Below are 115,343 nucleotides of genomic sequence, written 5' to 3'. Positions count from 1 at the left end.
TGGAAACCATGAAAGATTTCTGTGATTATTTTGCAGATAAACTAGAGCTTAAAAAAGAGTAATGAAAAATATTCTTTTTGTGTATAAAGCAAATTCTGGTAAAGCTAATGCTGTATTAGATAGTATACATAAAATAGTAAAACCTGAAACCTACTCTTGTGGTTTGTGTAAGTTAACACACGGGATTTTTACTGAAAATAAAAAATGGAGAGATTTTAAGTTAGAAACAATTCATAATTTAGAATTTCTCCATAAAGATGAATTTGAAAAACAATATGCTTCTAAATTTGGAAGCAAATTTAATTTCCCAATTGTACTTTTGAAGAATGCTGATGAGTTTGAGTTACTAGTATCTGCTAAAGAGTTAAATACATTTAAATCTACAGAAGATCTAATCACAGTAATTAAAGAGAGGGTTTAGTTATTCGGTTTCTAAGTTGTTGTTAATATCATCAATATATTGAAGTACTTCGTCTCGGCCCAATTCTTTAGAAGAAGAGGTTATAAAGTGAGGAGGTAGGCTAGACCAAGTTTCAGAAAGCTTTTTAAGATAGTCTTCTACATTTCTTTCTAAAGCATTTGGTTTTAACTTATCTGCTTTTGTAAAAATAATAGCAAACGGAATCATATTTTCTCCTAGCCATTGTATAAATTCTAAGTCTATTTTTTGTGGCTCGTGTCTAGAGTCTACCAATACAAAAGCTGCAACTAATTGTTTTCTAAACTTAAAATAATCTGTAATAAATTTCTGAAAAGTTTTCTTTTCTTTTTTGCTCACTCTTGCATACCCGTAACCTGGTAAATCTACCAAGTGCCAATCATCATTAATTAAAAAATGATTAATTAGTTGTGTTTTACCTGGTCTACCAGAGGTTTTAGCTAAGCTTTTACGCTTAGTAATCATGTTGATTAAAGAAGATTTACCAACATTACTTCTGCCAATAAAAGCATATTCAGGTAAATTACTATCGGGACATTTTTTTACGTCACTATTGCTAATTACAAAATTGGCCTGTTTTATATCCATAACTTTTAAAGCTCTTTTTCTTGTAACCAGTGATCAAGTATTTGGTTAAATTTATCTGGATGTTCCATCATAGCTGCGTGACCACATTTTTCTATCCAATAAAGATCAGAATTTGGTAAGAGTTTATTAAAATCTTCAGCAACTTCTGGTGGTGTTACGCTATCTTGTCTTCCCCAAATAATACAAGTTTGGGTTTGCATTTTAGGTAAGTCTTTTGCCATATTATGTCTTATGGCGCTCTTCGCAATAGCTAATGTTTTAATTAATTTACTTCTGTCGTTCAAAGTATTGTAAACATCATCTACAATTTCTTTTGTAGCAACAGCAGGATCATAAAACACATTTTCTGCTTTCTTTTTAATGTATTCGTAATCACCGCGCTTAGGGTAGCTTTCTCCCATTGCACTTTCATACAAACCAGAACTACCTGTAATAATTAATGCTTTAATTTTTTCAGGGTATAGTTTGGTAGTAAGCAAGCCAATATGTCCGCCAAGAGAGTTTCCTAATAAAATTACTTCTTTGTAATTTTTAAAGTCAATAAACTCTTTTATGTATTTAGCAAAATTGCTTACGCTAGTTTTTAATAAAGGCATGGAGTAAAGAGGAAGCTCTGGTACTACAACTTTGTAACCTTTCTTCGGAAAAAATTGTGCTACACCATCAAAATTACTAAGGCCTCCCATTAAACCATGTAGGATAATTATTGGAGTTCCTTCTCCTTTCTCAATATAATTAAACTTTCCTTCAGATTTAATTTCTTCTTTCATCAATAAGAATTGCGATTTGCAAAAACAAATATAGAGATTATTGTTTAAGTATGAGTAATTATTATGTTCTTGAATTTGAAGAGTTTTAATATTGCTTCATTTTGAGTTTATTCACAGTATTTCACTCCATTTATTACCACTTTATCTAAACGTCTAATTATCAGTGTTTATAGGTGTTTTGGGAGGGTGTGTGGTAAAGTGAGGTTAAAACTTATCAACAATGTGGTAAAATGTGGTAAAATGTGGTGATATTTTCAATATCTTTGAACTAAGAATTCTTAGAGGTGATAAATTTAATAGGGTCATATGAATGTAAAATCGACGCAAAGGGTCGATTGATGGTACCTGCAAAATTAAAATCGCAACTTCTGCCTATGTTAGAAGATGGTTTTGTTTTGAAGCGTGCTGTCTTTCAGTCATGTATAGAGATGTATCCTATGAGTGAGTGGAATGCTTTGATGAAAAAAGTGAACTCGCTTAATCGCTTCAATAAAAAAAACAATGATTTTATTAGAAGATTTACTGCTGGTGTAAAAATGGTAGAAGTAGATGCAAATGGAAGGCTTTTAGTGCCTAAAGATCTTTTAAATTTTGCAGGTCTAAAAAAAGAAATTGTGCTGTCTTCTGCAATCGGGATTGTAGAGATATGGGATAAAGATAAATATGAACTAGCTATTGAAGATGCTGCAGATGATTTTGCAGATTTAGCAGAAGAAGTAATGGGAGGTAATGATGGAGAATTTGGAATATCATAATCCAGTACTGTTAAAAGAAACTGTAGACGGCTTAAATATTAAGCCTAACGGAGTGTATGTAGATGTTACGTTTGGTGGTGGTGGTCACTCTAGAGAGATATTGAGTAGGTTGGGAGAAGGTGGTAAGTTGTTTGCTTTTGATCAAGATCCTGATGCAAAACAAAACGTGATTGATGATGCGCGTTTTACTTTAATACCTGAAAATTTTAAATTTTTAAAACAGTTTTTAAGGTTTTATGGGCATAAAACAGTAGATGGAGTTTTAGGTGATTTTGGAGTTTCTTCTCATCAGTTTGATGTTGCTGAGCGTGGTTTTTCTACACGTTTTGATTCTAAGTTAGATATGAGAATGAATCAAAAAGAAAAGATTAGCGCTTATGAGGTTATTAATGGCTATGCAGAAGAGCAGTTACGTTCTATGTTTTATCAATACGGAGAGTTAAAAAACGCTCCGAAATTGGCTAGAGTAATTGTAGAAGAAAGAGAGAATGCGCCTATAGAAACAGGAGATCAATTAAAAGAACTATTGATGCCGCATTTGTTTAAAAATAGAGAGTTTAAAATTCTAGCTCAGATTTACCAAGCTATTAGAATAGAAGTTAATCAAGAAATAGAAGTGTTAAAAGATTTTCTGCAACAAACGGAAGATGTTTTAGAAAAAGGAGGGAGAATAAGTCTTATCTCTTACCATTCTTTAGAAGATAGATTGGTAAAAAGATATATACGAAACGGTCTTTTTGAAGGGGAGCCAGAGAAAGATATGTTTGGTAGAATGACAGTTCCTTTTAAGAAAGTGGGAAAACTAATAGTTCCTACAGCAGAAGAGATTAAAATGAATAATAGAGCAAGAAGTGCAAAACTTAGAATAGGAGAGAAGCTTTAAGAGGTGTATGAAAAGAGGAGTTTACGATTTTTTAAAAGGAAAGTTTTTAATAAGCGATGATGCGCTTAAAAACTGGAGTTTTATTCTTTTTTGTACAGCATTAGCAATTATAATGATTGCTTGCTCTCACAGTGCAGAAAGAAAAGTACATCAAATAGCTAAATTAAATAAAGAAGTAAGAGAGTTAAGAAGTGAGCATGTAGATCTAGAAAAAGATTTAATGCAGTTAAAGATGGAGTCTACTATTTTAAAAAAATTAGAAGGTTCTGGTTTAGGAGCGTCAAAAAAACCACCACATAAAATAGTGGTGCTAAATTCAAATAAATAATTGGTAGCAGAAAAAAACATACTTTATAGATTGTACTTCATTGCTGGGGGTGTATTTCTGTTTGCTTTTGCAATTGCATTTAAGTTGATAAATATTCAAGTTTCTGAAGGAGAAAAATATAAAGAACTTTCAGATAAAAGAGTGTTTAAAAACTTTACTATACCTGCTAATAGGGGTAATTTATACGATGCTAAAGGGAGTTTGTTGGCTACATCTGTGCCAGAATATGATATTCGTTTTGATGCCTTAACGGTGTCTCAAGAAAATTTTGATCTTTATTTAAAGCCTTTGGCAAAAGAGCTTTCTAAAATGTTTGAGAAGCCTGAGTCTTATTATGTAAATATTTTAAGAAGAGCTAGGGCCAATAAAAATAGATATTTTTTAGTAGCTCGAGGGGTTGGGTATTCTCAATATGCAAAAATAAAAGAGTTTCCAATGTTTCGTTTAGGGGCTTATAAAGGCGGATTTATTTCTGAACAAAGAACTGTTAGGCAAAGACCTTTAGGGAAAATAGGAGAAAGAACAGTAGGTCACGGTCAGGCTGGTTTAGAAGGAGCTTATGATGAGTACTTAAAAGGGAAAGATGGGCACCGATTAAAACAAAAAATAGCACAAGGACAGTGGAAACCTATTAGTGATGAAAATGAAAGAGAGCCAGAAGACGGGTTAGATGTGGTTTCTACCATAGATATTAATATTCAAGATATTGCACACCACGCGTTGCTTTCTCAATTAATTAGTTTTAGGGCAGATCACGGGACGGTAGTTGTGATGGAGACAGAGACGGGAGAGATTAAAGCTATGGCTAATCTTGGGAGAACAGACGATGGTAAATATTACGAAAAAAGAAATTATGCTGTTTGGGAGTCTCACGAACCAGGGAGTACTTTTAAACTAATGGCAATGGTGGCTGCTCTAGAAGATAGGGTGGTAGATACTGCAGATGTGGTAGATACAGAAGGAGGGGCAATTAAGTATTATGATCGTATAGTGAGAGACTCTCATAAAGGTGGTTATGGTAAAATATCTGTAGCTAAAGCTTTTGAGGTTTCTTCTAATACCGCTTTTTCTAAATTTATTTATGAGGGTTATAAAGATAATCCAGAGGCATTTGTCAATCGTTTAGATTACATGGGGCTTAATAAAAAAATAGGATTAGAAATTAAAGGTGAAGGGGCTCCAAAAATTCCGCATCCAGATGATAGTAATTGGTACGGTACTACTTTGCCTTGGATGTCTTTTGGTTATGGGGTTTCTATTACGCCATTACAAACTTTGGCTTTTTATAATGCTATTGCTAATGATGGTATTATGATTAAGCCAAGATTAATAAAAGAAGTAAGAGATCGAGATAAGGTGGTTCATGATTATAATCAGCCAATCATACAAAATTCTGTTTGCTCTAAAGAAACAGCAATGAAGGTGAGAGAGATGATGAAGAAAACCGTAAAAAGAGGTACGGCTGCAAATATTTACACAGAAAATTTCTCAATGGCCGGTAAAACAGGAACTTGTTTAACTGGTTATGGAGCAGGTAAGGGTGGTTCTGAATATATAGCATCATTTGCAGGTTATTTTCCAGCAGAAGACCCAAAGTACTCTTGTATTGTGGTAATTAGTAAGCCAGATAGAAGTATTGGGTATTACGGAAATATTGTAGCAGGGCCAGTTTTTAAAACCATTGCACAAAAAATTTATACAGATACTCCTGCGGTAGATGAGGTAGAGAATTTAGAGAGTGATAATCCAGAAGTAGATAAAAATTTTGAAAGATATTTTGCGGTATCTCAAAAATATAAAACCATAGTGCCAAATGTAGAAGGGTTACCAGCAATGGATGCTATTGCTATTCTAGAAAATTTAGGCCTAAAAGTAAAACTGAACGGATTGGGTAAAATAAAAAAACAATCTATACAGCAAGGACAAAAAGTAAAAGCTAATCAACAAATTTTAATTTCTTCAATTTGATACATTTAAAAGACATACTTTATAAAGTTTCTATTGAAAAAGTGATAGGAGATACAAGTGTAGCAATTAATCAGCTTCATTTTGATTCTAGGCAAATTCAATTAAACGATGTTTTTGTGGCAATTAGAGGAGCTTTGTCAGATGGGCATCAATACATAAAACAAGCGCAAGATCAAGGTGCGTTAGCGGTAGTGTGTGAAGAGTTGCCTAAAGATATGATAAGCGGTATTACTTATGTTCAAGTAAAAAATACGAAAGAAGCCTTAGCATTAATAGCAAGTAATTATTATAAAAATCCTTCAGAAAATTTAAAACTAGTAGGAGTAACTGGTACAAACGGAAAAACAACTATTGCAACTTTATTGTTTCAATTATTTAGTAGAGCTGGGTATCAAGTTGGTTTAATATCTACAGTAGCTATTAAGGTTGGAGATAAAGAATACGGTACAAAATTAACTACACCAGATTCTATTACAATTAATAAATATTTGGCTGAAATGAATGAAGCAGGAGTAGAGTTCTGTTTTATGGAAGTAAGCTCTCACGGTATAGATCAACATAGAACTGGCGGACTAACGTTTGCTGGCGGAATTTTTACTAATCTATCTCATGATCATTTAGATTATCACAAAAATTTTGCAGAATACAGAGATGTGAAAAAAAGGTTTTTTGATGAGCTACCAAAAGAAGCATTTGCATTAACAAATGTAGATGATAAAAACGGAGCAATAATGCTTCAAAACACCAAAGCAACCAAAAAAACTTATGCACTTAAATCTATGGCAGATTATAAGGCGCAATTATTAGAAAATAGTTTTGGTGGTTTGTTATTAAAATTAAACGGTCACGAAGTTTGGAGCAAGTTAATAGGGGAGTTTAATGCATATAATCTTTCAGCAATTTATGCTACTGCAGATTTATTAGGCTTAGATGAATTAGAAAATTTGAGGTTAATAAGTGAATTGTCTTCTGTTAGCGGAAGATTTCAATACCACGTTTCTTCTAGTAAAATTACAGCTATTGTAGATTACGCGCATACTCCAGATGCATTAAAAAATGTATTAGAAACTATTAATGCTATTAGAACTAAAAATGAAGAGCTAATTACCGTAGTAGGTTGCGGCGGAGATAGAGATAAAACTAAACGCCCAACAATGGGTGACATAGCTTCTGAGTGTAGTACAAAGGTTGTTTTTACAAGTGATAACCCAAGAACAGAAAATCCAGACCAGATAATAGAAGAGATAGAAGCAGGAGTACAACCTCAAAATGTAAAAAAAGTAATATCTGTTACAAATAGAAAACAAGCTATAAAAACAGCTTGTGTAATGGCAGCGCCTAATGATATTATTTTGATTGCAGGAAAAGGGCATGAGACTTACCAAGAAGTAAATGGAGTAAGGTCAGATTTTGACGATATGAAGATTGTAAAAGAATTATTAGAACAATTAGAGAAATAAAAAGCTAAAAATAAAAGGATGTTATATTACTTATTTCAATTTTTAGAAGAACAATATGAGTTGCCAGGAGCGCAGATATTTCAATTTATATCTTTTCGTGCGGCATTGGCTATCATCCTTTCTTTACTTATTTCTACCATCTTCGGTAAGAGAATAATCAACTTCTTACAAAAAAAGCAAGTAGGCGAAAGCGTACGTGAATTAGGTTTACAAGGGCAATCAGAAAAAGCAGGTACCCCTACCATGGGTGGTATTATTATCATTTTAGCAACATTAGTTCCAGTGGTGCTTTTGGCAAAACTAGATAATGTATATGTGTGGCTTTTAATAATTACCACTATTTGGATGGGGATTATTGGCTTTATAGACGATTATATTAAAACATTCAAAAAAAATAAAGAAGGTTTAAAAGGAAGATTTAAAGTAATTGGCCAGGTTGGTTTAGGGGTTATCGTGGGAGCAACTATGTATTTTCATCCAGATATTACGGTAAAAGAGCAGGTAAAAGATGAGGTGGCTCAAGTAGAATTAACAGATACTAAAACCACAAATTTTGAAAGCGAAAAAAAATCAACAAAAACTACCATTCCTTTTGTAAAAAATAATGAGTTTGATTATTCAAGTTTAATTACTTGGATTGATGCAGATTATGCTAAATACGCTTGGGTAATTTTTATACCAATTGTAATTTTTATAGTAACCGCAGTTTCTAACGGGGCTAACCTTACAGATGGTATAGATGGTTTAGCAGCAGGAACCTCTGCTATTATAGTATTAACTCTCGGACTTTTTGCTTGGGTTTCTGGTAATATTTTCTTTTCAGATTATTTAAACGTCATGAATATTCCACATTCTGGAGAAATGACGGTTTATATAGCTGCTTTTGCAGGAGCTTTAGTTGGTTTTTTATGGTATAACACATTTCCTGCCCAAGTTTTTATGGGAGATACGGGTAGTTTAACTATAGGAGGAATTATAGCGGTACTTGCTATAGCAACCAGAAAAGAATTACTGATCCCTATTCTCTGCGGAATTTTTTTAATAGAAAATCTGTCTGTAGTAATGCAAGTAAGCTGGTTTAAATACACCAGAAAAAAATTTGGTGAAGGAAGAAGAATTTTCTTAATGTCACCATTACACCATCACTACCAGAAAAAAGGGCATCATGAAAGTAAAATTGTAGTAAGATTTTGGATTGTAGGTATTCTATTGGCTGTAATAACCATTGTAACACTAAAACTAAGATAATATGAAAAGGCTAGTGGTACTTGGTGGCGGAGAAAGTGGAGTAGGTACTGCGCTTCTAGCAAAAAAAGAAGGTTACGAAGTATTTGTTTCTGATAAAGGAAAAATTACAGACAAGTACAAAAAAGTTCTTATAAATAATGAAATAAACTGGGAAGAAGAAAAGCATACAGAAGACTTAATTCTGAATGCAGATTTGGTAATGAAAAGTCCAGGTATCCCAGAAAAAGTAGCTATCGTTCAGCAATTATTTGCTAAAGGAGTTAAAGTGATTTCTGAAATTGAATTTGCTTCAGAATATACAGACTCTAATATTATAGGTATTACCGGAAGTAACGGAAAAACAACTACTGCTACGTGGACCAATTTTATCTTAAAAAACGGAGGGTTAAGTGTTGCATTAGCAGGAAATATTGGAGATAGTTTTGCAAAAGCAGTATTAAACAAATCTGCAGAGCATTACGTGTTAGAGTTGAGTAGTTTTCAGTTAGACGGGGTAGAAGATTTTAGACCTCATATAGCTGTGTTAACCAATATAACTCCAGACCATTTAGATAGGTATGAGTATAAGTATGAAAATTACATAGCTTCTAAGTTTAGAATAACTAAAAATCAAACAGAAAACGATTATTTCATTTATGATGCAGATAATCCAACGATAGCAGAGTGGCTGTCAAACAATAAAATAAAAGCAAAAAAGCTGCCTTTAACTTTTAAAAATGAAGTTCAAGAAGGTGCTTTTCTAGATAAGAATAACAATATAATAGTAAGAATAGAAGATAAAGAATTTATTATGGCAAAAGAGGAGATCGCGTTGAAGGGTGAGCATAACACAAAAAATGCCATGGCTGCTTCTACAGTAGCACAACTTTTAAAAATTAGAAAACAAACCATTAGAGAAAGCTTAGGTAGTTTTCAAGGAGTAGAACATAGGTTAGAAAAAGTATTAAAAATTAATAATGTTCAATACATTAACGATTCTAAAGCAACCAATATTAATGCAACTTATTATGCGTTAGATAGCGTTTCTGCAGAAACTATTTGGATAGTTGGTGGAGTAGATAAAGGAAATAAATATGAAGAATTACTTTCTCTAGTAAATGAAAAAGTAAAAGCCATTATCTGTCTAGGGGTAGATAACGCAAGAATAAAAGAAGTTTTTAGTAATTGTGTAGAGCATTTAGTTGAAACACAAAGCATGAAAGAGGCGGTAGATTTTGCAAATCACTTATCAGAAAAAGGAGATACCGTTTTATTATCACCTGCCTGCGCAAGTTTTGATTTATTTCAAAATTACGAAGACAGAGGTAGACAATTTAAAGAATACGTAAGAAGTTTATAAAAAGAGTGGCAAACAAAAGAGACATATTACTTAAAAGATTCTTCTCTAATTTAAAGGGAGATAAAGCTATTTGGGCTATTGCAGCTCTTTTGGCGGTTTTCTCTTTTATACCAGTTTATAGTGCGAGTAGTAACTTGGCATACTTGTATGGAGATGGAGGTACTTTTGGTTATTTAACCACTCATTTTACTTATTTATTTACAGGTTTTGTTCTTATTTACGTATTTCATCGAGTGCCTTACCATTATTTTAAGGGTATTTCTCTAATCATGATTCCGGTAGTAATAGCTTTATTATTATATACACTCGCTCAGGGTACCACTATAGATGGCGCAAATGCAAGTAGATGGATTACAATTCCAATTATTAAAAAAACATTTCAAACTTCTAGTTTAGCTTCTGTGGTATTAATGATTTATGTGGCTAGATATCTTTCTAAAATACAAGGAAAAAAAATCACATTTAAAGAGTCAATTATACCACTTTGGGGACCTGTAGCAGTAATTTTAATATTAATTTTGCCAGCCAATTTTTCTACAACTGCTATTATATTTTTAATGGTAATGACGTTGGTTTTTCTAGGTGGTTATCCTTTAAAATATATAGGAATTATAATAGGAGCGGGATTAGTGTTTTTAACCCTTTTTGGATTATCAGCAAAAGCTTTTCCTGGGTTGTTTCCTAACCGTGTAGATACTTGGATTAGTAGAGTAGAAAATTTTACTAACGATGAAGATACAGAGGCAGACTATCAAATAGAAAAAGCAAAAATAGCCATAGCACGAGGTGGTTTGGCTGGAGCAGGAATTGGAAAAAGCATACAGCGTAATTTTTTACCACAATCTTCTTCAGATTTTATCTATGCTATAATTGTTGAAGAAATGGGGCTTATTGGTGCATTCGGAGTTATGTTAGCTTACTTATTTATATTATTTAGGTTGGTTATTATCTCTACAAAAGCACCTACCGTTTTTGGGAAATTGTTGGTAATAGCAGTAGGCTTACCTATTATATTTCAGGCTTTAATAAATATGGCTGTCGCGGTAGAGCTGTTTCCTGTTACGGGACAAACTTTACCATTAATTAGTAGTGGAGGGTCTTCTATTTGGATGACTTGTTTAGCTTTGGGCATTGTGCAAGGGGTAGCTGCTAAACGAGAAGAAATTAAAAATAAAGAATCTGAGTTAAGCTCAATAGAAGAAGATAACGATAATCCATTAGAGATTTTAAGCGAAGCAATATGAGTCAGTTAAAATTCATACTATCTGGAGGTGGTACTGGGGGGCATATTTACCCAGCAATTGCTATTGCAGATGAATTGAAGCGTAGATACCCTGATGCAAAATTTTTATTTGTAGGGGCAAAAGATCGTATGGAAATGCAAAAAGTCCCTAAAGCAGGTTATCAAATTGAAGGATTATGGATTAGCGGTATTCAGCGTAAATTAACCCTTCAAAACTTACTTTTTCCTGTAAAATTGGTAAGTAGTTTACTACGCTCTAAGCAAATAATTAAATCATTTCAGCCAAATGTAGTTATTGGTACAGGTGGTTTTGCTAGCGGGCCATTATTAAAAGTAGCTAATCAAAAAAAGATACCAACAGTTTTACAAGAGCAAAATTCATTTGCAGGAATTACCAACAAATGGTTAGCTAATAAAGCAGATAAAATTTGTGTGGCTTATACAGGTATGGAAAAGTTTTTCCCAAAAGACAAAATCATATTTACAGGAAACCCTGTAAGGCAAGATTTAGTGGAGGTAAAACAAAGAGATAATGAAGCAGAAGCATATTTTAATTTACTGCCTAATCAAAAAACAGTTTTAATTATTGGTGGTAGTCTTGGAGCAAGAAGAGTTAATGAATTGGTAGAAGCGAATCTAGATTATTTTAAATCTAATAACCTTCAACTAATTTGGCAAACAGGTAAGCTATATTTTAAAAAATATGAGCAATACCAATCTCAAGAAATTCAAGTACACGAATTTTTAGATAGAATGGATTTAGCATATGCAGCAGCAGATTTTATAATCTCTAGAGCAGGAGCAGGATCTGTTAGTGAGTTATGTATGGTGGCAAAACCAGTGGTTTTTATTCCTTCTCCTAATGTAGCAGAAGATCACCAAACTAAAAATGCTTTGTCTTTAGTAAAAGAAGATGCAGCGGTAATGTTGAAAGAATCTGAGTTAAATGAGAATTTTCAGAATAAATTTTCAGAGATATTACATTCAGAAACTCTTCAGCAAAAATTATCAAACAATATTTTAAGGTTAGCAAAGCCAAATGCAACAAAAGATATTGTAGATGAAATAGAAAAATTGATAAAAAATTAAAAACGTACTGAGTTTAATTCGGTATCAAGCATAATAATTAAAATAATAAAATGGGGTTGTTTAATAACATACAAAATATATACTTTATAGGTGTTGGTGGCATTGGTATGAGTGCACTAGCTAGGTATTTTGTAGCGAACAACAAAAACGTTGCAGGTTACGATAGAACTGCAACAAAAATTACCCAAAAGTTAGAAGAAGAAGGCGTACAGATTATTTTAGAAGACAAGGTAGATTTAATACCAGCAGATTTTAAAAACTTAAAAACTACATTGGTAGTTTATACTCCAGCTGTTTCATCAGATAATTTAGTTTTTCAATATTTTACCACGAAAGGTTTTGAGGTAAAGAAAAGAGCAGAAGTTCTTGGTATGATAACTAAAGATTATCCAACACTAGCAGTAGCAGGTACCCATGGTAAAACCACTACTACTGCCATCTTAGCACATATTTTAAAACAGTCTGGAGTAAAAATTACCGCATTTTTAGGCGGAATCAGTGAAAATTATCATACTAATTTTATAGCAGATGGTCACGAAGCAGTTGTGGTAGAGGCAGATGAGTTTGATAGATCTTTTTTACATCTTTCTCCAAATATTGCAGCTATTACCTCTATGGATGCAGACCATTTAGATATCTATGGAGAGGCAGAAGAGTTAAAAAATACCTTCTTAGATTTTGCAGAAAAAGTTTCTAATAAAGATAATTTCTTTTACAAAAAAGATTTGGCATTAACTGGTCATTCTATTGCTGTTTTAGAAGAAGCAGATTACCACATTAAGAATATTAAAATTGAAAACGGCACCTATATTTTTGATTTTATAGCAGAAAATAACGAGGTTAAATCCATAAAGTTTAGTTTACCAGGAAAGCATAATTTAATGAATGCCGCTACAGCTTTAGCAATGGGTATGAAGTTTGGTGTAGAGGGAGAGAAGCTTGCAAAAGCTTTAGCAAGTTTTAAAGGGGTTGAAAGAAGATTTACATACCACTTAAAAACAGAGAAAAAAGTTTTAATAGAAGATTACGCACACCACCCAGAAGAAATTTTGGCGGTACATCAAGCAGTGAGAGAAATGCACCCTAATAAAAAGGTGTTAGCTGTTTTTCAGCCTCACTTATTTAGTAGAACAAAAGACTTTGCAGATGAATTTGCAGAAAGTCTATCAAAGTTTGATCAAGTAATTTTGATGGATATTTATCCTGCTAGAGAAAAACCTATAGAGGGAGTAAATTCAGAAATGTTATTAAATAAAATTTCTATAGAAGCTAAAAGTTTAACAAGTAGATCAGCTTTAAAAACAAATATAGAAAACTCTTCAGCAGAAGTAATAGTAATGATGGGAGCTGGAGATATAGGTAATGAGGTAGAAACCATTAAAGTTGCGTTAAACTATGAAAGTTAATTGGAATTACATAAAAGCTTTCGCATTATTGGCGCTCATCGTCTTTTTGTATAGTTTTTCTTCTAGAAGAAATTCAGCAAGAAGTATAGAAGATATAAAAGTAAAATTTACTAATGGCGAAAACCTGTATATTACTGAAAATACAGTTAATAAATTGTTGAAAGTAAACGAAGATACACTTGCAAATCAATCAAAAGAAATCATAGATTTGAACAAGTTAGAAAATATTTTAGATACACATAAGCTAATTAAAGATGCAGATGTGTATCTAACTGTAGATAAAAAACTTATAGCTAATATCACTCAACGCAAGCCGTTGGGAAGAGTTTATGGAAACAAGTCATTTTACATAGATGAAGAAGGAGAAAAGATGCCTCTTTCTACGATTTATACTGCAAGAGTTCCTTTAATTTCTGGTATAAGTGAAAAAGAACTTTCTCAAGTTTATCCATTACTTTTAAAAATTAAACAAGATAAGTTTTTAGAAGAGCATATAACAACAATTTTTAAAGATAAAACAGGTAACTATTTTTTAGGCTTACGTGTGTTAGATTTTAAAATTGAATTGGGAAAAATAGAAGAATTAGATAAAAAGATAAAAAACTTTAAAGCGTTTTATAAAAAGGCTTTAAAAGATAAAAAACTAGATACTTACAAAAGAGTAAGTTTAAAGTTTAATAACCAGGTTGTTTGTACCAAAAAGTGACATTGTTTTGACTATGAAAGATAAAGATATTGCAGTAGGACTTGATATTGGAACCACCAAAATTGTAGCCATGATTGGGCGCAATAATGAGTATGACAAAATGGAAATTCTAGGAATAGGAAAATCCAAAAGTCTAGGGGTTCATAGAGGCGTAGTTAATAACATAACACAAACCATTCAATCTATACAACAAGCAGTACAAGAAGCTGAAGCTAACTCTGGAATGGATATTAGTGAAGTAGTGGTAGGTATTGCAGGTCAGCATATTAGAAGCTTACAGCATAGTGATTATATTACAAGAGCAAATTCAGACGAGGTAATATCAGAAAAAGATATTGATATGCTTTGCAATCAAGTACATAAACTTGTAATGCTTCCAGGTGAAGAAATTATTCATGTACTTCCGCAAGAATATAAAGTAGATGGGCAGGCAGAAATAACCGAGCCAATTGGGATGTACGGAGGTCGTTTAGAAGCTAACTTTCATGTGGTTGTAGGGCAAATTTCTTCTATTAGAAATATTGGTCGTTGTGTAAAAAGCTCAGGTTTAGAGCTTGCAGGGGTTACTTTAGAGCCTTTAGCTTCTGCCAATGCAGTACTAAGTCAAGAAGAAAAAGAAGCAGGGGTAGCATTAATAGATATAGGTGGAGGTACCACCGATTTAGCCATCTTTAAAGACGGCATAATTCGTCACACAGCAGTTATTCCTTTTGGAGGTAATGTAATTACAGAAGATATTAAAGAAGGTTGTTCTATTATAGAAAAACAAGCAGAGCTGCTTAAAGTAAAATTTGGTTCTGCTTGGCCAGGAGAAAATAAAGACAATGAAATTGTTTCTATTCCGGGTCTTAGAGGTAGAGAGCCTAAAGAAATTACCTTAAAAAACCTTTCTAAAGTAATTCACTTTAGAGTAGTAGAAATTATAGAGCAAGTATTTTTAGAAATTAAAAATTACGGCCACGATGAACAAAAGAAAAAACTAATTGCAGGTATTGTTATTACTGGAGGTGGAGCACAATTAAAACACTTAAAGCAATTGGTAGAATATATTACGGGTATGGATACTCGTATAGGTTACCCTAATGAGCATTTAGCAGGTAATAGTGATCCAGAAACTACCAGTCCAATGTATGCAACAGCAGTAGGCTTGGTGTTAAATAGTTTAGAGAAAAATAAAAAAAGAATAGAAGAAGAAGAGGCAGAGATAGCTCAAGAAGTTAAAGAAGACATTCAAGACGAGCAACCTCAAGATATAGAACAATCTATAGAAGAGCCACAGCAACCTGTAAATGAAGGTTTTGAAACTGAAAATAAAGAGGTTGAAGAAAGAAAAGAATATACAGAATCTAAAAAACCACGTCAAAACATATTTGAAAAATGGTTTGACAATTTCAAAGATTTTTTAGATAACGCAGAATAAAAAAGCTAGAAAGAAATAAAGATATTAAAACCGAAAATTATAGAATTATGAGTAGCACAGAATTCGACATTTCATTTGATTTACCTAAAAATCAATCTAACGTCATCAAAGTGATTGGTGTAGGTGGTGGTGGATCAAACGCAATTAATCACATGTTTCATCAGGGAATTAATGGAGTAGATTTTGTAGTTTGTAATACAGACTCACAAGCGCTAGAAAATAGCCCCGTTCCTATTAAAGTTCAGTTAGGTGTAAATTTAACAGAAGGATTAGGAGCTGGAGCAAACCCTGAAATTGGAGAAAAAGCTGCTCTAGAGAGTTTTGACGATTTAAAAACCTTGCTTGATAAAAACACCAAAATGGTTTTTATTACTGCAGGTATGGGTGGTGGTACTGGTACTGGTGCCGCGCCAATTATCGCAAAACAAGCAAAAGATATGGACATCTTAACCGTGGGTATTGTTACAATTCCTTTTCAATTTGAAGGGAAAATGCGTAACGAACAAGCGCAATTAGGTGTAGAAAAATTAAGAAAAAATGTAGACTCTCTTATTGTTATTAATAATAATAAATTAAGAGATGTTTACGGTAATTTAGGTTTTAAAGCAGGTTTCTCTAAAGCTGATGAAGTGCTAGCTACAGCTTCAAGAGGAATTGCAGAAGTAATAACTCACCACTATACGCAAAACATCGATTTACGTGATGCTAAAACGGTATTAAGTAATAGCGGTACTGCTATCATGGGTTCTGCTACAGCTTCTGGTAGTAATAGAGCGCAAGAAGCTATTTCTAAAGCGTTAGACTCTCCATTACTAAACGATAATAAAATTAGTGGAGCACAAAATGTATTGTTGTTAATTGTTTCTGGCGGAGAAGAAATTACCATTGATGAAATAGGAGAGATTAACGATCATATTCAAGGTGAAGCAGGGCATAGTGCCAATATTATTATGGGTGTTGGTGACGATGAAAGTTTAGAAGACTCTATTTCTGTAACAATTATTGCTACGGGTTTTGATTTAGAACAACAAAATGTAATTGTAAATACAGAAACAAAAAAAATAATACATACGTTAGAAGATGAGCAAAAAGCAGTTCATAATTTAACACCTACTAAACATAGACCATCAGCAACTACACCTTTAGAGAATAAGGCTCCAGAAGAACGTAAAATAGTTCATACACTAGAAGAAGAACCAAAAATAACTCCTGAAAGAGAAGAGCCTAAAAACCAAATGGATTTAGTGCCTACTTCAGAAATTATTAAAAATCTAGAGGTTTCATATGAAGACATTAGTTATAATGAAGATGATTTTGTTATCATAGATTCAGATAACGATGTTAATCAATTTGAAGTTAATGAGCCAGAAGAAGTAAAAGCAGTAGCTCAAGAAGAAGAGCAAGCTACTATGTTTACGTTTGATTTTCCTTTAAATGAAGAGAAAGAAGAAACAATAAATGAGGTAAAAGAAGAAGAAGAAGAAGAAACAACTTCCAATGTTTACTTTAGTTTAGAAGAAGAAGAGGTAGAAAATATTGAAGTAAATAGTGAAATAGAAATTGTTTCTTCAGGAAATAGTAATAACGGTGAAGGTAAAAGGTATTCTTTAGAAGATTATATGGAGTTAGAAGACCGTATAGAAAAAGCAAAACCTCAGGCTAAACCACAAGTAAAACCTTCTAATACTAGCTATCAAGCTCCAGCTCCAAAAGCAGAAGAGTTAAAAGTAGAAAAGAAAGAAGTAATTAAAACTGAAAGCCCAAAAACGGAGCAACAAGAAATCTCTACAGAAATAGATCCTTTTAATAATCCTATTTCTGAAGATTTAATAGCTCGTGCTGCAGAGCGTAGAGCTAGAATGAAAAACTTTAATTACAAGTTTAGAAACAATAATAATATTGATGAAATAGAAAAGCAACCTGCTTATAAAAGAGCAGGAATAGATCTTGGTGGTACGCAATCTTCTACCAACGATAAAATTTCTAGAACAAGTATAGGTAAAGATAGTAATGATGAAACTACCTTCCGTACTAACAATTCTTTTTTACATGATAATGTAGATTAAAACATAGTATTTAAAGAGTATTAACCCGAAGTTTTGTAAAATTAAACTTCGGGTTTTTTATTTTAGATTCTTATCTTCGTGAGAATAAAAATATCTACTTATGAGTCTAGAAAAAGACGTAATGACGCAAATGAAAGCTGCTATGAAAGCAAAAGATGCAGCAGCTTTAGAAGCCCTTAGAGCAGTAAAAAGTTCAATCTTATTGGCAAAGACAGACAATAATCAACAAGATTTATCTGAAGAACAAGAAATAAAAATTGTTCAGAAGTTAGTAAAACAACGTAAAGATAGCGCTGTACTTTATAGAGAACAAGATAGAGTAGATTTAGCAGAGCCAGAAGAAAAACAAGCAGAAGTAATAGCTCAGTTTTTACCAGCACAGTTAAGTGAGGCAGAAATTGAAGCAAAAGTGGAAGAAATTATTTCTAAAACTGGAGCAGAAGGCATGAAAGATATGGGTAAAGTAATGGGGTTAGCATCTCAAGAGTTAGCAGGCAAAGCAGACGGTAAAACCATATCTATGGTAGTAAAAAAGAAACTATCTAATTAAAATTATCTCTCTTTTATAAAGAGTTTAATTTTGGCCCCGTGGCGCAACTGAATAGCGCATCAGATTTCGGCTCTGAGGGTTGGGGGTTTGAATCCCTCCGGGGTCACTTTATTAAATATAAAACCTCTTGTATATCAAGGGGTTTTGTTTTACGTATAGTCTTTTTTTAAAATTATCTAAAAAAAATATTTTGCATAAAAAAAGCTTCTGTAAAAACAGAAGCTTTTTTGGTGCGGGCGGGGAGACTCGAACTCCCACACCTTGCGGCACTAGATCCTAAGTCTAGCGTGTCTACCAATTCCACCACGCCCGCATTAAACTTAACAACAAACTTAGGATTGTTTGCTAAGCGGATGCAAATATAAACAAAGATTTCAATATTCAAAGAAACTATTGCATAAAAATTTCAATTTTAAAAATCTTGTTGGTATCTTGTCACTTCATTCAAAGAAAAATCTATGAAATCAAGTAAGAGTTACGTAGAAGAAAATAAAGAACGCTTTATAGAAGAATTGGTAGAGCTATTAAAAATACCTTCTATAAGTGCAGATTCTGCTTATAAAGAAGATGTTATTAAAACAGCAGACGCAGTTAAAAAAAGTCTGGCTGCTGCAGGATGTGATGTAACAGAAATATGTGATACTCCAGGGTATCCGGTAGTTTATGGTGAAAAGATTATTGATAAAAATTTACCAACCGTTTTAGTTTATGGACATTATGATGTACAACCACCAGATCCAATTAACCTTTGGGATAGTCCACCGTTTGAACCAGTAATTAAAAAAACAGAAATTCATCCTGAAGGAGCAATTTTTGCTCGTGGCGCTTGTGATGATAAAGGGCAAATGTATATGCATGTAAAAGCCCTAGAGTATATGGTAAAAAATAACGATTTACCATGTAATGTAAAGTTTATGATTGAAGGTGAAGAAGAAGTTGGGAGTGAAAATTTAGCTTGGTTTATAGAACGTAATCATGATAAACTAGCAAATGATGTAATTTTAATTTCTGATACTGGAATGATTGCTAAAGACGTGCCGTCTATTACTACAGGTTTACGTGGCTTAAGTTATGTTGAGGTGGAAGTTACCGGTCCAAATAGAGATTTACATTCTGGTTTATACGGTGGTGCAGTAGCAAACCCTATTAATGTATTAACTAAAATGATAGCTTCACTTCACGATGAAAATAATCATATTACCATTCCTGGTTTTTATGATAAAGTAGAAGAGCTTTCTAAAGAAGAACGTGCAAAAATGGCAGAAGCACCTTTTAGTTTAGAAAACTATAAAAAAGCATTAGATCTTAACGATGTATATGGAGAAGAAGGGTATACTACTAACGAGAGAAACTCTATAAGACCAACATTAGATGTTAATGGTATTTGGGGAGGTTATACAGGTGAAGGAGCAAAAACAGTTATTGCAAGCAAAGCTTATGCAAAAATATCGATGCGTTTAGTGCCTAACCAAGATTGGAAAGAAATTACAGAGTTGTTTAAAACTCATTTTGAAAACATAGCGCCTAGTGGTGTAACCGTAAAAGTTAATCCGCATCACGGTGGGCAAGGGTATGTTACCCCTATAGATGGTATAGAATATCAGGCAGCAAGTGAAGCTTATAAAGAAGTCTTTGGAAAAGAACCTATACCGCAACGTAGCGGTGGTAGTATACCTATTGTTTCTTTATTTGAAAAAGAACTAAAAAGTAAAACTATTTTAATGGGCTTTGGTTTAGATACAGATGCTATTCACTCTCCAAACGAGCACTTTGGAATATGGAATTATTTAAAAGGAATTGAAACCATTCCGTTTTTCTACAAACATTTTACAAACTTAAAAAGTTAAATTTTTTAAAAACCTTCTCTGTAAGAGGAGGTTTTTTTCTTTTAATCTAATTTTATGAATATGCTACGGTTTAGAATAAATATTGCTATATATTTGATGGTTGTATGCAAGGTAAAATATTTCAAATGTCTTTAAATAAAATATTTACAGTATTGATGTCTAGTTGTTTAATGTTGTTTTGTTTAAACAAAGCAATGGCAACACCTCATTTATATACACCTGTTTTTAAAACTCAACAAATTCATTATATAATAGTAGAAGTAAGTGAGGTAGATAGTATATTTTTAAATAAAAAGAACATAAAATTAGAAGATTTATCGGTTGGGATAGATTCTATTTCTACAGCATTTAAATCTAATGGATTTGAGATAAATTCTTTAGCTATTAAAATTTTTACAGATACGCCAGAGTCACTGGTTACTAAAATTAAAGCAGAGGTTAAAAAAACTTCTATTAAGCTTATAGATGTTCAGGTAAGAAAAGAGGTGACTATAAAAAAAGTGAATGATAGTATGGTAGTGAGGTATAATTCTATTATAGAAAGATGGAAATCTCAAGATCCTGAAGATAGAGTCTTTACAAAAGAAGAAGTTTTGTATGTGAGAGAAACTTATAAAAAAATGGATTTTAAGCAAATAATTAAAGCCCAGAAACTTCCAGGCTTTATTCCAAATATAGAAGAATTAGATTCTCTAAATTAATTTAGTTTTCTTGAAAAGCATCTCTGTATTCAATATCTTCATCTACCTCTCCTTTAAAAGCAGATATCCATCCGTTTTTAAAAATATTGAAAACGGTAGGCCAAATTTTGGTTTTGCTATTGGTTAAATCTCCCTCAATTGGGGCTTTAGTAGCAAGTGTATTAGTACCTTGATTTTTCAATATAAATTTAAAAACTCCTACAAAACCTTCCCATAGAGTTTCTAAAAAACCGTCTTCTTTGCCTATAAGTTTAGTGTCTTTTAATAGAGGTTTTACATAACCTTTTAAATAGCCGTCTGCAATAGCAAATTCACTATAAACTCCCATAGTTCCTTTTTCAAAATCTAATCCTGCATAGTAGTTAGTAAAATCGTTTAATGCAGTGACATTTGCATTTTCTAATGCTAAAGAAACATCCATATCGGGTATTTCTTTAATCAAATTTATTCTTCCATCAACTTTTAAGTGACCGCTACCAATACTGGTACCAGTTGCAGAAATAGGAGAGGGTAATGTTCTTTGGGTTTGTTCTACATTTCTTAGGTTTTTAGCACTTAACCTAAGGTTGTTAATGTGTAAATCTATGTTAGGGTTTGCTTGCAGCTGAACAAAAGCCAATTTACCATTGTATACTTGAAAGTTGTTAACATCTAACGGAACCAAGTCTGTTAATGCTTTGGTCCAATCTTCTTTATCTGGTTCTTGATTTGCATTTTGTTCTTGGTCTTCAAAAACATAAATAACTTCTGGACTGTGCATTTCTATTTCACTTACAATTTTTCCTTTAAATAAAGATTTCCATTCAATAGAAATATCTGTTTCTGGGAAATTTAAAAACGGAACCTCGCTAGTAGCTGTTTTTTTATTTAAATATAAATTGTTTATAGTGTATGCACCAGTTATTAAAGAGAGGTCAATGTCTTCTACGTGACCGTAATAACCTGGTATATCTGCTAATACTTTATTTACGTAGTTTTTAATTAAGGTTGGTAAATAAATTCTGAATGCTATTAGTAATACGAGTAAAGTAATGGGTATAAAATACCTTTTCTTTTTGTATCTCTTTCTTTTGTGGGGTTTATTCATCATTAACTTTTTAACTAAATTGTATTTTTTTTAATTAGTTTGCAGTTAATAAATTCACAAAAAAAATCCTTGAGCATTTATTTCTCAAGGATTTTTAAAAATATAAAATGAATTGATTGGCTACTTTGTAGTGATTATAATTGCTCCGTTTTTGGCTTTCTCTCCATATTTTTCAACTCCTTTTTCTGCTTTAAAAATAAATACAGATTCAATTTTATTAGGGTCTAAACTTTCTATAGTTTTTCTATTGGTTTCTTTATCGTTTAAAAGAATTAATGGATTTTTATCTAAAAAACTTTTATAGTCATTTAAAACTTCAGAATTGTTTTTTGAAGAAAGTTGCTCTTCTTTTGTTTTTAAAGTAATCTCAATAACTCCATATTTACCTTCTTCTCCATATTTTTTAATAGCTTTTTCATCTTTTAAAACATTTACACTTTTAATAGTGTTTTGATCAATTAACTTCATTTCTTTTGCGGTAATTTTTTCTTTATTTACATAGTAAAGTGGTTGTTTTTGAGTGATTGACTCAGAGGTTGCTTTGTTTTTATTGCTGAAGTTACTATAAGTTGCTGAAGCTTCAATAACACTAAGCTTACCTTCATTATCTATGTAAATAAAAACTTTCTTCTCTTTCTTCTCTTTATTATTAGATTTTTGATGGCTTTCATAATCATGAGTTTCTTCTCCGTTAATATGAACCAAACCATCTTTAATTGAATAGCTTTTTACTAAATATTTGCTATTTAAAAGTTGGTTGAGATTCTTTTTTATCCCATTAATAACAACTACTTTATTTTCATTTATTTTTTTGTATAAATCATTTGTAATTTTTATTGAATCTTTTGTGTTAGTTCCTAGTCCAATACCAAATGGATTTTCGGTATCGTTAAAATTCCTGTAGAAATAAACATCTTTAAAAGCAGTGTTTTTGCTACCTGAGTATACTTCTCCAGAAAAACCGCCTGGAGTTTTAATTTTTAATTGTAGTCGAGTGAGTTCATTTTTGTTATTGAATTTAAGTTTTGAATATTTCATATCAATATCAAATTGCTCCTTCAAAAATTTCTTATCTTTTTTTAAAGCTTCTTTAGTCGTATTCTTATCGTAAGTTACTTTTACTTCAGTAATAGAGCTTTTAGAGACAATACCATTTTGAGGAGATTTTTCTTTTAATGAAATTTGGTCATTTGTAATAGTTGACTTTTGTGTGTTAATTACTTTTACTTCCTCTTTTACATTAAAACTCCATAAAAAGAAGGCTAATAATGGTAATACCAATATGCTTTTTGCAAAAGCATATTTTTTAGATTGTTTTTTGTTTAACATAACGATTCGTTTTTTGATTAATGATTGATAAAATTGATTTGCCAAACTCGGTGCTTGGTAATTGGTAGATACTTTTAAAAGGGTGAGTTCGTAATTTTTCTGCTGAATGTTGTTTTTACGAGTAATCTCTTTATCTGCTATAAATTCTAAATTCTCTAACATTCTTTTTTGGTAAAGCCAAGCCAGCGGATTAAACCAAAATACAATTAGCATGATTTGGTGTATTAAAACATCTATAGAGTGTAGTTGTTTACCGTGAATTTTTTCGTGTTTAATAATTAAAGCTAATTCTTCTGTAGTGTAAGAAGCAGGGTAGTAAGCGATGTATTTAAAAAATGAAAAAGGAGATAGTTTCTCTGTAAGCTCAATGTGGTAAAAACCTTCGGTATCTTTTCTTTTTGGTTTATTCAAAATCTTTACTAGGCTTAATAACTGAAATAAAAATCGTCCCAGCATTAAAATTATCCCAACAAAATAAGTAGACAGTAATAGTTGTGCCCAGTCAAAATCTTCCTCTATAGTTTGCGGCAAATTCTCAAAAGAAATTTCTTCAAAATTGGTTGCTGTTGGTAAAGACTCTACATAAGTGAAATGCGTATACTCTATAAAAGGTAAGATAAATGCACAAAAAACACCTATTGTTAAAAACCATCTATTATTACTAAATAAGGTTTCTCTTCTTAAAAACAAGTAATCTATTAGAAAAAATAGACTAAGAATAGCTGTGCTTTTTATAAGGTAGGTAGAAATTTCCATTACTTTTTATTTTCAATAATTTCTAAAATTTCTCTCAACTCCTCAGCACTTATTTTTTCTTCTTCCGCAAAAAACGAAACCATTTTTTTATAAGAATTATCAAAAAACTTTTTAGTAGCATTTTTCATAAAATAATCACTGTAAACCTCTTTGCTAACCATTGGGAAATATCGATGCGTTTTGCCAAAAGCTTCATAATCTACAAAACCTTTCTCTTCTAGTTTTCTTACAATGGTAGAAACGGTGTTATAATGTAATTTGCTATTAGGCATTTCTGCCAAAATTTCTTTTACAAAAGCCTTTTCTAGCTTCCATAAAGCTTGCATTACCTCTTCTTCTTTATTTGTAAGTTTTTCCATTGTTTTAATTTATTTGGGCGTTACCCTTTGGGTCGGGTTTTTCGCTATATCTTTTTATTTTTTAATTAGTGCTTATGGGTTAAAAATAAAAAGGATGCCGCTGCAACCCCTAACGCATTTCAAAAGTAAAACTAAAAAACAAGTTGTACAACTATTTTTATAGTTATTAAACTATTTTGTTAGTTGTAAAAGGTTTTAATTTCAATTAATACAGAGAAAATAAAGGCTTATCTTTGCAAAAAAAGAAGTTATATGTTGCTAAGTATTTTTTACATCGTTATAGGTTTTGTCTTATTAGTAGTAGGTGGTGAGTATTTGGTACGATCATCTGTAGCCTTGTCTTTTAAGTTTAATATATCTAAAATGGTAATAGGTTTAACAGTTGTGTCTTTTGCAACTTCTTTACCAGAGTTGTTGGTGAGTTTACAAGCCGCTTTAGATGGCTTTTCAGATATTAGTTTAGGAAACGTAATAGGGTCTAACATAGCTAATATAGGCTTGGTTTTGGGTATCACCTCTATTATAAGTGCTATAGATGTAGATAAAGACTTCTATAAATTTAATTGGCCAGTAATGTTATTATTTTCTTTAGCATTATATGTATTCTTACAAAGTGATTTAGAAATTTCTAGAGTAGAAGGGGGTATTTTTGTAGGGGCAATACTCATTTATCTAATCATTTTAATAAAGAGGGCTAGAAAACAAACCAATGTTACTGTAGAAGAAGTAGATGATAGTTTACAAGTAGTATCTGGTTTTAAAATTATTATATGGTTGCTTATTGGTGGAGCAGCACTTTATTTTGGGTCAGATTGGTTGGTAGAGGGAGCTGTAGATATAGCAACAGAGTTTGGAGTAAGTGAGCGTATAATTTCTGTAACCATGATTGCAATAGGTACAAGCGTACCAGAGTTAGCGGCATCTGTAATGGCTGCATTAAAAAAAGAGAAAGCATTATCTTTAGGTAACTTAATAGGTTCTAATATTTTTAATATAGGCTCTGTTCTTGGTTTAACTGCTTTAATAAAACCAATAGCGGTAGAATCTCAAGAGGTGCTAACAAAAGATATACTTTGGATGCTTGGTTTTGCAATTATTTTATTACCTTTAGTGTTCTTACCAAAAAAATACACCTTCAGCAGATATAAAGGCTTAATTATATTTGTAGGGTATGCTGTGTTTGTAGGGCTTACTTTTTTGTCTTAAAATATTAATATCAGGGGTTATTTAAAAAATAATTGGTTTTTTAATAAGTTAACGCATTTTTTTTAGGGGGTGTTTGTAAAAATGTTATTTTTGTGCCTAGCAACACAAAAATTAATTTATAAATGTCAACGCTAAGATTTCAAGCTTTAAAACAATCCTTAAATAGAAAGCCAGTAGAAGTAACAGAACCTGCTAGGCGATCTGAAATTTTTGGTAAGAATGTCTTTAACGAAATGGCAATGCGCCAATATTTAACAAAAGACTCTTACAACAGTGTAATGGATGCTGTACAAAATGGTTCAAAAATCGATAGAGATTTAGCAGATCACATTTCAACAGGAATGAAAGAATGGGCTATCTCTAAAGGAGCTACTCATTACACACACTGGTTTCAGCCATTAACAGGATCTTCTGCAGAGAAACATGATGCTTTCTTTGAAACTACAGGAAATGGTTCTGCAATAGAAAAGTTTGGTGGAGGTTCTTTAGTACAACAAGAACCAGATGCTTCTAGTTTCCCTAATGGTGGAATTAGAAATACTTTTGAAGCTAGAGGTTACACCGCTTGGGATCCTACCTCTCCTGCATTTATTTTAGGTACTACTCTTTGTATACCTACGGTATTTGTATCTTATACAGGAGAAGCGTTAGATTATAAAGTGCCATTATTACGCTCTTTACAAATTTTAGATAACGCAGCAACAGAGGTTGCTAAGTATTTTGATAAAAAAGTAACTAAAGTAAATGCTACATTAGGTTGGGAGCAAGAGTACTTTTTAATAGACGCAGCATTAGCAGCATCTCGCCCAGATTTAGTAATGGCAGAAAGAACATTGTTAGGTCACGCGCCAGCTAAAGGTCAGCAATTAGATGATCATTACTTTGGTGCAATCCCTTCTCGTGCATTAAATTTTATGCGTGAGTTAGAGAACGAGTGTATGTTATTAGGTATACCAGTAAAAACTCGTCACAATGAGGTTGCTCCAAATCAATTTGAGTTAGCACCTATTTTTGAAGAGGTAAACTTAGCAGTAGATCACAACCTTTTATTAATGGATGTGATGGATAAAGTTGCAGAGCGTCATCACTTAAAAGTACTTTTCCATGAAAAACCTTTTGCAGGTGTTAATGGTAGTGGTAAACATAACAACTGGTCACTTTCTACAGATACAGGAGTTAATCTTTTAAGTCCTGGTAGTACACCAATGAAGAACTTACAGTTCTTAACCTTCTTTGTAAATACAATTAAAGCGGTTTATGACAATGAAGAGTTAATCCGTTCTTCTATTGCTTCTGCATCTAACGATCACCGTTTAGGAGCAAACGAGGCGCCACCAGCAATTATTTCTGTATTTATAGGTTCTCAATTAACTAAAGTGTTAGATGAGTTAGAAAAAGTAACTGATGGTAAACTTTCACCTCAAGAAAAAACAGATTTAAAATTAAACGTAGTAGGTAAGATTCCAGAAATTTTACTTGATAATACAGATAGAAACAGAACTTCTCCATTTGCATTTACAGGAAATAAATTTGAGTTTAGAGCAGTAGGTTCTACAGCAAACTGTTCTAACCCAATGACAATTTTAAATGCAATTGTAGCTAAGCAACTTCAAGAATTTAAGGTAGAAGTAGATGCTTTAGTGAAAGATGAGAAAATGAAGAAAGATGATGCTATCTTCAATGTGTTAAGAGAGTATATTAAAAAATCTAAGAAAATTAGATTTGAAGGAGATGGTTACGGAGATGCTTGGGAGAAAGAAGCTGCTAAGCGTGGTTTAAGTAATAATAAGAAAACTCCAGAAGCTCTTAAAGTTAAAAAAGCTGAGAAAACAATTAAAATGTTTGAAGAGCTTGGTGTGATGAATCGTATTGAAATGGAAGCACGTCACGAGATTGAAGTAGAAGAATATTCTATGCATATCCAGATTGAAGGACGTATTTTAGGTGATATTGCTAGAAATCACGTAATACCAGTATCTATTAGATATCAAAACATTTTAATTAAAAATGTTCAAGGTCTTAAAGATATTTATGGAAGCGACTTTAAAAAATATGCTAGTGAGCAATTAGTTATTATTGAAGACATTTCTAATCATATTGAGAAAATAAACAAAGGTATAACTCAAATGATTGATGCTAGAAGAGCTGCAAACAAAATTGAAGATGCAGAAGAAAAAGCATTTGCTTACTGTAATGAGGTAAGACCTTTCTTTGATGAAATTAGATACCACTGTGATAAGTTAGAGATCTTAGTTGATGATGAACTTTGGCCTTTAGCTAAGTACAGAGAAATGTTATTCACTTATTAATATGAATAACTTTTAAGAATAGAATCCCGTTTTTGTAAACGGGATTTTTTTATTTCCTTATTTTTGCAACTTAAGCATAATTATCATGAGTCAAGAAATTAGTAAAAGATACGCGCAGAGAGGAGTTTCTGCCGGTAAAGAAGATGTTCATAACGCCATAAAAAATGTAGATAAAGGTCTGTTTCCTAAAGCATTTTGTAAAATAGTACCAGATCACCTTACTCAAGATGATGACTATTGTTTGATTATGCACGCAGATGGAGCTGGTACAAAATCTTCCCTTGCTTATATGTATTGGAAAGAAACAGGAGACATTTCTGTATGGAAAGGGATTGCACAAGATGCACTTATTATGAATATTGATGATCTTCTTTGTGTAGGAGCTACAGATAATATTTTGTTATCTTCTACCATTGGAAGAAATAAAAATTTAATTCCAGGAGAAGTTATTTCAGCAATAATTAACGGAACCGAAGAATTAATTGCAGATTTAAAAGAGTTTGGAGTAGAAATTCATTCTACAGGAGGAGAAACTGCAGATGTAGGAGATTTAGTAAGAACTATTATTGTAGACTCTACCGTGACTGCAAGAATGAAAAAAGACAAAGTAATAGACAATGCCAATATACAACCGGGAGATGTGATAGTAGGTCTTTCTTCTTCAGGTATTGCTAGTTATGAGAAAGAATATAACGGTGGTATGGGTAGTAATGGGCTTACTTCTGCCCGTCACGATGTTTTCGGGAAAAGTTTAGCACAAAAATATCCAGAAAGTTTTGATAATACTATCCCATCAGAGTTAGTGTATTCTGGTACTAAAGAATTAACATCAACAGTAGAAAACTCAGTACTAGATGCAGGTAAATTGGTTTTATCTCCAACAAGAACTTACGCTCCAATTATAAAAAAAATACTTTCTAAATACACTTCAGAAGAAATTCACGGAATGATTCACTGTAGTGGTGGTGCACAAACAAAAATATTACACTTTGTAGATAATTTACATGTGATTAAAGATAATATGTTTAGCGTACCTCCTTTGTTTAAACTTATTCAAGAAGAAAGTAATACAGATTGGAAAGAAATGTATCAAGTATTTAATATGGGGCATAGAATGGAGTTATATGTTCCTGCAGAAATAGCTAATGATATTATTGAAATTTCTAAATCTTTTAATGTTGATGCTCAGGTTGTAGGAAGAGTGGAAGCTTCAGAAGAGAAAAAACTAACAATAAATAGTGAATTTGGCAGTTTTACTTACTAATGTAAAGTAAAAGATTGGAGATGATAAGAAAGTTTTGCTTGCTAATATGTTTAATTAGTACAATAATAATTAATGCGCAAACAAGAAGTGAGGTAACAGCGGTAAACGAGTTAAGACCAGGTACGGTAAGGCCATTTTACCCTGTTACTAAAGTAGAAAGAGTAAAACGTTTAGGAAAATATCACCCTAATATAAGTTTTTGGAAATCTACTAATAAAATTGGCTTAGATATTAGTGAAGTAGCATTTGTTAACTGGAATGCTGGTGGGGCAAACTCTGTGTCAGGTTTATTAAGTGCAGATGTTAAAAGAATTTACGAGCGTAGAAATTTAAGGTGGAATAATGAGTTAATAGCCAGTTACGGTATTAATAAACAAAAAGATCAAGAGTTAAGAAAAACAGAAGATCATATAGAGATTAATTCCACTTTTGGTTATCGTAAAGATACCCTCTCTAATTGGTACAATTCTGCTAAAATGAATTTTAGTACTCAATTTTCTAATGGGTATACTTATCCAGATACTTCAAACAAAATATCTACCATATTTGCTCCAGCATATTTGTTTATGGGTATAGGTTCAGAGTATAACAATGAAAAACTAAAACTCAATGTGTACGCCTCTCCATTAACCCTAAGATCTACCTTTGTGTTAGATCAAGAATTAGCAAATGCAGGTTCATTTGGGGTAGAAGGTGCTGTTTATGATGATGATGGAAATATTATAACAGAAGGAGAAAATACAAGAACAGAACTAGGTATTTTAATTACCAATGAATATCAAACTCAACTTTTTGATAATATAGGTGTAACTAATAAATTAAGTTTATACACAGATTATATTAATAAGTTTGGTAATATAGATGTTAATTGGGAGCTCAATTTTAATTTTAAAGTAAATCGTTACGTGTTAGCAACCGTAGGTTCTCATTTAAAATATGATGATGATATTAAAGTACAAGTAGAAAATGAAGAAGGAGAGCTGGTAGACGATGGACCTAGAGTACAGTGGAAACAACAATTAGGTATAGGGGTAGTAGTAGAACTCTAATAAAACTATAAACACATAAAATAAAACCCATCAAGCAATTGATGGGTTTTATTATTTATAAAAGGAAGTAATTATTTTTTCACAAGTTAAATTCAGATTAAGATAATCATTAAAATTATCGTAAATTTGCAACAATTACGAGGAAGAATTATGATAGATAAACTTAATATAGTTAAACAACGTTTTGATGAGGTGAATGATTTAATTATTCAACCTGATGTTATTTCAGATCAAAAACGTTATGTAGAGTTAACTAAAGAATATAAAGATCTTAAAGCTTTGATGGCAGAAAGAGATTTGTATGTAGAACTTACAAATAATATTGCCGAAGCAGAAGAAATTATAGCAGACGGTAGTGATGCAGAAATGGTAGAAATGGCCAAAATGCAATCTGAAGAAGCGAAAAGTCAATTACCAGCTTTAGAAGAAAAAATTAGAATGATGTTGGTGCCTAAAGACCCAGAAGATGCTAAAAATGCTGTAGTTGAGGTTAGAGCAGGAGCAGGAGGTGATGAGGCAAGTATATTTGCAGGAGATATTTTTAAAATGCTTTCTAAATACAGTGAAAGCAAAGGCTGGAAAGTAAGTACCGTAGATTTTTCTGAAGGTACCAATGGTGGTTTTAAAGAAATTCAATTTGAAGTTACTGGTGAAGATGTTTACGGTACCTTAAAATATGAAGCAGGAGTACACCGTGTACAACGTGTACCACAAACAGAAACCCAAGGGCGTGTGCATACCAGTGCTGCTACAGTAATGGTTTTTCCAGAAGCAGAAGAATTTGATGTACAAATAGACCCTAAAGATGTACGTATAGATTATTTCTGTTCATCTGGACCAGGAGGTCAGTCTGTAAACACAACTTACTCAGCAGTACGTTTAACACACGAGCCTACAGGAATTGTAGCACAATGTCAAGATCAAAAATCTCAGCATAAAAATAAAGAGAAAGCATTTAAGGTTTTACGTTCTCGTTTGTATGATATGGAGCTTGCAAAAAAGCAAGAAGAAGATGCAGCAAAACGAGGCTCTATGGTAACTAGTGGTGATCGTAGTGCTAAAATTAGAACTTATAACTATCCGCAAGGTCGAGTGACAGATCACCGTATTAACCTAACTTTATACGATTTACAGAATATTATTAATGGTGATATTGATAAAATCATTGAAGAACTAAAATTAGTAGCAAATACAGAGAAGTTAAAAGAAGCTTCAGATACATTATAATGCAAATACCCGCTTTACTTAGCGGGTTTTTTACTTTACTAAATTAACTATGACAACCCACGAACTCGTTCAGCAAATAAAAAAGAAAAAGTCGTTTTTATGCATCGGTTTAGATGTAGATTTAGAAAAAATACCAACGCACTTATTAAGTAAAGAAGATCCGATTTTTGAGTTTAATAAAGCTATTATAGATGCTACTCACCATTTAACTGTGGCTTATAAACCAAATATCGCTTTTTATGAAGCTTATGGTATTAAAGGTTGGCAAGCTTTAGAGAAAACAATTAAATATTTAAATGATAAGCATCCAGATATTTTTACTATTGCAGATGCAAAACGAGGAGATATAGGTAATACTTCTACACGTTATGCAAAAGCTTTTTTTAGCGATTTAAATTTTGATTCGATTACTGTAGCTCCATATATGGGAGAAGACTCTGTAGTACCTTTTTTAGAGTTTGAAAACAAGCATACTATTTTGTTAGCTTTAACTTCTAATCGTGGTGCTTTCGATTTTCAGACTAAAAAAGTAGACGGAGAAGAGGTGTATAAAAAAGTTTTACAAACTGCTCAAACCTGGAAAAATCATCATAACTTAATGTATGTTGTTGGAGCCACTAAAGCAGAGTATTTTACAGAAATTAGAAAAATAATACCAGATAGTTTTATCTTAGTTCCAGGAGTAGGAGCGCAAGGAGGAAGCGTTTCAGAAGTTTGCAAATACGGACTTAACAAGAATGTAGGTTTACTTATAAACTCTGCTCGTGGTATTATTTATGCTTCTTCAACAGAAAATTTTGCAGAAGCTGCAGCACAAAAAGCTCTAGAATTACAGCAAGAAATGGAAGGCGTTTTAGATAAAATGTAAAATTTCTTTTTTTAATAAATATTATAACCCTTTAGATTTTTAAATTCTTTAGGGTTTTTTTATACATCTTATATAAGAATTCTTACATTGTAATTTATGCAGTTTCAAGATCAATTACAGCGAAAATTTACGTTAAAAAATACTCCCAAAAGAATTATTTCTTTGGTGCCTAGCCAAACAGAATTGATTGTAGATTTAGGTTTACGAGAAAATTTAATAGGTATTACCAAATTTTGCGTGCATCCCGTAGAGTTAGTAAAAGAGGTTGAAATTGTGGGAGGTACAAAAGAAGTGAAATTAGAAAAAATAAAACATCTTCAACCTGATCTTATTCTTTGTAATAAAGAAGAAAATACGTTTGAGATGGTAGCAGAACTAGAAAAAATAGCTCCAGTTCATGTTTCAGATATTTCTACAATTAAAGAATGTTTAGATTTAATTAAACAGTATGGAGAGTTGTTTTCTGTAACAAAAAAAGCAGAAATGTTAATTGATGCTATTCAAACAGAATTTAATGATTTTCAAAAATTTATTCAGCATCTACCAAAGCGTAAAGTAGCTTATTTAATTTGGCGTAAACCTTGGATGGTAGCAGGTGGTAATACATTTATAAATTATTTACTTGAGCTAAATCATTTTGAAAATATTTTTAGTAGAACACCGCGCTATCCAGAAATAGAATTAAAAATGTTAAGTAAAGCAGATTTTGTCCTGCTTTCTTCAGAACCCTTCCCGTTTAAAGAAAAACATATAGAAGAGCTTTCTGAGTTTGTAAAACTTAAAAAAATAAAATTAGTAGATGGAGAATTTTTTAGTTGGTATGGGTCTCGTTTAAAAAATGCCTTTCAATACTTTAAGCAATTACATCTTACCTTTTAATAACAGCAAAACGCTAATAGTTAATTAGCTTTTAATTTTATTAATGAAGAAAATTTAACTCTGTTCTTTTTAATTCTTGCAAAATTAATCTTGCTTGGTGATTAAGATCATCACTTTTGCTTTTATTTTTAGGGGCAACCTCATAAGCCCTTTTCATAAGCTTAGTATATTTTTTACGTAAGCTATCTATTTTGTCTTTATTATTTTTCCAGCTTTGCATGACTTTAATATTTAAATACAAAGTTAGATTATTTTATATCTAAGTTTTTGTGAAAAAAGTTAATCAATTAATAAAAAAACATTGATATATGTATCTTTGGTTAAATAATTAACAAAAAAAAGCCGCGGAATAAATCCTCGGCTCTTTAACTTAACCCAAATAAATAGTGAGACACCCTAAATCTCGTTGCAAATATCTATTACAAATGGGGTTTAGATGTTACCGTAATATTACTAAGTATTAGCTTAGCGTTATTAATCTTGTAGAGCAAAAACAGACTTTAATAAATCTGAAGTTCTGCTGCTAATATCGGTTCTAATTTCTGTTTCTTCTACAGCAATCATTGTGTAAACACCTTGTAAAGCTTGTTGAGTAACATAGTCTGTTAAATCTGGATTTACATTTTCTGTAAAAGGTATATTGTTATACTTGGTAATAATATTAGACCAAATTTGATCTGCACCAACTTTACTAAATGAGTTTTTAATTACTGGATTAAACTTGCTATATAATTCTGTAGTAGTTTTGTTTTCTAAATAAGTAGTAGCTGCACGGTTATCTCCCAATAAAATATTTTTAGCATCTGTAAAAGTCATTTCTTTAACCGCATTAACAAAAATTGGAGTAGCTTCTTTTGTAGCATCTTCTGCTGCTCTGTTTAAAGCTTTTATTCCTTCGTCTGCTAAGCTCCCTAAACCTATATCTCTTAATCCCTTTTCTACTTTTTGAAGTTCTTCAGGTAGTAAAATTTTCACCAATTCATTTCCGTAAAAACCATTGGTTTGGGTTAATTTAGTTACCTGCTCATCAATACCTTTATCTAAGGCTTCTTTTAATCCGTTACCAATTTCAGTTTCAGAAAGACCTGCTGCTTGCTGAGGCAAATTCTCTGCAATAGATTGTAACTCGGCACAAGAAATTAGTGAAAAGCATACCAAGCAGCTTAAAAATACGCGTTTAATCATAATTGTAATGGGTATTAATTTTAGTAAGAATAAAATAATAAATAATCTGTTTTATGATTGATAAAATCAATTAAAACACCGAGCAAAAATAATATATATTTATTAATCTAAAAATTGAAATGCTCTCTCTTGTTTAAATATTTATTATGAAATACAGAAAGTTAGATAGATAATTAAAATCAAGAAGTTCAATAACTTCTAAATTGATAGTATTTTCGTAAATTTACGCACCTAAAATTAAGAATAATTCAATGGAACAGCCTCAACCTTATAAACCCAAACATAAAGTAAGAATAGTAACTGCCGCATCATTATTTGATGGTCATGATGCAGCCATTAATATTATGCGTAGAATTATTCAATCTACAGGAGTAGAAGTAATTCATCTTGGGCATGATAGAAGTGTAGAAGAAGTAGTGAATACCGCAATACAAGAAGATGCTAATGCTATTGCAATGACATCTTATCAAGGAGGACATACAGAGTATTTTAAATATATGTATGATTTGCTAAAAGAAAAAGGAGCTAATCACATTAAAATTTTTGGCGGCGGCGGTGGAGTAATTCTTCCAGAAGAAATAAAAGAACTTCACGAATACGGAATTACCAGAATTTACTCTCCAGATGATGGTCGTGAGATGGGATTACAGGGAATGATTAATAACCTGGTAGAGCAATCAGATTTTGCAATAGGCGATGTATTAAATGGGGAGTTAAAAGAACTGCCTACAAAAAATGACAAAGCTATTGCTAGAATAATTTCTTCTGCAGAAAATTTCCCTGAAATAGCAAAATCTACTTTAGATAAAATTCATAAGAAAAATAAAAGTATTAAAACTCCTGTTTTAGGAATTACTGGTACAGGTGGTGCCGGTAAATCTTCTTTAGTAGATGAGTTAGTAAGAAGATTTTTAGTAGATTTTGAAGAGAAAACCATCGGGATTATTTCTGTAGACCCTTCTAAAAGAAAAACTGGAGGAGCCTTATTAGGTGACCGTATTCGTATGAATGCTATCAATTCTCCTAGAGTGTATATGCGCTCATTAGCCACTCGTCAATCTAACTTGGCACTTTCTAAATATGTGCAAGAAGCTATTGAAGTGTTGAAAGCCGCAGAGTACGATTTAATTATCTTAGAAACTTCAGGTATTGGGCAAAGTGATACAGAAATTTTAGATCATTCAGATGTTTCTCTTTATGTAATGACGCCAGAATTTGGTGCTGCTACACAATTAGAGAAAATAGATATGTTAGATTTTGCAGATATTGTGGCCATTAATAAATTTGATAAACGCGGCTCTTTAGATGCATTGCGAGATGTAAAAAAGCAATACCAGCGTAACCATAATTTATGGCATGAAGATCCTAAAACGCTTCCTGTTTATGGTACTATCGCTTCTCAGTTTAACGATCCAGGGATGAATACTCTTTACAAAAAGATTATGGATACCTTGGCAGAGAAAACAGAAACTTCTTTAGAAAGTAACTACCTTATTTCAGATGAAATGTCTGAAAAGATTTTTGTGATTCCGCCAGCTAGAGTAAGATACCTTTCAGAAATTGCAGAAAATAATCGCGGTTATGATGAAAAAGTAGACAACCAAGTAGAAGTTGCTCAAAAACTCTACGGTATTTATAAAACTATTTTTTCAGTTCTAAATATCACTTTAAGCGGAGTAGAGAAGTCTTATCTAATTAAAACGGGACTAGATGAAGAGCAGATTTTAAATCAAGTTCAGGATGATGCAGATCAACAATTTGTAGAATTGCTAATAGCACAGTTTAATAAAACTAAAATGGACTTTGACCCATATAACTGGGAAGAGATTTTAAAATGGGAAGAAACAGTTAAAAAATATAAAGACCCAATTTACAGTTTTAAAGTTCGAGATAAAGAAATAAAAATAGAAACTCATACCGAGTCACTCTCTCATTTACAAATTCCGAAAGTAGCTTTACCAAAATACAAAGCTTGGGGAGATCTATTAAAATGGATATTACAAGAAAATGTACCAGGAGAATTCCCTTACACTTCTGGGTTGTACCCATTTAAACGTCAAGGAGAAGACCCTACAAGAATGTTTGCAGGTGAAGGGGGACCAGAGCGTACCAATAGGCGTTTTCATTACGTGAGTTTAGGTTTACCAGCTAAGCGACTTTCTACCGCTTTTGATTCTGTAACTCTTTATGGTAACGACCCAGATGAGCGACCAGATATTTATGGTAAAATTGGTAACGCAGGTGTTTCTATTTGTTGTTTAGACGATGCGAAGAAATTATATTCTGGTTTCGATTTGGCACATCACCTTACTTCAGTAAGTATGACAATTAATGGCCCTGCACCAATGTTACTTGGTTTCTTTATGAATGCTGCAATAGACCAACAATGTGAAAAATATATTAAAGAAAATGGTCTAGAAAAAGAAGTAGAGCAAAAAATAGAAGCTATCTATAAAGAAAGCGGACTAGAAAGACCTACTTATAGAGGTGAGTTACCAGAAGGTAATAATGGTCTTGGGTTAATGCTTCTAGGTGTTACAGGAGATTTAGTATTACCTAAAGATGTTTACGAAAAAATAAAATATGAAACTCTTGCCGTAGTAAGAGGTACCGTACAAGCAGATATTTTAAAAGAAGATCAAGCACAAAATACTTGTATTTTCTCTACAGAATTTGCTTTGCGTTTAATGGGCGATGTGCAAGATTATTTTATTCAGAATAAAGTAAGAAATTTCTATTCGGTTTCTATCTCTGGTTATCATATAGCAGAAGCTGGCGCAAACCCAATTACTCAATTGGCGCTGACTTTAGCAAATGGCTTTACGTATGTGGAGTATTACTTAAGTAGAGGTATGGATATTAATAAATTTGGTCCTAACCTTTCTTTCTTTTTCTCTAACGGAATTGATCCAGAATACGCAGTAATTGGTCGTGTAGCTAGAAAAATTTGGGCAAAAGCATTAAAGCATAAATATGGAGCAAATTCTCGTGCGCAAATGTTGAAATACCACATACAAACTTCAGGTAGATCACTCCACGCACAAGAAATAGATTTTAACGATATTAGAACCACCTTGCAGGCGCTTTATGCAATTTACGATAACTGTAACTCGCTTCATACAAACGCTTATGATGAAGCAATTACTACACCTACAGAAGAGTCGGTTAGACGTGCAATGGCAATTCAGTTAATTATTAATAAAGAATTAGGGTTGGCTAAAAATGAAAATCCTATTCAAGGTTCATTTATTATTGAAGAGTTAACAGATTTGGTAGAAGAAGCCGTTTTACAAGAATTTGATAGAATTACAGAACGTGGAGGTGTGTTAGGAGCGATGGAAACCATGTATCAGCGTTCTAAAATACAAGAAGAAAGTTTGTATTATGAAACTTTAAAGCATAATGGAGAGTTCCCTATTATTGGTGTAAATACATTTTTAAGTAGTAAAGGTTCTCCAACAGTAACTCCAGGTGAAGTAATTAGGGCTACAGAAGAAGAAAAGCAATTTCAACTAACTACCTTGAAAAAATTACACAAAACCTATGAAGACAGAGCAGGCGAAGCATTAGATAAAGTGCAAGATGCAGCAATCCATAACAAAAATATTTTTGAAGAATTAATGGAGGCTACCAAAGTATGTTCTTTAGGTCAAATTACAGAATCTCTTTTTGAAGTAGGCGGGCAGTACAGAAGAAATATGTAATATATTTTTATAACTAATTATTTAAATCCTTAAAACCTTTATCTAGGTTTTAAGGATTTTTATTTTATATGCAGATGAGTTAACATAGTTTAACGTATGAGTTACTATTGGGTTAAATAAGGTCTAATTAGTAAAATGTTAATACATGCGTAGATACCTCTTCATTATCTTTATTAAAAACAAAAACTATGAAAGACAAAAGCACTACTTTTTTTATATTAACTTTAATAACAGGGATTGTAGGATTTACATTAGGAGATTTTGCAGGTATACTTTTTGTAAGAATTTTATTTGTAATTTTTGCAGATTTATTTGTTGTATCTATCTTAGCAAAAGGATTATTTAGCGATTCTCGACAAGTGAAAAATTGGAATTAGATAGCAAAATTCTGATATTTTTTTAGTGTAATTATCCTTTTCACTTTACATTTGTATTAAATATTTTGAGATTGAAAAAGGTATTATTTTTTATTTTATTTTTCCTAGTGGTAGCTGCTGTACAAGCACAATCTGCAAGTTCTACTAATTCGTCATTAGATTATCAAAAACATTTAAATGAAGAGTTTGCAGATAAAGAAAAATCTCCGCTTACAGAAAATGATTTTAAAAAATTTAAAGGGCTAGACTTTTTTGATATTAATGAAGAGTTTATTATAAAAGCTACTTTTGTTAAAACTCCATACCAAATGCCGTTTGCTATGCCTACCACTACAGATAGAAAACCTATTTATGTAAAGTATGGCGAAGTTCATTTTACTTACCAAGAAGAAGAGTTTGTTTTAAATGTATACCAAAATCAACGTTTAGTAACAGAGCCTAAGTATAAAGACTATCTTTTTATTCCTTTTACAGATTATACTAATGGAGAGTCTACTTATGGAGGTGGTAGATACCTAGATTTTAGTATACCCAACTCTACTACTGTGATTTTAGACTTTAACAAAGCCTATAATCCTTATTGTGCTTATAATGGCACATACTCTTGCCCTATACCACCAAGAGAAAATGATTTACCGTTTAAGGTAGAAGCTGGTGTGAAAAAATACCACGAAGAAACAAAGTCTTAAGTAATTAATATTGATTACTTGGTTTTTTGGTAATTTACAAACTAGTTAGGCTTTCTAGTATCTCCAAAAAAGTTCTATCGAGATAATAAATTTAATTCAAGTCTTAAATTTTCTTTAGCTTGATGTTCGTATTGTTGTTTAAAATAATCTGTTTTAAAGATAGATTCTAGTTCTAACATACTATTCAAAACTTTTTTTCTACCCTTTTTGTATAAAAAATCTGGATAAATTTGATACTCTTTTCTAATACCTTCTGTATATTTTTTATACTCTTCAGAGGGTTTACCTAAAATAGAAAGATCTAAATCTAATAGTATATTTGTATCACTATCTGCAGAGATTTTGTGCTCTTTTGTAGCTTCAATTTGTAGCATACATTTTTTTAAGTTTTGAAAAGAAGTTTTTGCTATTCTTTTTTGAAAAAATAAAGCACTTTGAGATTCATTATTAGATTTAGTGGATTTGTACACTATATCGTGGTAAAAAATAGCGAACAATAGACAATCTAAATCTTCTACTTCTGATTGAATTGGTATCAATTCAGAAAGCATATTTTTTAAATGTTCAAGATTGTGATAATGGCGTGAATTAGATGTGTAGCAGTTTTTAATTTCGCTCCAACATTCTAAATTATAATTTTTATTATCTGAGTATTTTGCAAGCAGGTTTATAAATTTCTCTTTTAGCATTTTAGTTTATTGGGTAATATTTAAAATCTATGTCAAGTAAATTTAATTAACCACATTCCTAAAAATACAGCAGAAAAACCTAGAACTATGCTACCAATAGTATAAGTAGCAAAACTTATAAAATCTCCACTTTTTAAAAATACGTGACTCTCATAAGCAAAGGTAGAAAAGGTGGTAAAGCCACCACAAAAACCAGTGGCTAATAAAAGCATTGTGCCTTGTGAGATACTTTCGTTCTTGGTAAGATACCCTAGTATAATACCAATTAAAAAACTACCAATTACATTTGCAGCAAAAGTACCGTAGGGTATTCCTGTATTTTGGTTATTAAGCCATTTACCAAGTAAAAACCTAATTATACTTCCTGTTCCGCCACCAATAAATACAAGAATTAAATTCTTCATTATAAACTTTCTATTGAATCTATAAGTTTTTCTCTCTGCTGAATGGGGATGTATATTTCTGTTTCCCAATTTGCAGGGTTAGGTTCTGTTTCAGGGTCTGTAATGTATACTTCAAAAGAATTTATTTCAGTATTCTTTTCAAAATCAGTTTTTTCTAAATAGGTAGTTAACTGTGACCAAGCTTCAGGTAAATTAGAGTAATTACCTTTTAAAGTAGCCTTAATGGCTTTGGTGTTAGGTAAGAAGCTACAAAAAACCATACTATCTTCTGGAGTATCTATATTCACGGGAGTTGGTATACCGCAAGAGATAATAACCGTTCCGTTTGCTTCATTAATTTCGTTATAGATAGTTAGCGGATGCCCACTCATTTTTATGTTATTTTTCTGCATAAAATTAGCTACCTCCGGAAAAATGTTGTTCATTTTATTACTCAATGCTTCTGGAGTGTTTTTAGAAGCAGTAGTGATATACATATAGTATCCGCTAGCATATTCTGTTATACCATCTATATTAATATTATATTGTTTCATTTTTAAAGCAATCGCCTTATCTAAATTAGTTAGGCTCTGTTTAAATTTTGGTTGTAACTCTTTAGGGATGGATTTATTCTGAATTAATAACAATATTTTATCAAAAAAAGATCTTTCACCCTCTATACCCCAAGTAACTTTAGTGCTACCATCAATAGTTTCAAATAACCAATACAAAGTGCTTGTAGATTCGCTAAAAGGCATTTTAAGCGTAATTTCTTGATGTATAGATTTATTAGGTATAACTTCTATTGTTTGTATTTTACCATCTTCAAAGTCTTCACTAACCCAATCTAAAGAAGCTCCCTCTCCTTTTGTCTTTTCTGTATAATTAAAAACTGTGTTGTTGTCTTCATTTGCCCAAGAACTCCACTTTTCCCAATTTTTAAAATCATTTATTTCGTTAAAAACCATAGTTACAGGAGCTTTAACTACTTTAGTTTCTTCTATTTGGTAATTTCCGTCTAGTGTAGCAATATAAATAGAGCCACCAATAATTATAATTAGTAAAAGGAAAAATATATACTTAAAAATCTTCATTTTTAGATCATTGCGTTTTGTTTAGCTAATATACGTAATTTGCAAAAGCTTAATTACTACATTTGTAAAAACTATTAATATAATACTAAATGAAAATTAAATTTATACCGTTGGTTTTAGCGGCATCAATAGCTTTTGTTTCTTGTGAAGGAGAGAAAAAAGAAACTATAAAAGAACCAACTGAAGAAGTTGAAAAAGAAGTAACTCAAGATTTTAATTTTACTGCAGAAGAGTTTGCAGATATTAAAGTATTGAGATACCAAATTCCTGGTTGGGAAAACCTTTCACTTAAAGAGCAAAAGTTAGTTTACTACTTAACACAAGCTGGATTATCTGGTCGTGATATAATCTGGGATCAAAACTACAAGCATAACCTAACTATTAGAAAAGCTTTAGAGAATATCTACGCAAATTATAGCGGAGATAAAGAAGCCGAAGACTGGTTAGCTTTTGAAGAGTACTTAAAAAGAGTTTGGTTCTCTAACGGGATTCACCACCATTATTCTATGGATAAAATGAAGCCAGGTTTTTCTAAAGAATATTTAGATACTTTGTTAAAAGAAACCAACACTACATTAACAGGAGAGCCATACGAGGTAATCTTTAATGATAAAGATGTAAAAAAGGTAAATTTAAATGAAGAAAAAGGACTTATAGAAGGTTCTGCGGTTAACTTTTATGGAGATAATATTACTGCAGAAGAAGTAGATGCTTTTTATGCTAATAAAAAATCTTCAGATGCTAAAAAACCACTTTCATTTGGTTTAAATTCTAAGCTAGTAAAAGAAGATGGTAAACTAGTTGAAAAAGTTTGGAAAAGCGGCGGAATGTATGGTGAAGCTATTGATGAAATTGTTAAATGGTTAGAAAAAGCACAGGAAGTTGCAGAAAACCAAAAACAAGCAGATGCATTAGGTCTTCTTATTAAATATTACCAAACTGGAGATTTACAAACTTGGGATGATTATAATGTTGCTTGGGTAGAAGCTACCGAAGGTAATATAGATTACATCAACAGTTTTATAGAAGTTTATAACGACCCAAAAGGTTACCGTGGTTCTTACGAAACTATTGTGCAGATTAAAGACTTTGATATGTCTAAAAAAATGCAAGTGGTAGAAGACAACGTACAATGGTTTGAAGATAACTCACCAATTATGGATGAGCATAAAAAAGATTCTGTAGTAGGGGTAACTTACAAAACTGTAATTGTTGCAGGAGAAGCAGGAGATGCATCACCAAGTACACCAATTGGAGTTAACTTACCAAATGCAAACTGGATTAGAGCTACTCACGGAAGTAAGTCTGTTTCTTTAGGAAACATAATTAACGCTTATGAAAATGCTGGAGGTTCAGATAAATTAAAAGAATTTGCTCACGACGAAGAAGAAATTCAACTTTCAGAAAAATACGGAGCTTTAGCAGATAAGTTACATACAGCTTTACACGAAGTAGTAGGGCACGCTTCAGGAAAATTAAATGAAGGAGTAGGAGAAACCAAAGAAACCCTAAAAAACTACGCTTCTACTATGGAAGAAGGTCGTGCAGATTTAGTAGGTCTTTACTATTTAATGGATCCTAAATTGCAAGAACTAGGTTTAACAGACGATTATGAAAAACTAGGGAAAGCAGCTTATAACGATTACTTAAGAAACGGATTAATGACGCAGTTAACCCGAATTGAATTAGGTAAAGATATTGAAGAAGCGCATATGCGTAACCGCCAATGGGTAAGTGCTTGGGTTTTTGAAAAAGGACAAGAAGAAGGTGTTGTGGTAAAAGAAACTGTAGATGGTAAAACTTCTATAGAAATTAAAGATTACCAAAAACTTCGCGCTTTATTTGGAGAGCTTTTAAAAGAAGCACAACGTATTAAATCTGAAGGAGATTACGAAGCAGCTAAAAATTTAGTAGAAAATTACGGTGTTAAAGTAGATCAAGATCTTCATAAAGAAGTATTAGAGAGAAATAAAAAGTTTAAATCTGCACCTTATAGTGGTTTTGTAAATCCGGTTTTAGTACCAGAAATGGACGATAGCGGAGAAATTAAAACTATTAAAGTAACGCAACCAGAAACTTTTGATAAGCAAATGCTTATGTACTCTAAAGAGTATGGTTTCTTACCAGAAGTAAACTAATTACCACTAATTAGTAAAACTTTAAAGCCTCTTCTTAACGGAAGAGGCTTTTTTTATTTGTTGTTTTTTCTAGCCTTTAAACCAATATAAATATTTCTTATATAAATTACAGATCCACCAGTGTGAGAGGCAAATAAAACAGGATCTTCTCGTAATACAGCATAAAAAATAAGTATTGCAGAGCCAACTAAACTAATTACCCAAAAGGTAATGGGTAAATCAGATTCTTGTTCTTGCTCAGAGTGGTACCATTGAAACAAAAATCTGCCTGTGTAAATAACCTGCCCAATTACACCAATAACCATTAGCCAAGTGGCAATACCATTTTTATTTTGTTGAGAGAACAACAAACCAAAATCAATATCTGCCCAAAAGATAGCATAAAGCGTAGCAAAAATGGGAAACCCAACAACAATTAATTTAAAGAAAAAGTTAGTAGGTTTCCATTCTTGTTGAAGCTGAAGGTTTCTTATAAAAACATAATATATAATGGCTTGACCTAACATAATAGAAAAGTCTTTTCTTAAATAACCATATATAAAAAAGATAATGGCTGCAATAAGACTAAGCTTCCAAAAAATGGTTGGTGTTTCTAGTTTTTTAGATTTCTCCGATTTAAACCATTGTATAATTATACGAGAAGCGAAAATTAATTGAGAAGTAAAGCCAACCGCATAAATCAACCAATCACTCATAAATTCTTTTTTCTAGCAAGTAAAGAATTTATAAAGTGAGAGTACTAGGTTTTAGCAAAATCTTAGCAAGCATACATAGCAAAACCTTTTAATTAGCATTCATGCAATTATTTTGTAAAGAAAGAAGTTTGGTTAGTTTTCTCTAACTCTTTTTACTTCATATACATCTGTTCTTCTATCTTTTAAGTTATGAACGCTTCCAAAAGTGTGTAACTCTCTAAGTAAGTCGATATCTACATCGGCCACTAAGATCATCTCTGCATTTGGGGTTGCTTCAGCTTTAATTCCGTTACTTGGGAATGCAAAATCACAAGGTGTAAATACGGCCGATTGCGCATATTGAATATCCATATTGTGTACATTTGGTAAATTGCCTACGCTACCAGCAATAGCCACATAACATTCATTTTCAACTGCACGCGCTTGTGCACAAAGTTTTACTCGTGAATAGCCATTTTGTGTATCGGTTAAAAAAGGAACAAAAAGAATATCCATTCCTTCTTCAGCTAAAAGTCTAGAAAGCTCTGGGAATTCAACATCATAACAAATCAAAATCCCGATTTTGCCACAATCGGTATCAAAAGTTTTAACAATATTTCCCGTTTGCATTCCCCAAACACGAGCTTCATCTGGAGTAACGTGTATTTTTTCAAAACGTTCTACACTACCATCTCGTTTACATAAATAGCCTAAATTATAAAGTTTACCATCAATCATTTCTGGCATACTTCCAGAAATAATATTAATGTTATAAGAGACAGAAAGCTCAGAAAAACGCTCTTTAATTGTAGCGGTAAATCCTGCCAATTCTCTAATAGCTGCAGGCTCACTCATATGGTTATAAGCAGCCATAAGTGGAGCGTTAAAAAACTCTGGAAACAATGCAAAATCAGATCTGTAACCCGCTACCGTATCTATAAAATACTCTGCTTGCTGCATTAAATCTTCTAAGCTTTTATAAGTACGCATTTGCCATTGTATTAAACCTAGTCTTACCACACTTTTGTTTGCAGAAGGCTTTTTGCTAGGTTTAGTATAATACACATTATCCCATTCCATAAAAACAGCATATTCGCCAGAGTCTTCATCTCCTTCTAAATAGCCTTTTAATATTCTTACTGGATGAAAATCATTAGACAGTTGAAAATTAATAACTGGATCATGAATTTCTTTAGAGCGTACTTTTTCTATGTATTGTTTTGGGGTTATTTTGTCTGCAAATTTGTGATAATTAGGTATTCTGCCTCCAAAAACAATTCCTTTTAAGTTGAGGTTCTCACAAAGTTCTTTACGGTAGTCGTATAAACGCCTACCTAGTCTAAGGCCACGATAATCAGGTTTAATAAAAACATCTATGCCATAAAGTGTATCGCCATTTTTATCGTGTATTTTAAAAGAAGTATCGCCTATAATATCATTATAAGTATGGTTATCTTCAATTTCATCAAAATCTACAATTACAGAAAGTGCGCAGCCGGCAATATCTCCATTAACCTTTATTACAATTTGCCCTTCCGGAAAAATAGAAATTAACTTAGCAATTTGTTTTTTTCTCCAATAAGACCCAGGCATAGAATGGTAAGCCGCTTCTGTAGCCTGCTTTAATTCTTCAAAATCCTCTAAAGTGAGGTATTTTAACTCTACATTTTCAATTTTATCCATCTTCAGTTATTTGGGCGCTACCACAAGGGTCGGGCTTTCGGCAGTCACTTTTTTGTTTCGTCTCTGTCTTTCGTTTCTCTCAAGAAGACTTCACAAAAAGAGCTTCAACAAATGCCTTAATCCCTAGCGCAATATTTTACAAAGCATTTCGAGAAAATCTTCAACCTAATTTTTTAACTAAATTGAATCTCCAATATGTTCGAGTTGTGATGAGATTCTTACTTAAGCTCAAAATGACGCCTTCTTTTTTCTACACGTTTTTTAGGTAAACATTAGTTGATATGTTAGTTCGAGCGGAGTCGAGAACTATTTCTGTAATTAGTATAATCACTCTACTTCGCTCGAACTGACAAAAATTATAAGTGTAAGATTATTATTTCTTACATATCTAATAAATATGCAAAAATTAACGGAGCAACGATGGTTGCATCACTTTCTATAATAAACTTAGGTGTATCTATATCTAGTTTTCCCCAAGTAATTTTTTCATTTGGTACTGCTCCAGAATATGAACCATAACTGGTGGTTGAATCTGAAATCTGACAGAAATAGCTCCAAAATGGCGTGTCTGTTCTTTCCATATCTTGGTATAGCATTGGCACAACACAAATAGGGAAATCACCTGCAATACCACCACCAATTTGGAAAAAGCCAATTCCGTTATTAGAGTTTTCTGTGTACCAATCTGCTAAAAATGTCATATACTCAATACCAGATTTCATTGTGGTAGCTTTTAACTCTCCTTTCATTACGTAGCTAGCAAAAATATTACCCATTGTACTGTCTTCCCAACCAGGTACTACTATTGGTAAGTTTTTTTCTGCAGCAGCATACATCCAAGAGTCTTTTAAATCTATTTCGTAATATTCTTCTAAAACACCACTTAATAACATTTTGTACATAAACTCATGCGGAAAATAGCGTTCGCCTGCTTCTTCAGCATCTTTCCATATTTTTACAATGTGTTTTTGTAATCTTCTAAAAGCTTCTTCTTCAGGAATACAAGTATCTGTAACTCTGTTAAGCCCTTTTTCTAACAAATCCCATTCTTGTTGAGGTGTAAGATCTCTGTAATTTGGTACACGTTTGTAGTGAGAGTGTGCTACCAAATTCATAATATCTTCTTCTAGGTTGGCACCTGTACAAGAAATAATATGTACTTTATCTTGCCTAATCATTTCTGCAAAAATTTTACCTAATTCTGCAGTACTCATTGCTCCAGCCAGTGAAACTAGCATTTTTGCGCCACCGTTAAGTTGATCTTCGTACGCTTTTGCCGCATCGACAACCGATGCTGCGTTAAAATGTAAATAATATTTTTGTATAAATTCTGAAATTGCTCCTTTACTCATTTTTCTGTTTTTGTTTGTCTTCTTGAGAAACGTATAAATTTTGAACTGTTTAGTTCTCGACTCCGCTCGAACTGACAAATATTTTATTGATAATTATTTTGTTGTACAGAACTCGATTCAGCATCTCGCTCTGCTTAGAATGAGACCCTGAATCAAGTTCAGGGTGACGATGTTCGGTCATCCTTTTTTTATTAAAATTTAAAACCTATTCGTCTTCCTCTTCGCCGTCGTAATTTTCATATTTAAACTTATAGCTAAGCATTTTATAGTAAAGCTTAGCAGCTAAAAAGTCTGATGATTTTTCGGCAGAATTAGGGCAAAGCTCTACAATATCAAAACCTACTACATTTTTCTTTTTAAAGATAGTTTTTATAAAGTCTAAAGTTTCATACCAAAACAAACCTCCTGGTTCTGGAGTTCCTGTGGAAGGAAGAATAGAAGGATCAAAAGCATCTAAATCTATAGTTATAAAAACGTTTGGCGTCATTTGTCCGATTGCATCATCCATCCAATCATCATACAAATCGTGAGCAAAATAGACTTGATTTTCATCCATATATTCTAATTCTTCCGCATCTAAAGAGCGAATACCAACTTGTATTAAATTGGTAGTTTTACTCGCTTCGTGTAACGCACAAGCGTGATTGCAAGAAGAACCTTCATACTCTTTACGTAAATCTGCGTGTGCATCTAGTTGTACTACGGTTAAATCTTCAAAAGCTTCATTAAAAGCTCTAATTGTACCAATAGAGATAGAATGTTCACCACCAAAAAGTGTAACAAACTTTTCTTGCTGAATGTAGTTTTTGGTGGTTTTATACACCGTTTCTACCATTTTTTCTGGCGAAGAATTTTCGGTTACTGTTGGCGCTAAATACACTCCTTTTTTATACACCTCTGTACGAGTTTCAATATCAAAAAGCTCCATATTTTCTGAAGCTTCTAAAAATGCCTGCGGACCTTTATCTGCACCTTTTTGCCAAGTGCTAGTGCCGTCGTAAGGAACAGGGATTAATACTACTTTTGCTTCGTCTAGACGAGCATACTTGTCTGCAATGCCTGCGTAGTTTTTTTTAGTTGTCATCGTAACCTAAAATTTTAAGTAAGTCTTCACTTTTTTGTTGTTCACTAAATAATTTGGTACTAATATTTCCGTTTTCATCTTTGTTTATCAAGATGTGTTTTGGGCTTGGTATTAAGCAGTGTTGCAGCCCGCCAAAGCCACCTATAGTTTCTTGATAGGCTCCCGTGTTAAAGAAGCCGATGTATAATGGTTTTTCTTTTTTAAATTTTGGTAAATAAATAGCGTTCATGTTTTGCTCACTATTATAATAATCGTCACTATCACAAGTAAGGCCGCCTAGCAATACTCTTTCATACTCATCATTCCAGCGGTTAATGGCTAGCATTATAAAACGCTTGTTTATAGCCCAAGTATCTGGTAATGTTGTAATAAATGAAGAGTTAATCATATTCCATTTTTCACGATCGTTTTGTTGCTTTTGGTATAAAACCTCATAGATAGCGCCGCCGCTTTCACCTACAGTAAAGCTACCAAATTCTGTAAAAATATGTGGTACAGGTACCTCTGCTTCTTGGCACGCAATGTTAATTTGATTAATAATTTCATCTATCATGTATTGATAATCATAATCAAACTGAAGCGAGTTTTTTATAGGAAAACCGCCACCAATATTTAAACTATCTAAACTAGGGCAAATACGTTTTAAACGAATATAAACTTTTAAACACTTTAATAATTCATTCCAATAATAAGCAGTATCTCGAATACCGGTATTAATAAAGAAGTGAAGCATTTTTAGCTCAACCTTATCGTTATTTTTTATTTGATCTTCATAAAAAGGTACGATATTTTTATAACCAATACCTAACCTTGAGGTATAAAACTCAAATTTAGGTTCTTCTTCAGAAGCAATACGTATACCTATTTTAAAATCGTCTTTAATTTCGTCTGAAAGTAAATCAATCTCTTCATAGTTATCAATAATCGGGATACAGTTTTTATGTCCGTTATTAATTAGTCTTGCAATATTGGTAATGTATTGCTCTCTCTTAAAACCATTACAAATTACGTAAGTGTCTTTAGTGATTTTTCCTTTTTTCTGAAGTTTTTCAACAATATTAATATCAAACGCCGATGAGGTTTCAATATGAATATCGTTATTAAGAGCTTCATCTAACACGTGTTGAAAATGCGAACTTTTGGTGCAATAACAATAATTGTAGTTACCCTTGTAATTATGGGTTTCTATTGCGTTTGCAAACCAAGACTTAGCTTTTTGTATGTTCTCAGAAATTTTAGGTAAATAGGTAAATTTAAGAGGTGCTCCATATTGCTCTATCAATTTCATTAGATCTATACCGTGAAATTGTAAGCTGTCTTCTTTTAAGTCAAACTCTTCTTGTGGGAAATAATAAGTTTGATCAATAAGATTGATATATTTTGTATTCATTAAAAGTTATTAAAAAATAAATTATTAATTATAGAAAGTTATAAAATGCTGAATAGAACTATCTTAAATTAAAGCAAAATTTGTTTAGAAGTAATTGGCGTAAAAGCCAATTCTTGGAAAGGGGTAGGTGATAAAACGGAAGCTAGCTTTAAAATTCGGTGGTTTACCTGGTAACCTATTTTTGAAATTGACTTCCTCACGTTCAAAAATCCGAAACTACAAACAGTTTTCAAGATATGTTCAGCTAAATGCGGCGCAAATAAAATCTATTTTTTATTTCTGTGAAATAGTTGAAATGTTAAATTATTAAAAATAAAAAAGCCTTTTGAAATAAATCAAAAGGCTTGTAAAATATTGGTTAACTTAATATTATATCATTCCTAAGTTAATTACTTCTTGTTTGGTTAGGTGTCTAAAATGACCTCTGGTTAAGTCTTTTTTAGTTAATCCGCCATATACCACGCGATCAAGTTTTACTACTTCGTAACCTAATTTTTTAAAAGTACGTTGTACAATATGTGGTCTGGTGCTTTGTAACTCTATACCAACTTCACGTTTTGGTCTATTATCTACATAGCTAATTTCATCTACAGTTACTTTACCGTCTTCTAAAATTACTCTACCATCTCTAATTTTGTCTATATCTTCTTCATCAAGATTTTTATTAAGCTCAATGTGAAAAATTTGTCTTACTCTAGTTTTAGTGCTACCTAAGGTTTTTGCTAGAGTACCATCGTTAGTAAATAACAATAACCCCATAGAGCTAGTGTCTAATTTACCAACAGGATCTAGTTTAGATTTAGAAGCGCTAGCAATTAAATCCATTACTGTTCTGTTGTTTTTTTCTAAACTACCTGTTACGTAAAACCCGCTTGGTTTGTTTAGTAAAACATATTCTTTTTTCTCTGGATTAATTCTTCTGCCGTCAAACTTAACTTCATCTGTAAGTTTAACTTTATGCCCCATTTCTGTTACCACCTCTCCATTTACTCTTACGTTACCTGCAGCAATGTAAATATCTGCATCACGACGACTACATATACCAGAATTGGCAATGTATTTATTTAAACGCATACCTGCAGAAGGGTCTTTTACTTGCTTATCTACTACAACTTTACGTTTAGGTGCGCTACTTTTTTTGTTAAGAGGCTTGTTCTTCTTCTTCATATTTCCTTTTCCTTGATTTCTTGAATTGCCCATAATTAAATTTTTTGCAAAGGTACTGTTTAATAAATGATTTTTTTAAATTGTTTACTTAATAATTTATAATTTTGATATTCAGTAGGTTATTTGTTATAAAACTCTGTTTAAAACTACATCTACATCAATTAATAAAATACTAAAAACACCAACTACAATAATTAGCTTTAACAAATTGTGTAGTAAAGTGTATTGCATTTTTGAAGAAGATTTCCATAAAAAGAATAAGAAAATTATTAATAGCACAAAGCTTAATAAAAAGTAATAGTGCATATACCCAATAGCAAATTTATTGGTAATTAATATTAGGGTGGGAGCAAGAGTTAATGCTACTAAAGCACTAATTATTTTTTTAGAAACGCCTACACCATAAACCACAGGAATTGTTCTGTAATTTTGAGTAAGATCTCCTTTAAGGTTTTCTAGATCTTTTACTAATTCTCTAATAGATATAATTAAAAAGAGAAAAGTAGCGTGTACAAAAATTACCATATCAAAATTATGGTAGTATATAAAGACTACAAAAAATGGTGTGATAGCTAGCAAAGATGCCGCTAATGTGCCTATAAATGGATACTTTTTTAATTTATGAGAGTAAAACCAAAGAAAAAAAATAAAAACTGAAAAGAAAATTACTGCTTTAAAAGAAACGTAACTAGCAAGAATTACAGAAACAAAGTTAAGCGTAAAGTATATAGCTAGTTTTGTTTTTTGACTAATGTAATTATCTAAAAGAGTTTTTTGTGGTCTGTTAATTAAGTCTTTTTCTGTGTCGTAGAAGTTATTAATTAAGTAACCAGAAGCAATTGCAAGAGTAGATGCTATAACAATGATAAATAAATTAGGGTCAAACAACACTTTACTTAAAGGTTTGTCTGGTGCTAATATGTAGATAGAAGCTAAGTACTGAGCAATAAAAATAATAAGAATGTTGTAGCCGCGCACTACAGAAAATAAACTTGCAAGTTTTAGCAATACTAGCTTATTATTTCTAGATAATATTCCCATAAAATAAAATTAGGGATATTAAAAATTATATACTACTTCTAAATTATAATTATGAAGTGCTTTTCTAGCTTTCTCTAAATCTTCTGTAAAACCAAGAATATAACCACCGCCACCAGAGCCACAAAGTTTTAAGTAATAGTTGCCTGTATCTATACCTTCTTTCCAAAGTTTATGAAATTGCTTTGGGATCATTGGTTTAAAATTATCTAAAACCGTATGAGAAAGTTCTTTTATATTACTAAAAAGAGATTTGACATCGCCTCTTAAAAAATCATCTACGCAAGCATCGGTATTTTTAATAAACTTGTCTTTAAGCATTTTTCTAAAGCCTTCTTGCTTCATATTCTCCATAAAGATATTTACCATTGGTGCAGTTTCACCAACAATACCACTATCTATTAAAAAAACAGCTCCCTTACCGTTAGTTGTTTGAGAAGGGATACCGGCAGCTTCTATATTATCTTTAGAGTTTATTAAAATAGGTAGACTTAAATAACTGTTTAAAGGGTCTAGACCAGAAGATTTCCCGTGGAAGAAAGATTCCATTTGTCCGAAAATATTTTTAAGTTTTAAGAGTTTTTCTCTACTTAAATTTTCTAGAACAGTAATTTTATTCAATGCATATTTATCGTAAATAGCAGCCACTAAAGCTCCGCTACTACCTACACCGTAACCTTGCGGTATACTACTGTCAAAATACATGCCTTTTTCAATATCTTTTTTTAATTCTTTCATATTAAAAGAAACTAAGCTAGGCTGTTCTTGATGTAAAGTAGCTAAATATTCTGAAAATTTTCTAAGGTTATGGTTAGATTTTTTCTGAGCTTCAGATGGGTTTTCATCAACCTTTAAAGCTCCATTATAGAAATTATAAGGTATAGATAAACCTTTAGAATCTTTAATGATTCCGTACTCACCAAACAATAAAATTTTTGAATAAAATAAAGGTCCTTTCATAGTATTATTTTCCGTTAGAAAAATTAAGCAAGTTGCTTTGCTCCAGTTCCAACATTATCACAAATATACTGCGCATTTTGACAATGTGCAATTAACTGGTTATTAATGAAATCTAAAATTTGTTGTTTTTCATTTTCAGGGTATAATAAATGCACATTAGCCCCAGCATCTAAGGTAAAACAAACCTTGCTACCTGTCTCTTTTCTGTAACTCCAAATTTTATTTATAATATGTAACGTATTAGGTTTCATTAGTATAAAATAAGGGTTACTTGTAAGCATCATAGCGTGTAAGGTAAGTGCTTCACTCTCTACTAAGTTAATAAATTTATCTAGATTTCCTTCTTCAAAAATAGTTTTGAGGGTATCTAGATTATCATGCGCTTGCTGAAATCTATTTTCTGCATAAGGGTGGTTATGCATTAAGTTGTGCCCAACTGTACTACTTACTACTTTCTCACCTTTGTCTACTAGTAAAATGGTATCTTGGTAAGTAGTAAAAACATCAGCTATTTGGTAAGGGTACGGTGTACCGTAAAGGTTACTACTATGGTCTATATTTTTATGTTCCCCCCAAACAACTAAACCACCTTCAATACTTCTAGCAGCACTACCAGAACCTAATCTGGCTAAAAATGATGCTTTTTGCTGAAAATATTCTGCAGAAATGCTAGAATCTATCATTTTTTCTATGCTCATTAAGCAACAAGCTAGTGCGCTCATTCCGCTAGCAGAAGAGGCAATACCACTACTGTGCGGAAAAGAGTTAGAAGTTTTTATCACAAAATGAAAATCTTTTAAGAATGGTAAATAAACCTGTATTCTTTCAAAAAACTTTCTAATTTTAGGTTCAAAAGACGGAGTTTTTTCTTCTTCTAAAAAAACTTCAAAAGAAAAATCTGTAGTGTCATTTTTTTTCTCAAACAAAAGCGTAGTCGTTGTCTTACAGTTGTTTAAAGTAAAACTAACAGATGGGTTTTTAGGTAGTTGTTCTCCATATTTGCCCCAATACTTAACCAAGGCAATATTACTCGGTGACTCCCAACTTACTTTACCATTGGTTGGTAGTTCATGGCTTTTCTTTAAAATAAAACGCTCTGTAGACATCTTTTAAACTTTTGTGCAAATATAAAAGAATGATTGTCTGAAGAAGGTGTTGTAATTCAAAAAATATTTTTAAATTACAACAATGCTAATTGTAATATCGTGAATAGAAAACCAAACTACTATAAAATAGCTTCTAGTGTGCTTATTTGCGTGCTAATAGGTTTTTTGAGTACGCTAGCTATTCAAAAAAGTTTGCATAATTGGTTGGCGGTAATTAACAAGCCTTCTTTTGTGATAGCAGATTGGTTATACACTTCTTTATGGATAATCAATTTTGCTTTTATGGGAATTGCAGCAGGAGTAGTGTGGAGTAGAGGCTTGCATCACATATGGGTTAAAACAGCATTATATCATTTTGGGTTTCAGTTATTATTAACTGCAGCTTGGTTTTTAGTCTTTTTTGAGCTAAAATCTCCTTTATTAGCTTTTTTACTTATTGCGGCATTATTTATATTATTACTTTTTACTATGAAGTGGTTTAAAATAGTAAAACCAATAGCTGCCTATTTGTTAATACCCTATACAGTTTGGATAGCTTATACCGCAATAGTAAATTTTGAAATTTGGAGGCTCAATTAATAAATCTTCGTTAATACACTTGATGGTCTGTTTTAATTTATTTTTATTTAGTAAATACTCAACTAAATAAAAAAATAAGATGGAAAAATGGTTACAAACAAGTCCGCAATCACTTATTAATATTGTTTTATGCGCTATTGGTATTTACATAGCAGTAATAATATGTACTAGAATAGCAGGGAAACGGAGTTTTTCTAAAATGTCTAGCTTTGATTTTGCTATTACCGTAGCCATAGGTTCTATGGTTGCATCTACTATTTTATCATCTTCTGTAAGTTTAATAGACGGGGCAGTTGGTTTACTAGCTGTATATTTATTAAAGATGATAGCTGCTGTATTAAGAAGATTTTCTTTCTTTGAAAAAGTTATAGACAACTCCCCATTATTGTTAATGGACGGGCAGCATATTTTAGAAGAAAATTTAAAAAAAGCACAAGTCACCAAGTCAGATTTATATTCAAAACTAAGAGAAGCTAATGTCTTACAATTGTCTCAAGTAAGAGCAGTTATTTTTGAAGCTACAGGAGATATATCTGTTTTGCATACCCAAGATAAAGACATACAAATAGAACAACAATTATTAAAAGGAGTAGAAAAGTAAATGTACCAACCCAAAAAATACCTTAAACAAGACCAAGCGTATATATTTAAATTTATACAGCAACACCCATTTGCAACCTTAGTAATACAAGGCACAGATTTACTAGCAACTCACATACCTGTGTTAGTAAAAGGTACTTCTACTAGCTTTCAATTATACAGCCATATAGCAAACCACAATGAGATGCATTCTTTTTTAAAAAATAATACTAAAGTGTTATTAATTTTTCAAGGAGCACACGGTTATATATCTTCTTCTTTATACCAAGAAAAAGATATAAGTACTTGGGATTATTCTGCCGTTCATATATCAGCAAACATACAATTGCAAAGTTTATCAGAATTAAAAACCTCACTAGCCCAACTAGTAAATCACTTTGAAAACAAACAAGAACAACCCCTCACTTATAACAATTTACCCACACAAATGGTAGAAGACCACTTGCCATTAATTACAGGTTTTTGGTTGAAGCCATACCAAATAAAAGCCATTGCCAAACATCACCAAGGCGCTAAAATTACCGATGTAAAAAACGTAATGAAGCACTTATCAAAAGAAGGAAACCACCAATTAGCAAAAGACCTTAAAAAAGAACATTTTAAATAAAGCTTAGCTTATGGCGTTACCTTACAGGTCAGGCTGTACGCTATATCTTTTGTTTTGCTGCCGCTACACAAAAGGATGCCGCTTCCATCCTTAACGCGGGGTTTTTTAGTGTGAGATAATTTTTAACACTTTGATTTGTGATATCTTACAGGGAAAGAAAAATTTATAAAATAAATTCGCTTACATTTTTAATTAATTACTAATACATAAATAGTATAATGAATAGAGCTTATTATGAAAACTCAATTTCGAATTTCATTACGGAGAATCTAAATTCAATATTGGGACAATTAAGTCTAAACCATTCAAATAGACAATTAGAAGATTTACAAAAAAATGCTTGGGTAAAGCAAATCGAGATACTAAAAGAACAATTAGTTAATTTTAAAGGTAAAATATATTTTGAATTTGCTATTCCTAGAATGGGAAAAAGAGTTGATAATATTATTATTATTTCAGATACTATTTTTGTTGTAGAATTTAAAGTTGGAGAAGGGAATTTTGAAAGTCATGCTCAAACTCAAGTACTAGATTATACTTTAGATTTAAAAAATTTTCATGAAGGGAGTCATAACACTAAATTAATACCTCTTTTAATAGCAACAAATGCAAAAGGTGTAGTACCTGACATAGAAGAGGTGGTTAATCATAGAGCTGTGGCAAAAACGAATAAAAGAGAGTTAAAGAATACTTTAGAACTATTCTTAGGGAAAGGTAATAAATCTATTAATTGTGATTTTTGGGAAAATTCAATTTACAAACCTACACCAACTATTATTGAGGCTGCCCAAGCTTTATATAAAGGGCATAATGTTAAAGATATTTCTAGATCTGGTTCAGGTGAAATTAATTTATCCAAAACAACTAATTGTTTAAATAAGATAATAGAGCATTCAAAACATCATAAAATAAAGACTATATGCTTTGTAACAGGTGTTCCAGGGGCAGGAAAAACATTAGCAGGGTTAAATATAGCTAATGAAAGAATGAAAGTAGATGAAGATGAACACGCTGTTTTTCTTTCAGGAAATGGGCCTTTAGTAGATGTACTTAGAGAAGCATTGACAAGAGACTTAGTTGAAAATTCAAAACTAAAGGGCAATCCAATTACTAAGGAAAAAGCAAAACGAGAAACGAGTGCTTTTATTCAGAATATACATCATTTCAGAGATGAGTATCTAAAGCAAGATATAGAACCTACTGAAAAAGTTGTTGTTTTTGACGAAGCACAAAGGGCTTGGAATGAAAAACAAGTTAGTTCTTTTATGAAGCGCAAAAAAGGCATTGAGAATTTTAAAATGTCTGAACCTGAATTCTTAATAGATGTAATGAATAGACACAAAGATTGGTGTGTAATTATTTGTTTAATTGGAGGAGGGCAGGAAATTAATACAGGAGAAGCAGGTATTGAAGAGTGGATCAACTCTTTAATTAAAAATTATTCAGGATGGAATGTTCATTATTCAAACCTCATAACTGGTAGTTCAAATTATATAAAGACAAAGATTCAAAAAAAATGGTTGAAAAATAATGCGCATTCAGAATCAGAATTACACCTTTCAGTGTGTATAAGATCATTTCGATCTGAAAAAATTTCGGCTTTTATTCAAGAGCTTTTAGAGTTAAATATAACTGAAGCAAAAAAGATATATAATCAAATTCATAAAGATTTTCCTATTTATATCACTAGAGACTTATCTAAGGCCAAAAACTGGTTGAGAAAAAAAGCAAAGGGATCTGAAAGAACAGGGGTAATAGCTTCTTCCGGAGCAAGAAGATTACGACCTTTCGGGATTAATGTTAAAAATGAAATATCAGCTCCTGTTTGGTTCTTAAATAGTGAAAGAGATATACGTTCATCGTATTTTTTAGAAGAAGTGGCTACTGAGTTTGATATTCAAGGCCTTGAAATTGATTGGTCATGTTTAGCTTGGGGGGCAAATTTTTATTTTAATGATAATTCATGGAATTATCAGAGCTTTAAAGGAACTAAATGGCAAAATATTAAACAAGAGACAAGTAAAGAATACTTAAAAAATACATATAGAGTTCTTTTAACTAGAGCTAGACAAGGAATGGTTATATTTATTCCTGAAGGCTCGGAAGTTGATTTTACAAGATCTGATTTATTCTATAATGGAACCTGGAAATATTTCAAAGAGATTGGTATTGAAGAAATATAAAAATATAACTAACCTTTAATTTCCCCTTTTCGCATACCTTTCTGCAAAGATAGAAACTAAAATTAATTGGGTGATATGAAATAGCATAATTGGTAGCAAAAACAAACCTGCGCCAGCAGAATTACCAAAAATAATTTTAGCCATTACAGAGCCGTGAACTAAAGATTTTTTAGATCCGCAAAAACGTGCAGTAATCGTATCTTCTTTATTAAAATGCAGCCAATTAGCAATTAATCCCGTAGCTCCGTAAATTATATAGAATAATGCGAGTACACACGCAAATAAAAGCAGAAGACTTAAAAAGCTTAGGTTAGAAAAAATATTAGCTGTAAAAGATGTACTAAAACTACTATATACAATTAGTACAATAATACATTTATCAAATAAGCCAAGTTTACTTTTATACCTATTAACAAAAACTCTTAATGTACGGTGAAGTAAAAAACCTAAAGTAAGCGGTATAATAATTTGGTACAATAATTTTAAAAAGACATCTGTAAAGGTAAAACCTTCTGAAGCATCTAAGAAAAAGCCTAACCAAAACGGAGTGATAATTACGCCTATAATTCCAGATAAACTAGCGTTAAAAATAGCAGCAGGTATATTTCCTTTTGCTAAAGAAACCATAACTACAGAAGAAGAAACGGTAGAAGGTAAAGCTGCTAAAAAGAAAAAAGCAAGCCAATATTCTTCTGCAGTAGTATCTTTTAAAAACGGATATGCAATGAGTACCAATGCCGGAAAAAGCAGAAATGTGGTGAGTTGTATTAAAATGTGTAATTTGTAATTACTCATTCCTAATTTTAATTCAGAAACAGAAAGTTTTAGTCCGTAAAAAAAGAAAATAAAGCCAATTCCAATATCTGTAATTGTTTTTAAAGGAAGATAATCTCCCAGTTGCGGAAAAAGATAGGCAACCAAAATAGTAGCTAGTAAAGAAACTACAAAACCGTTAATCTTCATCGTTTTTTGTTGTATTAGTCATGGCTTTTGCGGCTATAAAACCACCCGTCCATGCGTTTTGAAAATTAAATCCGCCTGTGATGGCGTCTATATTTATTACTTCACCTGCTAAAAATAAATTTTTATAAAGCTTACTTTCAAAAGTTTTAAAATTTACCTCTTTTAAATCTACACCACCAGCGGTAACAAATTCTTCTTTAAAAGTACTTTTACCATTCACTGTAAACCTACAAGCGGTAAGTTTTTCACTTAACAATAGCAGTTGTTTTTTGTTAAGGTCTGCCCATTTTTGTTGATCAGAAATTTTAATACTTATTAATAAATTTTGCCACAATCTTTTAGGTAGTTCAAATTGAGCGTAGGTGCTTACATTTTGTTTAGCATACTTAATTTTTAATTCTTTTAATTGCTCTAAAGCATCATCTGTAGAAGTATAACCTAACCAATTAACCTGAATTTTAAATAAATATTTTTTTTCAGCCAATAATTGTGCTCCCCAGGCAGAAAGTTTTAAAATTCCAGGTCCGCTTAATCCCCAATGGGTAATTAATAAAGGTCCTTCACTTTCTAGTTTTTCATCTACTAATTTTACATGTGCAAAAGTAGAAACGCCAGCTAAGTCTTTAATTAAATGGTCTTGTATATTAAATGTGAATAAAGAAGGTACGGCTGGTACAATTTGATGGCCTAAGGTTTCTAATAGATTCCAAATTTTAGGGTTACTTCCTGTAGCTACCAAAATCTTTTTAGCAGTAAAATCTCCTTTATTGGTTTTTATAACCCAAGAATTGTTAGATTTTTTAATTTTTTGAACCGAGTGACTTGTTTTAATTTCTACGCCAAGTCTTTCCGTTTCATTTAAAAAACAATCAATAATAGTTTCAGAAGAATCTGTAGAAGGAAACATTCTTCCATCTTCTTCTATTTTAAGTTCAATACCTCTTTCTTCAAACCAAGCAATAGTATCTCCTGTCATAAATTGATGAAAAGGCCCTAACAACTCACGTTCTCCACGTGGGTAATTTTTAGAAAGTTCTTTAGGTAAAAATTCTGCGTGAGTTACATTACAGCGTCCACCTCCAGAAATTCTTACTTTAGTTAATACTTCTTTACCACGCTCTAAAATAGCAATGTTTAAATCAAGATTAGCTTCTGCAGCATTAATAGCTGTAAAAAAACCTGCTGCACCACCACCAATTATTAAAATATCATATTGTTGAACCATAAGGCAAAAATAAGTATTTGGTTGGTCTATTGTTAAATTTGTTTATTTTTATACTTAAATATTATAATTATGAAAAAAGGCCTTTTATTGGTGTTGTTAAGTGTTGTTGTGTGGAGTTGCGACAAGAAGATTCCTAAAGAAAAACAAGAGTATGATAAAGCTATATCAGAAATTTTAGCAGTACATGATGAGGTAATGCCTCAAATGGGAACGTTGAGCAGCTTAATTGAAAAAACGGAAGCTAAAATAGATACTACAGCAGAAGGTAAAAAGTTTAAGCACGTAAATGAAAATTTAAAAGAAGCTCACGAGTCTATGATGACGTGGATGGTAGAGTTTGGAGATGAATTTCCTAATGCGTTAAAAGATACTCTTTATTCTATAGAAGAATACCATAAAAGAGAACCTAAAGTAGAAAATGAGAAGCAGAAAGTACAAGAGATGAAGTCTATGGTTTTTAGAAGTGTAGAGAAAGCAAAAAGCCTTTTAGAAAAACAAGAATAAATATGAGCTATAAAACAAATCTTAATTTACGAGCTACAGATATAAGCTTACTTTTATTTAGAATAGGAATATCTGTTTTAATGTTAAACCACGGATACTCTAAAATGTTGAAACTTTTTAGTGGAAATGATATTGTATTTGCAGACCCAATGGGTATAGGAGCTACACCAAGTCTAGCACTAGCTGTTTTTGCCGAGGTGGTTTGCTCTATACTATTAATTATTGGTTTAGGTACCAAATTAGCAGCAATACCATTAGCAATTACTATGGCGGTTGCTGTATTTATAGTTCACGCACCAGATGGTATGTCTCATCAAGAATTACCTTTGTTATATCTGTTTAGTTACGGATTATTAATTTTTACAGGAGGTGGTAAGTATTCTTTAGATCATTACTTTTTAAAGAAATAATTTACAAGCTATATTTTAATTTTATATAATTAAAAAAGCGTTATTCTAAATTTTAGAATGACGCTTTTTTAAGTTTTAAACCGTTTCTTTCTTTATCTGTTTAGCTAAATATTCGGCATCTTTTTTAATACCTCCCAATGTAGCAGAACCTCTTGTGTGTAACCAAGGTAAGCCAATAAAATATAAACCTTTTATACTACTTACACCTCGTTGGTGCACGGGGTAACCTTCGTGATCTAGCTCTAAACCATCAATCCAAGAAAAGTTAGGTCTATAACCCGTAGCCCAAATAATATTTTTTACATCTGTAAGTTGTTGCTTTTCTGTTTCTATAATTTCTTCTTGAGCAGCATTAGTTCTACCTACCGCAATGACCTGTTTTCTGCCTAAAATTTTTTTTACATCTGTACCAATTACAGGCTGTTTAGAATGGGTAATTTTTTTACCAATCCAAGAATTCTTGCTAAAACTTAAAAATCCAGATTTGGTAAACCACCACCAAAGTGTTTTTCCTAATATTTCCTGCGGAAGCGTTTTTACATCTGTATCACCAGAAAAATAGGTTTTTCTTCCATTTTTAGATATTTCATCTAGAATTTGAAATCCGCTATCTCCAGCTCCTACCACCATTGCTGGACCATCTTGTAGTTGAGATGGGTTTTTGTAATAATTACTATGTATTTGAAAAATATTTGAAGCTATTAATTTACTACAAGGCGGAGTGTAAGGTATATGAAAAGGGCCTGTAGCTATTATAACTTGTTTGCAAGCCAAATTACCTTGATTGGTGGTAAGTATAAATTTGTCTGCTTGTTTTTCTATTTTTTGTACTAGTGTATTTAGTTGTACTGGTATGTTAAATTTTTTTACATAGGTTTTAAAATATTCTGCTACTTCATATTTATTAGGGTAGTGCCCTTTTTTTGCAGGAAAATCCATGCCTGCCATATGGTTAAATTCTGTAGGGGTAAATAAGGTGAGGGAGTCCCAGCGGTTAAGCCAACTAGCACCAATTTCATCTTCTTTATCTATTACTAAATAATCTTGTTGGAGTTGCTCTAGATAATAAGCCATAGAGAGCCCTGCTTGTGCAGCCCCAATTATTATAAAATCCCGCATTTTTTATTATTGAATTATTCGTGATATAATAAGTTTTTTTATGCTGAAATGCAAGTTTTATACAATATCTCTAAGAATCTTTTATACGTTTTTAAATATGGAATAAAGAACAATTAGTATGTGTGAAATACAATGATGTTTTGATATTTTTCGATTATATTCGAAATTGTTTCTATGGAAAATACTAATGTTTATTATTTAATATTTGCGCTATTCATTTTTGGGTTATGCACTCTTGTTTTTGTGAAATTTATAGAGTTAATAGAATATTTATATTTATTGTTTTATAAGAAACCTGCCTATGTTCATTTCTATTTCAGGTTAAAAAAGCTACCGTTGGAGGAAGAGCGTTTTTTAAAAGATAAATTTGTTTTTTACAATAGATTAACCAAGAAACAAAAAACTTTTTTTCAGCATAGAGTATTTCTTTTTATAAAAGATAAAAGCTTTGAAGGCCGTGAAGGATTTAAAGTTACACAAGAAGTTAAATTGTATATAGCAGCTACAGCAGTGATGCTTACTTTTGGAATGAGAAAATTTTTGTTACCTTCTTTAAGCAAGATTATTATATATCCAGATGTTTACCACTCTACCATAAATAATACATACCATAAAGGAGAGTTTAACCCAAAGTTAGAAGCATTAGTTTTTTCTTGGAAAGATTTTTTGCAAGGTTTTGCAACGCGCAGAGATAATCTAAATTTAGCGGTTCATGAGTTTATTCATGTAATTCAGATAAATAGTTTAAAGTATAGCGATGTAAGTTCTGCTATGTTTACAGATGCTAGTAAAGAAATGTTAGCTCTTCTTTTAAATAAAAACATTAGAGCGCGTCTAGATTCTACAGAGTATTTTAGAGATTATGCGTATACAAATCAATTTGAATTTTTAGCAGTTTTGGTAGAGTATTTTATTGAAAACCCACTAGAGCTGAAACAAAATTTCCCTGAGTTTTATTTAAAAATCAGGGAAATGCTTAATTATAATTTTAGAGGGTATTAATTGTTACCGCTATTCTTTATTTCTTACGTAAATAAGTTTAAACTTATTATTTTGATTTTCTCTTGATTCTATTTCAAAATCTGGAATAGAATTAATCATAGGAGTAAGTTTTTGAAAACCAAAGTTTCTAGAATCAAAATTAGGTTGTTTTTTTTGCAGTAAACTACCTACATCACCCAAAAAAGCCCATCCGTCTTCATCTGCTACATCAGAAATTGTATTGGCAATTAGTTTTATTACTTTAGGTGTAATATTATCTACATCTTCTTTTTTATCGGTTTTATTTTTAGAAGAAACTTGTCCGTTTTCAATTTCTTTAGTTTTATTTTTTAAAATTTCGATATAAATAAACTTATCACAAGCAACAATAAAAGGTTCTGGTGTTTTCTTTTCACCAATTCCTATTACATTTTTACCTGCTTCTCTAAGTCTAGTTGCTAATTTTGTAAAATCACTGTCGCTAGAAACTAAGCAAAAACCATCTACTTTATCTGAATATAAAATATCCATAGCATCAATAATCATAGCAGAATCTGTAGCGTTTTTACCTTGGGTATAACCGTATTGTTGAATGGGGTTTACGGCATTTTCTAACAAAACATTTTTCCATTTGTTTAAATGCGGTTTGGTCCAATCTCCATAAATACGTTTAATGGTGGGGTTTCCGTATTTAGCAATTTCTTCTAACATTTCTTTGATGTATGCAGACGGAATGTTATCACCATCTATTAAAACTGCTAATTTGGTATCCATAAGTATAACTTTTTATTTAGCTGCGATGTTTTCCATAATCATCTTAGCATGAATTCTAGAATTTTCTATAAACCATTTGTGTGTTTCTAATCCGCCACAAATTACTCCAGCTAAGTAGACTCCTTTTAGGTTTGTCTCCATAGTTTGCTTGTTGTATTGTGGTATGTTATGATTGTCTTCTTGAATGGTTATGCCAATTTTTTTAAGAAAAGTAAAGTTGGGTCTGTACCCTGTAAGTGCTAAAACAAAATTATTTGCTAATGTTTTTATTTGGCCGTTTTCATCTTTAATATCTACTTCATCTTGCCTTATTTCGGTAATATTAGCATTAAAAAAAGCTTTTATACTCCCTTCTTCAATTCTATTAATAATATCTGGTCTTACCCAGTATTTTACTCTTTCTCCTATTTGTTTACCTCTAACTATCATTGTTACATTACCACCTTTTCTGTAGACTTCTAGAGCGGCATCTACAGAAGAATTACTTGCGCCTACTACAATTACTTCTTGGTTAGCAAAGTAATGTGGGTCTTTATAGTAATGAAAAACTTTTGGTAAATCTTCTCCCTTTACATTCATATAATTAGGGATGTCGTAAAAACCAGTAGCAACTACTACATTTTTACTTTTGTAATTGCTTTTAGAAGTAGTAATGGTGTAACTGTTATCTTCTTTTTCTATATGGTTTACTTCTTCAAATAAATGAATGTCTAGATTTTTAGAAGTAGCTATTCTTCTATAGTATTCTAATGCTTCTGCCTTAGAAGGTTTTGCATTTTTACTTATAAAAGGAATTTGGTCTATTTCTAGTTTTTCTGAAGAAGAAAAAAAAGTCATGTTGGTAGGGTAGTGGTATAAAGAATTAACCAAAGGTCCTTTTTCTATTACTTTGTAGGTTAAATTTCTTTTTTGCGCTTCTATAGCACAAGCAATACCAATTGGTCCTGCGCCAACTATAACAACATCTAGCAAAATATCTGATTTAAGAATTGGCAATTTCTTTTAAGTTTTTAATAGTATCTGTAGGGTTGGAAGATTTAAAAACAAAACTACCTGCAACTAGTACATCTGCACCAGCATCTATTAATTTTTTAGCATTATCACTATTTACACCGCCATCAATTTCTATTTGAGTATCTGCGTTGTTGTCTAGAATAAGCTCTTTTAATTGTTTAATTTTTTTATAGGTGTTTGGAATAAAGCTTTGTCCACCAAAACCTGGATTTACGCTCATTATGCAAACTAAATCTATATCATTAATTACATCTTCTAAAAGACTAATGTTGGTATGAGGGTTTACGGCAACTCCTGCACGCATACCTGCAGCTTTAATGGCTTGTAATGTTCTGTGTAAATGAGTACAAGCTTCATAATGCACAGTTAAGATATCTGCACCTAAGTCTGCAAATGTGGTAATGTAACGATCTGGATCTACAATCATTAAGTGAACATCTATTACTTTACCTGCGTGTTTGTTAATAGCTTGTAAAACAGGCATTCCAAAAGAAATGTTTGGTACAAAAACACCATCCATAATATCAATATGAAACCAGTCTGCTTCACTTTGATTAACCATTTCAATATCACGTTGTAAATTAGCAAAGTCTGCTGCTAAAATAGAAGGGGCAATTAATTTTGTCATAATTTTTATCTAGTAAGTAACAAAAATACTAAGAAATAATGGATTATTTTCTTAACGGCTTTTTAGAAATAATTTTAAAATTTCTTCTGCAGCGTTTCTTGGTTTATCTTCTAAAAGTCTAAGGTGGTGATGTAATCTATTAACTTTTTCTGTATTAAATTTATCGTCATCAGAAATATATTCACATATATAACTATCAAAAGGGGAGGTTTTTAATTCTTCTTCAAAAATTTTGATAATGTTTTTATGTCTTTTATCGTTTTGTTTTTCTTCCCATAGGGCAAGTACTTCTTTTGTTTCTCCTTCTATGATTTGAAATACATTACGTTCTGAATATAGAAACACTCCTTTTATATTTCTTTTTTCATATTTTTCTTGCGTAGCAATAAGTAATTTTAGTATCTCTTCTTTAGTGAAATTTAAATTAGAATTACTTAGATAGCAAATGGCGTGTCTCATAGAGTGATTTTAGATAAAAGTAATAAAAAACAGATTAAATCATATTTTTTTTGAAAAAATATGATTTTGGAATGAAAAAACCCCGGTAATCAGCCGGGGTTTCATTCATCAATCAAAAAACGAACAGTTATGTTATTAACTGTTTGTTACTGTAAAGTTACAAAAATTTAACCTAAGTAGGTTTTTAAAATTTTGCTTCTAGAGGTATGTTTTAATCTTCTAATTGCTTTTTCTTTAATTTGTCTTACTCTTTCTCTAGTTAAATCAAAAGTTTCTCCAATTTCTTCTAGAGTCATAGGTTGCTGATCTCCTAAACCAAAGTATAATCTAATTACGTCTGCTTCTCTTGGAGTAAGTGTTTCTAAAGATCTTTCAATTTCTGTTTTTAAAGAATCGTGTAATAAATCTTTATCAGGGTTTGGTGATTCTCCAGAACGTAAAACATCGTATAAATTAGAGTTTTCTCCTTCAATTAAAGGGGCATCCATAGATACGTGACGACCAGAATTTTTTAAAGATTCTTTTACGTCATTAATACTCATGTCTAACTCTTTTGCAATTTCTTCTGCATTTGGAGGTCTCTCATTAGATTGCTCTAAAAAAGCATAAGTTTTATTTATTTTATTTATAGACCCAATTTTATTTAGAGGTAGTCTAACAATTCTAGATTGCTCTGCTAATGCTTGTAATATAGATTGTCTAATCCACCAAACAGCATAAGAGATAAATTTAAAACCACGAGTTTCATCAAAACGTTTTGCAGCTTTAATTAATCCTAAATTACCTTCATTAATTAAATCTGGCAAAGTTAATCCTTGGTTTTGGTATTGTTTAGATACAGATACTACAAAACGTAGGTTAGCTTTTGTTAATTTCTCTAAAGCTCTATCATCTCCAGCTCTAATACGTTGTGCTAATTCTACTTCTTCATCTGCAGTAATTAAATCTACTTTACCAATTTCTTGTAAATACTTGTCTAGCGAAGCCGTTTCTCTATTAGTTACCTGCTTCGTAATTTTAAGTTGTCTCATTTACGTTCTCTAGATTATGTTTAAGAGTGTTATATATAATTATACGTAAGCATTAATAAAAGGTTACAAAAAGAATAAGAAAAATTTTATTTTATCTGTATAGCTTTTAAGTAAACGTGTTATAAGTTGTTTTTAATAATCAAATTTATACTTAATCCCAAGTTGTAGGTTAATAGAATAAGTGTTTACGTTATTTAATAAATTGAAATGATATTTAAATAAACTACCTGCTTCTATAGAGAAATTATTGTTTAAGGGATAGGTAGATAGCAAACCTGTTTGAATACTAAATGGATTTTTATTTAAAAAATTTAATTCACCTGCTGGTAGTGTTTGCTCTTGGTTAGTTAGGTTAATAGAATTATTTTTTTGAAAGAAGAAACTGAAACCTGCTTCTGCATTTAGTTTTAGTTTTTTGTTTCTTTTATTAAGTATGTTGTAAGATGCCATTAAAGGTATTTCATAAAACTCTAACTTATATTGTAAATCTAATTGATTAGTACCATTGGCAAAATTGTTTAGCATTTGTTGACTTATAAATGTGTTGGTGTTAATGTTTATAAATTTTTCTAAGCTAAGTGGTTCTTGCTCGTCTATGCTTATGTTTTTAATATCATATTTATAATGATTTACGGTAAGTCCTGTGTAAACCCATAGTTTTGGGGTTACCTCTGCAGATATTTGAAAACCATAGCTGTATCCTATTTTAATATTTTGTTTATAATTAGGGTTATTTGCTTCTAACGGATGATTCTTGTAAGGAGGTTTTAGAATATTTATTCCTGCTACTGGTTTTATTCCCCAAGTAATAAATTGTTCTTTTACTTGGTTTTTATTCTTTTTACTCTTTCTTTTTAGTAGCTCTCCTGAAATATCAAACTTATAAAATTCTAAACCTAACGGATTTAACTGGCAAGAAATAAATGAATCTTTATTAGAAGCAAAACTAATATGACTAGAATTGATAGGTTTTGTTATAGGTTGGTTGTGTTTTTTACTATAGTAAGATTCTTCTTGTTTGTTTACCGAAGCAATTTTATGATTATCTGTTTTTTTACTCTTAAAGCCTATAGTATTTTCACTTTTAAAAAGTGATTTTTTGTTGTTGTTTACTAATTTAATAGAATCTTTATTGTTGTGATTTTTATGCGTGATTTTTTCGTTTTCATGCAAAGATTTATTGCTGCTATCATTAACCTCATTAGGTGTGGTTTTGTTGGTGTTACTAGTGTTATTCTTGTTATTGGTAATTTTAACCTTATCAGAATTTACAAAAGTAGTATAACCGCCAATTGAAATAATAGAAAAAAGGCCAACAAATAAGAGTAAAAATACGAATCTTTTTTTCTTACGTCTGTAGCTAATAGTTTGATCTATAGAGTCCCAAACTTTATCACTAGGAACAAAGTTTTTATCGGGATTGTTAAATTTATTTTTCCAATTATTGTTAGGCTCCACGTTTAGCTTTTTTTAAATTACTACTATTATTTAAATTTTCTCTTAGATGAATTTTGGCTCTATGTAAATTAGATTTAGAGGTACTTATAGATATATCTAATTTTTCGCTAACTTCTTTATGAGAGTAACCGTCTAGGTAATATAAACTAAACACTAATCTATATTGATTGGGTAATTTTTGTATAGCATTAATTATACTTTGTAATGGTAAATCGTTAAATTCAGATAGCTTAGTTTCTTCTTCTTCTTTAAGCTGAGAATCGTAAAATATTACGTTAATTTCTTTTTTGTTTTTATAGAGACTTATAGCTTTATTAATAGCAATTCTTTTTAGCCAACCTTCAAATGATCCTTTAAATTTATACTTTTTTATATTCAGAAAAACCTCCACGAAAGTATCGTGCAGGTTATCTTCTGCCTCTGCTTTATTTCTACAATATTTTAAGCATACCAAAAACAACCTCTCTTTGTAAATTTCATAGAGTTCTTTTTGAGCTTTTCTATTGTTCTTTTTGCAAGAAAGTATGAGTTCTTTTTCTGTCAAATAGCTATTTTCTAATTTTCGCATGTAATTATTAAATCTTCATCGTGCACTTTTCTACATACTCTTTTAATTCATTATTGGTGTTTATATCTATAACTGTATTTTCTTCTAAAAAAGAGGAAGCATAAATAGGGTAACTAATACCTATTTTTAAACTAGGGTCTACAGCTGATAGAAAATCTGCTATTTCATCTTCCTCATTAATAGTAATGGTGTCTATATATTTTTGCTCTTTATTTAATAAATGAAAACTAATTGGAGAATTAAATTTTGAAAAAACAAATTCTCCTTCTCTAAGTGTATTTTGAGCAAGTAATTCATATAACTCTGAAGATTGATCTAAGATTTCGATATCTTCATACCTAGTATTTTTTTTATAATGTTTGTTATTACTTACCGATACAAATGTGACTACAGGCAATAAAATTATTTTTTTCATAATGTTTAATTTTAGTGGTTTAATAAATAGTCTTAGTTAAAGCAAAAGGTTGCGTGAAAAAAAAATATTTTTTTTGTTTTACCTGTAAAAATTAATTTTTCAACAGTTATAATTCATTTCCATTTTTACAATAAGTTAGTAAATTATAATTTTAATCTATTAGTTATGATTTGCTTCTACTTAATTTTTTAATACTAAAGGTAAATCAAAAACAGCTTTTGTTTATAAGGTTTGTAAAGCTGTTTTTGCCTTTCTTGTTTTTTTTAGTAATTACCTTTTAATTACAGTCTGTGACACCTTCTACAGTTATTTCTATGTCATCTATGTTGGTCCCTGTATAATAAGATTTTCGGTTTAAATATAAAGATTGAGGATTACTGATTAATGTATAACTTTCTAAATTTATACTATCTGTTGCGGTAGTTGCCCAATCTTGAGTTTCGTAAAAATTAAATTGAATAGGGTCTAGAAACTCTTCAGTATTAATAGTAAACATACAAGGTATATATTTTTCCAAAGAAACAACTAGCGGTTGTTGAGGGTCTTCTTGGCATATTTCAATTTCGTAATTTATACATTTTGCAAGACAAATTCTCTGCATTAAAATGGTATTGGTGCCATCTGTAATTTCAAAATTGCAGCACTCGTTAAAACCAGATAGTACTTCCCAATCTTTATTAAGAAAGTTTAATTCTCCGTTATTTTTTAAAAAAATGTTTAGATATAAATTATCTTCACTAATATCTGAATGGGCTAACCAACTCCCGTCGTATCTAATGTTGTCATGATAAAAAGAGAGTCTGCCACTTTCTGATAAGCTAAATAAATCACCTTCAAACTCTGTGTGATTTGTAAATGATTTAATTTCCCAATAGCAAATATCATAAGCTTCCCCTTCGTTAGTGCCAGTTAAATAATTTTTACAAGCAATGATTAATTCTTCATTAACGCAAGTTTCAATAGACTCTTTTAAATCTTGATTATTTTGAATTTCTATAATATTTCCATTGCTGTCGGTTGTCATTAGAGGGTAATTAATACCCATTTGTAAATTGATGGGGATTGAATTTAGAAAATCACTAAACTCAGTTCCACTATTAATATAATTTGAACTTACATAATCTTGATTTGCATCAAAAAGATATATAACTAACGGATAATTAAATTTTATGCAGCTAATAGTTTCTTCGTTAGGGTTATCTGAGCTAGCTATTCTGTTAATGTAAGAACTAAGTTCAGATTCTTTTTCTATAATTTCTACATCTTCATACGCTGGTAACCCTATAATCTCGTTTTCACATGATAAAACTGTGAAACTTATAATAATTATTAAAAAAAGTCTTTTCATAACGTTTTAGTTTTAGTGGTTCATTAAATAGTCTGTTTTAATGCAAAAGGTTGCGTAAACAATGATAAAAATGTTTAGATCGTGAAAACTTTAGTTGAGTAATTGAATTATAGAGGTAAATACTATTTCTAAAAACACAAAAGCCTTTCTATTCAGAAAGGCTTTTGTGTTTTTTTAATATATTTGAAAAAAAATATTTAAAATGACATTTTTTACTGCAATTTCTGGTTGGCAAATTTTAATTGTGGGATTAATTATATTTATTATCCCCGTAATAGCTTTAATAGATATTTTACGAAGCGAATTTGAAGGTAATAATAAATTAATTTGGACTCTCGTAGTTCTGTTTACTGGAGTATTTGGGGCTATTTTATATTATGCTATAGGTAGAAAACAAAAAATAAACTCGGTGGTATAATCTTAACTTTTTTTATACTTATCGTGTAAACCAACTCCTGCTTTTATCATAGGAATACATTTTTTTAAACGAGAAATTCTTGTGGCTTCTCGCTTTGCACTAGCAATGTGATCTGTAAATTCGCGTTGTTTACCTTTGGTAAACTTCTCAAATGCAGATTTTAATGATGCGTCGCTTTTAAAAGCTTCTTCTAATTCAATTGGTATTTCTAGTGGTTTGTTTTTTTGAGGCAAAATTTCTTTACCGGCTTTTTGTAGCTGTATAGCTTCTTCTACATATTTTTTTAAGGTTGAAATAGAGAGCTCTTCCTCTTTTTTAAATTTAATTTGGCGTAATGCTTTGGTTTTTCCTTCTTGTGCATTAACCAGTAATTTGGTGTTTTGCTGAAGTAATGCACCGTTAAAAAACCATAATGCGTAGTGATTTTTAAAAGCACCTAAACCTACTACATTTTTATTAGCTATCACGTAAGTTGGCGCTCCCCATTTTATAGTCTCTTCTAATTCTGTAGAAAGAAGCATTTTACGAAGTTGTTGTAACTCTTCTTTCCATTGTTTGTGTTTTTCTACGTATTCTTCAAAAGATTTTATAGACATAGTAAATTACGCTAAATTTTGTTGTTGAAGTTAAGAAAATATTGCTTTCATCTTTTTACTCCGTTTTAAAAAAGCAAAACAAATTAAAATGATTTATTGATTTAAGGAAATTAGTAATTATTGCGGCCTCGATGGCAGCGATAGCTTATATTGAAAAGAAACTTAAAAAATAAAGACTGGTAGAGCGACTAAAAGAAGCTCCTGCCAGCCTTTAAATTTTTTGTTTTTTTGAAATATAACTATAAGCGTACAGCGAGAATTGCCGCCCTTAAGATTTATACTTTTCTGCAGTAAGTTCTGCAATTTTTACAATCACTTGGGTAGCTTTAATCATACTCTCTACAGGAACGTATTCGTAACGCCCGTGAAAGTTGTGACCGCCGGCAAAAATATTAGGACAAGGTAAGCCCATAAATGAAAGTTGAGAACCATCTGTACCACCACGAATAGGTTTAATAATAGGTTCTACATCTACGGCTTTCATTGCATTTTCTGCAATATCTACAATATGCATTACTGGTTCTACTTTTTCGCGCATATTAAAGTATTGATCTTTAATTTCTATTAAAATCACTTCTTTTTCATGCTGAGCGTTAATTTCTGCAGCTAAATCGAGCATTACTTTTTTACGAGCTTCAAAATGTTCTTTATCGTGATCTCGAATTATGTAGTGCAGGTTGGTTTCTTCTACCTTTCCACTAATTTGGGTTAAGTGAAAAAATCCCTGTCTACCTTCGGTATGTTCTGGGGTTTCTAATCTTGGTAACGAGTTGATAAAATCTTGCGCAATATACATGCTGTTTATCATTTTACCTTTGGCATAACCTGGGTGTACAATTTTGCCTTTTACCGTAACATCTGCTCCAGCGGCATTAAAGTTCTCGTACTCAAGCTCTCCAATTTGGCTACCATCCATAGTGTATGCCCATTCGGCTCCAAATTTTTCTACATCAAATTTGTGTGCGCCACGTCCAATTTCTTCGTCTGGAGTAAAACCAACTTTTATAGGTCCGTGTTTAATTTCTGGATGTTGAATTAGGTACTCAACAGCACTCATAATTTCGGTAATACCCGCTTTATCATCGGCTCCTAAAAGCGTGGTTCCGTCGGTAGTGATGAGCGTTTGCCCTTTGTATTGTAATAAATCATCAAAATAATCTGGTGAAAGTATAATATCTTCTGCTTTATTTAACACGATATCTTTACCATCATAATTTTCGATAATTTGAGGTTTTACATTTGCTCCAGTAAAATCTGGAGAAGTATCAAAATGAGATACAAAACCAATGGCAGGTACTTCGTGATCTACGTTAGAAGGTAAAGTTGCCATTACGTAGGCATTCTCGTCTATTGTAACATCACTCATCCCCATTTCTTTTAGTTCATCAGCTAGTTTATTAGCTAAATCCCATTGTTTTTTCGTGCTTGGAGTACTGTCACTAGCTGGATCACTTTCTGTGTCTATAGTTACGTAAGAAACAAAGCGATTGATAATATGTTGTTTTTCGATCATCTTAGAAATTTTTCTCAAAAATACATATTCAAAAAGTGCTAAACAAAGACTTTTACATTAGGCTTTGCCTTTTTTATTTTTAACGTATTTTTGCGCAAACCATAGCCAAGATGTACAAGCAACTTATACGCCCTTTCTTATTTAATTTTGATCCAGAAAAAATTCATTATTTCACTTTTTCTTTTTTACGTAAATCTTTTAAAGTGCCAGGAATGGCAAGTTTTTTAAAAGCTAAATATGCGGTAGAAGACAAGCGTTTAGAGCGAGAAGTATTTGGATTGAAATTTAAAAATCCGGTGGGTTTAGCTGCTGGTTTTGATAAAGATGCAAAATTGTACAAAGAACTTTCTGGATTAGGATTCGGTTTTGTAGAAATAGGTACATTAACGCCTAAACCACAAGCAGGAAATCCTAAAAAAAGATTATTTAGGTTAAAAGAAGACCAGGCTATTATTAACCGAATGGGGTTTAATAATGAAGGAGTTGAGGCTGCTGTAGAACGTTTAAAGAAGAACAATGGAGACGTTTTAATTGGCGGAAATATTGGGAAGAACAAAGTCACACCTAATGAAGAAGCGGTAGAAGATTACAAGATTTGTTTTGAAGCACTTTTCCCTTATGTAGATTATTTTGTGGTGAATGTTAGCTCTCCTAACACGCCAAATTTACGTGCCTTACAAGATAAAGAGCCATTAACTAATTTGTTAAATACGCTAAAGCAATTAAACGCCAAAAAACAAAACCAAAAGCCAATTCTATTAAAAATTGCTCCAGATTTAACCGATAGCCAATTATTAGATATTATCGAGATTGTGCAAACCACGAAAATTGATGGTGTCATAGCTACTAATACTACTATTTCTAGAGAAGGTTTACAGTCTGAAAATAAAGGAGAAATGGGAGGTTTGAGTGGTAAACCTTTAACTTCTCGCTCTACAGAAGTAATTAAGTTTTTAGCAGAAAAAAGTAATCGATCTTTTCCTATTATTGGAGTAGGAGGGATTCATTCTGCTAAAGACGCTTTAGAAAAACTAGAGGCAGGCGCAAGTTTAGTACAATTGTATACAGGTTTTATTTATGAAGGTCCGCAATTAATCAAGGACATTAATCAGGCGATTTTAAAAGAGTAATTTAAAATAACGTGATATTTATTGTCACACTGAGCGGAGTCGAAGTGTTTTTTTTTTAAGTTGTTTTCTCATCAGAATTTAATGTGATGCTGAATCAAGTTCCGCATGACTAATCGTCGAATAAATTGAATACTTCATAAAAGTTTAAATGAATACCGAAATTCTTATTTCTTTCTGCTTAGCAGTTTTTGCATTAGCACTTTCACCAGGGCCAGATAATATTTTTGTGTTGGTACAAAGCATTAGGTTTGGTAAAAAATATGCTTTGGCAGTAGTGGCAGGATTAATGACGGGATGTTTGGTGCATACCTCATTAGTAGCTTTTGGGGTTTCTTTATTGATCGCTAAGAATGAAATGCTATTTATGCTGTTGAAGATTTTTGGAGCTGCATACCTACTTTTCTTGGCTTATAAGGTTTATCGATCTTCAGGTCAGATTAATTTTTCAGCAGAAGAAGTAGAAGCGAAACCTTTATTAAAACTTTTTCGACAAGGTTTTATGATGAATGTCTTAAACCCGAAAGTTTCCTTATTCTTTTTAGCACTTTTTCCTGGATTTTTATTTTCTGAAAGTCTAAATGAAACTTTACAGTTTTTTATGCTGGGCGTACTTTTTATTCTCGTTTCTTTCCTGGTTTTTGGGAGTATTGCTTTCTTGGCAGGATCGTTAAAAACCTATTTAGAAAAGCACCAACATTCCGGAGTATTTTTAAAATGGATGCAAATTGTTGTTTTTATAGGAATTGCGATTTTTATATTAGTTTAGATTTTATTTTTTAATTATATATTTCTCAACAGAAGTTAGTTTAAGTCTATATTTTTTATAAAATATTCATTTTTTAAAGCTGAAAATGTATATTTGAAATATGGATAATATCAAGCTTATTGAGTGCCCTCGAGATGCAATGCAAGGCATTAAAACTTTTATTCCAACCGAGAAGAAAGTTCAATATATACAGTCGTTGTTGCGCTGTGGTTTTGATACCATAGACTTTGGTAGTTTTGTTTCGCCAAAGGCAATTCCGCAAATGGTAGACACCAAAGAGGTTTTGGCACAGCTTGATCTATCTACTACAAAAAGCAAATTATTGGCAATTGTTGCTAATGTTCGTGGAGCGCAAGATGCCGTTATTCATCCAGAAATAGATTACCTAGGTTACCCTTTTTCAATATCAGAAAATTTTCAGATGCGTAATACGCATAAAACTATTGCTCAATCTGTAGATATTTTAAAAGAAATTTTAGAGTTAGCATACGCTCATAATAAAGAAGTGGTAGCATATCTTTCTATGGGTTTTGGTAACCCTTACGGAGATCCTTGGAATGTAGAAATTGTAGGAGAGTGGACAGAAAAACTTTCTGCAATGGGAGTAAAAATTTTATCACTTTCTGATACCGTAGGAACATCTGATGCAGAAACGATTACGTATTTGTTTTCAAATTTAATTCCGAAATATCCAGCAATAGAATTTGGTGCACATTTACATACCACACCAGACTCTTGGCACGAAAAAGTGAATGCTGCTTACCTTGCAGGATGCAAACGTTTTGATGGTGCTATACAAGGTTTTGGCGGTTGCCCAATGGCAAAAGATGATTTAACGGGTAACATGCCTACAGAAAAATTGGTTTCTTATTTTACTTCTAAAAAAACCAATAGTCAGATTAGAATGGGGAGTTTTGAAGCTTCTTATAACGAGGCTTTAAAGATTTTTAACAAATATCACTAATTTTTAGTGTATATATTATAGGTTTGGTTTAGTTTTGATAAACATATACGTTTTCAGAGTATGGCCTTTAAGAGACCTATTTTTTATATACTATTTTTTATTTGCGCGCAGTTAAGTTTTTCAAAAACAGTACTTCAAGCAAATCTTAATTCTTCTGATTCTGCCGTTTATTATATACAAAAAGCCAAGATATTTTGCTATAAAGAACCTGTTTTAGCAAATTCATATTTAGAAAAAGCAAGAGAGTTTTTTTCTGCAAAAGATAGCTTGATTCAAGCTGATTGGGATTATAGAAAAGCTTCGTTATTATACATTAAGGGGGATTATAAAAATTCTATACAAAAGTATAAAAGTGCTTTAAGGTATTATAAGAATAATAACTTAGCCTTCAAAGCTTCTTGGGGTTACAATGGTATAGGGTTAATACAGCAGGCAATTGGTCAACAAAAGGAAGCTATTCTAAATTTTAAAAAATCTCTAAAAATTGCTCCTAAAGAAGATTTAGTAGGCTCTTTTCATTTAAACACAGCAATATCTTTAATTAAATTAAAACAGTACGATTCTGTTGAAACATATTTAGATAAAGCGTTATTATTAGGAAGAAAGGCTAATAGAAGGGAAGTGATTCATATGTCTTTAAATAGAAAAGCACAGGCAGCATTTTTGCAGGGAGACATAGAAAAGTCCATTTTATTATATGAAAGTGTACTCAATAATAGTTTAGAGCCATCTAATTGGGAAAAATCTTTTGCTTATGCAGGTTTGGCAGAAGACTATTTAGCTTTAGGAGATTTGGCAAAAGCAGAAGATAATGCAATAATAGCTTACCAAAATGCACTAAAGAGTAATGGTAATTGGGATCTTCAACGAAATACTAAAATTCTTGCAGATATTTATGAAGCAAAAGGGGATTACCAACAAGCTAATAAGTTTTTAAATAGTAGTTATCAATACAAAGATTCTTTAGTTCAGAATGATTTTATAAGAAAGTTCAATTTAATGGAACTTGAACAAAAAGAAATAGAAAACCAGCAACTGCTCACAGAAAAAGAAATTGATGAAAGGCGTTTGTTGTTTAATAGTTATATAATAGGTTTTATTATAGTAGTGGTAATTGTTTTAGGGGCTTTTTTAATTCATTATAAGAAAACAGATAAGCAAAAGGCAATACTTAATGAGAAATTAGAAACCTCTAATCAATTATTAGAAAGGCTTAATGAAGATAAAATTAAACTTTTTTCTATTCTTTCACATGATTTACGTTCTCCTTTAGCTTCTATGAGCCAATTGTTAGACCTACTTAGGCAAGATTTATTCACTGTAGAAGAAAAAGAAGAGGTTTTAAAGCAAATGAGTTTACAACTTTCTTCTACTTCATTATTATTACAAAACTTATTGTCTTGGTCTAAATCTCAATTGCAAGGAGTAAATATTTCTTTAGAAAAAGTAAATATTGTAAGTGTAGTAGATAATTTACTGAAAGTTTTTCAAATTCCTGCTCAACAAAAATCAATAAAGATTATTCACGAATTACCAGAGAGAGATAGTCTTGTGAAAGCAGATAAAGCATATTTGGAGCTAATTTTAAGAAACCTCATATCTAATGCTTTAAAGTATACTTTTGAAGGTGGAGAAATTAAAATATTCTATACTTTTTCAGAAAAATGTTGTGTACATGTTTATAACCAAGGCGTACCAATATCTGATAAAAAAATAAAAGAAATTTTAGAAAGTGATTTCCAAATAATTTCAGAAGAAGGTACAAAAAGTGAGCTGGGTACAGGTCTAGGTTTAGCGTTGGTTAAATATTCAGTAAAAGTGAATCAAGGTAGTTTAAAAATACAACGAAAAAAAGATGGGAGTGATTTTGTTATATGTTTAAATCAATAAGTTATTTAAAATTGGTATAAAACAATTAGAGCTGTAATTTAAATTACAGCTCTAATTGTTTTATAAGTTTACTTTTTAAGCTACTTCTTGCGGTGCCCAATGAGAACAAAGCATATGTGGTGCAGCTTTCTTAGGATTAGGGCAGGTAGCGCCCATATATCTTGCACAAGTAGTGCAGTTTGGGTCATTTTTTATTGCAGCACGCATGTCAAAACTGTCACAAGTGTGTTGTTGTGCTACTTTAGTTTCGTGTACTGTACAAAAATGATTTTCAAATTCTTGACAGTTAACACAACTGTTTCCTAGTCTAATACTCATAGCTTTTCATTTTTAATTAATAATCTAAAATTACTGTGAGTAAAACGTAGAAGCAATTTAAATAACTGTTTTAGAGTATTTTATAATTAGATTGGTTAAAAACAAGAAAAGTTACCCGAAGGTAACTTTTCTCAAAGTTCAAAAAATAAATAAAGGCTAATTCAAGATCAATTTTTTTGTAGTAATTTGATTACCTGATTGAAAGTGAATTAAATAATTTCCTTTGCTCAGGTTAGATACATCTAATTTTTGGTTGTAAAAACCACTTGTGTTTAATTTTTTCTCTAATACTTTTTGTCCTGTTATAGAGTAAATACTAATGTTAACATCGTTGCTGTTAGTGTTTTCGTAAATAATTTCAATTTGGTCTTGTGCTGGATTAGGGTAAAAACCAAATAAATCACCATTATCTAAACTTGTTACCCCTAGTAATGATGTAACGTCTTCACTATTAAAGCTTAAGTTTCCTGTAGAGCTACCATCAAAAGAAGTAAAGTGTAATCTGTAAACATTATTGTTTATATCTTTTACATAGTAATACAAGTCAGTTTCTACTGCGTATCCTTGTCCGTTATAACCTTTCCAATCATAACCAATAGTACTAATGTCTGAGCTATAGTTTTGAGTGTTTGGGTCTCCAGCACCTGTTTCAATATTTTCAGCAACAGTTACATCTGGGTGATGTAAAACTCCTGTTACGTTATACTTAATAGTAGTTCCGTTATATGGATAGTCTACAGTGAATTTTGTAAATTTTATATCCCAATCTGTAGAAACAGGTTCTGCAATTACTTCACTTGATGTAGATAAGCTGTAGTAGTTAAAAATATTATCAGGGTTGCTAGAGTTAGAAACTGTAGCACTAGTATCTGCTCCCCAAGTAGAGGTAGTAGCGTCCCAAGTGGCATATTTAAAAGTATAACCGCCAAAATAATCTTCAATAAATAGTTTACGGTAAGTACCATCGCTATATTTTAATACAAAAGTAGCTGTACCTTCTACGTGGTGTGTAGTAGCGTTGTATTCTCCCCACCCGTAAGTTGCACTACCTTGATCAAAAGCACCATAATCCCAAGTAGTGGTATCGTTATAAAGTGGTGTCCAGTTAGCTTCATTAGCAACATCTATTGTAGCATAATCTGTAGCTGTATTTGATGCTTGAAAAACTTCTATATTTATACCATCGTTAATACGGATTGCAAAAGAATAAGTATTGTTTCTTAAAAATGCAATTTCCCAGCTTGAAGCAGTATAGCTATTAGATTGGTTGGTAGAAAAGTCATAAAAAACTTCATCTGCATAGGCAGCGCCCATAGATAAGTTTACCGCTGTTTGAGCGTTAACGTTAAAAAAAATAGATAATAACGCAATAAAAAATAATTTTGTTTTCATTTAAGTTGATTTTAATTGTATTTATAAATTATAGATTAAGTAAATTATATTCAAAAGTTGGGTACCCACGTACACCGTTTTCGTTAACTAAGGCAGTAAAACGTAATTTGTAAATATTACCTTCAGGATCTTTAACTATGTAAAATAAATTTGTTTCTACAGAATGATTAAAAACATCTCTCCAATTACTACCAATTACTCTTTGGTCTAACTCAAATAAACTTTCATCTACATCTTCTATAGAAAAATCTGAGTAATTAATAGATTCGTTTACGGTGACTTGGTAAGCATTGGTGTTGGCTAAAACATTTGTAGCTACATAGTCAGAAAATCCATAAGCTGTGTATTCTGTAGCGTTAAGCTCAAGTACTTCTGTAAAAACAGTAAAATTTAAATCCCATTTAGTTTGTAAAGGTTCTACATCTACAATACTTTCTGTTATAATGCTGAAGAAAGTAAAGTTGTAATCTGGAGTTTTAGAGATATTTTGTTGTTGGTGAGTGGTTTCATTTAAATTGGCATATTGTAAAACATAAGTATCATTTTCTAGTGTTACTTTAATTTTTTTCCAACCTCTGCTATCTCCTGCTACAGCTACACTTCCTGTTTCTGGTGTGTCTGTACCAACTTCGTTACCCATATTAATTAAGTAGACTTTATTTTCATCTAACACACTAGAAATTTCATTAATGGCAGTACCAGTTATCGTTCCGTTAGGGTTATCTACATAAACATCAGACCCTGCTTGAAGAAGTTGCATTTGTGCTTGTAAATCTTCTACATCTGCTTCTGTAATTTCATCTATATTGTTAGTATTCAATTCGGCAGCCATCATAAAAAGAGAATTGTTAAGTTTTACACGAAATTCTTCTCCACTATAAAATGCTAGATCCCATTTATCTCTAGCAACAATAGTTTCTGTTTGTGCGCTTAAATCTATATAAACTTGGTTACCTTCATTTGGTCCGCCTATGGTTGGAGCAACGCTTCCGCCAAGAGAGGCTGCTTCAGAAAAATTAACTAGTAAGTTGGTATTACCTTGTGTAGTACCATTGGTAACATCTGTAATATAAAATTCAATACTCTTTTCGTTTTCCCCTTCTCTAGGGTTTTCTGTGAGTTTGTTAAAGGTAAAAGATGTTTCTGCCTCACCAGCTTGGTAAGCAATTTCTATACTACCATTTTCTGCAGAAGGAGTCGTTGTGAAATCTGTAGAGTAACTTAAATTGTTTTCGGTGTAATTAATAGTAATTACTCCGTTTTGGGCTGCAGTTTCAGAAAAAACAAGTTTAATTACTTTTTCATCTTCGGTATCGGTGAAGCTGACAGATTGATTTTCAAAAGCGGCAACAAATTGAATATTATTAGTGTTAGATGAATCATCTTCACTACAAGAACTAAAAATGAAGAGTAGTACTATAGATAAAAAAGGAAAGTTAATTTTCATTTTGTTAGAAATTTAAATTGTATAAACATTTTAAAAAGTAAGAACGCCCATAACCTAGTAATTGGCTGCTTGAACTACTACTGTGTGTGCCTGCTTGACCATTATCTAAATTAACACGTGTAATATCTAGCACATTTCTTGCACCTAGTGTAATAATAAAGTTGTTAGCCAATTTTTGTTGAATAGAAGCATTAAGCCAACTATAGCCGTTTAACTTACTTTTTCTTATAATAGACGGATCATCTACATCATACACAAATTGATAAGTAGGTCCGTTGTATTTAAAAAAGGCAGAAAAGGTAGTTTGCCACTTTGGGAGTTGATAAGAAATGTTAGAATTTATTTGAAAACCATACAAGTAATCATCATTAAAATTCTCGGCACTATTTAGAACTTGGGATTCTCCAGAAAAGCTAACCCCAATACTTGCTGATAGATTTTTGTAGTCTATTTTATTTCTGAAGGATAATCCCCAAGTTCTGTATAAATCGATATTTTGGTATTTATAAGCTAACGGGGATGTGCTTTCTACAATTAAATCTATTTTATCATCTACATCCAGGTACCAAGTAGAAAGTTTAGGGGTGTATTTTAAATTAGAGTCTTTACCCCAATAAGTTTTTTTAAAGTGTACAAAAATAGACTTTCCATTTTCTGTATTAAGGTTTTCGTTTCCTTGTACGTTATGGTTAGAATCTACTAAATAATAATATAGTTGCTCAAAATTAGGTAACTTAGGGGATGATCCTGCAATTACCCTTAGTTGATAACTATTTGGTAATTTAAACTTAGCGCTTAATGATAGAGCGTATTGGGTAGAAAATTGTGATGAGGTAATTACTCTAGCACCAGGTCTTAAAGATATATTTTTACTGGTTTTTAATTCAGATGAAGCAAAAAGGCTATATGTGTTTAATTTATTAGTTTTAGTTCTGTCGTCTATATTTTGAGAGGCTAAGCCACTAGCAGAACCCTCATCTAAATTTATTTCGTAACCTACTTCTAGTTTAGCATTTTCATTATTAAAAAAGTTGTTAAATGTTCCTCTAGAAAAAATACCTTGTCTAGTATTATAGTCATATTTATCTATGGTAGTTTTATTACCACTATGTAACCAATACGTATATAGCTCGTAGTTTTTAACTTGTTCTTGGTAAGATGCAGATATGTTGTATCTTATTTTGTTTTTTATTTGCCCTGTTGCGTTTAAATGATGATAAAACCTAGTAGATTTAAAAAGCTCATCATTAGCAGAAGGGTTTACAGTTTGTGTGGAAGAATTTTCATTAAAAAATACGTTTTCAGCAAAATTTTGAGTTCTTTCTGTAAAATATTCAAACTTATAAAAGGCTCTAAAATTCTTTTTGTTATTAAAGTTTACCAGAGCTTTAAAAGTGTTTTGTTCTTTAGGTAACCACTCGTAACCTCTTAAACTATCGTTTTCACTATTGGTATTGTAGTAGTTTTCTCCCTTATTATTATTTAAAAAGCCCTTAAAATCATTACGAGTATAAAGGGCATTAGCATATAGTTTATCCGAAAAATTGTGTCCTACTTTTATAGATTGAATGTGTCTACCCTCATCAAACCAACTATATTCATTCCCAATAGTTTCTTCTTGTACGTAAGGAGTAATTTGCCATTTATGCTTCGCAGATTTTTTGGTGATAATATTTACAACACCAGTAACAGCATTTGCTCCATATTGTACTCCCATAGATCCTTCGATAATTTCAATTTGTTCAATATCATCTAAGTTTATTTGGGTAACATCAATAGCATTACCAAAACCTTCATCTCCTACAATAGGCACATTATCTACTAAAATTTTAATATACTCAGAGTTAAAACCAAACTGTTCTATACCAGAGCTGCCTTCTCCTGCTTGTGGTACAATATTCATATTTAAAGTTTGGGTAAGTACGTCTGCCAGATTGTTACCAGCTAAACGTTGTATGTCGTCTTGGGTTAACACTTCTACTTCAAATACAGATTTACTTATAGACTGTTTGTTGTATTGCCCAGTTAATATTACCTCTTCTAACTCATTACGTTTAATAGAATCATTTTCTGTTTCGCTATTATTTTGCGCCAATAGCGAATTAAAAAACAGAATTAGAGAAGAAAGAAGTAATGTATTTCTCATTATTTAAATTGAATCTTAATAATAATTTGATTGCAAATATATAAGTTATTTTAAATCAATCTAAATAAAATTTATATTTTTGTCAAAAAATTAAATACAACATAAACTCATAACAAATGAATTTTAAAAAATTACTTGCAGGCGCTTTTTTAGGATTTGCAATTACAGCAGTTCAAGCTCAAAACTCAAAGAAACAAGACATAGAGGCTATTAAAGATATGTGTGGTTGTTTTGAAATTACATTTAAGTACACAGAGACTTTTGCTCCAGAAATTGATTATGAAAAACATTACGATTATAATGCTAGTGCATTAGAGTGGGCGCAGTTAATTAAAGATGAAAAAGACGAACTGTCTATTCAGCATTTATTAGTGGTAAACGATACTATGATAATTAAGCATTGGCGTCAAGATTGGTTATATGAAAACACAAAGCGTTATGATTATAATTATGATAACCAATGGTCGTTTATAGAAATGCCAAAAAAAGAAGTAAAAGGGCAGTGGACTCAAAATGTATATCAAGTAGATGATAGCCCACGTTATTCTGGCTCTGCAACATGGTTTCATGCAGATGGAAGACATTTTTGGGAAAACACTGCTAACTCACCATTACCACGTAGAGAATATAGTAAAAGAAGTGATTACAATGTAATGATGCGTGGAAATCACGTAGAGATTACAGATAATGGCTGGATTCACGAACAAGATAATGAGAAAGTAATAAGAGAAGCTGGTAAAGAAGACGAGCTTTTAGTGCAAGAAAAAGGTTATAATATTTATACCAAAGTACCAGATGCAAAATGTGCAGCAGCAAAAAAATGGTGGACTGCTAATCAAGATTTTTGGAGCAAGGTAAGAACAAAGTGGAGTGAAGTTTACGGTAGAGATAAAGACTTAACTTTAGAGAAAAAAGTAGAAGGGCAAGCTTTATTTATGAAACTTTTCCCAATGGATATAACTACCAACCAAGAAAAGATAGACGAGATAATTGAAGCTTACGTTGTAAAAGGATAATAAATGGTAAAGAGATTTTTTATAGTAGTTTTTATAATTATTGGTTTTAGTTTTACTAATAACGAATTAGAAGAGAAATTTAACAAAGCCATAAAAACTACTTACGAAGTAGAAAATTTTACCGTAGAAGAAATTAAAACTACTTCTGCAATCAATGAAACGTTACCTGCAAAAACAGGAAATAAAAATCTTTTTCAAATTTTTTCTGAAGGTAAATTAATAGGTTACGCCTATTTAGGGCAAGCCCCTAGTAAGAAAAAAGAGTTTGACTATGTGGTTATGTTTGACAACGAATTGATTATTAAAAAATCTAAAGTACTTATTTATCGTGAAAATTACGGGCAACAAATTGGTACACAACGTTGGTTAAGACAATTTATAGGAATGTCTCCGTCTTCAGAAGTAAAATATGGTGAAAATGTGGCTGCAATTAGCGGAGCAACAATATCTGCATCTTCTATGGCTAGAGCAGTAAACAAAGTGTTAAAAACCATGAAAATTCTTCAAGAAAAAGAAGTTATTTAATATGAATTTTAACGGATGTATATCTACATTTCCTAAAGAAGTAAAATTACTAATCGGCGCTTTTCTAGTAGTGTTAAGCGTCGGTTATTTTACAGGTGTTAGTTTTGTTTATGAAACTACAGAAAATACACCACAAGGTATACACGAAAATTACTTAGGTAATGAAGAAGACTTGGAAGCTCAAGTCATGAAATTTAAAAAACCAAAAAGAGAGATAATCACCATTATACATACACACATACTATCTATGTCTGTTATATTTTTTCTTTTAGGAGGTTTAGTAAGTCTAACAAGTTTAAAACCTACGATAAAAAAAATATTAATGCTAGAGCCACTTACTTCTGTACTCTTAACTTTTGGAGGTATTTATTTTATGTGGTCTGGTTGGAGTTTTATGAAGTATGTAGTAATGGTTTCTGGTATATTAATGAGTACTTCGTTTATATGTTCCGTAATTGTTATCTTTTTTCAGCTCTTCAAAAATAATAAGGCTATTTAGCCATATTCTAAAGACAATAGCCTATATTTGCATGCAATTAAATCCTTAATTGCTATGACTGCACACGACAACAAGATTTTGGGCGAAGGTCTTACTTATGACGACGTTCTACTTGTACCCGCTTTTTCAGAAGTACTTCCTAGAGAAGTAAATATTCAAACCAAATTTACGCGTAACATTACTATCAATGTACCTATAGTTTCTGCTGCAATGGATACTGTAACAGAATCTAGAATGGCAATTGCTATTGCTAGAGAAGGTGGTATTGGTGTTTTACACAAAAATATGACTATAGAGCAGCAAGCTCTTAAGGTTAGAAAGGTGAAGCGTGCAGAGAGCGGAATGATTATAGATCCTGTAACTTTACCTATTACAGCTAAAGTTAGAGATGCTAAATCTAATATGGCAGAGCATAGTATTGGGGGTATTCCAATAGTAGATGATGAAGGTAAATTATTAGGGATTGTAACTAATAGAGATTTACGTTTCGAAAAAAACTTAGAGAGACCAATTGCAGAAGTAATGACTTCAGAAAACTTAGTAACCGTTGCTGAAGGAACCTCATTAGAAGATGCAGAAGTAATTTTACAAGAAAATAAAATTGAAAAACTTCCGGTAGTTAATAATGAAAATAAGTTAGTAGGTTTAATCACTTTTAGAGATATAACTAAACTTACACAAAAACCAATAGCTAATAAAGATCATTTTGGTAGGTTACGTGTTGCGGCAGCTTTAGGTGTTACTGCAGATGCGGTAGATAGAGCAGAAGCATTAGTAAATGCTGGGGTAGATGCAGTTGTGATAGATACGGCTCACGGCCATACTAAAGGAGTGGTGCACGTTTTACAAGAAGTTAAGAAGAAATTTCCAGAATTAGAGGTTGTTGTAGGTAATATAGCTACAGCAGATGCAGCAAAATATTTGGTAGAAGCAGGAGCAGATGCTGTAAAAGTTGGTATTGGCCCAGGTTCTATTTGTACTACTCGTGTAGTAGCAGGTGTTGGTTTTCCTCAATTTTCTGCAGTTTTAGAAGTTGCAGAAGCTATTAAAGGTACAGGAGTGCCAGTGATAGCAGATGGAGGTATTCGTTATACAGGAGATATACCTAAAGCTTTAGCAGCGGGAGCAGATTGTGTAATGCTAGGTTCTTTATTAGCAGGAACAAAAGAGTCTCCAGGAGAAACTATTATTTACGAAGGAAGAAAATTTAAGTCTTACCGTGGGATGGGTTCTGTAGAGGCAATGCAAAAAGGTTCTAAAGATCGTTATTTTCAAGATGTAGAAGATGATATTAAAAAACTAGTTCCAGAAGGTATTGTAGGTCGTGTACCTTATAAAGGAGAACTTTATGAAAGTATGAACCAATTTATTGGTGGTTTACGAGCAGGTATGGGCTATTGTGGAGCTAATAATATTGCTACACTTAAAAATGATGCTAAATTTATTAAAATTACTTCTTCTGGTATTATGGAGAGTCATCCACATGATGTAACCATTACCAAAGAAGCACCAAATTATTCTAGATAAGAATATAAAATCATATTATTTATAAAAAAGCCTATTGAAAAATAGGCTTTTTTTATGGAATTAAAATTTTCATTCGTTTTTATATATCTATTTCTTAATTTCTTTTAAGAATAATTCTATTTTTGATTTTTAGATAAATTTTAATTTTCAATAATGAGTAATTCAACTAAAACTACTTACCGTACTGCGTTTATATTTTTAACATTGCTTTTTTTTCTATGGGGTTTTTTAACTGTAATTGTAGACTCTCTTATACCAAGATTAAAAGAAGTGTTTGAGTTAAGTTACTTTCAAGCAGGAATGGTACAGTTTGCTTTTTTTGGAGCATATTTTCTACTTTCTATTCCCGCTAGTTTTATCTTATCTAAAATTGGATACAAAAAAGGAATCGTTTTAGGAATATTAATGATGGCAGGCGGATGTCTGTTATTTTACCCAGCTTCCTCCCTACGTATTTTCTGGATCTTCATGTTAGGTTACTTTATTTTGGCTGGAGGTATTACTATACTTCAAGTAGCAGCAAACCCTTATGTAACTATTTTAGGACCAGAAAAAAGTGCGGCTAGCCGTTTAAATCTTTCACAAGCTTTCAATTCACTAGGTGCCTCTATTGCACCAATTGTTGGAGCTTTGTTTATATTAAGTGATAAAATTAAAACAGCTGGAGAAATAAGTTCTTTAACAACTATAGAACAAACAGAATATTATGCAGCAGAAGCTTCTGCTGTTCAAACCCCATTTATTGTTATTGCAGGTATATTAATAGCAATAGCTTTGGTATTTGTATTTGTAAACTTACCAAAGGTAATTGGAGAAGGAGAGCAAAAAGGAAGCTATGCTACAGCTTTTAAAAATAAAAATCTAATCTTAGGTGCTATAGGTCTTTTTTGTTACGTGGGTGCAGAAGTAGCAATTGGTAGTTATATGGTAAATTATTTTATGCAGTTAGAGCTTGCGGAAATAATTAGAAATACGCCATTTATGAGTAGCATAGCACATTGGTTTTTAACAGATGATTTACAAAGTGTAGATGCAAAAGCAGTAGTAGGTATTTTTGTTACCTTTTATTGGACAGGGGCTATGGTAGGTAGATTTATCGGTGCTTACTTAACAAGTATAATTAGTCCGTCTAAAGTGCTGAGTATTTTTGCAATTATAGCGGTTTCTTTAATTATAATTTCAACACAAAGTACTGGTTTGGTAGCTATGTGGACAATTATAAGCGTAGGTTTATTCAATTCAATAATGTTTCCTACTATTTTTAGTTTAGGTATAGATGAATTAGGAGACAGTAAACCTCAAGGCTCAGGTATAATGTGTACTATGATTGTTGGTGGAGCTATTGTACCACCGTTATTCGGACTTTTAACAGATAACTTCGGGTTTGGTCTAGCGCTTATATTAGTAATTTGTTGCTACTCCTATATCTTCTTCTTTGCTTACAGGCATAAGAAAACAGAAGTAACTATATAACTTTTTAAAAATCCTTCTACTGCTGAAGGATTTTTTATTTTGTACCTTATCCACAAAAAGAGAAAGGTAATGAAAGAGGTAGAGAATAGAAATTATAACGAAGACGGTATAATTATCAATATACCTGTAAAAATAAAATTAGAAGCTTTAGAGAAGCTAATTCAAGATAAATTAATTGGCTTTAAAATAAAGAAAGATAATTCTTCAGAAGAAAAAGAACTAGGAGAAATTACAGCTATTAGTTTATCTCCAGGAGAAGAAGAGTATGATGTTAATATTCATCAAGAAGTTCTACTAGATACCATACTTTTTAGTAATAAAAAGGTGAAATTTAGTATTCAATTAAAGTTTGAATACGATTACCTATTGCAAGAATTAGTAGTGAGTAAATACAAGGTAGAAGGAGAAAATAAAGCTTGGCTTACTAACCAAGTTTTAAAAGTGATGATGAATACTCTCTTGAAAAAGAAAATTTTAGATAAATCTAAGTTGTTACTTCTTCCAAAAATAGAAGAAGCAATTCAAAACATCAATGATAAATTAGAAAACATTATAGAAGTAAAAGAAGGCGTTTTAGTTTTTGGAGCAATAGATCAAATACAGGTAATTAACCTCTTTTTTAAAGAAAATGATTTGGTAGCTATCTTGAAAATACAAGGAGCTCTAGCAGCAGAAGTATCTAAAATTGAAATCCCTGAATAAAAAAAACTACTTATATTTAGTAGTATTAATAGCAAGTAGATTGAAATTTAAAATTAACATACCAGAACCTTGTCAAGAAAACTGGCAAGAAATGACCCCTTCTCAAAAAGGTAAATTTTGTGCAAGATGTCAAAAAGAAGTGACAGATTTCACCAAACTTTCATCTTCTGAAATTGCTCGTAAAATGAGTAAAGATAAACAGCTATGTGGTAGATTTACTAAGGCTCAGCTGGAAGAAAAATATGTTTTGTCATCTTCAAGCGGATTAAATAGATTAGGACTTTCTTTAGGTTTGGGGTCAATCATTGCAGTAGCTCAACCGAGTTTTGCACAAGAAAAACGCTCTATTCAAAAGTCGGTATTAAGTTTCCAAAATGAGAAAAGTCAGCAACAAAAAGAAGAGGTTAATATATCTAAAATTTTAAAAAACAAAATGCCTGTTGGTGGTTTAAACGACTCCATAATAATTACAGGAATTGTGACAGATGAAGAAAACTTACCATTGCCAGGTGTTTATGTACTTCAGCAAAACTCAACAAATTCTACACAAACAGATTTTGATGGTAATTTTTCTATAACCATCCCAAAACAAGATTTTGAAAATGAAATTTTTTTAGAAGTTTCTTACCTAGGTTTCGAGACTAAATTTATACAGATAAATGAAGCCCAAGAACTTCAAAATATAAAATTAGAAATGCACGGCGAACTTTTGGGAGAGATTGTAGTTTATCGCCCTAATATTTTTAAACGGTTTTTTAACCTTTTTCGGAGTAGTGAAAATAAAAGATACTAATAACATTAACAGTATTATGTTTAAAATAAAAAAGCCTCCATCATCTTATTTTAGATGATGGAGGCTTTTTAAGTGGAGTCGGGGAGATTCGAACTCCCGTCCAAACAAGCAATTAAACAGCTTTCTACACGCTTAGTTTTCATTTAATTGTCGGCATAAAGCCGGCCGAAAACCACCAACTTTACACGTATTCTCAATTAAGTTTCAAAACCACATCAAGACCCTATGGTTTCTATATTTACTTTATCGGTGCCTCTAGTGCAGACGCCGTAAATCAAGGCTTCCGCGAGACATCTTAGCTCCCTACCTAGTAGGGACAAAGGCAAATCTTACTATAATTCAGATTATGCAGCTAAGGCGTAATTATTTTCGCCGTTTAAAAAAGTGTGAAACATGAGATTTACGAGCTATATCCCAGCGCTCGACGTGCTTACTACCCAATTAGACTCGCTGTCAAAACCAGTCGACCCCATATTCAATTAACTTACTTAACTCTTTTGGGCGTTTCGTTAGCCTTCACAGGCAAACGGCGGGCTATTCGCTATATATTTTTATTTTGTAAAAAAGCAAAATCCTAAAACAAAATAAAAAGGATACCGCTACTATCCCTAACGCAAAACCAATAAAATTAAGAACTCTTACCCTTAAGTAAGGCAGGCAAAGATACAATAAAATCATATATTTACATAACAGTATTTAAATTGCAAAGCCTGTGCCAAGTTAACCATTTCAGGCTAATAACTATAGAAACTAAAATTTATGAAAATAGCAATTATTCAAGAACGCAAAACCCCACCAGATAGAAGAGTTGTTTTTTCACCAGAAAAACTAAAGCAACTAAAAAAGCAGTTTCCGCAAACTCAAATAAAAGTAGAAAGCTCTAATATCAGAATTTTTCCAGATTCAGCTTACCAAGAACAAGGCATAGAAGTAAGTGAAAACGTATCAGATGGTGATGTGCTTTTAGGAGTAAAAGAAGTACCTATTTCAGAATTAATTCCGAACAAAAAATATTTTTTCTTCTCGCATACCATAAAGAAACAACCTTATAATCGAGAGTTGTTAAAAGCAATTTTAGAAAAAAACATAGAACTATACGATCATGAAACTATTACCGATGCTAAAGGAAATAGACTAATAGGTTTTGGACGCTACGCGGGTATTGTTGGTGCATATAACGGTTTACGTGCTTTAGGTTTAAGAGAAAAATCATTTCAATTAGAAAAAGTAGAAAACCTACCAGACTACAAAGCCTTAAAGCAAGAACTTAGTAAAGTAAAATTTTCTTCGTTAAAAATTATACTAACCGGAGTAGGGAAGGTAGCTCGTGGAGCTCGAGAAATTTTAGAACATCTACAATTAAAAGAAGTCAACGTTCAAGATTATTTGGTTAATAATTTTGATGAGCCAGTATTCTGTCAAATAGACGTGTTAGATTATAACAAGCGTAAAGATGGAAAAAACCTAGATCGTTTTGATTTTTATAATAATCCAGATGAATATGAATCAAATTTTATGCGCTTTGCAAAAGTGAGTGATATATTTATTGCCGGACATTTTTATGGAGATGGTGCTCCATTTTTATTTACTCGAGAAGACGCAAAACATCCAGAATTTAAAATCAATTTAGTAGCCGATATAAGTTGTGATATTGATGGTCCGGTGGCAAGCACTCTAAGACCTTCTACGATAGCCGATCCTTTTTATGGTTACAATCCAACCACCGAAAAAGAAGTTGCTTTTGATGCTCCGCAAGCCATTACCGTAATGGCAGTAGATAATTTACCTTGCGAGTTACCAAAAGATGCCAGCGAAGGTTTTGGAGAAATGTTTTTAAAACACGTAATTCCATCATTTTATAACGATGATGCCGACGGAATTTTAGAACGTGCCCGAATGACCTTTCAAGGAAAACTCACTCCGCGTTTTGCGTATTTACAAGATTTTGTAGAAGGGAAAGAGTAAGGCTTCAATAAAATTTTTATAAGTATAGAAGTCTCGTAAATTTTATGAGGCTTCAATGCTTTAAAAATAATACCCAAAATTAATATTAAATCTAGCTTCCCACTTAGCATCTGGAGAACCGGTAGAGAAGTCATCTATAAAGTTTCCGCCTAGCCAAGAGTGGTTATAACCAGCAGCATAATCTACAAAAGTTAGCAAATTACCAGCAGTAATTTTGAAGCCTATCACATTCATTAAAGAAGAGTCAAACTCCTCTTTCTTTTTATGCATCCATCCAAAATCGTTATAAGCTTCAATTTTTTCTAAAGGTCCCCAATCAATATCAAATTTCCTAGATGCAGATAAAGTATAAATATTAAAATCTGCAGCAATCTCGTAAGGAGCTCCGTAGGCACCCATTTGCAATACATCGTTAGAAGATGCGTTTCCGTTTTTCGGGTTATGTGCTACGTGGTTTAAACTTATTTTAAAATTCCATTCGTGGTAATAAACCTCATAGTGTAACGCGAGTGCATAGTGATTTCCGTTTTCTTTGGTGTCTAAGTTGTATAGCTGACCAAGTTGTGCAGACATTCCTAATCGATGGTCTACGTGTCCGCCAAACTTCCAAACAAAATTTCCGTTAATCTGGTTAGTTTCTTTATTTCTTCCTACAATATCATAAGCATAGCGGCTAGAGTTATTTTCTTCGCCACCAATAAATTGCATCTCTTCAGCATTTTTAAAAAAAGCAAAAGCATATTCAAAATTTTCGTCTTCGTGCACATATTTTAATCCCATATCGTGGTCGTCTTCTAATCCCACATAATAAGATATATTGAAAAACCAATTGTTAGAATTGTATTGCTGAATGCCAAATGGTACGTAAACTAGCCCAGCTTGTAGTTGATCTTGATTGTTAAATTGGTAAGCTATCCAACCGTATTTTAAAAAACTTCCGCCAAAGGCTTCCGAATAAAATCTATATTCTGCATTTAAGCTAAGCTTTTTGTAAGAAGCTTTGGGCTGTATGGCAATCATATCATAACCAAATTCACCGCCTTTAGCTTTTTGTTCTTTTTTCCAAGAAGAATTGATGTAATTAAAACGTACAGCGCCACCTAAGTCTAATTTAGGTTTTTCCTTTTCTTGATTCTCTTGAGAGAGACAGTGATTTGGAAGAGAAATAAAAAAAGTTAACCCTAGAAAATAAAAAAGTTTTAGAATTTTCGTCATTCTTAATTTTTTGGTTGGATACCATGAAAATTAAGCCGAAAATTCTAAAACTATCTTTTAATTGGCTAAATATTAATACTACTTTAAAATTTATTTATCGTTTTTCTAATTGCTACAAGATTAGAAAGTAGCTTTTCTAAATATTGTAGATCTAGCATATTTGCACCATCACTTTTTGCGTTTGCAGGATCAAAATGAGTTTCAATAAAAAGACCATCTACATTATTTACAACCCCTGCACGTGCAATAGTTTCAATCATATCTGGCCTTCCGCCCGTAACTCCACTTGTTTGGTTAGGCTGTTGTAAAGAGTGAGTAACATCTAACACGGTAGGAGCAAACTCTCTCATAGTAGGTATTCCTCTAAAGTCTACAATCATGTCTTGGTAACCAAACATAGTACCACGATCTGTTACCATTACTTGCTCATTATTACAGTCAGTCACTTTTTTTACTGCGTGTTGCATACTTTCTGGACTCATAAATTGCCCTTTTTTTAGATTTACAACTTTGCCAGTATTGGCAGCAGCTACAACTAAATCTGTTTGGCGAACTAAAAAAGCAGGAATTTGTAATATATCTACATATTCTGCAGCTAATGCAGCATCACTTACTTCATGAATATCTGTAACGGTAGGTACATCAAAAGTTTCAGAAACTTTACGTAGTATTTTTAAAGCTTTTTCATCACCAATACCTGTAAAACTATCAATACGGCTACGATTTGCTTTTTTAAAACTACCTTTAAATACGTAAGGAATTTCTAATTTGTTGGTAATCTCTACTACTTTTTCTGCAATTCTAAGAGCCATATCTTCACCTTCAATGGCGCAAGGTCCTGCTAATAGAAAGAAATTATCACTATTAGTATGTTTTATCTTTGGAATTCTATCTAATTTCATCTTCAAAATTTTATGAAACAAAGATAATTAATTATTCAGTAGTTAAAATTGGATTTACTTTTTAAGCCATTATATTTTTATACTGTTATATATTTTAGCAAGAAGTTTTGTGTTTTTTTAAAGCCATTTTCTCTTTTATCACGATATTTATTTTTAATGATTAGTTTATTATTTTATCTAGACAGATATTTTTAATTGATGAAACATTTCTTTTTATTTAAAACAGAGTAGATTAGTCTCAATGTTAATACTTTGCATCTATAATTATAACATTCAATTAAATAGCTGTATAATTTTTTGTTTAAAGCTTTATTTACAGAAAATTAAACGTACATTTGCAGCCTTTTAAAAGAGGCATCATATGACAGATATTAGAAACATTGCAATTATTGCACACGTAGATCACGGGAAAACTACCCTGGTTGATAAAATAATGTATCACTGTAGCTTATTTCGTGATAACGAAAGCACAGGAGAATTAATTTTAGATAATAATGATTTAGAACGTGAACGCGGAATCACTATTACCTCTAAAAACGTTTCTGTAATTTACAAAGACACAAAAATTAACATTATTGATACTCCTGGTCACGCCGATTTTGGTGGAGAGGTAGAGCGTGTATTAAACATGGCAGATGGTGTTTTATTATTGGTTGATGCTTTTGAAGGACCGATGCCACAAACTCGTTTTGTACTTCAAAAAGCAATTGATCTTGGATTAAAACCTTGTGTGGTTGTAAACAAAGTAGATAAAGAAAACTGTACTCCAGACGAAGTTCACGAAAAAGTTTTTGACTTAATGTTTGAGCTTGGAGCAGAAGAGTGGCAGTTAGATTTTCCAACAGTATACGGTTCAGCTAAAAATAACTGGATGTCTGACGATTGGAAAAACGAAACAGACAATATTGAGCCATTATTAGATATGGTAATTAAGCATATCCCTGGACCTAAAGTAGATTCTGAAGGTACTCCTCAAATGTTAATTACTTCTTTAGATTTCTCTTCTTTTACAGGAAGAATTGCTATTGGACGTTTACAAAGAGGTATTCTTAAAGAAGGAATGCAAGTTTCTCTTGTAAAACGTGATGGTTCTATTAAGAAAACAAAAATTAAAGAATTACACATTTTTGAAGGTCTTGGCCGTAGAAAAGTAGAAGAAGTAATTGCAGGTGATATTTGTGCTATTGTAGGTCTTGAAGGATTTGAGATTGGAGATACTGTTGCAGATATAGAAAACCCAGAAGGTTTAAAAACTATAGCAATTGATGAGCCTACGATGAGTATGTTATTTACCATTAACGATTCTCCTTTCTTTGGAAAAGATGGTAAATTTGTAACTTCAAGACATATTAAAGATCGTTTAACTAAAGAGCTAGAGAAAAACTTAGCACTTAGAGTAAACGAAACAGATAGTGCTGATAAATTTATGGTTTTTGGCCGTGGTGTACTTCACTTATCTGTTTTAATTGAAACTATGCGTCGTGAAGGTTACGAGCTTCAAATTGGTCAGCCACAGGTAATTATCAAAGAAATTGATGGTGTTAAATGTGAGCCAGTAGAAGAATTAACTATAGATTTACCAGAAAATGTTTCAGGTAAAGCGGTAGAGTTAGTAACACTACGTAAAGGTGAAATGTTAAGTATGGAAGCTAAAGGTGACCGTATGGTTTGTGATTTTATAATTCCATCAAGAGGGATTATAGGTTTACGTAACCAATTACTTACAGCTACTGCTGGAGAGGCAATTATGGCACACCGTTACAAAGAATACCAACCATTAAAAGGAGGTATTCCAGAACGTCAAAACGGTTCTTTAGTATCTATGGAAAAAGGTACTGCAATCCCTTATTCTATTGATAAATTACAAGATAGAGGTAAGTTTTTTGTAGATCCGGGAGAAGATATTTACGAAGGGCAAGTTATTGGTGAAAATTCACGTCAAGATGATATGTCTGTAAATATTACAAAAACAAAAAAATTATCTAACGTACGTTCTTCAGGAGCAGATGATAAAGCTAAAATTGTACCAGCTATTAAATTTAGTTTAGAAGAAGCTTTAGAATACATACAAAAAGATGAGTATGTAGAAGTAACGCCTAACCACTTAAGATTACGTAAAATATTCTTAACAGAAAACGAGCGTAAACGTAATAAGATTATATAAAAATTTTTAAAATGGCTGTCTATCTAGACAGCCATTTTTTCTTCTTGTTCTGTTGGTATAAAATAGTATCTTTATAAAGTTTCAATTTATATTAACTTCTTTAAAAAGTGTTTTTTGTGGAAAAAATAAACAAATTTATTTGTCCTCTTCATCCATATGTAATAACACTTTTATTTCTTTTCTCAACTACATTTTTTTTTGCTCAACAAACTACTAATTTTAGTAATGAAAAATCTTCTATATACGGTGGGGCTTTTACCCCTAAAGGAGAATTAAGAGCACTGGTAATCTATGTAAATTTTACAGAGTCATCTTTACATTCAAAAAAGAATGAAATACCACATTGGCCAATTGGCTCTAAATTTCCTATTCATTCGGGAGAATCTGTAGTAGATAAAAATACAGGGAAACTTATATGGGCACATCAAGATCCGTCAGATTTTCAAACAAGAAAACTTGTTAATAATGATATTTACTTAAATCTTTCAGAGTTTTATTATGCCATGTCTCAAGGCAAATTTCGTTTTTATGCAGAGGTTTTGAAAGATCCTGTTAACAATAAGCCTATAGAGATAACTATAAACCCGAAAGGCTTAACTAGTTATGGTGAAATTGTAGAGGAGGTATTTCATAAAATAACTGAAATTTTTCCTCAAGATTATGATTGGTCAAGATTTGATAATATTCAAAATAATCCCAGTTTTACGTTTGATAGTTCTGTAAGTTTAGAAAACCCCCAACCAGACAATAAAATTGATTATGTTATTTTAAACTTCAGAAATGACAATCGTTGGTCGCCACACCCTAATGGGCAAAATAAATCAAACTGGCCAAAAGCAATTGCCGGAGCAGGTTTGGAGAGAACTATAGGTAAGAATAATTTTGGAGATGTAAAAATAGGAGGAAATAACGGATTAAGAATATTCTTTTTTCAAGGAGATATTTATGGGAGAATTGAGCTTATTATTCATGAAATGGCGCATACCCTTATCAACAATCCACATACCGTTATGGCTAATAAAGCTTCAGGTGATTATTATTATTATAATTATGGTTGGGGATTAATGGATTCTTACAGGCAATTTATGTCTTTAGCAAATGCTTGGGAGCGTTGGTACGCTGGCTGGATAGATATAACCCATGATATTAATGAAGAAAATTACGTAAAAAATAAAAAATATATTTTAAAAGATTATTTAGAGTTTGGTGAGACAATGCGAGTAAAGCTTCCAAATACAGAAGACGAATATATTTGGTTAGAAAATCATCAATCCAACAATCCCTATTACAAAAAGCCAAATTTACTTGTAGATGCGCATGGTGATTCTATTATCACTAAACAAAATGGCTTGGTTGGGTTTATTGAAAAAATAGCATCTAATAGAGAACAACTTTATCCGTTTTCTAGAGGAACAAACGGAATCAAGATTATTTACGGAAAAGGAAATTATGATTATACTTTTAAAGAATTAAAAAAGGAAGCTTACGCTTGGAATTCAGAGATTTTAGACGTGAATAATGAGGGAGAAAATGCATATGGAGGGCAACACGAAGCCAGTTTTTTTAGGTATGATTTTAATGAGAATAATAAAATAGAATATACAGAGTCTGCAAATGGAGCAAGAGGAAATTATATTGATGGTCGTAATATTATAGAAGTTAATGGAAAACCCGTTTGGGGATACGCAGCTCCAAATTTACCTTTACCTAATAAAAAACTTAGTGCATTTAGTAATCCGCCTTTAACAAACTTTCAGAAGTTTGATTGGAAGAAAGACACGATGGCTCCTGTTATTTTACATTCTTTATCTATACAGCCAAATAAAATGGATGACGGAAATTACGAGCTTGTAGTTAATTATGAAGATGGTAAAATAGAGGATGATTTTAGAATGACAGGTAATATTATTTTGCCTGCTGGCGAAACAATTACCTTAACTAAAAAAAAGGTACTTACAATTAATAAGAGCAAAACTTTTAATTCTGCAAAATCGGTTAACGGAAGTTTTATAAAAAACACAGTTTTATTAGTTGAAAGCGGCGGGACATTTCAATTTCTTGAAAAATCAACTATTATTTTAGATGAAAATTCTTCTCTAATTTTTAAAAAAGGAAGTCATCTTATTATAGAAAAAGGAGTAAAAATTATTGTAAAAAATGGAGCAACTTTAAAAATAGAAGAAGGTGTTTCTTTAACTATAGATAAAAGCTCTAAAATATCTATACAAGATGGGTTTATAGATATACCTAAAAGCGCACGTAATCTTATAAAAATTAGATCGTAAATTTTATTGAAACTAGCTGGTTATATTTGAAAACTTAGTAATTTCAACTAACAGTTATGCAGATGGTCTTGTACCTTTGAATATAAATCTACCTTATGCCTCAGCAAAAAACTTTAATTATTATTCCTTTGTTTAATGAGGCAGATAGAATTGTGATGGAGGCTTATCAAAAAGCTTTTATGTTATATACTAACATAGATTTTGTATTGGTAAATGATGCAAGTACAGATAAAACACAAACAATTATGGAGGGTTTTGCAAATGCATTTCAAAATGTGTTTTGTGTAAATAATAAGACTAATAAAGGGAAAGCAGAAAGCATAAGAAAAGGAGTTTTAGCATATTTATCAGAAAATTATATTTATATAGGTTATCTAGATGCAGATTTAGCAACTCCTTTTGAAGAAATTGTAAGACTTTTAAATTACGCAACAGAAAATCCAAATAAAAAAATAATAATGGGAGCGCGTATAAAACTTATGGGTAATAAAGTAAAGAGATCCCTATTACGTCATTATTTTGGGAGAGTTTTTGCTACTATTATTAGTCAATTTGTTTTAAAAACTCCAGTTTATGATACGCAATGCGGAGCAAAAATATTAGAAGCTAATTTGGCTAAAAAAATATTTAAACATCCCTTTTGTACTAAATGGTTGTTTGATGTAGAACTTTTACTTCGTTTTAAAAAAAAGGATATTCAATTTGCGAGTAAAATTGTAGAAATCCCTTTAAATGCTTGGGAAGAAAAAGGAAATTCAAAAATTAAACTATATGAGTTTTTCTTAGTTCCTTTTCAATTAATAAAACTATATGCTCATTATTAAAGATAGAAATATACACTTTATAGTAGCATTAGGAGTATTGCTTAGACTGATTATATTCGCTTTATTTTATAATCATATAGCCGAATATCCTGATAGTTCAGATTATTACATACTAGCAGAGCATATTAAAAATTTCAGTTTAAAAGGATATAACGGATGGAGAAGTCCTGGGTATTCTTTATTTCTTTTATTGGCAGGAGGCAAATTAAGGGGGATTATTGTTTTGCAAAATTTACTTGGGATTATCGCTAGTGTTCTGTGGTATAGAACTTTACTTCACTTAAAAATACCTAGAAAGATTAGTTTTTATATTACTTTTTTAATGATAACTTTTCTTCACGTTATATTCTATGAGTCAGCTATTTTAACAGAATCTATAACCTTGTTTTTTTTATCTTGGGTAGTGTATTTACTCAGTAAGTATTCGGTTTATAAGTTTAGTTTCTTAAAAGTACTGTACTTAAGTGCTGTATTAGCAATATTGGTAATTATAAAACCTTTTTATATTTATTTACCATTTTTAATTTTCGGGATGTGGTTGCTTAAAGGTTTTCATTTAAAAAAGAACTTAGGGAAACTACTGCTTATTTATATATTACCATTGTTTGTATATTTTGGTTGGTCTTACGCTAACAAGCTAAATACGGGGTATTTTGTTTCTACTACATTTTTAGGGTTAAATATGGCTCAAAATTGCGTGCATTTTGCAGAAAAAGGACCTAAACAATATAATTGGATTATTGAGCCTTATGTTGTGTATCGTGAAAAATCTATAGATGAAAATAGAGATGTAGCTATGTCTATTTGGTATGCATACCATCAAGGAGCGTTTAAATATAAAAATTTGAGTTTTCCCGATTTATCTAATGAGTTTGGAGAATATGCTAAAGCAACAATTTATAATAATCCAAGAGATTATATTAAACAGGTAGTTTTTAATTCGTGGTTAAATTTTTGGGAACCAAGCATTTTTTGGAAATATGATGAAATAAAACCAGGAAAGAAACTATTTTTAATATTATGGTACCTACAAAAATCTATTCTGTACTTTTATAGAATTATATTTATTTGCTTAATACCTTATTATATATATAGATTTGTTGTAGATAAGAAAGTAAAAAAAGATACTCTATTGTTTTTTATAGTTTTTTCAGCATCTGTACTTCAGGCTATGGTAACTTATGGCTCAAATAGCCGGTATAGCTTTCCCTTAGAATTTATAATGATTATTACGGTTACTTATTTTTTTGTAAAACATTTCTCTTGGTTTGTAGTTTTAAAAAATAAATGGACTAATAAAATTCCAAAACATAAACAGTCTAATAATCATTAACTATTAATGTTTTAAGTATTTTAACTTAATGTAGATGTACCTGAAGTTTATAAAATTTATAAAAAATAATCCAATACTAAAAGTAACATCGCTTAATAGTGGCGCTATTTTAGTGAAAATGATTACAGGTCTAATTACCTCTAAGCTTACAGCACATTTTTTTGGTCCAGTTGGTATTGCTCTAATAGGAAACTTAAGAAATGGGCAAAATATAATAAATACGGTAGCTTCTTTGGGAGTACAAAAAGGAGTAGTAAGCCATACAGCAAAAGGAAAAGATAAAAAAAAGCTACTGCAAATATTAGCAAATACTTTTTTTAGTTTAGGTCTATTAGTAAGTGTAGCGGTAAGTGTATTTTTGTTGGTGTTTAATAACAAGGTTTCTTATTATATATTTCAAACTAATGCATACGCGTGGATAATTAATTTAATAGCATTTAGTCTTCCTGTAAATACCCTTAATCTTTTTATTTTATCTATACTTCAAGGCTTATCAGATTTTAAAAAAGTTATTTCAATAAATATAATTACCAGTTTATGTAATTTGGTTTTCTTTTCGGCTTTGCTATATTTTGTTGGGCTTGAAGGTGCATTTATAACTATAGTTTTACTTTCTACACTTCAATTTATAATTACCCTTTATTACGCTAAACCTTATTACTATCTTTTTAAAAATTTGAAACTTTTTTACTTTCCTAAGAAGGTAGTTTCTAGCTTGTCTAAATATGGGGTAATGACTTTAATTTCTAGTATTACCTTTCCGCTGGTTTATTTAGGTGTGAGAAAAGAAATAATGGTAACATTATCTAGTACAGATGCTGGTTATTGGGAGGCCATGAGTAGATTATCTTCACATTACATACTGCTAATGGTTTCTGTAATTAACTTATATGTCTTGCCAAAATTATCTTCTGCAAAAAATCAAAATATCTTTAAAGAAACTGTATTAGAGTTTTATAAATGGATTATACCTTTTTATGGTCTGGGCTTAATTATTATTTATGTATTAAGATATTATATTATAAGAATAGTTTATTCGCAAGAATTTTTACCTATGCAAGATTTGTTTTTAGGTCAATTACTAGGAGATTTTTTTTATATTTTAGCACTAGTAATGACTTACCAGATGCACGCTCAAAGACAAGTAAAAAGATTTATTGCTACAGATTTATTTTTAGCAGTGGGAATGTACATTTTTAGTATCTACTTATTAGATGTTTTTGGATTAACAGGGGTAGTATATGCACATGCATCTATCAATTTTTTATACTTTTTACTTGTATTATTTATCTTTAGAAAACCACTTTTTAAGCACTCAAAATAATGAAAGTAAACCTAATAAAAGTGAAGTGTTGGTTTGTAGTTATTTGGTTACTACCTATTTTTATCACACTTTTTTATGAGGTTTTTTTTACTGAATTTGATTTCTCAAGACTAGAAAATTTTTTTGAAAATATACTGTTTGTAATTGCAATGCTAATCACAGTATTATGGTTTACTTCGGTAAGAGTACAGTATATATTGCAATCTATTTATTATGTAGTATTTCTTGTATGTCTATTTTTAGAAACTACTTTTTATCAACTTTTTAAAACTCAGTTTAGTGAGTCAGCTATATTTATTGCTTTAGAAACAAATACTGCTGAAGCTAAAGAGTTTTTGCAATTTTATATAGATATACCCATAATCTTATTCTTTTTAAGTTTAGTAGCTTGCTTGGTTTTGTTCTTTAAAAATAAGTCTAGTCAATTTAATTTGGTTCTTTTACCTAAAAAGAAAAGGCTTTTTGTAGGTTTTATTTTTATTAGCATACTAGTCTTTTTAAAATTGACAAAACTGATTGTTCCTAATTTTCCCTATTTAGTAGCTAGAGCTTCTTATGAATATTATAGTGAACAAAAAAAAATGGCTTCGTTTAACATTGATACTTCTGTAGGCAGTTTAACAAATGTAAAATATAATGGAGATCATAAAAAAGTAACTTACGTATTAGTGATAGGAGAATCTACTAATAAAAATCATTTAGGCGTTTATGGGTATTATAGACAAACCACACCAAATATAGAAAACCGTAAAGAAGACTTTTTAATTTATAACAATGTTATTAGCCCCCATGCATATACTATAGGTTCTTTAAAAGAAGCATTAACTTTAAATAGTTTTAAGAAGAATAATGAATCTTCTATCATACAGTTAATGAATCAGGCAGGATTTAAAACTTTTTGGTTTTCTAACCAAAGACCAATTGGGCAATTTGAAAGTTTGGTGACAAAAATTTCTAAGGCTTCAGATGTATGTAAATATACCAATTCTGCTATTTCGGGTTCTAAAACACCTTATGATGAAGTTTTATTACCTTATTTAGATCAAGCTCTAAAAGATCCTGCAGCTAAAAAATTTATAGTATTGCATATTCTTGGTACTCATTTAAAATATAAAGATAGATTTCCTTCAAATTTTAAAAAATTCACAGAAAAACCCAAAGGCAAATTTACTTCTCCATTAGCACTTTCAAGAAGAAATAATTACGATAATGCTATTTTGTACAACGATTATATTTTAGAGCAAGTTATTAATAGAGTAGATAGTAATAATGAAGCGAGTTACGTATTTTACTTTTCTGATCACGGAGAAGAAATGTACGAAGTTAGAGATTTTGCAGGGCATATAGATAACAACCCAACTAAAGGAATGTTTGAAGTGCCATTTTTACTTTGGCAATCAAATAAGTTTAAAGCAAATAGTGAATTTCATATAAATACAGAAAAACCTTATGTTTTAGACGATTTGCTGCACAGTTTAGCTGATTTATCAGATATAAGTTTTGAAGAACTAGTATTGTCTAAAAGTATATTTTCAGAAAAATTTGTACCTAAACAGCGTATTGTAGGGGAAGGGATAGATTTTGATACCTTTAATTGGGATACTAATAATGAATAATCTACCAAAATTAGCTATTTACACTCCAGAAGATGTAGAAATTTTAGTTTCTACCATGAAGAGAACATCGTTAAGCTTTCTTGGAAAGATGTTTGTAAATAATGATATTAGTAAACATCATATTTTAATTATTAATCAAACAGATAAAGAACATCAATTAATTTCTAACGTGCCCAACGTACGGGTTATAAATTGCCAAGAGGTAGGCTTATCTAAAAGTAGAAATTTAGCTATAAAAAATACGGTAAAGCCAATTTTTGTAATCACAGATGATGATGTAGTTTTCTCTAAAGATTTTGCAATTACTATTGCTGCAGGATATACCAAATACCCAGAAGCTGGATTTATTTCTTTTCAAGCAAATACCTTTACAAACAAACCTTATAAAAAATACAATAATAAAGAGCGAGAACTTGTAAAAAAAAGAAAAGAAATTTCGCTTTCTTCTATAGAAATTACTTGTAAAACAAAAGATATAGTAGAGAATAAAATTCTTTTTGATGAAAGGTTTGGATTAGGCTCTTATTTTAAATCTGGAGAAGAAAGTATATTTTTTCAAGAAATATTATCCCATCATATTAAAGCCTATCATATTCCTAAAGTTATAGTGTGTCATGCAGAAGAAAGCTCCACATCTAACCCAGGTTCTAATAAATTTATAAGAGCTCGTGCTGCAGCTAAATATTTGCAATATGGTAATTTAAGTATATTGTGGATGGTGAAATTCTTATCGTTTTTAATTAGGAAAAAACACATTAAAGTATCTTCAATTATTAAAAAATACAAAGAAGGCTATCAGGCTATAGGGGAAATTAGAAAGATGTAATCTATTTAAAAGCTGTTAAATAAATATTTTTTTCAATTAAATAGGAGTGAAGCTTCTTTAAATTTTTGACTAAAAATGTAGGGCTATTTAATAAAAAGAGCTGTTTTTTAGTGAGAGAAGCAGCGTTAATCTCTTTTTTTAATAACTGAAAAACTTCTTTGTCATTATAATATTTACATTGAATAGCAACAGCATACCTATTAAGATCTAAGTAGTTTTTAAAAGAAGGGTTTTTGTTTTCTTGTTCTTTGTAATTATTTAAAAATTCATATTTAATCTTTCTTAAATGTTTTTTAGATAAGCTATTAGCTACAGTTTTATCGTAGCAAGCAGTTATTTTTGGATTAAAAACAATCTCTGTGTATAGCGCAAAGCGTATCCATAAATCTATATCTTGTCCAGATATTATTTTAGGGTCAAAACCTCCAACATCAAAAAATTTCTGTTTTTTAAATGCCACTCCAGAAGTCATTATTAATGGATGAATACAGCTAGCTTTAAAATAATCTTTCACTAGTTGAATCTCCTTTAAGTTCTCTAAATTATAAGAAGCATTGTGTGTAAAGTTAGAGCGTAACTTTAATTGGTATGCGTTGCAGTATACACCTGCATCAGGAAATTTTTGTAGGCTTTTATAAAACTCTTCTAAGTGGTTATTTTTCCACATATCATCTGCATCTAGAAGTGCAATATGCTTTGCGCTAGCTTGTTCAATTCCGTAGTTTCTTGCTGCTGCGGCGCCTTGGTTATCTTGATGAAATAGTTTAATTCTAGTGTCTGTAAATTTTTCAACAATAGAAACACTTTTATCTGTAGACCCGTCATTCACTATAATTACTTCAAAATCTTTGAAATTTTGATCAAGAACGTCTTGTAAAGTGTTCTTAATATGAGTTTCTTTATTGTAAAGAGGAATAACGACAGAGAAAAATGGCATGCGCTTAAATTATTCTATAAAATTACTATTAATTTTTTCTGCAATTGTTTTAGGTGCAGTTAAATATTCATCGGTAATAAAACCTTCAATAAGATGATGTTTAAAAAATTCATGCAAGAAATTCACTTTACTTGTCTTGTCTATTTTGTAGGTAAGAGCTTTCTTTAACAACAGGTTTAGTTGTTCTTTTTCTGTGAGCTTTAAACAAATGTCACTATCGTCATAATAAGAATTTGCTAGGGCTACTACAGTTTTATTTTTTACAATAGCTTCTAAACCTACGGTAGAATTGTTTACAATAACTACATTGGTTGCAGCTAAAATTTTATTAAAATCTGGATGAGTGTCTAAAAATATATTTTTCTTTTCAAGAATAAAATTATAAAATTTAGTACCATATTTTCCTTTATAAATAGGATGTTCTCTTACCACTAGAATACTGTTTTCTGGTAAATTAGAGTAAACATCTTGTAAAATTTCTTCGTGATTTTTATAAAATGGACTATGGTGAGTCATATTTACATCAAACGGAACTTGGCAAATTAATAAGAAGATATTTTTTTGAGAGGTATCTCTATAATTTGAAAATGATTTAGAGACTAGTTTTCTATTTTTAAATTTAAATAACGGATTCTTAATTTTTAAATCTGGCGGAAGTATTGGGGTTTTGTTTAATAATACTTCTAAGAGATAATCTAACCCTCTATACAATGGTGAGCGGTTATATTTTTTCTTTTTTTCTTTAGTGGTGAAGTGATTTATAAAATCTTCTTTTTCTTTTAAGTTTTTAGTTTCTGTAGAATGGTAACCTCTAATTGAAGCATTTGCATTTACACCTTGTGTATCAAAAAGGGTAGTTTGGTAAGGTCCCTGTTCTATAAAATAAGTAGTGATTTTACGTTTTTTAGCTATTGTTTTTGCAATTTCTATAGGCAGCCTTAAGTCACCGATTAATAATAATAGATTTACATTTTTTAATTTTTCGTCTAGTATATCTATATAGGCTAAGGCTTGTTTATTTATTAAATTAGAGTGGTTTTTTTTATAAGAAGAAATTAATTGTTTTATATGAAATTCTTTGTAATAAGTTTCTGTAGAAATAATTTCATCATATTTTTTTCTATTCTTAAAAGCTAGTAGCCAAGCTTGATAAGCAATAGCATAAGAGGGTATATTTCTTAATTTAGAGTACACATAACCACTGGCATAAATGCTAGCAATAGAGAATTTTAAATCGGGATATTTTTGTTTTAGGTGTTTTTCTATATGGGCAAAAAACCTTGAAAATTTATCGTAATACCCTATGCAAAAAACATTCATTTGTTATTCTGCTTAAGCACTTTTTTGTACTACCTCAAACACTTTTTGTCCGTCACATTTTAAAGTTTTAGAAGGGTATTTTAAAAGAAGCGCGTAATCGTGCGTAGCCATTAAAATAGTACGACCGTTTTTATTAATTTCTTTTAAAACCTCCATCACCTCTACAGATGTTTGCGGATCTAAATTACCTGTAGGCTCATCGGCAAGAATTAATTCTGGGTCATTTAATAAAGCACGAGCAATAGCGATACGTTGTTGCTCACCACCAGAAAGTTGATAAGGGTACTTAAAGTTTTTGGTTTTCATGCCAACTTTGCCAAGTACTTCATCAATTTTGTTTTCCATAGCCTTTTTTTCTTTCCAACCAGTAGCTTTTAAAACAAACATAAGATTGTCTTTTATAGTACGGTCGTTAAGCAATTTAAAATCTTGAAAAACTACACCAAGTTTTCTGCGTAAATGTGGTATTTCTTTCTGTTTAAGTTTACGTAAATCAAAACCAACTATGCTTCCTTCTCCTTCAGATAGAGAAAGATCTCCATAAAGAGTTTTCATGAAACTACTTTTACCAGTACCAGTTTTACCAATAAGATATACAAAATCACCTTGGTTAATTTCTACATCAACTTCAGATAATATCAAATTTTCTCTTTGATAGATTGCAGCATTTTTCAGTTCTAAGATGGTTTCTGCCATGAATTACATTTTAGGTTTAAAGGTAAATTTTTCTAGAAAATAAAACTCATAATTCTCCAAAAAATCTATGAATGGTCAAATATCCATATAAAATTGGTTTAACATTAACATAATTAAAGCATTTTTTATGCGTTTTAAAAATTCAGTTTAAATTATATTTGGTCTTGCAGTTAACAAAAATTTTCAACCGAATGCGTTACAACTCTTTTTTTAGTTTTTTAATAATTTTTATAGTAGGGCATAGTGCTATAGCACAGCAATCTGCAGTGTATACTAATGATTTTGCAGATTATACAAAGGCACTAGAGCTTTACAATAACCATCAATATAAAGCAGCGCAAAAACTGTTTAAAGAAGTAAAAAGTCAAGCAGAAACTTCTTCTTTAGAGTCAGACTGTGCTTACTACGTGGCTAATTGTGCAGTGAGATTAAATCAGTCTAATGCAGATGAGCTAATGGAAGATTTTGTGCAAAATTACCCTTCTAGCACAAAAAGAAACTCTGCATATATTAATGTAGCAAATTATTATTTTGAAAATGGGCAGTATGATTATGCTCGTAAATGGTTTGATGAAGTAGATGAAAGTAGCTTGTCTAGAGAAGAGTTAGAGGAGTTTAACTTTAATAATGGGTATGCTTACTTTAAAGCAGACAGAAAAGGAGAAGCTAAAAAATATTTTAATAAAGTAAGAGACTCTAAAGAGTATGGCTCTCAAGCTAAATATTATTTAGGTTTTATGGCTTATGAAGGAGACGATTATAAAGAAGCCAACGAAATGTTTGATCAAGTAAAAGGAGAAAACCGTTACGATCGTAACCTTTCATATTTTCAGGCAGATATGAATTTTAAATTGGGCAAGTTTGAAGAAGCTATAAGTTTAGGTTTAGCTCAATTAGACAAATCTAGTGCGATAGAGCGTTCAGAATTAAATAAGATTATAGGAGAAAGTTATTTCAATTTAAAAAAATACGAAGAAGCTATTCCTTATTTAAAAGAGTATAGAGGTAAAAAAGGAAAGTGGAATAATACAGACTACTACCAATTAGGGTATGCATATTATAAACAACAAGATTATGAAAATGCAGTTTCAGAATTTAATAAAATTATAGACGGGCAAAATCATGTAGCTCAAAATGCTTACTACCATTTAGCAGAGTCTTATATAGAATTAGGGAAAAAGCAAGAAGCCTTGAACGCATTTAAAAATGCATCTGAAATGGAGTTTGATGAGAAAATTCAAGAAGATGCAGCTCTAAATTATGCGAAATTAAGTTATGAAATAGGAAATAACTACAAGAGCATACCAGAAGTATTAACAGATTTTCTAGAAAAATACCCAGCATCTCAAGAGCGTGAGGCAGTAGAAGAATTGTTAGTAGACTCTTATATTACTTCTAAAAACTATGAAAAAGCACTTAAATTACTAGAAGATAGTAACGATTATAAAGACAAAGTAGTTTACCAAAAAGTTGCTTATTACCGTGGGGTAGAGATTTACAACCAAGGCAATTATTCTGGTTCTTTAGTTCTCTTCAATAAATCTTTAGCAGAAAGAAACGACCAAACTTTTACCGCAAAGGCTACTTATTGGAAAGCAGAGAGTGATTATAACTTAGAAAACTATCAAGATGCTTTAATAGGTTATAAAGAATTTAAAGGTATGGCAGCTGCAAAAAATACGGTAGAGTATGAAAGTATAGATTATAATATAGCTTATACCTACTTTAAAAGAAAAGAATATGCTACTGCAATAAATGCTTTTAAAAATTATTCTGAAAAGTCTAATATCCCATTAACTCAAAAAAATGACGCTTATTTAAGATTGGGAGATAGTTACTTTGTTACGAGTGATTACTGGTCTGCAATGGAAGCGTATAACAAAGCAATTGCCATGAAAGGGATAGATAGTGATTATGCCTATTTTCAAAAAGCAATTAGCTACGGGTTTGTAGATAAAAACGACAGAAAAATTGAAGATTTAGAAGCTTTCTTAAAAAAGTATAAAAAATCTATCTATAGAGATGATGCATATTATGAGTTAGGAAACACTTATGTAGCAATAGGTAATACAAACAAAGCAATTCAAGCTTATGATCAATTAATTAATAATGTACCAGCCAGCTCATTTGTATCTAAATCTTTATTAAAACAAGGACTCATATATTACAATAATGATCGAGGTAATGAGGCGTTACAAAAATTTAAAAAAGTAGTACAACAATATCCAGGCACAGAAGAAGCAAATCAAGCTGTAAAAACAGCAAGAGTTGTATATGTAGATTTAGGTAGAACAGATGAGTATGCTGCTTGGGTTAGCACGTTAGATTTTGTAGAGGTGTCAGATTCAGATATAGATAATGCTACTTATGAAGCTGCAGAAAATCAATTTATAGAAAATAATACTAAAAACGCTAAAAAAGGATTTCAAAAATATTTAAATGATTTCCCTAATGGTTTACACGCTATGTCTGCTCATTTCTATTTAGGTCAGTTGCAATATAGAGATAATGAAAAAAATGAAGCCATACCTCATTATAAGTATGTGGTAGAAAAATCTAGAAATGAATTTACAGAGCAAGCATTAGCAAGATTATCTCAATTATACTTAGAAAATAAAAATTATAAAGAAGCAATTCCTATTCTTAAAAGGTTAGAAGCAGAAGCAGATTTTCCGCAAAATATCACCTTTGCGCAATCTAATTTAATGAAGTCTTACTATCAATTAGAAAATTATGAAAGTACGGTGCAGTATGCAGAGAAAGTATTGCAAGACACTAAAATAGAAAATAATGTAAAGAGTGACGCGCAAGTATTTATTGCTCGTTCTGCAATGCAAACAGGAGATGAAGCTAGAGCAAAAACAGCCTATCAAGAAGTACAAAAAATAGCAACTGGTGAGTTAGCAGCAGAAGCACAATATTATGAAGTTTATTTTAAAAGAGAAGCTGGTAATTATGAAGCTTCTAATGAAGCTATACAAACTCTAGCTAAAGAATATTCTGGTTACCCAAAATGGTCTGCTAAAAGTTTACTATTAATGGGGAAAAACTTTGATGATTTAGGAGATGCTTACCAAGCAACTTATGTATTAAATGGTTTAATTAATGGTTATCCAGAATATACAGATTTGGTAGCAGAAGCAAAAGCAGAGTTATCTAGAATAAAAAATAAACAAGCAGAAACTAATTCTTCTGTAGAAGCAAATCAAAATTAATTCAACAACAAACAAATTAAACTTTCTTATATGCAACGCATTACATTAAGTAAAGGACTTTTATATTTTTCGATATTTATATTTTCAGGCGTACTATTTGCTCAAGAAGATGAAGAAGAAGGTACAATTGATACCGAACGATTAATAATTGTAAAACCATACTCACCAACAGTGAGTGATGCTTTTAAGGTTAAGCAAACCCCAAAAATTAACGACTCTACAGAACGCAAAAAGAAAAATGTAAATTATGATATTTTTTCTTTTCCAGTAGCTTCGACTTTTACCCCTGCTAAAGGAAGAGCAGCAGCCGTAGCAAGTAAAGCAAGGCCTTCTTTGTATAATAATTATGCGGCATTAGGTTTTGGTAACTATGCTAATATAATGGCAGAGTTTTATGGCGGTCTACAAGTAAATAGAAATCAAGAATTAGGTATTTCTCTTACTCATAATTCTTCTCAAGGTGGCATAGATAATGCAACTTTAGATGATAAATATTATGATACTGCTTTAAATTTAGATTATACAGGTAGTGCAAGAACTTTTACTTGGGGTACAGAAGTAGGTTTTCAGCACCAAGTATTTAATTGGTATGGAGCACCAGATTTTTTACCCCTAACGGGAGAAGAATATAGTGCAATAGATCCTCAACATAGTTATTATGCAATTTCTGTAGGTGGTAATATTGATGTAGAAGAAAGTGTTTTTGATAAAGCAGCAATAAAATACAAACGCTTTGGTGATAATTACAGCAGTGGTGAAAATCATGTATTATTAACTCCAGAGTTTGAGTTTGAAGTGTCTGACGAGTTAATTAATTTAGATTTTTCATTAGACTATGTAAATGGTAATTTCGATCAACAATTTGCAAATCCTACAGCAGAAATAAAATACAGCTATTTAAATTTAGGAGTTCACCCAAGTATAAATTATACGGAAGGAGATTTATCTCTAGATGCTGGAGTAGAATTAGTTTATTCTATGGATGGAGAAAATGATGATAATAGCTTTTATGTATACCCAAAAATTCATGCAAATTACAGGGTGGCAGGAGAGTATTTCTCTGTATACGCAGGAGCAGATGGAGGTTTACAACAAAACACGTATTATGATTTAGCACAAGGTAATCCGTTTTTATCTCCAACCTTAACTATTACTCCAACAGATAAGCAATATGATATTTATGTAGGAGGTAAAGGTAAATTTACAGAAAATATAAGCTATGATGTAAAAGGAAGTTATACTTCAGAGCAAGACAAAGCATTATATATACACAATCCGTATTCTGTTATTGCACCACAAGAAGGATATGAAAATTTCAATTCTTTTGACTTAGCTTATGATAATGTAAATACAATTCAATTATTCGGAGAGTTGCAATTTGCAGTTTCAGAGAGTTTAAATGTTAGACTTAATGCTAGCTTTTCTAGTTTTGATGGTAAATATGAACAAGAAACTTGGAATTTACCGCAGCTAAAAGGAACCTTAATGGCAGATTACCAAATTACAGAAAAGTGGTTTGCAGGAGCTAGTCTATTTTATGTAGGAGAACGTAAAGATTATTACAATTATAACCCAACTACTTTTGAAGCAGGAGCTACACAACGAGTGGAAGAATTAGGCGCTTTTTTAGATGCTAATTTAAGAGTAGGTTACAAATTAAACGATCAGTTGTCTTTCTTTGTAAGGGGTAATAATTTAGCAGAAGGAAACTACCAACGTTGGATGGGATACTCCGTACAAAGCCTACAAGTAATGGGTGGTGCTAGTTACCAATTTGATTGGTAGAAATTAAAGAATTTAATGAAATAAAAAAGCCTGAACATATTGTTTAGGCTTTTTTATTTCATTCAAAATCATTTAAATATAAAATTATTTATTCTAAATAGTTATATTGCAGAAAACTAATTTATATATGAAACAGTTTTACTTCTTAATAAGCTTTTTATTGATAAGCTTATTTACTTCAGCTCAAAATGCACCGTTTATTACAACTTGGGAGGTTTCTTCGAGTGATCTTGAAATTTTTATTCCGACGGAAGGTACGGGTTATAATTACACCGTAGATTTCGGAGACGGGACAGTCTTAACCAATCAAACAGGAGATGCTTCTCATACGTATAATTCCGCTGGGATATATACAGTATCTATATCTGGTATTTTTCCAAGAATATATTTTGATAATAACCCATTAAATAATAATAGGGATAAAATAAAGACAATTTCTCAGTGGGGAGATATTTCTTGGCAAACTATGGAAAATTCTTTTTATGGTTGCCAATATTTGGAAGTTAATGCAACTGACACTCCAGACTTATCACAAGTAACCGATTTAAGTTATATGTTTGCTGGTTGTAGTAATTTTAATCAATCTATAAATAATTGGGATGTATCTAACATTACAGATATAAAATACATGTTCAAAGATGCCAGTACATTTAATCAACCTTTAAATAATTGGGATGTTTCTAATGTAACCGATATGAGTGGTGTTTTTTGGGTAGCTTTTGATTTTAACCAACCTTTAGATAACTGGAATATTTCAAATGTACAAAAAACTTATCAAATGTTTAGGGGAGCGACCTCTTTCAATCAACCTTTAAATAATTGGGACGTTTCAAATGTATTTCATATATCTTTTATGTTTGCGGCAGCAGAATCTTTTAACCAACCATTAAATAATTGGGATATCACAGGTACAAATTCTTTAGGTTATATGTTTTATGGAGCAAAAGCTTTTAATCAAAACATTAATAATTGGGATGTTTCTAATATCACCAGTTTGGAATTTATGTTTGCAGAAGCTGAAAATTATAATCAGCCTTTAAATAATTGGGACGTTTCAAGCGTGTATAAGATGTCTTATATGTTTTCAGGGGCTAAAGCTTTTAACCAAAATATTAATAATTGGGGAGCCATTGCTGATACAGATGGGATGTTTCAAAATGCAATAGCTTTTAACCAACCATTAAATAACTGGTCACCTACTCATTTAGATTTTATGTTTGAAGGAGCTATTTCTTTTGATCAACCATTAAATACTTGGGATCTTAGTAATATTTTCTCAATAAAAAAAATGTTCTACGGAGCATCAAGCTTTAATCAAGATTTAAGTAGTTGGGACGTTTCAAGTGTTATTAAAATGGATGGTACATTCGAGATGGCTTCTAGTTTTAATCAAGATCTATCAATGTGGAATTTTCATTCAAATGTATTTTTTGGATGGGGGTCAACAGGTACTTCAAGTTTTATAAAAGAATCTAATTTAGATGTTAACAATTATGATAAGTTATTAAATAAATTCATAAATCTCAACATTACCGGGAAATCTCTAAATTCGCTCAACTTAGAATATTGTAATCAATTAGCTAGAAACTATTTAATTAATAATTTGAACTGGCAAATAGATGGAGATAATTTATCTTCTAATTGCAATAAGATTGTTGGGGATATTATATATGACGAAAATAGTAATGGTTGTGATCAAAATGACCAAACCATTTCTGGTATTGCAATAAATTTTAGTAATGGCTCTTATAGTACCACAGTTTTTCCTGATACAGGAAATTATGAAATTGGAGTTACAGGAGCAAATTTTACAGTTTCATTAGTTAATTTACCTCCATATTATACGGTAACTCCATCAAGCCAACAAGTAACTTTTACCACTTCAAATATTGAGGTTGCTGATTTTTGTTTAACTGCCAATCAAGTCGTAGAAGATTTAAATATAACTTTATTGCCTACATCAGAAGCTCGTCCCGGTTTTGATGCAGATTATCAATTGGTAGTTCAAAATGTTGGGAATCAAACGATAGCTAATCCTTCTATAAGTTTAGTTTTTGATAATACGATGCAAACTTATGTTTCAGCCTCTCAAACACCAAGCTCTACTACAGCAAATCAATTAAATTTTGACTTTACGAGTATTGCGCCTTTTGAAAGCAAGATTGTAGATGTTACCATGAATACTTTTCAACCACCAACTGTAAACGGAGATGATATTCTAAATTTTACAGCGAGCGTCACTCCAAATACCAACGATTACACTCCTGCCGATAATACTTTTGTTTACGATCAAACCGTGGTGAATTCTTTTGATCCAAACGATAAACAAGTATTACAAGGAGAAGAAATTTATGAAGATCAAACCGATGAGTATTTAGATTATTTAATTCGTTTTCAAAATACAGGAACAGCAAGTGCTATTAATGTTAGGATTTTAGATACACTTCATCCAAATTTAGATTATAATACTCTAAAGCCAATTAATGCTAGTCACAATTATTATATTGAGATTAGTGAGGGTAATCAAGTAGAATTTATATTTGATAATATTAATTTACCTGATGAAACTTCAGATGAAGCAGGTAGTCACGGTTTTGTAGCTTATAAAATAAAACCAAAGTCTAGTGTAAGTGTAGGAGATTTTATAACCGGTGATGCACAAATTTATTTCGATTTTAACTCACCTATAATAACCAATATGGTTTCCACAGAAGTTATAGATAATGAGCTAAGCGCTACAGAATTTGATGTGTCTACCCTGTTAAGAGTATACCCTAACCCAACTACAGGAATTATTAACTTACATTCTGATGAAAGTCTAGAATTACAAGAAGTTGTTATTTACAATCTTCAAGGAAAAAGGCTTTTAGAGTTTAATAAAAACTTAGCCCGTTTAAATGTGCAAAATTTGAGCACAGGTATTTACTTGATGAGTATTAAAACTAATCAAGGAGAATTAAATAAGCGTTTAATTAAAAAATAGTTAAATAGAATTTATAGATTACAAAAAGCGTTTATCATTGATAAACGCTTTTTATTTTTAAAGAATTTACAATGAAAAAAATATTACTTATTTCCATTTTTTTAGGTTTAGTAGCATGTA

At 31.3% G+C, this 115,343-nt stretch carries 102 protein-coding genes, 2 tRNA genes and 1 other RNA gene (2 of these 105 cut by a window edge); 61 read left to right on the top strand and 44 right to left on the bottom strand.

Going from position 1 to position 115,343, the window contains the following annotated elements; all coding sequences use genetic code 11:
- Together gldC and BUC03_RS12760 are read left to right on the top strand one after the other, a co-directional pair.
- A protein-coding gene (gene gldC / locus BUC03_RS12765; protein ID WP_073152744.1) for a gliding motility protein GldC crosses the window boundary here: on the top strand, positions 1-62 show its 3' end. It extends 274 nt beyond the left edge of the window; only the last 62 of its 336 coding nucleotides appear in the window; its start codon lies off the left edge, out of view; the stop codon is at positions 60-62.
- Positions 62-421, top strand: a complete 360-nt coding sequence (locus BUC03_RS12760; RefSeq protein WP_073152741.1) for a GTPase — start codon at positions 62-64, stop codon at positions 419-421. Before gldC ends, BUC03_RS12760 begins: the two co-directional genes overlap by 1 nt.
- Here the strand turns inward: BUC03_RS12760 and yihA are convergent, their stop codons facing one another.
- Both yihA and BUC03_RS12750 read right to left on the bottom strand, forming a co-directional pair.
- Positions 422-1,027 (bottom strand): ribosome biogenesis GTP-binding protein YihA/YsxC, encoded by a 606-nt coding sequence (gene yihA, locus BUC03_RS12755; RefSeq protein WP_073152738.1) that lies wholly within the window; start codon positions 1,025-1,027, stop codon positions 422-424.
- Between the two features lie 5 nt (positions 1,028-1,032).
- Entirely contained in the window at positions 1,033-1,797 is a 765-nt protein-coding gene (locus BUC03_RS12750) for an alpha/beta fold hydrolase (protein ID WP_073152735.1), read from the bottom strand.
- Positions 1,798-2,081: 284 nt separating this feature from the next.
- Here BUC03_RS12750 and mraZ point away from each other — a divergent pair, with 284 nt between their 5' ends.
- The 15 genes from mraZ (at position 2,082) to BUC03_RS12675 (ending at position 18,364) form a co-directional block, all read left to right on the top strand.
- A complete protein-coding gene (gene mraZ / locus BUC03_RS12745; protein WP_073152732.1) occupies positions 2,082-2,552 on the top strand; it encodes a division/cell wall cluster transcriptional repressor MraZ in 471 nt (156 codons plus the stop codon).
- The gene (gene rsmH, locus BUC03_RS12740; RefSeq protein WP_234971624.1) at positions 2,527-3,435 is read left to right on the top strand and encodes a 16S rRNA (cytosine(1402)-N(4))-methyltransferase RsmH; all 909 of its coding nucleotides are present in this window, start codon (positions 2,527-2,529) and stop codon (positions 3,433-3,435) included. The genes mraZ and rsmH overlap by 26 nt, the downstream gene beginning before the upstream one ends.
- Positions 3,436-3,442: 7 nt before the next feature.
- Complete coding sequence (locus BUC03_RS12735; protein ID WP_073152729.1) at positions 3,443-3,763, top strand: FtsL-like putative cell division protein; 321 nt, start codon at positions 3,443-3,445, stop codon at positions 3,761-3,763.
- Positions 3,764-5,731, top strand: a complete 1,968-nt coding sequence (locus BUC03_RS12730; protein ID WP_073152726.1) for a penicillin-binding protein — start codon at positions 3,764-3,766, stop codon at positions 5,729-5,731. It abuts the gene before it with no gap.
- Positions 5,728-7,191, top strand: a complete 1,464-nt coding sequence (locus BUC03_RS12725; RefSeq protein WP_073152723.1) for a UDP-N-acetylmuramoyl-L-alanyl-D-glutamate--2,6-diaminopimelate ligase — start codon at positions 5,728-5,730, stop codon at positions 7,189-7,191. The genes BUC03_RS12730 and BUC03_RS12725 overlap by 4 nt, the downstream gene beginning before the upstream one ends.
- Before the next feature lie 18 nt (positions 7,192-7,209).
- Positions 7,210-8,439 (top strand): phospho-N-acetylmuramoyl-pentapeptide-transferase, encoded by a 1,230-nt coding sequence (gene mraY / locus BUC03_RS12720; protein WP_073152721.1) that lies wholly within the window; start codon positions 7,210-7,212, stop codon positions 8,437-8,439.
- Between the two features lies 1 nt (position 8,440).
- Positions 8,441-9,778 (top strand): UDP-N-acetylmuramoyl-L-alanine--D-glutamate ligase, encoded by a 1,338-nt coding sequence (gene murD, locus BUC03_RS12715; protein ID WP_073152718.1) that lies wholly within the window; start codon positions 8,441-8,443, stop codon positions 9,776-9,778.
- Positions 9,779-9,783: 5 nt separating this feature from the next.
- Complete coding sequence (locus BUC03_RS12710) at positions 9,784-11,022, top strand: FtsW/RodA/SpoVE family cell cycle protein (RefSeq protein WP_234971623.1); 1,239 nt, start codon at positions 9,784-9,786, stop codon at positions 11,020-11,022.
- On the top strand, positions 11,019-12,110 hold the full coding sequence (murG, locus tag BUC03_RS12705) for an undecaprenyldiphospho-muramoylpentapeptide beta-N-acetylglucosaminyltransferase (RefSeq protein ID WP_073152716.1): 1,092 nt from the start codon (positions 11,019-11,021) through the stop codon (positions 12,108-12,110). The genes BUC03_RS12710 and murG overlap by 4 nt, the downstream gene beginning before the upstream one ends.
- A gap of 50 nt (positions 12,111-12,160) precedes the next feature.
- Positions 12,161-13,516, top strand: coding sequence for a UDP-N-acetylmuramate--L-alanine ligase (gene murC, locus BUC03_RS12700; RefSeq protein ID WP_073152713.1), 1,356 nt, complete (start codon positions 12,161-12,163; stop codon positions 13,514-13,516).
- Positions 13,506-14,222, top strand: coding sequence for a cell division protein FtsQ/DivIB (locus BUC03_RS12695; protein ID WP_073152710.1), 717 nt, complete (start codon positions 13,506-13,508; stop codon positions 14,220-14,222). Before murC ends, BUC03_RS12695 begins: the two co-directional genes overlap by 11 nt.
- Before the next feature lie 13 nt (positions 14,223-14,235).
- Complete coding sequence (gene ftsA / locus BUC03_RS12690; protein WP_073152707.1) at positions 14,236-15,642, top strand: cell division protein FtsA; 1,407 nt, start codon at positions 14,236-14,238, stop codon at positions 15,640-15,642.
- Between the two features lie 47 nt (positions 15,643-15,689).
- A complete protein-coding gene (gene ftsZ / locus BUC03_RS12685; RefSeq protein WP_073152705.1) occupies positions 15,690-17,708 on the top strand; it encodes a cell division protein FtsZ in 2,019 nt (672 codons plus the stop codon).
- 100 nt (positions 17,709-17,808) lie between these two features.
- Complete coding sequence (locus tag BUC03_RS12680) at positions 17,809-18,258, top strand: GatB/YqeY domain-containing protein (RefSeq protein ID WP_073152702.1); 450 nt, start codon at positions 17,809-17,811, stop codon at positions 18,256-18,258.
- A gap of 32 nt (positions 18,259-18,290) precedes the next feature.
- Positions 18,291-18,364: transfer RNA gene (locus BUC03_RS12675), tRNA-Arg, on the top strand.
- Between the two features lie 122 nt (positions 18,365-18,486).
- On the opposite strand, the gene BUC03_RS12670 is transcribed toward BUC03_RS12675, so the two are convergent.
- A tRNA-Leu gene (locus BUC03_RS12670) sits at positions 18,487-18,571 on the bottom strand.
- Between the two features lie 145 nt (positions 18,572-18,716).
- On the opposite strand from BUC03_RS12670, the gene BUC03_RS12665 reads away from it, so the two are divergent.
- Both BUC03_RS12665 and BUC03_RS12660 read left to right on the top strand, forming a co-directional pair.
- Complete coding sequence (locus tag BUC03_RS12665; protein WP_073152699.1) at positions 18,717-20,105, top strand: dipeptidase; 1,389 nt, start codon at positions 18,717-18,719, stop codon at positions 20,103-20,105.
- A 125-nt stretch (positions 20,106-20,230) separates the two neighbouring features.
- Entirely contained in the window at positions 20,231-20,806 is a 576-nt protein-coding gene (locus tag BUC03_RS12660) for a hypothetical protein (protein ID WP_143159198.1), read from the top strand.
- A gap of 1 nt (position 20,807) precedes the next feature.
- Here the strand turns inward: BUC03_RS12660 and BUC03_RS12655 are convergent, their stop codons facing one another.
- The 3 genes from BUC03_RS12655 to BUC03_RS12645 all read right to left on the bottom strand — a co-directional run bounded on the left by BUC03_RS12655 (position 20,808) and on the right by BUC03_RS12645 (position 24,337).
- Positions 20,808-21,893, bottom strand: a complete 1,086-nt coding sequence (locus BUC03_RS12655) for a DUF748 domain-containing protein (RefSeq protein WP_073152693.1) — start codon at positions 21,891-21,893, stop codon at positions 20,808-20,810.
- 120 nt (positions 21,894-22,013) lie between these two features.
- Positions 22,014-23,978 (bottom strand): M56 family metallopeptidase, encoded by a 1,965-nt coding sequence (locus BUC03_RS12650; protein ID WP_073152689.1) that lies wholly within the window; start codon positions 23,976-23,978, stop codon positions 22,014-22,016.
- Positions 23,978-24,337 (bottom strand): BlaI/MecI/CopY family transcriptional regulator, encoded by a 360-nt coding sequence (locus BUC03_RS12645; protein ID WP_073152686.1) that lies wholly within the window; start codon positions 24,335-24,337, stop codon positions 23,978-23,980. Before BUC03_RS12645 ends, BUC03_RS12650 begins: the two co-directional genes overlap by 1 nt.
- A 252-nt stretch (positions 24,338-24,589) precedes the next feature.
- Between BUC03_RS12645 and BUC03_RS12640 the strand changes: the two genes are divergently transcribed.
- From BUC03_RS12640 to BUC03_RS12610, 7 genes are all read left to right on the top strand, one after another.
- Positions 24,590-25,543: a calcium/sodium antiporter gene (locus BUC03_RS12640; protein WP_073152683.1), complete on the top strand. Its 954-nt coding sequence runs from the start codon at positions 24,590-24,592 to the stop codon at positions 25,541-25,543.
- Between the two features lie 122 nt (positions 25,544-25,665).
- A complete protein-coding gene (locus tag BUC03_RS12635; RefSeq protein ID WP_073152680.1) occupies positions 25,666-27,852 on the top strand; it encodes a glutamine synthetase III family protein in 2,187 nt (728 codons plus the stop codon).
- Between the two features lie 85 nt (positions 27,853-27,937).
- The gene (locus BUC03_RS12630; RefSeq protein WP_073152678.1) at positions 27,938-29,116 is read left to right on the top strand and encodes an AIR synthase related protein; all 1,179 of its coding nucleotides are present in this window, start codon (positions 27,938-27,940) and stop codon (positions 29,114-29,116) included.
- Positions 29,117-29,136: 20 nt separating this feature from the next.
- On the top strand, positions 29,137-30,165 hold the full coding sequence (locus tag BUC03_RS12625; RefSeq protein WP_073152675.1) for a DUF3078 domain-containing protein: 1,029 nt from the start codon (positions 29,137-29,139) through the stop codon (positions 30,163-30,165).
- Positions 30,166-30,315: 150 nt separating this feature from the next.
- On the top strand, positions 30,316-31,392 hold the full coding sequence (gene prfA / locus BUC03_RS12620) for a peptide chain release factor 1 (protein ID WP_073152673.1): 1,077 nt from the start codon (positions 30,316-30,318) through the stop codon (positions 31,390-31,392).
- Between the two features lie 49 nt (positions 31,393-31,441).
- Positions 31,442-32,260, top strand: a complete 819-nt coding sequence (pyrF, locus tag BUC03_RS12615) for an orotidine-5'-phosphate decarboxylase (RefSeq protein WP_073152670.1) — start codon at positions 31,442-31,444, stop codon at positions 32,258-32,260.
- Positions 32,261-32,356: 96 nt separating this feature from the next.
- Positions 32,357-33,139, top strand: a complete 783-nt coding sequence (locus BUC03_RS12610) for an ABC transporter substrate-binding protein (protein WP_073152667.1) — start codon at positions 32,357-32,359, stop codon at positions 33,137-33,139.
- A 40-nt stretch (positions 33,140-33,179) separates the two neighbouring features.
- Here the strand turns inward: BUC03_RS12610 and BUC03_RS12605 are convergent, their stop codons facing one another.
- Together BUC03_RS12605 and BUC03_RS12600 are read right to left on the bottom strand one after the other, a co-directional pair.
- Positions 33,180-33,359, bottom strand: coding sequence for a Lacal_2735 family protein (locus tag BUC03_RS12605; protein WP_073152664.1), 180 nt, complete (start codon positions 33,357-33,359; stop codon positions 33,180-33,182).
- 254 nt (positions 33,360-33,613) lie between these two features.
- Complete coding sequence (locus BUC03_RS12600) at positions 33,614-34,324, bottom strand: DUF4197 domain-containing protein (RefSeq protein ID WP_394333515.1); 711 nt, start codon at positions 34,322-34,324, stop codon at positions 33,614-33,616.
- A 251-nt stretch (positions 34,325-34,575) separates the two neighbouring features.
- Between BUC03_RS12600 and BUC03_RS12595 the strand changes: the two genes are divergently transcribed.
- From BUC03_RS12595 to BUC03_RS12585, 3 genes are all read left to right on the top strand, one after another.
- Positions 34,576-38,028 carry a methylmalonyl-CoA mutase family protein gene (locus BUC03_RS12595; protein WP_073152662.1) on the top strand — a complete coding sequence of 1,151 codons (3,453 nt, stop codon included), beginning with the start codon at positions 34,576-34,578 and terminating at the stop codon, positions 38,026-38,028.
- A gap of 188 nt (positions 38,029-38,216) precedes the next feature.
- Positions 38,217-38,405 (top strand): hypothetical protein, encoded by a 189-nt coding sequence (locus tag BUC03_RS12590; RefSeq protein ID WP_073152660.1) that lies wholly within the window; start codon positions 38,217-38,219, stop codon positions 38,403-38,405.
- A 71-nt stretch (positions 38,406-38,476) separates the two neighbouring features.
- Positions 38,477-39,094 (top strand): DUF1684 domain-containing protein, encoded by a 618-nt coding sequence (locus tag BUC03_RS12585; protein ID WP_073152657.1) that lies wholly within the window; start codon positions 38,477-38,479, stop codon positions 39,092-39,094.
- 74 nt (positions 39,095-39,168) lie between these two features.
- On the opposite strand, the gene BUC03_RS12580 is transcribed toward BUC03_RS12585, so the two are convergent.
- Genes BUC03_RS12580 through BUC03_RS12570 form a run of 3 tightly spaced genes read right to left on the bottom strand, consistent with a single transcriptional unit; the run spans position 39,169 to position 41,260 of the window.
- Positions 39,169-39,783 carry an HD domain-containing protein gene (locus BUC03_RS12580; protein WP_073152655.1) on the bottom strand — a complete coding sequence of 205 codons (615 nt, stop codon included), beginning with the start codon at positions 39,781-39,783 and terminating at the stop codon, positions 39,169-39,171.
- 32 nt (positions 39,784-39,815) lie between these two features.
- Positions 39,816-40,187: a fluoride efflux transporter CrcB gene (gene crcB / locus BUC03_RS12575; RefSeq protein ID WP_073152652.1), complete on the bottom strand. Its 372-nt coding sequence runs from the start codon at positions 40,185-40,187 to the stop codon at positions 39,816-39,818.
- Positions 40,187-41,260 carry an SRPBCC family protein gene (locus BUC03_RS12570; protein WP_073152649.1) on the bottom strand — a complete coding sequence of 358 codons (1,074 nt, stop codon included), beginning with the start codon at positions 41,258-41,260 and terminating at the stop codon, positions 40,187-40,189. Before BUC03_RS12570 ends, crcB begins: the two co-directional genes overlap by 1 nt.
- 89 nt (positions 41,261-41,349) lie before the next feature.
- Here BUC03_RS12570 and BUC03_RS12565 point away from each other — a divergent pair, with 89 nt between their 5' ends.
- Entirely contained in the window at positions 41,350-43,398 is a 2,049-nt protein-coding gene (locus BUC03_RS12565; protein ID WP_073152647.1) for a dipeptidyl-peptidase 3 family protein, read from the top strand.
- A gap of 53 nt (positions 43,399-43,451) precedes the next feature.
- Here BUC03_RS12565 and BUC03_RS12560 read toward each other — a convergent pair whose 3' ends face one another.
- The 9 genes from BUC03_RS12560 to BUC03_RS12520 all read right to left on the bottom strand — a co-directional run bounded on the left by BUC03_RS12560 (position 43,452) and on the right by BUC03_RS12520 (position 53,852).
- On the bottom strand, positions 43,452-44,093 hold the full coding sequence (locus BUC03_RS12560; protein WP_073152644.1) for a lipid-A-disaccharide synthase N-terminal domain-containing protein: 642 nt from the start codon (positions 44,091-44,093) through the stop codon (positions 43,452-43,454).
- A 132-nt stretch (positions 44,094-44,225) separates the two neighbouring features.
- Positions 44,226-45,755, bottom strand: coding sequence for a carbon-nitrogen hydrolase family protein (locus tag BUC03_RS12555; protein ID WP_073152642.1), 1,530 nt, complete (start codon positions 45,753-45,755; stop codon positions 44,226-44,228).
- Between the two features lie 380 nt (positions 45,756-46,135).
- Positions 46,136-47,107, bottom strand: coding sequence for a deoxyhypusine synthase family protein (locus tag BUC03_RS12550; protein ID WP_073152639.1), 972 nt, complete (start codon positions 47,105-47,107; stop codon positions 46,136-46,138).
- A 205-nt stretch (positions 47,108-47,312) separates the two neighbouring features.
- Complete coding sequence (speB, locus tag BUC03_RS12545) at positions 47,313-48,191, bottom strand: agmatinase (protein WP_073152637.1); 879 nt, start codon at positions 48,189-48,191, stop codon at positions 47,313-47,315.
- On the bottom strand, positions 48,181-49,581 hold the full coding sequence (locus tag BUC03_RS12540; RefSeq protein WP_073152634.1) for an arginine decarboxylase: 1,401 nt from the start codon (positions 49,579-49,581) through the stop codon (positions 48,181-48,183). Before BUC03_RS12540 ends, speB begins: the two co-directional genes overlap by 11 nt.
- 369 nt (positions 49,582-49,950) lie before the next feature.
- Positions 49,951-50,781 (bottom strand): pseudouridine synthase, encoded by an 831-nt coding sequence (locus BUC03_RS12535; RefSeq protein WP_073152632.1) that lies wholly within the window; start codon positions 50,779-50,781, stop codon positions 49,951-49,953.
- Positions 50,782-50,874: 93 nt separating this feature from the next.
- Entirely contained in the window at positions 50,875-51,789 is a 915-nt protein-coding gene (locus BUC03_RS12530) for a geranylgeranylglycerol-phosphate geranylgeranyltransferase (protein WP_073152629.1), read from the bottom strand.
- An 18-nt stretch (positions 51,790-51,807) separates the two neighbouring features.
- A complete protein-coding gene (locus BUC03_RS12525) occupies positions 51,808-52,746 on the bottom strand; it encodes a mevalonate kinase family protein (protein WP_073152626.1) in 939 nt (312 codons plus the stop codon).
- A gap of 23 nt (positions 52,747-52,769) precedes the next feature.
- Entirely contained in the window at positions 52,770-53,852 is a 1,083-nt protein-coding gene (locus BUC03_RS12520) for a diphosphomevalonate decarboxylase (protein WP_073152624.1), read from the bottom strand.
- A 33-nt stretch (positions 53,853-53,885) separates the two neighbouring features.
- Between BUC03_RS12520 and BUC03_RS12515 the strand changes: the two genes are divergently transcribed.
- The 4 genes from BUC03_RS12515 (at position 53,886) to BUC03_RS12500 (ending at position 57,821) form a co-directional block, all read left to right on the top strand.
- Entirely contained in the window at positions 53,886-54,431 is a 546-nt protein-coding gene (locus tag BUC03_RS12515; RefSeq protein ID WP_234971622.1) for a TspO/MBR family protein, read from the top strand.
- Positions 54,432-54,510: 79 nt separating this feature from the next.
- Positions 54,511-55,032 carry a DUF421 domain-containing protein gene (locus tag BUC03_RS12510; protein WP_073152621.1) on the top strand — a complete coding sequence of 174 codons (522 nt, stop codon included), beginning with the start codon at positions 54,511-54,513 and terminating at the stop codon, positions 55,030-55,032.
- Positions 55,033-55,638, top strand: a complete 606-nt coding sequence (locus tag BUC03_RS12505; RefSeq protein ID WP_073152618.1) for an FMN-binding negative transcriptional regulator — start codon at positions 55,033-55,035, stop codon at positions 55,636-55,638. It begins immediately after the preceding gene.
- Positions 55,639-55,856: 218 nt separating this feature from the next.
- The gene (locus BUC03_RS12500; protein ID WP_073152616.1) at positions 55,857-57,821 is read left to right on the top strand and encodes a DUF2075 domain-containing protein; all 1,965 of its coding nucleotides are present in this window, start codon (positions 55,857-55,859) and stop codon (positions 57,819-57,821) included.
- A gap of 15 nt (positions 57,822-57,836) precedes the next feature.
- Here BUC03_RS12500 and BUC03_RS12495 read toward each other — a convergent pair whose 3' ends face one another.
- Both BUC03_RS12495 and BUC03_RS12490 read right to left on the bottom strand, forming a co-directional pair.
- Positions 57,837-58,784, bottom strand: coding sequence for a bile acid:sodium symporter family protein (locus BUC03_RS12495; protein ID WP_073152613.1), 948 nt, complete (start codon positions 58,782-58,784; stop codon positions 57,837-57,839).
- Positions 58,774-60,009 carry a BaiN/RdsA family NAD(P)/FAD-dependent oxidoreductase gene (locus BUC03_RS12490; protein WP_073152611.1) on the bottom strand — a complete coding sequence of 412 codons (1,236 nt, stop codon included), beginning with the start codon at positions 60,007-60,009 and terminating at the stop codon, positions 58,774-58,776. The genes BUC03_RS12495 and BUC03_RS12490 overlap by 11 nt, the downstream gene beginning before the upstream one ends.
- 69 nt (positions 60,010-60,078) lie before the next feature.
- Between BUC03_RS12490 and BUC03_RS12485 the strand changes: the two genes are divergently transcribed.
- Together BUC03_RS12485 and BUC03_RS12480 are read left to right on the top strand one after the other, a co-directional pair.
- Positions 60,079-60,513, top strand: a complete 435-nt coding sequence (locus BUC03_RS12485) for a hypothetical protein (protein WP_073152609.1) — start codon at positions 60,079-60,081, stop codon at positions 60,511-60,513.
- Between the two features lie 2 nt (positions 60,514-60,515).
- Positions 60,516-60,923, top strand: coding sequence for a DoxX family protein (locus BUC03_RS12480; protein ID WP_073152606.1), 408 nt, complete (start codon positions 60,516-60,518; stop codon positions 60,921-60,923).
- Between the two features lie 75 nt (positions 60,924-60,998).
- Here the strand turns inward: BUC03_RS12480 and BUC03_RS12475 are convergent, their stop codons facing one another.
- Positions 60,999-62,042, bottom strand: a complete 1,044-nt coding sequence (locus BUC03_RS12475; protein WP_073152603.1) for a flavin-containing monooxygenase — start codon at positions 62,040-62,042, stop codon at positions 60,999-61,001.
- Positions 62,043-62,378: 336 nt separating this feature from the next.
- Here BUC03_RS12475 and BUC03_RS12470 point away from each other — a divergent pair, with 336 nt between their 5' ends.
- Complete coding sequence (locus BUC03_RS12470; RefSeq protein WP_234971621.1) at positions 62,379-63,044, top strand: zinc-dependent peptidase; 666 nt, start codon at positions 62,379-62,381, stop codon at positions 63,042-63,044.
- 9 nt (positions 63,045-63,053) lie between these two features.
- Here BUC03_RS12470 and BUC03_RS12465 read toward each other — a convergent pair whose 3' ends face one another.
- From BUC03_RS12465 to BUC03_RS12425, 9 genes are all read right to left on the bottom strand, one after another.
- Positions 63,054-63,797 (bottom strand): NYN domain-containing protein, encoded by a 744-nt coding sequence (locus BUC03_RS12465; protein WP_073152598.1) that lies wholly within the window; start codon positions 63,795-63,797, stop codon positions 63,054-63,056.
- 12 nt (positions 63,798-63,809) lie between these two features.
- The gene (locus tag BUC03_RS12460) at positions 63,810-64,793 is read right to left on the bottom strand and encodes a YpdA family putative bacillithiol disulfide reductase (RefSeq protein WP_234971620.1); all 984 of its coding nucleotides are present in this window, start codon (positions 64,791-64,793) and stop codon (positions 63,810-63,812) included.
- Positions 64,780-65,442, bottom strand: coding sequence for a ribulose-phosphate 3-epimerase (gene rpe / locus BUC03_RS12455; protein ID WP_143159195.1), 663 nt, complete (start codon positions 65,440-65,442; stop codon positions 64,780-64,782). The genes BUC03_RS12460 and rpe overlap by 14 nt, the downstream gene beginning before the upstream one ends.
- Before the next feature lie 48 nt (positions 65,443-65,490).
- A complete protein-coding gene (locus BUC03_RS12450; RefSeq protein ID WP_073152592.1) occupies positions 65,491-65,898 on the bottom strand; it encodes a BLUF domain-containing protein in 408 nt (135 codons plus the stop codon).
- A 167-nt stretch (positions 65,899-66,065) separates the two neighbouring features.
- Positions 66,066-66,929 (bottom strand): sigma-70 family RNA polymerase sigma factor, encoded by an 864-nt coding sequence (locus tag BUC03_RS12445; protein WP_073152589.1) that lies wholly within the window; start codon positions 66,927-66,929, stop codon positions 66,066-66,068.
- Between the two features lie 132 nt (positions 66,930-67,061).
- Positions 67,062-68,387 (bottom strand): outer membrane beta-barrel protein, encoded by a 1,326-nt coding sequence (locus BUC03_RS12440; protein ID WP_073152586.1) that lies wholly within the window; start codon positions 68,385-68,387, stop codon positions 67,062-67,064.
- Positions 68,377-68,955, bottom strand: coding sequence for an RNA polymerase sigma factor (locus tag BUC03_RS12435; protein WP_073152583.1), 579 nt, complete (start codon positions 68,953-68,955; stop codon positions 68,377-68,379). Before BUC03_RS12435 ends, BUC03_RS12440 begins: the two co-directional genes overlap by 11 nt.
- 7 nt (positions 68,956-68,962) lie before the next feature.
- Positions 68,963-69,370, bottom strand: coding sequence for a hypothetical protein (locus BUC03_RS12430; RefSeq protein WP_073152581.1), 408 nt, complete (start codon positions 69,368-69,370; stop codon positions 68,963-68,965).
- Positions 69,371-69,647: 277 nt separating this feature from the next.
- Positions 69,648-70,718, bottom strand: coding sequence for a hypothetical protein (locus BUC03_RS12425; RefSeq protein ID WP_073152578.1), 1,071 nt, complete (start codon positions 70,716-70,718; stop codon positions 69,648-69,650).
- A gap of 202 nt (positions 70,719-70,920) precedes the next feature.
- Between BUC03_RS12425 and BUC03_RS12420 the strand changes: the two genes are divergently transcribed.
- Positions 70,921-71,136 (top strand): PLD nuclease N-terminal domain-containing protein, encoded by a 216-nt coding sequence (locus tag BUC03_RS12420; protein ID WP_073152575.1) that lies wholly within the window; start codon positions 70,921-70,923, stop codon positions 71,134-71,136.
- Positions 71,137-71,138: 2 nt separating this feature from the next.
- Here BUC03_RS12420 and BUC03_RS12415 read toward each other — a convergent pair whose 3' ends face one another.
- Both BUC03_RS12415 and pepT read right to left on the bottom strand, forming a co-directional pair.
- Positions 71,139-71,732: a YdeI/OmpD-associated family protein gene (locus BUC03_RS12415; RefSeq protein ID WP_073152573.1), complete on the bottom strand. Its 594-nt coding sequence runs from the start codon at positions 71,730-71,732 to the stop codon at positions 71,139-71,141.
- A gap of 268 nt (positions 71,733-72,000) precedes the next feature.
- A complete protein-coding gene (gene pepT / locus BUC03_RS12410) occupies positions 72,001-73,245 on the bottom strand; it encodes a peptidase T (protein WP_073152570.1) in 1,245 nt (414 codons plus the stop codon).
- A 110-nt stretch (positions 73,246-73,355) separates the two neighbouring features.
- Here pepT and BUC03_RS12405 point away from each other — a divergent pair, with 110 nt between their 5' ends.
- The 4 genes from BUC03_RS12405 (at position 73,356) to BUC03_RS12390 (ending at position 77,995) form a co-directional block, all read left to right on the top strand.
- A complete protein-coding gene (locus tag BUC03_RS12405; RefSeq protein ID WP_073152567.1) occupies positions 73,356-74,375 on the top strand; it encodes a quinone-dependent dihydroorotate dehydrogenase in 1,020 nt (339 codons plus the stop codon).
- Positions 74,376-74,523: 148 nt separating this feature from the next.
- Positions 74,524-75,141: a LysE family translocator gene (locus BUC03_RS12400; protein WP_073152564.1), complete on the top strand. Its 618-nt coding sequence runs from the start codon at positions 74,524-74,526 to the stop codon at positions 75,139-75,141.
- A gap of 100 nt (positions 75,142-75,241) precedes the next feature.
- Positions 75,242-76,105 carry a hydroxymethylglutaryl-CoA lyase gene (locus tag BUC03_RS12395; RefSeq protein ID WP_073152562.1) on the top strand — a complete coding sequence of 288 codons (864 nt, stop codon included), beginning with the start codon at positions 75,242-75,244 and terminating at the stop codon, positions 76,103-76,105.
- Between the two features lie 60 nt (positions 76,106-76,165).
- Positions 76,166-77,995 (top strand): ATP-binding protein, encoded by a 1,830-nt coding sequence (locus tag BUC03_RS12390; protein WP_073152559.1) that lies wholly within the window; start codon positions 76,166-76,168, stop codon positions 77,993-77,995.
- A gap of 75 nt (positions 77,996-78,070) precedes the next feature.
- Here the strand turns inward: BUC03_RS12390 and BUC03_RS12385 are convergent, their stop codons facing one another.
- The 4 genes from BUC03_RS12385 to BUC03_RS12370 all read right to left on the bottom strand — a co-directional run bounded on the left by BUC03_RS12385 (position 78,071) and on the right by BUC03_RS12370 (position 83,298).
- The gene (locus tag BUC03_RS12385; protein ID WP_073152556.1) at positions 78,071-78,313 is read right to left on the bottom strand and encodes a hypothetical protein; all 243 of its coding nucleotides are present in this window, start codon (positions 78,311-78,313) and stop codon (positions 78,071-78,073) included.
- 156 nt (positions 78,314-78,469) lie between these two features.
- Positions 78,470-79,705: a T9SS type A sorting domain-containing protein gene (locus tag BUC03_RS12380; protein ID WP_073152554.1), complete on the bottom strand. Its 1,236-nt coding sequence runs from the start codon at positions 79,703-79,705 to the stop codon at positions 78,470-78,472.
- Between the two features lie 28 nt (positions 79,706-79,733).
- Positions 79,734-81,152 carry an HmuY family protein gene (locus BUC03_RS12375; RefSeq protein ID WP_073152551.1) on the bottom strand — a complete coding sequence of 473 codons (1,419 nt, stop codon included), beginning with the start codon at positions 81,150-81,152 and terminating at the stop codon, positions 79,734-79,736.
- A gap of 4 nt (positions 81,153-81,156) precedes the next feature.
- Entirely contained in the window at positions 81,157-83,298 is a 2,142-nt protein-coding gene (locus BUC03_RS12370) for a TonB-dependent receptor plug domain-containing protein (protein ID WP_073152548.1), read from the bottom strand.
- Positions 83,299-83,414: 116 nt separating this feature from the next.
- Between BUC03_RS12370 and BUC03_RS12365 the strand changes: the two genes are divergently transcribed.
- The 7 genes from BUC03_RS12365 (at position 83,415) to BUC03_RS12335 (ending at position 89,833) form a co-directional block, all read left to right on the top strand.
- A complete protein-coding gene (locus tag BUC03_RS12365; RefSeq protein WP_073152545.1) occupies positions 83,415-84,314 on the top strand; it encodes a DUF6607 family protein in 900 nt (299 codons plus the stop codon).
- Between the two features lie 3 nt (positions 84,315-84,317).
- On the top strand, positions 84,318-84,839 hold the full coding sequence (locus BUC03_RS12360; RefSeq protein ID WP_073152542.1) for an FMN-binding protein: 522 nt from the start codon (positions 84,318-84,320) through the stop codon (positions 84,837-84,839).
- Position 84,840: 1 nt separating this feature from the next.
- Positions 84,841-85,338 carry a hypothetical protein gene (locus BUC03_RS12355; RefSeq protein WP_073152539.1) on the top strand — a complete coding sequence of 166 codons (498 nt, stop codon included), beginning with the start codon at positions 84,841-84,843 and terminating at the stop codon, positions 85,336-85,338.
- Positions 85,339-85,392: 54 nt separating this feature from the next.
- The gene (gene guaB / locus BUC03_RS12350) at positions 85,393-86,865 is read left to right on the top strand and encodes an IMP dehydrogenase (protein WP_073152536.1); all 1,473 of its coding nucleotides are present in this window, start codon (positions 85,393-85,395) and stop codon (positions 86,863-86,865) included.
- A gap of 153 nt (positions 86,866-87,018) precedes the next feature.
- Positions 87,019-88,338, top strand: coding sequence for a sugar MFS transporter (locus BUC03_RS12345; protein ID WP_073152533.1), 1,320 nt, complete (start codon positions 87,019-87,021; stop codon positions 88,336-88,338).
- A gap of 69 nt (positions 88,339-88,407) precedes the next feature.
- A complete protein-coding gene (locus BUC03_RS12340; RefSeq protein WP_073152530.1) occupies positions 88,408-89,040 on the top strand; it encodes a DUF4403 family protein in 633 nt (210 codons plus the stop codon).
- A gap of 40 nt (positions 89,041-89,080) precedes the next feature.
- Positions 89,081-89,833, top strand: coding sequence for a carboxypeptidase-like regulatory domain-containing protein (locus tag BUC03_RS12335; RefSeq protein ID WP_073152527.1), 753 nt, complete (start codon positions 89,081-89,083; stop codon positions 89,831-89,833).
- A gap of 70 nt (positions 89,834-89,903) precedes the next feature.
- On the opposite strand, the gene ssrA is transcribed toward BUC03_RS12335, so the two are convergent.
- Positions 89,904-90,304, bottom strand: a transfer-messenger RNA (tmRNA) gene (gene ssrA, locus BUC03_RS12330).
- Positions 90,305-90,592: 288 nt separating this feature from the next.
- Between ssrA and BUC03_RS12325 the strand changes: the two genes are divergently transcribed.
- Positions 90,593-91,798 (top strand): NAD(P)-dependent oxidoreductase, encoded by a 1,206-nt coding sequence (locus tag BUC03_RS12325; RefSeq protein WP_073152524.1) that lies wholly within the window; start codon positions 90,593-90,595, stop codon positions 91,796-91,798.
- A 60-nt stretch (positions 91,799-91,858) separates the two neighbouring features.
- On the opposite strand, the gene BUC03_RS12320 is transcribed toward BUC03_RS12325, so the two are convergent.
- Positions 91,859-93,013: a hypothetical protein gene (locus tag BUC03_RS12320; RefSeq protein ID WP_073152521.1), complete on the bottom strand. Its 1,155-nt coding sequence runs from the start codon at positions 93,011-93,013 to the stop codon at positions 91,859-91,861.
- A gap of 83 nt (positions 93,014-93,096) precedes the next feature.
- Complete coding sequence (gene kdsA / locus BUC03_RS12315) at positions 93,097-93,915, bottom strand: 3-deoxy-8-phosphooctulonate synthase (RefSeq protein WP_073152518.1); 819 nt, start codon at positions 93,913-93,915, stop codon at positions 93,097-93,099.
- A gap of 361 nt (positions 93,916-94,276) precedes the next feature.
- On the opposite strand from kdsA, the gene typA reads away from it, so the two are divergent.
- From typA to BUC03_RS12280, 7 genes are all read left to right on the top strand, one after another.
- Positions 94,277-96,079, top strand: a complete 1,803-nt coding sequence (typA, locus tag BUC03_RS12310; RefSeq protein WP_073152515.1) for a translational GTPase TypA — start codon at positions 94,277-94,279, stop codon at positions 96,077-96,079.
- A gap of 116 nt (positions 96,080-96,195) precedes the next feature.
- Entirely contained in the window at positions 96,196-98,364 is a 2,169-nt protein-coding gene (locus tag BUC03_RS12305) for a metallopeptidase domain-containing protein (RefSeq protein WP_073152512.1), read from the top strand.
- 95 nt (positions 98,365-98,459) lie between these two features.
- Complete coding sequence (locus BUC03_RS12300) at positions 98,460-99,188, top strand: glycosyltransferase (RefSeq protein WP_073152510.1); 729 nt, start codon at positions 98,460-98,462, stop codon at positions 99,186-99,188.
- Complete coding sequence (locus tag BUC03_RS12295) at positions 99,175-100,521, top strand: hypothetical protein (protein WP_073152507.1); 1,347 nt, start codon at positions 99,175-99,177, stop codon at positions 100,519-100,521. Before BUC03_RS12300 ends, BUC03_RS12295 begins: the two co-directional genes overlap by 14 nt.
- 34 nt (positions 100,522-100,555) lie before the next feature.
- Positions 100,556-101,845 (top strand): O-antigen translocase, encoded by a 1,290-nt coding sequence (locus BUC03_RS12290; RefSeq protein WP_073152504.1) that lies wholly within the window; start codon positions 100,556-100,558, stop codon positions 101,843-101,845.
- A complete protein-coding gene (locus BUC03_RS12285; RefSeq protein WP_073152501.1) occupies positions 101,845-103,461 on the top strand; it encodes a sulfatase-like hydrolase/transferase in 1,617 nt (538 codons plus the stop codon). Before BUC03_RS12290 ends, BUC03_RS12285 begins: the two co-directional genes overlap by 1 nt.
- Positions 103,454-104,287, top strand: a complete 834-nt coding sequence (locus BUC03_RS12280; RefSeq protein ID WP_073152498.1) for a glycosyltransferase family 2 protein — start codon at positions 103,454-103,456, stop codon at positions 104,285-104,287. The genes BUC03_RS12285 and BUC03_RS12280 overlap by 8 nt, the downstream gene beginning before the upstream one ends.
- A 1-nt stretch (position 104,288) precedes the next feature.
- Here the strand turns inward: BUC03_RS12280 and BUC03_RS12275 are convergent, their stop codons facing one another.
- The 3 genes from BUC03_RS12275 to BUC03_RS12265 are packed head-to-tail and all read right to left on the bottom strand — an operon-like array spanning position 104,289 to position 107,240.
- Positions 104,289-105,224, bottom strand: a complete 936-nt coding sequence (locus BUC03_RS12275) for a glycosyltransferase family 2 protein (RefSeq protein ID WP_073152495.1) — start codon at positions 105,222-105,224, stop codon at positions 104,289-104,291.
- Between the two features lie 9 nt (positions 105,225-105,233).
- Complete coding sequence (locus BUC03_RS12270) at positions 105,234-106,544, bottom strand: capsular polysaccharide export protein, LipB/KpsS family (protein ID WP_073152492.1); 1,311 nt, start codon at positions 106,542-106,544, stop codon at positions 105,234-105,236.
- Positions 106,545-106,556: 12 nt separating this feature from the next.
- Positions 106,557-107,240 carry a cell division ATP-binding protein FtsE gene (locus tag BUC03_RS12265; protein ID WP_073152489.1) on the bottom strand — a complete coding sequence of 228 codons (684 nt, stop codon included), beginning with the start codon at positions 107,238-107,240 and terminating at the stop codon, positions 106,557-106,559.
- A gap of 191 nt (positions 107,241-107,431) precedes the next feature.
- On the opposite strand from BUC03_RS12265, the gene BUC03_RS12260 reads away from it, so the two are divergent.
- The 4 genes from BUC03_RS12260 to BUC03_RS12245 all read left to right on the top strand — a co-directional run.
- A complete protein-coding gene (locus tag BUC03_RS12260) occupies positions 107,432-110,455 on the top strand; it encodes a tetratricopeptide repeat protein (protein ID WP_073152486.1) in 3,024 nt (1,007 codons plus the stop codon).
- Between the two features lie 30 nt (positions 110,456-110,485).
- Positions 110,486-112,240, top strand: coding sequence for a TonB-dependent receptor (locus BUC03_RS12255; RefSeq protein ID WP_073152483.1), 1,755 nt, complete (start codon positions 110,486-110,488; stop codon positions 112,238-112,240).
- A gap of 127 nt (positions 112,241-112,367) precedes the next feature.
- Complete coding sequence (locus BUC03_RS12250) at positions 112,368-115,223, top strand: BspA family leucine-rich repeat surface protein (RefSeq protein WP_073152479.1); 2,856 nt, start codon at positions 112,368-112,370, stop codon at positions 115,221-115,223.
- A gap of 71 nt (positions 115,224-115,294) precedes the next feature.
- Positions 115,295-115,343, top strand: partial view of an amidohydrolase gene (locus BUC03_RS12245; protein ID WP_073152476.1) — the 5' portion only. It continues 1,619 nt past the right edge of the window; 49 of the gene's 1,668 nt are visible here — the first part of the coding sequence; its start codon is at positions 115,295-115,297; its stop codon lies beyond the right edge, outside the window.

Origin of the sequence: Mesonia phycicola, from assembly GCF_900141885.1 — a bacterium.
In the GTDB taxonomy this organism is placed as follows: Bacteria; Bacteroidota; Bacteroidia; order Flavobacteriales; family Flavobacteriaceae; genus Mesonia; species Mesonia phycicola.
Note: the sequence above shows the minus strand (reverse complement) of the source record. Positions and strands in the feature narration are given on the sequence as shown.

Excerpts from the sequence above, each read along its gene's own strand:
- BUC03_RS12760 (WP_073152741.1), top strand. The coding sequence starts at position 62 with ATGAAAAATATTCTTTTTGTGTATAAAGCAAATTCTGGTAAAGCTAAT.
- yihA (WP_073152738.1), bottom strand. The coding sequence starts at position 1,027 with ATGGATATAAAACAGGCCAATTTTGTAATTAGCAATAGTGACGTAAAA.
- BUC03_RS12750 (WP_073152735.1), bottom strand. The coding sequence starts at position 1,797 with ATGAAAGAAGAAATTAAATCTGAAGGAAAGTTTAATTATATTGAGAAA.
- rsmH (WP_234971624.1), top strand. The coding sequence starts at position 2,527 with ATGATGGAGAATTTGGAATATCATAATCCAGTACTGTTAAAAGAAACT.
- BUC03_RS12735 (WP_073152729.1), top strand. The coding sequence starts at position 3,443 with ATGAAAAGAGGAGTTTACGATTTTTTAAAAGGAAAGTTTTTAATAAGC.
- mraY (WP_073152721.1), top strand. The coding sequence starts at position 7,210 with ATGTTATATTACTTATTTCAATTTTTAGAAGAACAATATGAGTTGCCA.
- murD (WP_073152718.1), top strand. The coding sequence starts at position 8,441 with ATGAAAAGGCTAGTGGTACTTGGTGGCGGAGAAAGTGGAGTAGGTACT.
- murG (WP_073152716.1), top strand. The coding sequence starts at position 11,019 with ATGAGTCAGTTAAAATTCATACTATCTGGAGGTGGTACTGGGGGGCAT.
- murC (WP_073152713.1), top strand. The coding sequence starts at position 12,161 with ATGGGGTTGTTTAATAACATACAAAATATATACTTTATAGGTGTTGGT.
- BUC03_RS12695 (WP_073152710.1), top strand. The coding sequence starts at position 13,506 with ATGAAAGTTAATTGGAATTACATAAAAGCTTTCGCATTATTGGCGCTC.
- ftsA (WP_073152707.1), top strand. The coding sequence starts at position 14,236 with ATGAAAGATAAAGATATTGCAGTAGGACTTGATATTGGAACCACCAAA.
- ftsZ (WP_073152705.1), top strand. The coding sequence starts at position 15,690 with ATGAGTAGCACAGAATTCGACATTTCATTTGATTTACCTAAAAATCAA.
- BUC03_RS12680 (WP_073152702.1), top strand. The coding sequence starts at position 17,809 with ATGAGTCTAGAAAAAGACGTAATGACGCAAATGAAAGCTGCTATGAAA.
- BUC03_RS12665 (WP_073152699.1), top strand. The coding sequence starts at position 18,717 with ATGAAATCAAGTAAGAGTTACGTAGAAGAAAATAAAGAACGCTTTATA.
- BUC03_RS12660 (WP_143159198.1), top strand. The coding sequence starts at position 20,231 with ATGTCTTTAAATAAAATATTTACAGTATTGATGTCTAGTTGTTTAATG.
- BUC03_RS12655 (WP_073152693.1), bottom strand. The coding sequence starts at position 21,893 with ATGAATAAACCCCACAAAAGAAAGAGATACAAAAAGAAAAGGTATTTT.
- BUC03_RS12650 (WP_073152689.1), bottom strand. The coding sequence starts at position 23,978 with ATGGAAATTTCTACCTACCTTATAAAAAGCACAGCTATTCTTAGTCTA.
- BUC03_RS12645 (WP_073152686.1), bottom strand. The coding sequence starts at position 24,337 with ATGGAAAAACTTACAAATAAAGAAGAAGAGGTAATGCAAGCTTTATGG.
- BUC03_RS12640 (WP_073152683.1), top strand. The coding sequence starts at position 24,590 with ATGTTGCTAAGTATTTTTTACATCGTTATAGGTTTTGTCTTATTAGTA.
- BUC03_RS12635 (WP_073152680.1), top strand. The coding sequence starts at position 25,666 with ATGTCAACGCTAAGATTTCAAGCTTTAAAACAATCCTTAAATAGAAAG.
- BUC03_RS12630 (WP_073152678.1), top strand. The coding sequence starts at position 27,938 with ATGAGTCAAGAAATTAGTAAAAGATACGCGCAGAGAGGAGTTTCTGCC.
- BUC03_RS12625 (WP_073152675.1), top strand. The coding sequence starts at position 29,137 with ATGATAAGAAAGTTTTGCTTGCTAATATGTTTAATTAGTACAATAATA.
- prfA (WP_073152673.1), top strand. The coding sequence starts at position 30,316 with ATGATAGATAAACTTAATATAGTTAAACAACGTTTTGATGAGGTGAAT.
- pyrF (WP_073152670.1), top strand. The coding sequence starts at position 31,442 with ATGACAACCCACGAACTCGTTCAGCAAATAAAAAAGAAAAAGTCGTTT.
- BUC03_RS12610 (WP_073152667.1), top strand. The coding sequence starts at position 32,357 with ATGCAGTTTCAAGATCAATTACAGCGAAAATTTACGTTAAAAAATACT.
- BUC03_RS12605 (WP_073152664.1), bottom strand. The coding sequence starts at position 33,359 with ATGCAAAGCTGGAAAAATAATAAAGACAAAATAGATAGCTTACGTAAA.
- BUC03_RS12600 (WP_394333515.1), bottom strand. The coding sequence starts at position 34,324 with ATGATTAAACGCGTATTTTTAAGCTGCTTGGTATGCTTTTCACTAATT.
- BUC03_RS12595 (WP_073152662.1), top strand. The coding sequence starts at position 34,576 with ATGGAACAGCCTCAACCTTATAAACCCAAACATAAAGTAAGAATAGTA.
- BUC03_RS12590 (WP_073152660.1), top strand. The coding sequence starts at position 38,217 with ATGAAAGACAAAAGCACTACTTTTTTTATATTAACTTTAATAACAGGG.
- BUC03_RS12580 (WP_073152655.1), bottom strand. The coding sequence starts at position 39,783 with ATGCTAAAAGAGAAATTTATAAACCTGCTTGCAAAATACTCAGATAAT.
- crcB (WP_073152652.1), bottom strand. The coding sequence starts at position 40,187 with ATGAAGAATTTAATTCTTGTATTTATTGGTGGCGGAACAGGAAGTATA.
- BUC03_RS12570 (WP_073152649.1), bottom strand. The coding sequence starts at position 41,260 with ATGAAGATTTTTAAGTATATATTTTTCCTTTTACTAATTATAATTATT.
- BUC03_RS12565 (WP_073152647.1), top strand. The coding sequence starts at position 41,350 with ATGAAAATTAAATTTATACCGTTGGTTTTAGCGGCATCAATAGCTTTT.
- BUC03_RS12560 (WP_073152644.1), bottom strand. The coding sequence starts at position 44,093 with ATGAGTGATTGGTTGATTTATGCGGTTGGCTTTACTTCTCAATTAATT.
- BUC03_RS12555 (WP_073152642.1), bottom strand. The coding sequence starts at position 45,755 with ATGGATAAAATTGAAAATGTAGAGTTAAAATACCTCACTTTAGAGGAT.
- BUC03_RS12550 (WP_073152639.1), bottom strand. The coding sequence starts at position 47,107 with ATGAGTAAAGGAGCAATTTCAGAATTTATACAAAAATATTATTTACAT.
- speB (WP_073152637.1), bottom strand. The coding sequence starts at position 48,191 with ATGACAACTAAAAAAAACTACGCAGGCATTGCAGACAAGTATGCTCGT.
- BUC03_RS12540 (WP_073152634.1), bottom strand. The coding sequence starts at position 49,581 with ATGAATACAAAATATATCAATCTTATTGATCAAACTTATTATTTCCCA.
- BUC03_RS12535 (WP_073152632.1), bottom strand. The coding sequence starts at position 50,781 with ATGGGCAATTCAAGAAATCAAGGAAAAGGAAATATGAAGAAGAAGAAC.
- BUC03_RS12530 (WP_073152629.1), bottom strand. The coding sequence starts at position 51,789 with ATGGGAATATTATCTAGAAATAATAAGCTAGTATTGCTAAAACTTGCA.
- BUC03_RS12525 (WP_073152626.1), bottom strand. The coding sequence starts at position 52,746 with ATGAAAGGACCTTTATTTTATTCAAAAATTTTATTGTTTGGTGAGTAC.
- BUC03_RS12520 (WP_073152624.1), bottom strand. The coding sequence starts at position 53,852 with ATGTCTACAGAGCGTTTTATTTTAAAGAAAAGCCATGAACTACCAACC.
- BUC03_RS12510 (WP_073152621.1), top strand. The coding sequence starts at position 54,511 with ATGGAAAAATGGTTACAAACAAGTCCGCAATCACTTATTAATATTGTT.
- BUC03_RS12505 (WP_073152618.1), top strand. The coding sequence starts at position 55,033 with ATGTACCAACCCAAAAAATACCTTAAACAAGACCAAGCGTATATATTT.
- BUC03_RS12500 (WP_073152616.1), top strand. The coding sequence starts at position 55,857 with ATGAATAGAGCTTATTATGAAAACTCAATTTCGAATTTCATTACGGAG.
- BUC03_RS12495 (WP_073152613.1), bottom strand. The coding sequence starts at position 58,784 with ATGAAGATTAACGGTTTTGTAGTTTCTTTACTAGCTACTATTTTGGTT.
- BUC03_RS12490 (WP_073152611.1), bottom strand. The coding sequence starts at position 60,009 with ATGGTTCAACAATATGATATTTTAATAATTGGTGGTGGTGCAGCAGGT.
- BUC03_RS12485 (WP_073152609.1), top strand. The coding sequence starts at position 60,079 with ATGAAAAAAGGCCTTTTATTGGTGTTGTTAAGTGTTGTTGTGTGGAGT.
- BUC03_RS12480 (WP_073152606.1), top strand. The coding sequence starts at position 60,516 with ATGAGCTATAAAACAAATCTTAATTTACGAGCTACAGATATAAGCTTA.
- BUC03_RS12475 (WP_073152603.1), bottom strand. The coding sequence starts at position 62,042 with ATGCGGGATTTTATAATAATTGGGGCTGCACAAGCAGGGCTCTCTATG.
- BUC03_RS12465 (WP_073152598.1), bottom strand. The coding sequence starts at position 63,797 with ATGGATACCAAATTAGCAGTTTTAATAGATGGTGATAACATTCCGTCT.
- BUC03_RS12450 (WP_073152592.1), bottom strand. The coding sequence starts at position 65,898 with ATGAGACACGCCATTTGCTATCTAAGTAATTCTAATTTAAATTTCACT.
- BUC03_RS12445 (WP_073152589.1), bottom strand. The coding sequence starts at position 66,929 with ATGAGACAACTTAAAATTACGAAGCAGGTAACTAATAGAGAAACGGCT.
- BUC03_RS12435 (WP_073152583.1), bottom strand. The coding sequence starts at position 68,955 with ATGCGAAAATTAGAAAATAGCTATTTGACAGAAAAAGAACTCATACTT.
- BUC03_RS12430 (WP_073152581.1), bottom strand. The coding sequence starts at position 69,370 with ATGAAAAAAATAATTTTATTGCCTGTAGTCACATTTGTATCGGTAAGT.
- BUC03_RS12425 (WP_073152578.1), bottom strand. The coding sequence starts at position 70,718 with ATGAAAAGACTTTTTTTAATAATTATTATAAGTTTCACAGTTTTATCA.
- BUC03_RS12420 (WP_073152575.1), top strand. The coding sequence starts at position 70,921 with ATGACATTTTTTACTGCAATTTCTGGTTGGCAAATTTTAATTGTGGGA.
- BUC03_RS12415 (WP_073152573.1), bottom strand. The coding sequence starts at position 71,732 with ATGTCTATAAAATCTTTTGAAGAATACGTAGAAAAACACAAACAATGG.
- pepT (WP_073152570.1), bottom strand. The coding sequence starts at position 73,245 with ATGATCGAAAAACAACATATTATCAATCGCTTTGTTTCTTACGTAACT.
- BUC03_RS12405 (WP_073152567.1), top strand. The coding sequence starts at position 73,356 with ATGTACAAGCAACTTATACGCCCTTTCTTATTTAATTTTGATCCAGAA.
- BUC03_RS12400 (WP_073152564.1), top strand. The coding sequence starts at position 74,524 with ATGAATACCGAAATTCTTATTTCTTTCTGCTTAGCAGTTTTTGCATTA.
- BUC03_RS12395 (WP_073152562.1), top strand. The coding sequence starts at position 75,242 with ATGGATAATATCAAGCTTATTGAGTGCCCTCGAGATGCAATGCAAGGC.
- BUC03_RS12390 (WP_073152559.1), top strand. The coding sequence starts at position 76,166 with ATGGCCTTTAAGAGACCTATTTTTTATATACTATTTTTTATTTGCGCG.
- BUC03_RS12385 (WP_073152556.1), bottom strand. The coding sequence starts at position 78,313 with ATGAGTATTAGACTAGGAAACAGTTGTGTTAACTGTCAAGAATTTGAA.
- BUC03_RS12380 (WP_073152554.1), bottom strand. The coding sequence starts at position 79,705 with ATGAAAACAAAATTATTTTTTATTGCGTTATTATCTATTTTTTTTAAC.
- BUC03_RS12375 (WP_073152551.1), bottom strand. The coding sequence starts at position 81,152 with ATGAAAATTAACTTTCCTTTTTTATCTATAGTACTACTCTTCATTTTT.
- BUC03_RS12370 (WP_073152548.1), bottom strand. The coding sequence starts at position 83,298 with ATGAGAAATACATTACTTCTTTCTTCTCTAATTCTGTTTTTTAATTCG.
- BUC03_RS12365 (WP_073152545.1), top strand. The coding sequence starts at position 83,415 with ATGAATTTTAAAAAATTACTTGCAGGCGCTTTTTTAGGATTTGCAATT.
- BUC03_RS12360 (WP_073152542.1), top strand. The coding sequence starts at position 84,318 with ATGGTAAAGAGATTTTTTATAGTAGTTTTTATAATTATTGGTTTTAGT.
- BUC03_RS12355 (WP_073152539.1), top strand. The coding sequence starts at position 84,841 with ATGAATTTTAACGGATGTATATCTACATTTCCTAAAGAAGTAAAATTA.
- guaB (WP_073152536.1), top strand. The coding sequence starts at position 85,393 with ATGACTGCACACGACAACAAGATTTTGGGCGAAGGTCTTACTTATGAC.
- BUC03_RS12345 (WP_073152533.1), top strand. The coding sequence starts at position 87,019 with ATGAGTAATTCAACTAAAACTACTTACCGTACTGCGTTTATATTTTTA.
- BUC03_RS12340 (WP_073152530.1), top strand. The coding sequence starts at position 88,408 with ATGAAAGAGGTAGAGAATAGAAATTATAACGAAGACGGTATAATTATC.
- BUC03_RS12325 (WP_073152524.1), top strand. The coding sequence starts at position 90,593 with ATGAAAATAGCAATTATTCAAGAACGCAAAACCCCACCAGATAGAAGA.
- BUC03_RS12320 (WP_073152521.1), bottom strand. The coding sequence starts at position 93,013 with ATGACGAAAATTCTAAAACTTTTTTATTTTCTAGGGTTAACTTTTTTT.
- kdsA (WP_073152518.1), bottom strand. The coding sequence starts at position 93,915 with ATGAAATTAGATAGAATTCCAAAGATAAAACATACTAATAGTGATAAT.
- typA (WP_073152515.1), top strand. The coding sequence starts at position 94,277 with ATGACAGATATTAGAAACATTGCAATTATTGCACACGTAGATCACGGG.
- BUC03_RS12300 (WP_073152510.1), top strand. The coding sequence starts at position 98,460 with ATGCCTCAGCAAAAAACTTTAATTATTATTCCTTTGTTTAATGAGGCA.
- BUC03_RS12295 (WP_073152507.1), top strand. The coding sequence starts at position 99,175 with ATGCTCATTATTAAAGATAGAAATATACACTTTATAGTAGCATTAGGA.
- BUC03_RS12290 (WP_073152504.1), top strand. The coding sequence starts at position 100,556 with ATGTACCTGAAGTTTATAAAATTTATAAAAAATAATCCAATACTAAAA.
- BUC03_RS12285 (WP_073152501.1), top strand. The coding sequence starts at position 101,845 with ATGAAAGTAAACCTAATAAAAGTGAAGTGTTGGTTTGTAGTTATTTGG.
- BUC03_RS12280 (WP_073152498.1), top strand. The coding sequence starts at position 103,454 with ATGAATAATCTACCAAAATTAGCTATTTACACTCCAGAAGATGTAGAA.
- BUC03_RS12275 (WP_073152495.1), bottom strand. The coding sequence starts at position 105,224 with ATGCCATTTTTCTCTGTCGTTATTCCTCTTTACAATAAAGAAACTCAT.
- BUC03_RS12270 (WP_073152492.1), bottom strand. The coding sequence starts at position 106,544 with ATGAATGTTTTTTGCATAGGGTATTACGATAAATTTTCAAGGTTTTTT.
- BUC03_RS12265 (WP_073152489.1), bottom strand. The coding sequence starts at position 107,240 with ATGGCAGAAACCATCTTAGAACTGAAAAATGCTGCAATCTATCAAAGA.
- BUC03_RS12260 (WP_073152486.1), top strand. The coding sequence starts at position 107,432 with ATGCGTTACAACTCTTTTTTTAGTTTTTTAATAATTTTTATAGTAGGG.
- BUC03_RS12255 (WP_073152483.1), top strand. The coding sequence starts at position 110,486 with ATGCAACGCATTACATTAAGTAAAGGACTTTTATATTTTTCGATATTT.
- BUC03_RS12250 (WP_073152479.1), top strand. The coding sequence starts at position 112,368 with ATGAAACAGTTTTACTTCTTAATAAGCTTTTTATTGATAAGCTTATTT.